The organism is Pseudomonas moorei (assembly GCF_008801475.1).
GTDB lineage: Bacteria > Pseudomonadota > Gammaproteobacteria > Pseudomonadales > Pseudomonadaceae > Aquipseudomonas > Aquipseudomonas moorei.
The window spans coordinates 115,343-230,110 of the sequence record NZ_VZPP01000003.1; the positions used below are offsets into that span (position 1 = coordinate 115,343).

Consider the following 114,768-nt stretch of genomic DNA (forward strand, 5'->3'; position numbering starts at 1 on the left):
CCTGCCCGCCAGCACTTGTGGGGCGAGTTCAACGGCGTCGAGTTGTCCGACCAGTACCGGTTCGCGCAAGTCGTCGAGCAACTGTCGCAGGCTGGCGAGCAAGGCATCGCGCCCATAACGTTCGGCCAAAGGCTGACACGCCGGGTCGCGCAGCAAGCTGTCGATGGAGGGCAGGCGCAAGGCTGGGCTGGCGGATCGGGCAGACATCAGGCGCTCCGGCAAAGATGGACCGCCTGAGTGTAGACGTTCGCGTCAGTCGCCTCCGGGGGCCAGCAGCAGATTGGGCGCCGGACGCTGAAAGCCTTCCTGCTCCAGGCGCATGTCGAGCATCAGGCTGCTCAGGTCGGCGGACAGCGCTTCGCCTTCGGCGTCGCACTCCAGGTAGATCTGCTTGAGGTAGCTCTGGCAGCCGGGACAGGTTTCGGCGCGCAACGGGGCTTTGTCGGCAGCGTGGCGGTCGCTGTCGAAGCTGACGTATTGCAGGCCCTTGCTTTGCTCGCAATACACGCACTTGACCCGCACCACATGCCATTCGCAGGCGCACAGCGAGCACACCAGATAGCGCAGACCGTTGTATTTGCCGCGATGGCGAATCACCCCGGCCATGGCCGGTGAACCACAGGCCGGGCATTGGTTGAGGCTGGAGCCGGGTTTCAAGGCGAGGTCTGGCGTCGTCAGCAACCAATGACTCCACGCGACCTGCAATGCCGCGCCGAGAAACGGCACCAGGGCCGCCGGCAACAAGCTGAACTGGCCGCTGACCAAGGCCAGCGCCCAGGTCTTGAGCTGCCCGGCGCTGGCGTTGCGCAACGTCGCCACAGCCTGTTCCACCGCCGGTTGCGCGGCGGGTTGATAGCGCTTCAACAAACCGTGCAGGAACGGCAACCAGGCGTCTTCGCGCACCAGGCCGTCGGCGGCGAACGGCGGTAGACCGTGCTCCAGGCAGCGCCGGATACGTTGCGGATCCGGCACGGCCGCGTCGGGCGGATCATCCATCAGACGCTGCTGCTCGTGACATAACCCGGCAATCAGGCGCAGGTACTCGGCCAAGGGATGCCCTTCGGCCAGACGCTCCAGGCGCAGCGCGCGCAAGGTGAACAGGTTGGGTGGTGGCAGGTGCAGAAACGGCGGTGCCGTGGCCGCCGCTTCGATCTCTCCAGGCTCCAGAATGGTGGCCAAATCGTTATCCTTTTTTGCTCAAGGGCGGGTCGGGACGCTCGTCACGCGTCACCTCGCGATACCACAGTTCGTGGTGTTTCTTCGCCCAGGCGCGGCTGACCCAGCCATGCAGCATGGCGCTGACCGAGCCCTTGATCCAGATCCCGGCGTAGATGTGCACGATGATGCTCAGGATCAGCACGAAACCGGCCAAGGCATGCAGCAACATCGCCCAACGGATCATGGTGATGCCGAAGTAGTCGCTGAAATACGCGCGCCAGATCACCAGACCGGTGAACAGCAGCCCGAACATGCACAGCAGTAAAGTCCAGAACAGCAGCTTCTGCCCGGGGTTGTACTTGCCGATGGGGGGCACGCCCTCCTCTTCGTTTTTCATCACCCGGTCAATACGCTTGAGCCACAAGCGGTCATTGGCAATGAAGTAATTGGCGCGCCAGAAGCGCACCACCAGCCCGAGGAACAACAGAAACATCAACACGCCCATGAACGGGTGCAGGATGCGTGTCCAGGGACCGCCGCCAAACAGGTTGCTCAGCCAGAACAGCGCCGGGTGGAACAACGCCAGCCCGGACAGCCCGGCCATGAAAAACAGGATCGCCACCAGCCAGTGGTTGGTGCGCTGGTTGGCGGTATAGCGAAGGATCTCTTTGCGGATCATGACCTGTTCTCCCGCTTCGGATCATAGGTGTGCACCGACGGATCGACCTCGTGCACCGCCGGGTCATTGCCTGGCGGCAGTTCGTCCTCTTCGACGATCTGCGGGCCAACGCGCACGTAATGGAAGAACCCGGCCAGCACCGCCGCGCCCATCGCCAGCAGCGCCAGGGGTTTGCTCACGCCTTTCCACAGGCCCACCAACGGACTGATCGCCGGGTCGGCGGGCAAGCCAGCGTAGAGCTTGGGCGTGTCGGCATGGTGCAGCACGTACATCACATGGGTGCCGCCGACGCCGGCGGGGTCGTACAGACCGGCCTGGTCAAAACCGCGACTCTTGAGGTCGACGATGCGCTCGGCAGCGTGCTCCTTCATGTCTTCCTTGGAGCCGAAGACGATGGCCCCGGTCGGACAGGTTTTCACGCAGGCCGGCTCCAGCCCTACGGCCACCCGGTCCGAACACAGGGTGCATTTGTAGGCCTTGTGATCCTTTTGCGAGATGCGCGGAATGTTGAACGGGCAACCCGTGATGCAGTAGCCGCAACCGATGCAGTGGTCCTGGTTGAAATCGACGATGCCGTTGGCGTGCTTGATGATCGCACCGGGGCTGGGGCATGCCGCCAGGCAACCGGGCTCGGCGCAGTGCATGCAGCCGTCCTTGCGAATCAACCATTCCAGGTTGCCGGCATCGTTTTCGTGCTCGGTGAAGCGCATCAGGGTCCAGGTTTCGGCGCTGAGGTCCTGCGGGTTGTCATAGGTGCCGTGGTTGTGGCCGACCTCGTCGCGCAGTTCGTTCCATTCCGAGCAGGCGACCTGGCAGGCCTTGCAGCCAATGCACTTGGTGGTGTCGATGAGCTTGGCGACTTCCTCCTGATTGCGCACCGAGGACGGTACGGTGGTGGTGGCCGAGCGGGCAATGATGTCTTGGCTGGCCATTTAGATTTTCTCCACGTTGACCAGGAATGACTTGGATTCCGGGGTCTGGGTGTTGCCATCGCCGAGGAACGGCACCAGGGTGTTGGTCAGGTAACCGTGGCGCGTCAGGCCGGTGAAACCCCAGTGCAGCGGGATACCGATCTGGTGCACCACTTGATTGTTGACCTGCAACGGCCGAATCCGCTTGGTCACCACCGCCACTGCTTCAATATGCCCGCGCTTGCAGCTGACGCGCACACGGTCGCCGGCGACGATGCCTTTCTCCTTGGCCAGCACTTCGCCGATCTCGACGAACTGCTCGGGCTGGGCAATCGCGTTGAGCTTGCAGTGCTTGCTCCAGAAGTGGAAATGCTCGGTCAGGCGGTAACTGGTGGCGGCGTACGGGTAATCCTTGGCCACGCCGAGGGAGTCCCACACCGAGTCGAAGATCCGCGCCGCCGGGTTGCTGGTGGCTTTCTTGTTGTCCGGGTGCATCGGGTTGATGCCGATGGGCGTTTCGAACGGCTCATAGTGCTCGGGGAACGGCCCTTCGTTCATCTTGTCGACGGCAAAGAACCGCGCCACGCCTTCGGGGTTCATGATGAACGGGTTCATCCCGGCTTCCGGCGGCACATCGGCCTTGTAGTCAGGCACGTCGGTGCCGCCCCAGGCTTTGCCGTTCCACCACACCAGGCGTTTTTTCGGATCCCAGGGTTTGCCTTGCACGTCAGCGGAGGCACGGTTGTAGAGAATCCGCCGGTTGGCCGGCCAGGCCCAGGCCCAGCCCTGATGTTGATGCATGCCGTATGGGTCGCTGTTATCGCGCCGGGCCATCTGGTTGCCCGCCTCGGTCCAGCTGCCGCAGAAAATCCAGCAGCCGGACGCCGTGCTGCCATCGTCCTTGAGCTGAGCGAAGCCGGCGAGTTGGGTATTGGCCTTGATAGCCGCGCCAGTGGCGTCGGTGAAGTCGGCGGTGGCGGAACCGTTGATTTCCTTCGCCAGTTCCTCCGGCGAAGGTTCGTCGGCGATCTTGTAGGGCCAGGACAGTTTGAGGATCGGGTCGGGGTATTTCCCGCCTTCGCTCTGATAGCGTTGGCGCAAGCGCAGGAACAGCTCGCTCATGATGCGAATGTCGGTTTGCGCTTCACCAGGGCCATCGGCGCCTTTCCAGTGCCATTGCAACCAGCGGCTGCTGTTGACCAGCGAACCGTCTTCTTCGGCGAAGCAGGTGGTGGGCAGGCGAATCACTTCGGTCTGGATGTCGGCGCTCTTCACATCGTTGAACGGCCCGACGTTGCGCCAGAACTCCGAGGTCTCGGTGGCCAGCGGGTCCATCACCACCAGCCATTTGAGTCTGGCCAGCGCCGCCATCACCCGGTTCTTGTCGGGCAACGCGGCGATCGGATTGAAGCCCTGGCACATGTAGCCGTTGACCTTGCCCTGGCCCATCAGGTCGAACACCTTGAGGATGTCGTAGTTGGGAATGTCCAGCTTCGGCAGGTACTCGTAGCACCAGTTGTTCTCAGCCGTGGCGTTGGCGCCGTACCAGGCTTTCATCAGGCTGACGTGGAACTTGCCGTAGTTCTGCCAATAGGACAACTGCCCCGGCCGCAGCGGTTTTTGCGTGCGTTTGACGATGTAGGCGTTGTAATCCTGCTCGGCGTCACCCGGCAGCGTCAGGTAACCGGGCAACGAGTTGGACAAAAGACCGAGGTCGGTCAGCCCCTGGATGTTGGAGTGCCCGCGCAAGGCATTCACGCCCCCGCCCGGCATGCCGACGTTGCCCAGCAGCAATTGCACCATGGCGGCGCTGCGGATGATCTGCGAACCGATGGAGTGCTGGGTCCAGCCCAGGGCGTAGAGAATCGTCATGGTCTTGCCCGGTTGCGAGCAGGTGGCGATTTCTTCCCAGATCTTTTTCATGGCATCGACCGGCATGCCGCAAATCTGACTCGCCAGGTCGATGTTGTAGCGGCTGTAGTGCTGCTTCATCAGTTGATAGACGCAACGCGGGTCTTGCAGCGTCGGGTCGACCTTGGCAAAACCGTCCTCACCGAGCTCGTAACCCCAGCCGGACTTGTCGGTGTAGGCGCGTTTGGCGACGTCGTAGCCGCTGAAAATCCCGTCTTCGAAGCCATAGCCGGCTTTGACGATGAACGACACGTCGGTGTAATTGCGCACGTATTCGTGCTGGATCTTGTTCTCGGTCAGCAGGTAGTTGATCAACCCGCCCATGAAGGCGATGTCGGTGCCGGTGCGGATCGGCGCGTAATAGTCGGCCACCGAGGCCGTGCGGGTGAATCGCGGGTCGACCACGATCAGCCGCGCCTTGTTGTGCGCCTTGGCTTCGGTCACCCATTTGAAACCGCAAGGGTGCGCTTCTGCTGAGTTGCCGCCCATCACCAGAACCAGGTTCGCGTTGGCGATATCGGTCCAGGTATTGGTCATGGCGCCACGGCCATACGTCGGGGCAAGACTTGCCACCGTCGGGCCGTGTCAGACACGCGCCTGGTTATCAAACCCCAGCATGCCGAGACTGCGAATGACCTTGTGGGTGATGTAGCCCGCTTCATTGGACGCTGCCGAGGCCGCGAGGAAGCCGGTGGTCAGCCAGCGGTTCACCGTTTGCCCCTGGGCGTTTTTCTCGATGAAGTTGGCGTCGCGGTCGGCCTTCATCAGGTCGGCAATGCGATTGAGCGCGTCATCCCAGGACACCCGCGTCCATTCGCTGCTGCCGGGCTTGCGTACCTGCGGGTATTGCAGGCGACCGGGGCTGTGAATGAAGTCCAGCAGGCCTGCGCCTTTGGGGCACAGGGTGCCGCGGTTGACCGGGTGGTCGGCGTCACCTTCGATGTGGATGATGCTTTGCGCGACATTCTTCGCCGCATCGCCCTGGCTGTACATGATCACCCCACAGCCGACCGAGCAATACGGGCAGGTGTTGCGGGTTTCATGGGTGTGGGCGAGCTTGAAGTGGCGCACCTGTTCGGCAAAGGCTGGCGTCGGGGCCATGCCCAACGCACCCAGGCTAGAGCCTGCAAGGCCGATACCGGCGACCTTGAAGAACTGACGACGGCTGAGGTCCATCGTGCACTCCTGATCAGTTGGAAATCCGGTACTTTTCCCGGATTTTTCACAACAAACATGGTTGCGGCAGACGGGCTGCCGACACTGAAACTCTAGTCAAGGCTGTCGAAATCGCGATGAAACCCGACCGTCGGGCATTCTCGGGGGCGACGCGGTCACCTGTATGAGCGAGCCTGCTCGCGATGGTGAGTCAGTCAAGCGAGTGTCGACTGACACTCCATCGCGAGCAGGCTCGCTCCTACAGGGGCTTGGCGCTTATCATGGCGCCATATCCAACCCAGCCTTGACGAGACTGCGCATGACTTTCGATTTTGATCAGGTCTTCGACCGCCACAACACCGGCAGCACCAAATGGAGCCGCTACCCGGCCGACGTGCTGCCAATGTGGGTCGCCGACATGGATTTCGCCGCACCGCCGGTGATCATCCAGGCCCTGCAAAAACGCCTGGAACACCCGATGGTCGGCTATAGCGTGGCCCCGGACGACTTGCGCGAGGCCATCGTGGCCGACCTGTGGAACAAATACGCCTGGCGCGTGGAGCCCCAGGAACTGATCTTCCTGCCGGGCGTCGAGTCGGGCTTCAACATGGCGCTCAAGGCCCTGGTGCAACCGCAACAGAATGTCGTGGTGCAGGTGCCGAATTACCCGCCGCTGCGTCATGCCCCGGGCCATTGGGGATTGAACAAGGTCGAGCTGGGCTTCGAGGCGCAGCCTGATGGTACCTACGCAACGCCGCTGACGACCTTGAGCCAGTCGCTGCAAGGTGGCGGCGCGCTGCTGTTGAGCAACCCGCACAACCCGCTGGGCAAAGCATTCCCGCGCGCCGAGTTGCAGGCCATTGCCGATATCTGCCTGGAGCACGACGCCTGGATCATCTCCGACGAAATTCACGCCGAGCTGTGTTACGACGGTCGCCAGCACATTCCGATGGCGACGCTGAGCCCGCAAATCGCCCAGCGCACCATCACCCTGATGTCGGCCAGCAAGGCCTACAACATCGCCGGGCTGAAAACCTCGTTCATGATCATTCAGGACCGCCACCTGCGTGAGCGCGTCAACCAGGCCCGTTGCGGCATGGTCGACAGCGTCAACCCCCTGGGCCTGGAAGCCACCCGCGTCGCCTACAGCGAAGCCGCGCCCTGGCTGAACGAACTCAAGGCCTACCTGCAAGGCAACCGCGATTACCTGGTCGAAGCCGTGCGCAGCCGCCTGCCGGGTATCAGCATGAACGTGCCGCAAAGCACCTACCTGGCCTGGCTCGATTGCTCGGCGCTGGGGCTGGACAACCCGCAGCAGTTTTTTCTCGAACAGGCCAAAGTCGGTTTGAGCGCCGGCCTGGACTTCGGCGATGACTGCCAACAGTTCGTGCGCCTGAACTTCGGCTGCCCGCGCTCATTGCTGGAAGAAGGCATCGCGCGGATGGAGCGCAGCTTGCGCAACCTCCGCGCCTGACACCGGCCCAGGAATTGCGTACCCGTGCACGGCCCATTGCAGGAGCTAGCTTGCTCGCGATGGACGTCAACGATAACGCGTGTAACCAGACTGAACGCGGCGCGCGTGAGCTTTATTGCCTGGATCGCCGCACCGGGGTGCCGTGCTGCGGGCATTGGCACTCGCCTCGTGCTACCTGCGCGGGATGCCGGTGGCATCGGGTGGCTGACCCTGTCACCCGTTTGCTTACTTCATCGCCGAAGCAATCACTTCCACCAGGCTGAGTTGAGTAAAGGGTTTCGACAGCCTGGGCAGTTTGGTGGCGAATCCTTCCAGTCGCTCGGCATAACCGGTGGCCAGGATAATCGGTACGTTGGGGTCCAGTGTGCGGATCGCATCCGCCAGTTGCGCACCACTCATCTGCGGCATGGCCATGTCGGTGATCACCAGGTCAATGCTCTGTTGCCCCGTAAACAATTCGAGTGCCTGGACACCGGAGGTGGCGCTGATGACCCGATGCCCGAGGTCTTCGAGCAACAGGCAGGTGCTGGTCAGCACCAGGCTGTCGTCATCCACCACCAGGACGCACAGGCGTGGCACATCCGGCGCCACGGGTTTATCGGCAACCAGGTTGGCCGCCACGCTCTCGGTAGCGACGGGCAACCACAGTTCCGCCGTGGTGCCCTGATCTTTCTGGCTCTTGAGCACCAACCGTCCGCCCAATTGCGCGATACAGCCGTGGACCATCGACAACCCCAGCCCGGTGCCCTTGCCCAGTCCTTTGGTGGTGAAGAACGGGTCCATCGCTGACGCCAGCGTCGCCTCATCCATGCCTTCCCCGGTATCGGTGACACTCAGGCACACATAACGGCCGGCAGCCAGTGCCGGGCGGCTGCCCTTGTGGATCTCTTCGGTTCGCGTGCTGATGACGATCTTGCCACCATGGGGCATGGCATCACGGGCGTTGGTGGCCAGATTCAACACGGCCAGTTCAAGTTGGTTGACGTCGGCCATCACTGGCTCGACATCCGGAAGGAAACGCGTTTCCAATTCCACTGACGGCCCCAACGAACTGCGCAGCAGACCGGAGATTCCCTGCACCAGGGCCGGTATCTCGACAGGTTCCGACTTCAGTTCCTGACGCCGTGCAAAAGCCAGCATGCGCTGGGTCAGGGAAACACCGCGCAAGGCACCCTGGGTCGCGTTGTCCAGCAATCGCACGACTTTCGGGTCATCCGCCAGACGCTTGCGCACGATTTCCAGATTGCCAAGGATGACGGTCAACAAATTGTTGAAGTCGTGGGCGATGCCGCCGCTGAGTTGGCCGATGGCCTGCATTTTCTGCGCCTGGAACAGCGCTTCGCGGGTTTGCTCCAGCGTCTGCTGGGCGAGTGTCGATTCGGTGATGTCACGGGTGATCTTGGCGAAACCGAGCAAGGTACCGGTCTCGCCCCGGATCGGATCGACCACGACATGCGCCAGAAACCGTGTGCCGTCCTTGCGTACACGCCAGCCCTTGCTTTCGAATCGCCCTTCACGGGTCGCGGTGTCCAGGGTTCGCTGCGGCTCACCCGCCTCGCGGTCTTGCGGGGTATAGAACATCGAGAAATGCTCGCCGATCACTTCGCGGGGCAAATAGCCCTTGATGCGCTGCGCACCGAGATTCCAGTTGGTCACGCGTCCATCCGGGGCGAGCATGTAAATGGCATAGTCCGTGACGCTTTGCACCAGCAAGCGGAACTGCTGCTCGCTCTGCTTGAGGACTTCTTCAGCCATTTTGCGGTCGGTCAAATCACGGGTGATCTTGGCAAATCCCAGCAATTTTCCCGAAGGATCGACAATCGGATCGATCACCACGTGGGACCAGAAGTGCGTGCCGTCCTTGCGTACGCGCCAGCCTTCGCCTTCGAATCGCCCTTCGTGAATCGCCGTGTCCAGCGCCCGTTGGGGCAAACCGGCACGGCGGTCCTCTTCGGTATAGAAGCGCGAAAAATGCTGGCCGAGGATTTCCGCCTCCTCGTACCCTTTGAAACGCTTGGCGCCGGCGTTCCAGCTGGTGATGATGCCGTCGGGGTCAATCATGTAGATCGCGTAGTCAATCACCGCATCGATCAACAGGCGGAAACGCTTGTCCTCGAAGGCGTCGGCTTTGCTTTGATCCTTGCTCATTGGGCCCTCGGCACTGGTGTTTAACGGGAGTATGCGGCAAACCGGGCGTTTGGTGAGGCGAAAAAAGAGCAGGACCGTCAGAGCGCGGGGGCAATCGACCACCAACGCGGCAGCAGTTGCCTGACCTTGCTCTCGGCAAACCGGTCATCGATCAACATCACCACACCCTGGTCCTGTTGGGTGCGAATCACCCGTCCGGCGGCCTGTACCACTTTCTGCACGCCGGGAAACAGGTAGGTGTAGTCGTAGCCGGCACCGAAAATCGCCGCCATGCGCCGCTTCAACTGTTCGTTGACCGGGTTGAGCTGGGCCAGGCCCAGGGTGGCGATGAACGCGCCGATCAGCCGTGCACCGGGCAAGTCGATGCCTTCGCCGAACGCTCCGCCCAGCACCGCAAAACCAATGCCCGCGCCGCCTTCGGTGAACTGATCGAGAAACTGCTGACGCTGTTCTTCCGCCATCCCGCGAGACTGCGCCCACAGGGTGATCTGCGGGTGCCGCTCGGCCAGCAACTGCGCCACTTGCTGCAGATAATCGAAACTGCTGAAAAATGCCAGGTAGTTGCCGGGACGCTGGATGAACTGGTTGGCGATCAGCTCGACGATCGGCGCCAGCGAGGCTTCCCGATGGACGAACCGCGTGGAGATCCGGTCGACGATGTGCACTTGCAACTGGTCGGCATGAAACGGCGATTCGACGTCGATGCACACCGTGTCGAGCGGTGTGCCCAGCAGATCGGCGTAATAGTGGCGAGGGCTGAGGGTCGCGGAAAACAGCACGGTGCTGCGTGAGGCGGTCAGGCGTGGCCCGATGAAACCGGCAGGCACCACGTTGCGCAGGCACAGTTGCGAAAGGCATCGTTTGCGGTCGAGGTCGCGCTTGCTGATGTCGAACAGGAACTGCCCATCGAAGAGCTCGGCTACACGACAGAACTGCAGCATCTCGAAGTAGAAACTTTGTAGTGCGCTGTCCAGCCCTTGCGGGTGATCGTTCAGATAGTCGCCGATGCTGGCACTGCACGATGTCAATGCCTGGAGCAGTTTTTCCGGGGCTTTGTCATAGGCCTGGTAGGCGCCCGATTGGAGGTTGTGCAGGGCATTCCATTCGCGGTTGACCCGTTGCAGGGGCTTTTTCAGTGCTTCGGGAGCGGTTTTTCGTACGCCGTTGAGGGTCGCCTGATCAAGGCTGGCGCTGTACATCTGACGGCCACGCTCCACCAGATTGTGCGCCTCGTCCACCAGCACCGCGACAGTCCAGTTGTTGGCTTGGGCCAGGCCGAACAGCAAGGCGCTGAAATCGAAGTAATAGTTGTAGTCGGCAACCACCACGTCCGCCCAGCGGGCCATTTCCTGACTCAGGTAATACGGACAGACCGCGTGGTCCAGCGCGACCTGGCGCAAGGCGCCCTGATTCAATAGCTTGAGCTCACTGGCGGCCTGGCGCGCGGCTGGCAAGCGGTCATAGAAGCCCTGGGCCAACGGGCAGGACTCACCGTGGCAGGCCTTGTCCGGGTGTTCGCAGGCCTTGTCCCGGGCGATCATTTCCAGGACCCGCAAAGGCGGCGCATCGGCGCTTTCAATAATCACCTGGGCAGCGTCCAGTGCCAGCTTGCGCCCCGGGGTCTTCGCCGTCAGGAAGAACACCTTGTCCAGTTGCCGGGGCGCCATGGCCTTGAGCATCGGAAACAGCGTGCCGACGGTCTTGCCAATCCCCGTCGGTGCCTGGGCCATCAGGCAGCGGCCCGTGCTGACGGCCTTGAACACCGACTCGGCCAGATGCCGCTGGCCCGGTCGGAAACCGGCATGGGGAAACGCGAGCAGTTGCGCCGCCCGATTGCGTGCCTCGCGATGGGCCAATTCCTGCTCGGCCCAGTGCAGGAACCGTGCGCAATGCTCCTCGAAGAATGACTTCAACTCGGCCGCGCTGAACGTTTCGAGCAGACAGGTTTCCCTTTCGCTGACGATGTCGAAGTACACCAGCGCCAGGTTGATCCGTTCCAGGTCGAGCTTGCGGCACATCAACCAGCCGTAGACTTTCGCCTGGGCCCAGTGCAATTGGCGGTGGTTGGCGGGTTGCTTGCTCAAGTCGCCACGGTAGGTCTTGACTTCTTCGAGGCAGTTTTGCGCTGGATCGTAGCCATCCGCCCTGCCCTTGACGGTCAGGGTCCGATATTGGCCTTCGAGGGCGACTTCACTCTGGTAGCCCTCGCTGCGCCGGGACGCCACGGTGCGATGGCCGACGATGCCTTCCAGCGCGGTCGGCGACGGTGTGAAGCGCAAGTCGAGGTCACCGACCTTGGCGGTGAACTCACACAGCGCCCGCACCGCGATGCTATAGCTCAAACGTCTTGCTCCGCCCATTGCACGTAGCACACGGCAATCGGCATCTGATGCTCATGGCAAAACTCCAGCCAGCGCAGCTGGTTATCCTGCAGACGATCGCCGGGGCCTTTGACTTCGATCATGCGGTAGGTCTTTTGCTGCGGCCAGAACTGGATCAGGTCCGGCATGCCGGCGCGATTGGCCTTGATGTCCAGCAGCAGGCGGTTGAACCAGTGCTTGAGGTGCTCGGCCGGCAAGCAGTCGAGGGCCTGCTCCAGCAGCTCCTCGCTGAGCACGCCCCAGAACACGAACGGCGACTGCACGCCCCACTTTTGCGCGTAGCGTTCACGAATGGTCTGCCGGTAACAACCGTCATCGAGCTCGGCCAGGCAAGCCTGGAACAGATCGGCACGTCGACTGTGGAAATCCTCACTCAGCAGGTCCACCGGACCGCGCTGGAACGGGTGGAAAAACGCCCCTGGCAACGGCGCGAAGATCGCCGGCCAGCACAACAGGCCGAACAGCGAGTTGATCAGACTGTTTTCAACGTAATGGACCGGCGCAGTCTCTTCGGACAAGTGCGCCTGGACGTGGTACTCCACCGACAAGGCCGGATCGACCCTGGGCAATTGCAGGTCCAGACGCAACATTTCCCGAGGCGACGCCCGCTTCATTGCCGGCCCGCCGAGTTTGCGCCGCAGCCTGGGCAGCAGACGAAGCAATTGTTGCTGTTCGGCGGCGCTTTGCGGCGATTGCCCGGCCTGGGTCGCCAGGTCCAGGGCCAGTTCATACTCCTCGCAGCGCTCCAGTACCCGAATCAGCCGCAGGCGCGCGCCGGGATAGGCGCACTGACGGTACAGGCCCAGCGCGGTAGAGAAATCGGCGATGCGTTCACAGTGCTGGCCGATCTGGAACAGCAGCTTGTCTCGACGTCTTTGCAGCCAGGGATTGCTCAGCGTCAGGCCGTTGATCCGCTCGACAACTTCTGCCAGTGCTTCGCCGGCCTCGAACTGCTGCTGTTGCTCGTGCAGGAACAGGCAGGCGTCCACGTCCTCGCGGCTGCGCAAGCCACGGGAATCGGCGCAGAACTCGACTTTTTCGTAGGTGAAGATGCCAAGGTCGGCCAGGACGAATTCCGACCAGTCCTGGTAAAGATTGCCGAAAAACATCAGGCGCAGGCGATCGCACAGGCCCATGATGGTCAGGCTGAAGAGGCGATCGTCCAGTGTCGGGCACCAGTCGCGGAAGCATTGGGGTTGTGCGAATTGCTCGCTCAGCACCGGCAGCCAGTCGGCTTTTTTGCCCTTGGGTTGATCGATGGCACTGCCCAGGCATTGCAGGATTTCGGCCTTGAGCAGGACCTCGAACAGCGCTTCGAGGGTCAACGGTGCCTGCTCATCAACCCAGCCCAGCGCCAGTAACGGTTCGACGGCGCTGGCGATGTCGCCGATCTCGGGGTAATGCAGCTTGCCGGCCCTGAAGTGAATGCCCTTGCGCATGACCATTCTGACCAGCAGCCCCCGGGATTCACGCGTAAGGCCATTGAACTCGCGAATGAAGCGCTGCTCCTCGACGCTCAGTACATCGGCATAGCGATGTTCAAGCCAATCAAGCACCTGCATGAAGTTGTTGAGGTAATAGAACGGATCGTCGAGAGGGTTTGCAGTCACGGGAAAAAGGGCCATGGCGAGCGAATACTGGTTATGCGTACAGATACCAGTTACGCCCTGTCCGATGCAAACGAAAAGGGATAGAAGGCGACGCAGCCAGGTAATTTTCAACGGGCGTCGAACTTTCTGCCGTTCCATGGCACCAACCGCCTAAGAAGCGCAGTCGTTCGCGACAGTCGCACTGTTTCATTTGAAGTATGAGAGGTGGTTATGAACATCAAGACGCTGGGCTTGCCCCTGGCAATCGCGGCCTTTCTGGCCCTGGCCGGTTGCTCGACACCCACGGTAGTGACGCTGCAGAACGGCACTCAGTACCTGACCAAGGACATGCCGAAAACCAAGACCAAGGACGGCTTCTTCGAATTCGAGGATATTTCCGGAGCCAAAGTCAGAGTCAACGCCAATGACGTGTCCACGATCCGCCGGGAAGACTGAGTAGCGCGTTATAGTTGATCACGTCCCCTGCTTATCCCCATTGGTGTGGCAGGTTTCCATACCTGCCTTACACTGCGATACACCCCGTGCGAGCGATTGTTTGCGCAGGCATCACGTCATGATCCAGGTGAAGCCGAAATGAAAATGCTCACGCCCCTTTTGGCCGCTCTCCTCGCCGCCAGCGCGTGCGCGGCAACCAGCCTGTGCGCAAGTGCTGCCACTTCTTCGCGGGTATTCAAGACCAGTTTCGATTGCGCCACGTCCAGGGCATCCATCGAAAAACTCATCTGTCGCGACCCGCAACTGGCGCAAATGGACATCGAACTGCAGCGCCTGTATCTGTTGGTGCTGACAGACGACCACGCGGTACCGCCACGAAACAAGGTCGAAATCGATCAGCAGTTCTGGCTCGACGCCCGTAATCAGTGCGCCTCTGATCGCGAGCCCAAGGCGTGCACGATCCGCAGTTATGCCGAGCGCGCCTTTCAACTGCGCCAGGGCTCAGCCATTGCCAGGACCAAGGATCCCAGCCGCCTGACTGAAGGCCCCGTGGCCTTTCGTTGCGCGGGATTGAACGCGTTGGTCGCGGCCACCTTCTTTACGGTCGAGCCGGGTGTCGTGTACCTGAAGTGGGCGAACACCTCCGTCACCTTGAACCAGCAGCCGAGCACTATCGGCTCCCGATACAGCGGCAAGGATTTCAGAGGGAGCTACAGCTTCTGGTACGAGGGCGATGACGCCTTGTTGCTGATGCCGGGCTCGGCGGAGATGAGTTGCAAGGCCGAGCCGGTTGGCTGATTGCACACCGGGACCTCCTGTCCCGATGGCCTGAACCCCTTAGCTACCGGTGCGAATCTTGTTCCATACACGGGTGCGAACCCGGTCGATGTTCAGCGGCATGGCTTCGAGGGCGAACAATTTGCCCATCATGTCCGGGCTCGGATAGACCTTCGTGTCGTTCTTGATCGCCGGTTCGATCAGGCTGTCGGCCTGTTCATTGCCATTGGCGTAGTGCACGTAGTTACTGATATCGGCCATGACGTCCGGGCGCAGCAAGTAGTTCATGAAGGCGTACCCGGCCTTTTCATCCGGGGCATCGACGGGCATGGCCACCATGTCAAACCAGATCGCCGCGCCTTCCTTGGGAATCGAATAACCGATGTCGATACCGTTCTTGGCTTCCCTGGCGCGGTTTTCCGCTTGCAGGATGTCGCCGGAGAAGCCGACGGCCACGCAGATGTCGCCGTTGGCCAGATCACTGGTGTATTTGGACGAGTGGAAATAGCTGACATACGGCCGTACTTTCAACAGCAGCGCTTCAGCCTTCTTGTAGTCTTCCGGGTTTTTACTGTGATGCGGCAGGCCCAGGTAGTTCAGGGCGGCGGGCAGCAGTTCCGGGCCGTTGTCGAGAATGGCCACGCCACACTTCTGCAGTTTTTCCATGTTCTCGGGCTTGAAGATCAGGTCCCAGGAATCCACCGGGGCGTTGTCGCCCAGTACTGCTTTGACTTTGGCAATGTTGTAGCCGATCCCGGTACTGCCCCACAGATACGGAAAACCATGCTCGTTACCCGGATCGTTGGTCTGCAAGGCCTTGAGCAACACCGGATTGAGGTTTTTCCAGTTCGGCAACTGGCTCTTGTCGAGCTTCTTCAGCGCCTTGCCTTCAATTTGCCGCGCCATGAAGTGATTGGACGGAAACACCACGTCATAACCGGATTTGCCGGTCATCAACTTGCCATCGAGGGTTTCATTGCTGTCATAGACGTCGTAGGTGAAGGCGATACCAGTGTCTTTCTGGAAATTTTTCGTGGTGTCCGGTGCGATGTAGTCCGACCAGTTGTAGATCTTGACGGTGTCAGCGGCCTGACTGATTGAAGCGGCGAGCATCAGCGGCGCCAGGGTCAGTGTCTTTCGGATCATGAGTCGATTCCTGTAGAGGTTGTTTTTGTTTGGCAGGCAATCAAGGGATCAGCTTTCAATTTTCTATTTTCAAAAAATCAACACGTAGGTCTTGCGCACGGTTTCCTGGATGTCCCAGATGCCGAGGGTGTTGGCTGGCAACATCAGTGCATCGCCGGCTTCTATGTGCAGGGTGTCGCCGCCGTCATCCGGGGTGAAGGTGCAGCGGCCCTGGATGAAGTGACAGAACTCCTGGGCGACGATCTGCCGCCGCCAGCGACCGGGCGTGCATTCCCAAACCCCGGTTTCGACGCCGTCGTCGCGTTCGACGCTGGTGGTCGATGCGACGGCCACGGGCAAGCCCAGCGGCACGGCGACCGGGCTGGACGCTTGCAGAGTGAGGGTTGCGGTGTTTTTGAATTGCGTGATGCTCATGGGAGTACCTTTCGATGAAGCCTGTAGATGAAGATCGCGTCGGTCAGTGCATGAAACCTTCCATGAACCCCGCGACCCCGCTGGCAAGCTTGCGCCGCCAGGGCGCGGTGGCCGGATTGGCCAGGGTCTGGTCTTCATGGACGAAGCTGCGGATGATCGCGTTGTAGCCCAGCCAGCGGCAGGGTTCGGGCTCCCAGGCCCTGAGCGCATCGAGCCCGCGCCGGGGGATGACCCACGGCTGGTGAACCAGCTCGGTGTCGCGCTGCAGAATCAGGTCGGCAAGGGTTCGCCCACCCAGGTTGCTGGCGCCCACGCCCTCCCCGCCATAGCCGCCGGACAAGGCGATGCCACTGGCCTGGTCGCAGAGCATGTGTGGCTTGAAGCGCCGCGACATGCCCAGGTTGCCGCCCCAGCCATGGGTGATCTGCACGTTCTTGAGCTGCGGGAACAGCTCACTGAACAGGTAACGACGCAGCTCGATTTCGCTACTGGTCAGGTTGAAGTCATGGCGCAACTTGCCAGCAAACTGGTAGCCGCCGCGCGCGCCGAAGATCAAACGGTTGTCAGCCGTGCGCTGGCCGTAGGTGACCTGACGGCTGCTTTCACTGAACGCCTGGCCGTTGCTCAGGCCAATTTCATCCCAGGTGGCCGCAGATAAAGGCTCGGTGGCGACGATCAGGCTTTGTACCGGCAATTGGTAACGCCCGAGCGGCGGCAGCGTGACCGAATAGCCTTCCACCGCCGGCACCACCCAACGGCTGCGAACCGAGGCTTGCACGGTGCGCAGGCTACCCGCCTGCCAGTGGGTGACCGGGCTGTTTTCGTAAATCCTGACGCCCATGCGCTCGACGGTGCGCGCCAGGCCGCGTACCAGTTTGGCCGGGTGCAGGGTGGCGACGTGCGGTGCGTAGATTCCGCCATAGGGCTTGGCGATGCGGATTTGCTGCGCCAACTGTTGGGCACTGAGCCAGCGATAATCGTTTTCATTGAGGCCCTGGCGGTGGAGCGAGTCCAGATACTGGCGCAGGCTCGACTCTTGCTCCGGGTAGCGGGCGGCACAGTAAAGCACCCCGCCCTTGCGGTAATCGCATTCGATACCTTCACGTTCGAGGACGATCTGCACTTCGTCAGGAATGCGGTGCAGCAGGTCATAGGACGCCCTGCGCTGTTGCGGTGACAAAGGGGCCAGCAACCGGTCTTCGCCCAGCAGATTGCCCATCAGCCAGCCGCCATTGCGCCCCGAGGCGCCAAAACCGGCGGTCTGCGCCTCGATGATGGCAATGTTCAGCTCCGGTGCCTGGCGCTTGAGGTAGTACGCGGTCCACAGGCCGGTGTATCCGGCGCCGATGATCGCTACGTCGAGATCCAGATCCTGATCCAGTGCCGGACGAGCGAGTAACGGCTCGTCGAGTTGGTCCATCCACAAACTGATAGTGCGCCACGCCGGCATGCAAGACTCCGCCACTCAAACTTCGATGGCGGTGATCCTAGTGCGTGGGCTCAGAGGCTGTCTTGCGCGCGTGCACGCAAAGAAATTTGTTTGACGTAGGCTTTGGGCGACTGGCCGGTGTGCTGGCGGAAACAGCTGTAGAACGCCGACAGCGAATTGAACCCGGCGGCAAAGGCCAGTTCGTCGATGCGCACCGGCGGCGTGGCGCTGTCCAGGGCCGCGAGCAGGTGTTGCAGGCGTGCCTGGTTGACGTAGCGATAGAAGCTCTGGCCCAGCACCTGATTGAGCAGATAGGAGATTTGATTACGGCTGTAGCCGCACTCCTTCGCCACCCGCTGCAAGTCGAGTTCAGGGTCGAGATAGGGTTGCTGGTGCTGGAAGTACTGCTGCAAGTCGTCCGCCATGAAACTCAGCTGACGCGGCGACAGGCCGAGTCGACTGACCGCGGGCCGTTGTGGCCCGGTGGTTTTACTGGCGGGCTGCTCGTGCACCAGGGAGGCGTATTCGTTGACCCGCCAGATCAGTCCGTCGCGCACGGTGATCGCTTCACTGGCGCGGAACGACACCAGGCCTTCACCGCCGCGCAGGGTGATGCGGTACTGGATGAACGCGGTGTTGCCGTCCAGGCGAATGCGATCGGAGTGTTCCAGCGCCTCATCCGGGTCCCTTGGCATGCTGTTGCGTACGTATTCGCGCAGTTCGTCCAGGCCCATGACCCGGTTCTGGAAAAAGTCGCTGTATTGAACATCGGGGTGGTACAGCGCCATGACGCCATCCAGGTCCCGGTGTTTCCAGCGCAGGTGATAACGCATGACCGTTTCGCCCGTGGCCTGGGTTTGCTGCGGGCCATCATCCTCGGCGTGCATAGGCATCTCGACGAAAAGCAACGAGCTTGCCGAACTTCTGCCGCCGCTTCAATGAGCAACGGCAGGCACCCCATCATCGAAGATCAGCCAGGACGTGCTCTGGACCAAGAAAACAACCGGCAATCGCCAAACGGACTGAAAAAAACACATGATTTTCACATCCGGGTGCTACTTTTAAAGTCTGTCACCGGTTGAACCAACGAAGGTTCTTCCCACCTACCATGAGCTAATGGAAGCGCTCGATGAAGAAGGCGGGCAACATATGAATAAAGGCTTCAGTAAGGTCACCTTTCCAAACGCCTGCCAGCTGATGCGCTGGCATTTTCATCCCATGGGTTTCGAGGCGAGCATGGATGCCCCGGGCAGCATGATTGCCCGCCTGTTCGATCGAGCCACTGGCGAGACCATGATCGCCATTGCCGGTATACCTTGTGCAACCGTCATGAATGCAGCCGATGTAGAGCGAATAATCGAAGCCGTCGAGGATGAGCTGGAAGCGTTCGTTCCCCCGGTGGCCCTAAGGAGCTATGCCTGAAGGCCGAACCTCACGAAAAAGCCCACATTTTGTGGGCTTTTTGTTGGCCGGGATATAAAGCCTCAGGCTGAGCTCTTGCAGTCCCGGTGATCGACAAAAAACGCCTTGCCCTTGCCGATGCGGTCTGAAGCCTTGGGCATATTCACCGCCTGGGTATCCTGGGCATCGACGTACCAGTAGCAATGGCTGACGGCCCGGGTAATGCCGACGTAAGCCAGCCGCAGGATCTCGTCCTTCTGCGCGGTGTCATACGGCTCGCTGTCGCCGGCCTTGCCCAGGCCCGCCATGCGGTAGACCTGGTTCTTGTACGGTGAACTGGTCAAGTGCTGGCAGTCGCCGAGCAGGAACACGGCATCGGCCTGCAAGCCCTTGGCGCTGTGATAGGTCAGTTGTTTCAGGCGCCGGGCTTCGTACGGCAAGCTAGAATCTACATTAACTACAGGCTGAATATGCTGCTCTATCAATAACTTATCGCTGCTTTTTCGATATAACATCAAGATTGAATCGCCCTTGCGGTAATGCTCCATCAAGCGCTTGGCCATGCCCTGATCGTCACGATCCAGCACGTTGACCGGCCACAACTCCTTGGGCGCGCCGCTGGCCCTGGCCTTCTTGCCGGGGATCGCTGGCGCGGCGCGGACGATGTGTTCGGCGGCGTCGATGATGTGTTGGTGGCTGCGATAGTTGTCGCTGAGCATGACCCGGGTGGTGCTCGGCGACGAAAACTCCTTGTTGAACTCCATGAAATAACTCGGCGAACTGCCGCGCCAACCGTAGATCGACTGCCAGTCGTCCCCCACGCAGAGCAAAGACGAGCGCTGCGCACCACGCCCGACGTGCATGGCCGGGCCACGACTGCGGATTTCGGCCAGGCTGGCGCGAATCCACGAGACGATCTGCGGCGAGACGTCCTGAAACTCGTCGATCATCAGGTGCGAAAGCGGCCGCAACAGCTCGTCGCTGAGGAGCTTGAGGTTTTCCGGGGAATGTTCGCTGAACAAGGCGAACATCCGGTTGTAGGTCATGATTGGCGGTTTCTGCTCGAGCAGATGATCTTCCAGCGCTCGCCAGAACAGACTCAATGCCTCGAAGAAAAACCGGTCCGGATCGTCCTTGGCAAAACTCATCTGGCTGACGGCGTTCGGTACATCCAGGCCAAGGTTCTCGATAAACCCGGCGGCCGCGACGAAACAATCGAGCAGTGGCGCGGACGCGAGCTCGCCCTTGACCTTGTAATCAAAGCCTGGCCCGGCACTGGCATCGCCGGCCAACGAGGCCAGTACACGCTTTGATGACTCGTAACTATCCAGCCAAATCAATGGCTTACGACAGAAAGCTTGAAACAGTGTGCGCTTTACAGCCCACTCTGCACGGACCGTCAGCTTGGCGTTGGGACGGCTGACCTGCGGGTTTTCCCGAGGATCGAAACCCAGCACGACCCAGGCGTCCAGGGACGGAATGTAGCCGTGGCAATGAAAGGTCGAGCCGTTGATATCGAAGGTCTGGCGATTGGGCTCGATACCTTTGATCGGCCAGGCGCCCGCGCGAAACCACAAATCCTCGACGAAGTCGCACAGTTCCTCATCACGTTTGGCGGCCAGTTCGGTCACGGCCATGCGTTTTTGCACATCCGGATGATCGCGCTCCAGCTCCCTGAGCTGCAAGGCGTGGCGTGACAAGGGTTTGATCAGTTCACGGAAACGCTCATCGCCGGTGTGCAAGGCGTGATAACAGGCGTTCAGTTGCTGGCGTTGGGCATCATTGATGCGCAGGTCGAATGGATTGCTATCGACGTCCTCCTCGCCGTTTTGCCCACGGAAACTGAGGTTTTCAAAGGCCTGCAAGCGTTCGAAGCCGGGCAAGCTGCGGACCATCGGCAGAATCCGCGAGTGGAAAGTGCGCACCAGGTCGCGAGCGTCCTTGAGGTTGAGCGTATGCCCCCAGAGCGCGAACAGTTCGATCAACTTGTTGATGAAGTCCTTGCGTGATTCCCGGGTGAAGGTCACCACCGTCATCGAGCTCAGCTCAAAGCCCAGATAATGCGCCAGCAGCACGATCCGCAGCACCAGGGTCGTCGACTTGCCGGCACCGGCCCCCGCGATCACTGAAGTCGAAGGCGTGTCACTGAAGATCATCTTCCACTGGGCGGCGCTGGGCTGGGCGTGTGCCGGGAGCAAACGCGCGACGTCGGCCTTCATGCGTTTCTTCAATTCCGCGTTCAATGGCAGGCGCCAGTCGTCGAACAGGTGTTCGTCGATGCCGGGCGGACGATGCTCGGTGGAACGCGAGTCGCGAATCAGCAGGACCTGCCGGCCTTCTTCCAACCCTTCGAGCTTGCCCTCTTTATAGCCGTATTCCACCCCCGCCATATGGCCGCTGCGAAAGCCGTCGGCCTGGCCATGCAACCAGGACGCGCGGTGCTGGGCGCGCAGGCGCGTCAGGCCATGGCCGAAGAACCGGGCGGCCAGGCGCTTGAGCAGCGGCATCTCGGCCAGAGGACGAAGTTCAGGCGGAAGATCGGGGGTGTGTTGCGGCACGCGGACGGACTCCAGGGTCTGAGGCTGTTGAGGGCTATGGTGTCTTCATTTGCCGTTGAGTTCTAGTGAAATGCTTATGACTCATTGGCTTATGCGAAGAACTGAAAGCAGGATGATAATGTTTCGAGGCGATTTTCTATCAAGTAAATCGATTGTTATGCAGCACTTTTTACGCTTTTTTTCGATCCTTGCCTGCTGGATGATGCCTGTCATCAACCACCGGTCTCGCTTCATGGCCCCGGCCTGCCGCCCCATGACGAACCTTTCAGGAGACGATCATGCTTGAACTCAGACCTTTCAACTCGCTCGGTGGCGCTCACCATGGCTGGTTGGATGCGCATCACCACTTTTCGTTCGCCGAGTACCATGACCCCAAACGCATGAACTGGGGCAACCTGCGGGTCTGGAACGACGACGTGATCGCCCCTGGCACCGGCTTCCCGCAACACCCGCATCGCGACATGGAAATCATCACCTATGTCCGTGAAGGGGCCATTACCCACCAGGACAACCTTGGCAACAAGGGCCGTACCGAAGCCGGTGACGTACAGGTCATGAGCGCGGGTACCGGGATTGCCCACAGTGAGTACAACCTGGAAGCGACGCCGACCAAGATCTTCCAGATCTGGATCATTCCCAACGAATCCGGCCTGGCGCCGTCCTGGGGCGCCAAGCCGTTCCCCAAAGGCCAGCGTGAAGGTTTCGTGACCCTGGCCAGCGGCAAGGCGGGCGACGATCAGAGCCTGCGCATCCGTGCCGATGCCCGGCTGGTGGCGGCGAACCTCAAGGCCGGCGAAACCGCCGAGTATCATCTGGACAACGGTCGCCGTGCCTACCTGGTGCCGGCAACGGGGGTCATTGAGGTCAATGGCTTGCGTGCACAAGCTCGAGACGGTGTCGCGGTGGCGCAAGAATCCCTATTGCGCGTGACGGCCATCGAGGACAGTGAAATCGTGTTGGTGGACCTGGCCTGATCCAGTAAACGCCAGACAAAAAAGGGGCAACCGTGATGGTTGCCCCTTTTTTTATCCGTCTCGGTGTAGCGAGGAGGCTTGCCTCCTCACCACAGGTCCCTCAGTCACTTGGCGGAGATGGCGCCATCCACGAGGGTTTGAGCTTCGGCCACCAGTTGCTTGAGGTGCTCATCGCCGATGAAGCTTTCCGCGTAGATCTTGTAGATGTCTTCGGTGCCCGACGGACGCGCCGCGAACCAGCCGTTCTCGGTCATGACTTTCAGGCCGCCGATGGCCTGGTCATTACCCGGGGCGTGGCTGAGGATGCTCTGGATCGGCTCGCCCGCCAGTTCGGTCGAGGTGACTTGCGCCGGCGACAGCTTGCTCAGCAGGGCTTTTTGCTCCGGGTTGGCCTTGGCATCGACCCGCACCGAGAACGGCTCGCCCAGCTCATCGGTCAAGGCACGGTAGGCCTGGCTTGGATCGCGACCGGTGCGAGCGGTCATTTCTGCCGCCAGCAGGGCCGGGATCAGGCCGTCCTTGTCGGTGCACCAGACGCTACCGTCCTTGCGCAGGAACGAGGCACCGGCGCTTTCTTCGCCACCAAAGCCCAGGGACCCGTCGAACAGGCCATCGGCAAACCATTTGAAGCCGACTGGCACTTCGTACAGGCGGCGGCCCAGGCGCTTGGCCACGCGATCGATCAAGCCACTGCTGACCACGGTTTTGCCCACGGCCGCATCCGCACGCCAGTGCGGGCGGTTCTGGAACAGATAATCGATCGATACCGCGAGGTAGTTGTTCGGCGCCAACAGGCCGCCGGACGGCGTGACGATGCCATGGCGGTCGTGGTCCGGATCGCAGGCGAATGCCACGTCGAAACGTTCTTTCAGGCCGATCAGGCCCTGCATCGCGTAGCTGGACGATGGGTCCATGCGAATCTGGCCATCCCAGTCGACGGTCATGAAACGGAAGGTCGAATCCACCTGTTTGTTCACCACCTCCAGGTCCAGGCGGTAGTGCTCGGCAATCGCCGACCAGTAGCGCACCCCTGCTCCACCCAGCGGATCGACACCCAGGCGCAGCTTGGCGTCGCGGATGGCATCGAAGTCGATCACGTTGATCAGATCGGCAACATAGGTATTTAGGTAGTCATGACGATGGGTGGTGCTGGCCTTCAGGGCCTGTTCGTAGCTGATGCGCTTGACGCCGGCCAGCTTGTTGGCCAGCAGCTCGTTGGCCTTGGCTTCGATCCACTTGGTGATGTGGGTATCGGCCGGGCCGCCATTGGTCGGGTTGTATTTGTAGCCACCGCTTTGCGGCGGGTTGTGGGACGGCGTGATCACAATTCCGTCGGCCAGCCCCGAAGTACGGCCACGGTTGTAGCAGAGAATCGCATGGGAAACCGCCGGGGTCGGGGTGTATTCATCGCCTGCGGCGATCATCACCGTCACACCGTTGGCGGCGAGCACTTCAAGGGCACTGGCGCCGGCCGGGGTGGAGAGCGCGTGGGTGTCGATGCCGACAAAGAGCGGGCCGTCGATGCCCTGGGCTTCGCGGTACAGGCAGATCGCCTGGCTGATCGCCAGGACGTGCCATTCATTGAAACTCAGGTCGAACGAGCTGCCCCGGTGCCCGGACGTGCCAAAGGCGACGCGCTGGGTGGAGATCGAAGCATCAGGCTGGCCCGTGTAATAAGCCGTTACCAGTCGCGGGATGTCGACCAACAGTTCTGCCGGTGCCGGTTTACCCGCAAAAGGACTGAGTGTCATGCAAAACCTCTGGAATAGAGTGGTTCAGGGATAGGAGCGCAGTTTACTGGCAGTTTGACCATAGTGCGATGGGATCGATCCATGAGTGTGGCCGATGTTTTTCAACCGTGCTCAGTCAATGGCTTCCAGACGCAGGGCATCCCCCAGCAGGCCCAGTGCTCCGGCGAGGTCATGCTCGCTGGCAAAGGTATGACTCAGCCGCAGATGTTGAGCATGCAATCCCTGGAGGCTGAACAGCTCGCCTGGCGCGATCACCACCTGATGTTTGAGCAGGCGCTGAAACACCCGACGCACATCGACGCGGCGCAGCGAACTCACCCAGATGGTCGAGCCGCCCTGAGGCTCGACGAAGTGCAGTGCATCACCCAGTCGCTCTTGCAGCAACTGGGTCATCAGCGCCTTGCTGTCCTTGAGCCGGCGCCGCAGCACCTGCAAGTGATGGTCGATACGACCGTTGCTGTACAGGCGCGCAATGGCTTTCTGGCGAATCGGTGATAGGCGGAAGGCGCGCAACAGAAAGTGCCGTTGTAATTCGGCTCCCAGGTGACGCGAGAGCAGATAACCGAAGGGCGCCTCCGGGCCGATGATTTTTTCGAAGGAGGAAAACACGATCAGTCGTTCGGCCGGCAGCAGATCGCGAAAATGCAGACCTTCAGGCTCGAACCCCAGCTCGCCGTAACAATCGTTTTCCAGCACCTGGCAGTCATGGCGCGCCAACAACTGCGCAACGGCCTGGCGATTATGGTCGGGCGCCCGGCTGCCCCGGGGCATGTTCACCCCGGAGGACACCATGACCAGTCTTACCTGCTCGGTTTCAAGCAGCGCTTCGAGGTGTTCGAGATTCAGCGCTCCGTTGGCCAGCAGCGGCCATTCGATGACTCGCACGTCGGCATCCTGCAACAGGCGCAGCAATGCGCAGTCACACGGCGACTCGACCACCACCGTGGCGCCCCTGAGCGACAACACGGTGATCAGTATTTCCAATACACCACGCAGATCGGCACCAATGTAGACCTCATCGGCATGCCAGCAGCGCACCGGCGAAGAGGTATAACGCGCAGCCAGTGCGGTACGCAGTTCCAGTTCGCCGCACGGTTGTGAAGACGCTTGCGGCTGGCGCGGATACTGCCGCAGCAACTCCCTTTCCAGTAGCAACAGTGGGCTGTCGAGTGGCTGCAGCAAAGCGGGCTCATCGGCGCTCAGGTTCAGCGTGCCGGGGCGCCGCGCGTGGCTGTAGACCATTTCCAGCAGGTCGCTGCCACTGTAGAGGGTACTGATGGAAGGCACCGGCGTAGCGTAATAGCCTGACTTGGCCAATGAATAGACGCGCCCTTCCTTCTCCAGCAGCGAGTAAGCGTATTGAATGGTCGAGATCGATACGTTCAGACGCTGCGCCAATTGGCGCAACGATGGCAGGCGCACGCGTGCATCAGTGGCATGCTCGCTGATCAGGCTGGTCAGATAGCGGTACACCGCCTGATATGCAAAGTCGGTTTCGCGCGGACCTTTCATGGGCAAAAGCCTGTTTCAAAGCGTTTGAAGCTCACCTTCAGCGACCTGCCGACCATTCACCCGAGAGTGGGGCGTCGTCAGGTCCTTCAATGGCCTGCGCATCGGTGCCCGCCCACGCTGCTGCCCCGCCCCCTTGACTGGACACCGGCGCCATGCGGTAAAGCTGTCCGATCAGGCTGACAGGCAAGCCGCTGACGTCGATCATCCATTGCATGATCTGCTCGGCGACCGGCTGGCCCTGCATGGCCCGGTGCAGGTCAGGCAAGGCCACGAGCATGCCTGGATGGCACTTGCGCAGGAAGTGCTCAAGCCTGGCGCCATTCTTGGTGAAAGGCGCAAACAACAGGCACACCAGTTGCGCCTCGCTCAAACCAAGACTGAGTTGAGCCTCGGCCGCCGCTTGCGCGCGTAATTCGTCCAGCGCCGCCGGGTTGCCGAACGCCTCCACAGCCTGCTCGCACAGGCGTTCCGGCAGTTGTCGGCGATGCATCATCACCAAGGTGCGTTGCAGGTATCGGGCGACGCCTGCCTCGTAGGTCTGACCCTGCACGAAGCAGGCTTGCAAGCCTTCAATATGCGCGGCAATGCCCGGGCTGGCGTACTCGTAGTCGTTGAGTTGCCTCGTCAACGTGTCCGCCTTGAAACCAAGAAACTCCGACAACAACGGCCAACGTTCTTCCAGATTACCGACCAATATGTCGTGAATACTGATGAACGTGCTGCGCCGGCAAGCTTCAAACTGCTCGGCCGGACGCCAGGGCACCTGGCCGTGTTCGCCATAAAACGCCTGGTAGCAGTCACTTCCCAGCTCGTCGAGTCGCGCGAACAGGCAGCCGAACTCGGAATCGGGGTGGCTCGTCAATCCGATGCCGGCCTTGGTCGCCGCGCGGTTCAATCCCTCGATGAACTGCTTCTGCTGGCGTGGCGAGTCACCGCTGATCAAGGCGTCGACACCGTGGTTCCAGCGGGCGATTTGTCCATAGAACTCGCCTGTGGCCAGATAACCGTCATCCCAGAGTTCGAGCGGCTCGTCCGAGGTGCGGCGATGGCCGATCATCAACAGGTTCATCCGGTTGGACTCGCGACCGGCCTTCGATATGGGCGCGGCAGGGTCGAAGGGCAGGACTTCGCGGTTCTCGACCATCAACAGTTCAACCCTCGGGTCGTCATGGACGAACAACGCGCTGTAAGTGCGGTCGATGTTATCCAGGGCCGCTGAACTGGTGCTGTTCAAGCGCAACGTCGCCACCCGCAACTGGAATGTCGCAGGCGCCCGCGTGGCAATGGTCAGCTGTGCCGCACGCAGTAACGCCAGGGTGTAGCAACAGTCGCGGGAACCGGACTGGATAGCCAGTACCTTGTAGCTGCCCATTTGCTCCATGCCTCCGGCAGCCACCGCCAGGCGCTGGATCAATAACTGCAATGCGGTGCGTTCGGCACGGGAAAAGAAACTCAGTAAGCGTTGCAATACTTGTTGATAGACATTGTTCATGGCTTGTTCATGGATGTTGGTCATCTTTATTTACCTGATGCTTATAAGTCCGAAGCCGCGCAAATAACTGCGCGCACAGCGCAAGGGGTTGCCTGGAGATGAGTGAATTATCGGGAATGATAGCCAAATGCTAACACTTAAGTTTTCAAGCCAATATGCAGAAGGTTGGGTCGTTGCCAACGCGGCGAACGCCCTCTGCATTGACGAAAAGCCCTGCTGGCAAGGCTTCATCCGTTGGCGCTCGACATCCTAGGAAATGTCCGACAGCGTCCCACAGACGTTTATTACAAGAAATAAAGAAAGAAGTTGCCCCCGAATGTTCGGCAACCCTGTAACCGTGCAGTGTTTTTTGAATTAGTGGCAATGCTGTGCATCGAAAAGTATCGATCGGATACTTGGCCATGACTCATTCCTTGAGATGAAAGTAATCATTCAATTATCAAGGCTTAGATGCTGATTAGAAGCTACAGATAGTCAGCAAAAACCAGTTCAGTTGCTGAACCGGCCCATTGGCAGGCCAATGGGGTGTGTCATGTCGGAAAGTGCTGAAGGCAAAAAGTCCGTGAAGGCACGGACTTTTGCGGGAGCGTCAGGCCGGTTCGACCTGCAGGGCGACTCGTTCGCGGCATGGGCATTCGTCCATGTAGCGATGTGCCTCGACCACCTCGGTAAACGGGAAGACCCGAGTCTTGAGTGGCAGCAGAACGCGGTCCGCGGTCAATTGGTTGATGTCGCGCAAGGCACGTTGCAGTGCGACCTGGTCCTGGATGATGCCCAGTTCCGGCTTGCCGGTGAAGTTGCCGATGCAGTGTACAAAGAACTGAATGTTTTTCTGAAACGCCGCGCAAGCCGGGAACGGTGTCTGGTTGCCACCTTGCAGACCGTACAGCACCAGGCTGCCCCGAGGCGCCAGGACATCGCCAAGCAGCGACATCTGCGGACCACCGAGACCATCGAACACGACATCGACACCACGATTGTCAGTGATCTTGTTGACCCGAATCAGCAGGTCTTCTTCTTCGGTGACGATGACTTTCTCGGCACCCAGCGACAGCAGGTTTTCACGTTCTTCTGCGCTCTTGGTGGCAGCGATCACTCGCACGCCCAAGGCTTTGCCCAACTGAACAAAAGAAGGGCCTGCGCAGTGACTGGCATCGGTCACCAGGGCAAATTGCCCGGGTTTGACCCGTGCCAGATCGACGTAAGCGAAATAGGCGATCAGCAGCGGCGTGTAATGCACGCTGGCTTCAATCGGGCTGAGCACGTCGGGATAGCGGGTCAGCGATGTGCGCGGCAGCACAATCAAATCACCGTAGACCGGATAGTCGTTCGGGCTCTGGGCGGGGAAGCTGGCGACCTTGTCACCCACGGCCAGGTCATCGACACCTTCGCCGACGGCGGTCACGATACCGGCCATTTCCTGGCCAATACCGGAAGGCAGGCGAGCGTGGGACGAGGCCAGGTTCTGACGCCACAGCGTGTCATACCAGCTGATGCCAATGGCTTCGACGCGCACCTGCACTTCGCCCGGTGCAGGCAGAGCCGTCGCATGCTCTTCGCATTTGAGCACCTCGGCTGGACCAAACTTGTGAAAACGGATCGTGCGGGACATCGCAAACCTCGCCAAATAAACCTCTAATGCCTTGAACTCTAGCTGGGCTTTTAACCCAAGACTATCAGTGGCTATTAATAGTCGACATGCCTGTCATTGATTCCGCAGCAGCGGCAACATTGTCAAATGTCGTGAGAAACCGAAGCCGCATTTGTAGGAAAACTGAATTACTCGGTGCAGAGTACCAGCCTTTCCCCGTAATATTCTCGCTGGCCATTGTTCTCATATGGCCGCTCACGTCAAGTTTGCTGACTCTGCCAGGACTCCAGATGAATCGTAATGACCTGCGTCGTGTCGACCTGAACCTGTTAATCGTATTCGAAACATTGATGCACGAGCGCAGTGTGACTCGCGCTGCGGAGAAGCTGTTCCTTGGCCAGCCGGCCATCAGCGCCGCGCTCTCGCGTCTTCGCGGGCTGTTTGATGATCCGTTGTTTGTGCGCACCGGCCGCAGCATGGAGCCCTCCGCCCGGGCCGTGGAAATCTTCGCCCTGCTCTCGCCGGCGCTGGATTCAATTTCCACAGCGGTCAGCCGCGCGGCCGATTTCGATCCGGCCACCAGCACCGCAGTGTTTCGCATCGGACTGTCGGACGATGTCGAGTTCGCCCTGCTGCCGATGCTGCTCAAACGCCTGCGTGCCGAATCGCCGGGGATCGTACTGGTGGTGCGCCGGGTCAACTACATCCTGATGCCGGGGTTGCTGGCATCCGGCGAAATTTCCATCGGTGTCAGCTACACCACCGACCTGCCCGCGAACGCCAAGCGCAAAGTGTTGCGCCGCAGTCAGCCCAAACTGCTGCGTGCCGACACCGTGCCGGGGCCGCTGAGCCTGGATGATTATTGTGCGCGTCCCCATGCGCTGGTCTCGTTCGCCGGCGACCTCAGCGGTTTTATCGATGAGGAGCTGGAAAAGCTCGGGCGCAAACGACACGTGGTGCTCGCCGTCCCGCAATTCAACGGCTTGAGCACCCTCCTCGCCGGCACCGATATTGTCGCCACCGTGCCGGACTATACGGCCGACGCACTGACCGCTGCCGGCGGCGTGCGGGCGGAAGACCCGCCACTGCCGGTGCGCAGCTTCGAGTTGCACATGGCCTGGCGCGGGTCGCAGGACAATGATCCGGGTGAGCGCTGGTTGCGCTCGCGGATTCAGATGTTCTTTGGCGACCCGGATAGTCTGTAACGGAAGTCCACCCGGCTCAAAAAAACTGCTTAATGACAGAAGGTTAACGGCATATACCGGACCTCAAGAAGGCCTATGACGAACCGATGGTCGCCGGCGTTCAGCCAGAAGACAAAAACGCAAAGCCATTGGCACGCGCGAACCCGCAATCACCCTCCGGGGCACGTGCCATCTGGCTGCCCAAGCGCTTCGGGCACTTCTCTATCGAGATCCTGGTAGACAAGGTGTCTGGAGGCATTTGTCGAGACTGCATTTGCCTGGGAGATGCTGCGGTGAACGTCTGATTTCGGACAATCCGGTGCGCCCGGATCGACCTCGGTAGCTACCGCCACATCACCCACAGCTGTCGATCATGTGTTGGACGGTGATTGTGGAGTATCGGGATTGAGTTGCTGGCGTCTGAATTGTCCAGGTGGCTGACCATGTATCTGGCGAAAGCGTCGGGAGAAATAAGCCTCGTCAGCGAAGCCGCACAACCTCGCCACCTCCCCCACCGGTCGTGTTCCATTGAGCAGATAATTGCGCGCCGCGTGCATCCTGCGCTCGAGCACCAGCTCAGTGAAGGTCTTTCCGATTTCCTTGCGCAACCAGTGCGTCAGATAGGTCGGAGACAGGTAAGTCGCAGCAGCCACCTTGATCAGGTTGAGATCGGGGTCGGCGATGTTCTTGCGCAAGTATTCCGACATCCTGCTCAGCGCATTGCGTCGGCTGACTTCGGCGGCATTCTCTTCGGCCAACCGTTTGAGCGGCTCGGCATACAAGGCACAAACACTCCCCACCAGTTGCAGCAACAACCCCTTGAGCATCTCACGAGTGCCAAACTGACGGTTCTCATCCAGAACTCGCATCTGTTCGATCAGGGCACAGACTTTGTTGAAGTCCTCATCGGCCAGAATGAAATCCAGATGTTCCTGGAAACGGAACGGTGACAACTCCGGGGCCAGCAGAATCGAGACTTCCTCCAGATCCATCGGGTCGCACTGCAAATGCGGCAGCAGGAAGGTCTGGGAAAAATTGATCACCATGAAATTGCTGTCGGCCGGATGCGGAATCACGTGCACGCGATGGGGCAGGATGAAGGCCAGTGTATTGCGTGGAAACGGACGTTCGACGTTGCCGATGTGCTGCACGGTATCTCCACCGAGGTTGACCTGGATCTGGAAGTACTCGTGACGATGCGGACTGGTTTCGGCTCGCCGTCCCTTTTTGTCGCGGATGTAGAAATCCGTCAATTCGCTGCGTTGCTGCATGACGTAGGTGGGTACTCGACTCGGTGACGACATTTCCTGAGGATCCTCGACAGGTAAGTGGACAGGTTGTCGTCGCGTCGCGATGCAGGCGGCGACCGCAGTGATTGTGAAGGCAGACACCGCTGGCTTCAACACGTCATAGGATGACAACAGAATACAGGGAATTAATTGTATCTGTGAGTGATGTGTCGTCCGTCCAAAAAGCCATGAGCACACACAAAATATTATTTATTTAAAAAACAATACCTTATGAAGAATATGAGGCAGAACTGTGGAAATGAGCTGATTTGATTTTTCTTGGACACCTGCATTAATCGATGTTTTCAGGAGAAAAAACGATCTAACGCCTCCATTGATTTAGAGATGTTGTACGACCACTGTGACAGGCAATGCAGCCCGACCCTTCCAAAAACAATCAAAAGGTGCGCACGTGATGAGCCTGTTTTTTTCCCTCGCCAACCCTCCCCCGACCGAGTCTGTCCGAAGGCGTATCTGAGCGCCTGACAGCAGCTGTCCGCGCCTCTCATTCAAGTAGCGATTGCTCTGCCCCGACACTGGAGGCACCGGCTTCGGCTGCGCGCGAACATCTCGATTCTTCTAACAATAAAAAGGTCTACTCATGTCGAACTCGCAAACATCCCCGTCCACCGCGCCGTCGGTGAGCGCTGGCGCCCGTGACGCCCTGTTGCCTCAGCGACTGCCAACGCGTCGGCGCTGGTTCATGCTGTCATTGCTGCTGATTGCGACCATCATCAACTACATCGACCGCGTAAACATCTCGATTGCCGCGCCGTTCATGGCCAAGGACCTGGGCCTGGACAAGATCGAAATGGGCCTGATCTTTTCCGCGTTTGCCTGGACCTACGCACTCGCCCTGGTGCCTGCCGGGTTCATTGCCGATCGCTTCGGTTCCCGATTCACTTACGGGGTGTCGCTGATCAGTTGGTCGACGGTCACCGTGTGCCAAGGCTTTGCCACAGGATTCGCTTCGCTGTTCGGGCTGCGCCTGGCCGTCGGTGCCATGGAAGCTCCAGCGTTTCCGGCCAACAGCCGTGCGGTGACGGTATGGTTCCCGGCCCGCGAACGGGGCCTGGCCAGCAGCATTTACGTGTGCGGCCAATATCTGGGCACGGCTCTGTTTACCGGCGCACTGTTATGGCTGGCCACGACCTATGACTGGCGCCATGTGTTCTACAGCACCGGGATACTCGGCATTGTGTTCGGCGTGATCTGGCTCTACGTGTACCGCGATCCGCTGAGCTGCAAGAACGTCAGCCAGGAAGAACTGAAGTACATCGAAGCCGGGGGTGGACTGGTCAAGAGCAGTCAGGAGCGCACCCGGTTCAACTGGAGGCAGATCGCCGAGCTGTTCAGCTATCGGCAAATCTGGGCGATTTGCATCGGCAAGTTCGCCAGCACCTCAGCGTTGTACTTCTTCCTGACCTGGTTCCCGACGTACCTGATCGAAGAACGCAAGCTGACCATAATCAAGGCCGGGATCTTCGCGGTGCTGCCGTTCGTGGGTGCAACGGTCGGCATTCTGCTGGCCGGCATCGTCTCCGACTTGCTGATACGCCGTGGTTACTCAATGTCCTTCGCTCGCAAGTTGCCATTGGTGGTCGGATCGATGCTGGGTATGTCGATTGTGCTGGTGAATTTCACCGACTCGAACGTGATCTGCATTGCCGTGCTGACCATAGCCTTCTTCGCTCAGGGAATCGCTTCGTCGTCGTGGGCGGCCGTATCGGAAGTTGCGCCCAAGGAACTGATCGGCCTGACCGGCGGGGTCACCAGCCTGGCCGCCAATATCGGCGGGATCGTCACCCCGATCGTGATTGGCGGCATCGTCCACGCGACAGGTTCGTTTGCCTACGCCTTCTGGTTCATTGGTGGCGTGGCGTTGATGGGCACCTTGTCTTATTCATTGCTGCTCGGTCGCCTGTATCGCATCGAACTCAAGGCGCGCTGAGCCAGGAAACCGTTTTTCTCCAACACGAGGCGGCTTTCGTCCAACTTTGCAAAAGATTGCCGCCGTACGCTGACGCTTCAAACAGGACGACTACAAAAATGATGATGACCGAGTATGTGTTTACCCCGGATCTGCCCGTGACCTTGCCGGTTGCCGGCAGCCAGCAGCGCTTTCCCATTGGCCGGGTATTTTGCGTCGGCCGCAACTACCCTTGGCCAGACACCCAGGGCCAGTCCCGCCAGCCGCCAGTGTTCTTCATGAAACCGGCGAGCAACGTGGTGGATGCGGCGGGTGAAGTGACTTTCCCGCCATTGACCGAAGAGTTCGTCCACGAAATCGAATTGGTCGTGGCCATCGGTGAAGGCGGCGCCAATATCCCGGAGAGTCAGGCGTTGGCCTATGTCTGGGGCTATGCCGTCGGTCTTGATCTGACCCGTCGTGACGTCCAGCGCGCGGCCAAAAGCAATGGTTTGCCGTGGGAGGGTGCCAAGGTGTTCGACGGCGCCGCGCCGATGACCGCCATCGTGCCAGTGACTCGCGCCGGACACCCGGACGGCGATTTGTGGCTGAACGTCAACGGCCAAGAGCGCCAGCGCGACAGCCTCGACAGCCAGATCTGGTCGGTCAGTGAAATCATCAGCCGCATCTCGCAATCGGTAGCGCTCCGGGCCGGTGACTTGATCATGACCGGCAGCCCGGCAGGCGTCGATGTGCTGCAACCAGGCGACGTCATCAATGCCGGGATCGACGGCATCGGCCAACTTGAAATGCATGTCGGTCAGCGACCTTGAACCCGGCACACGCCCTCGCGAATCGAGAATGGAGATAACAACATGAACAGTCCTTTGAAAGTGGCTCTGGTCACCGGCGCCGGTAGCGGAATCGGCCGCGCCGTGGCCCTGGCGCTGATGGCAGACGGATTCACCCTGGTATTGGCCGGACGCCGGCCAGAGCCATTGCAGGCATTGGTCGAACGGGCACAGAGCGAGGGACACGACGCGTTGGCGGTGCCCACTGACGTGCGCGACCCGGCCAGTGTCGATGCACTGTTTGCCACCATCACCGAGGTATACGGACACCTCGATGTGGTGTTCAACAACGCCGGGGTCAACGCTCCTGCGGTGCCGTTGGATGAGCTGACGTTCGAACAGTGGCGGAACGTGATCGACACCAACCTCAATGGCGTATTCCTCTGCGCCCGCGGTGCCTTCGGGCTGATGCGCCGGCAACAGCCACAGGGCGGACGCATCATCAATAACGGCTCGATCTCGGCACATACCCCACGCCCCTTCAGCAGCGCCTACACCGCCAGCAAACACGCGGTGCTGGGGCTGACCAAATCCCTGGCCCTGGACGGCCGGGAATTCAACATCGCCTGCAGCCAGATCGACATCGGCAACGCCCTGACCGACATGTCGGTGCGCATGACCAAAGGCGTGCGCCAGGCCAACGGCACCATCGCCGTGGAGCCGATGGTGGACGTCAAGCATGTGGCCGATGCCGTGCGCTACATCGCCGGTCTGCCGCTGGAGGCGAACGTCCTGAACATGACCGTCATGGCCAGCGCCATGCCGTTTGCCGGTCGTGGTTAAACCGGCCTTTTTATTCCGCTACGCGAGGTTTACATGAAGCCAGAAGTCTTGCAGCTCAGCCCGATCCTGATCCCTGAAATCAACGCGCGGCTCGATGAGCTGTTTACCGTCAGACGCTACTTCCAACAGACCGACAAGCAGGCTTACTTGCAGGAACACGGGGCGAACATTCGCGGCGTGATCACCGGCGGCCATACTGGCATCAGCCAGGCACTGATGGCGCAGTTACCCAAACTGGAAGTGGTGGCGGTCAATGGCGTCGGCACCGATGCGGTAGACCTGGCTTACGCCAGGGATCGCGGGATCCGCGTAACCGCGACCATTGGCGCGCTGACCGAAGACGTCGCCGACCTGGCCATCGGATTGTTGATTGCCGTATGCCGGGGTCTGTGCACCAGTGATCGTTATGTGCGTTCGGGGCAATGGCCCCATAGCCCGACACCGTTGGCCCCGTTGCCGTTGGCGCGTCAAGTGTCGGGCATGCGCATAGGGATCGTCGGCATGGGCCGGGTCGGCCGTGCAGTGGCGACCCGGGCCGCGGCGTTCGGCTGCCCGATCAGTTACACCGATCTGCAGCCGATGAACGATGTGAACCACACTTTCATTGCCGATCTGAAGCAACTGGCCAGCAACAGTGATGCGCTGATTCTCGCGGCCGCTGCCGACAAGGCTGAAGCCATCATCAATGCCGAGGTGTTGCAGGCGATGGGCAAGGACGGGTATCTGATCAACGTGGCGCGCGGCAAGCTGGTCAACGAGGTCGATCTGGTGGCGGCGCTGGCCGCTGGTGAGATCGCCGGTGCGGCGCTGGATGTGTTTGTCGATGAACCGAACGTCCCCGAGACATTGTTCGGCAACGAGAAAGTGGTACTGCAGCCCCATCGCGCGAGTGCGACGCTGCAGACCCGCACGCGAATGGGAGAGATGGTGGTGGCGAGCCTGGTGGACAGTTTCGCCGGGAGAATACCGCAGGGTTCCGTGACTGACTGAAGCCTGGCCACCGAGGGGACGTTGCGCTCCCTCGGTGGCTCGGTGTCAGATAAACAGATCGACGCCCGACTGCTGCCGATTCAGGTTGGGCGGCACACTGAAAACCATCCGCAACCCTCTTGGTCTCTGTCAGAAATCGCCATTCGCAATCGCTCGCACAGGCGGGGCATGCGGCGGCATCGACAGATTTTTCCGACCTCAAAACACCGTCCTGGAGCCCTGTCAAAACGTTCTTTGGCGATCCGGATAGTCTGGCTTGAATGCTTTGTGAAGGCATCTGACGCCTTCGCCGACAAGCCAGTTCCTACGTTAACCCTGCCGATAAAAAATCATGTGAACGACGCCAATTCTGCAGGCGCTGGCTTGCCAGCGATCGGCGCGACCCGGTCCCAGGCCAGACTGTTGCGTTTGTGGCAACACAGAATTGCCATCAACCGAATTGATCGGTACCTGACTTGAGGCGCAGGCTAGAGAGCTGACTGAAGCTCTCCTATCATTCCGAATGATAGTTATCTTCGCCCCGTTCGATTCGTCCGCTCCAGGCCTGCCGCGCATCATTCGCCAATCTCAATACATTGGCGGATGCATCCATGGAACAGTCACTCAAACATTTGCGCTTCCCATTGGCCCTGTTGGCCGTCGTGGTGATGAGCGCCTGCGGCAAGGCTCCGCAAACTGCCGCCGCCCCGCCCGCTGCCAAGGTCAGCGTGGCCAAGGTGCTGGAGCAACCGGTCAACGAGTGGGACGAATTCACCGGTCGCCTGGAAGCGCCGGAAACCGTCGAGATTCGTCCACGGGTTTCCGGTCAGATCGATGAAGTGGCCTTTACCGAAGGCGCTCTGGTGAAGAAAGGCGACCTGCTGTTCCAGATCGACCCTCGTCCATTCCAAGCAGAGGTCCGCCGCCTCGAAGCGCTGGTCGCCCAGGCCCGCGCCAATGCCACCCGCAGCGAAAACGAAGCCCAGCGCGGTGAACGCCTGCGCACCAGCAACGCGATTTCCGCCGAGCTGGCCGATTCGCGCACCAGCGCCGCTCAAGAAGCCCGCGCCGCCGTCGGTGCGCTTCAAGCGCAACTGGACCTGGCCAAACTGAACCTGAGTTTCACCCGCGTCACCGCGCCCATCAGCGGTCGTGTCAGCCGTGCGGAAATCACCGCCGGCAACCTGGTGACCGCCGATACCACGCCACTGACCAGCGTCGTTTCCACCGACAAGGTCTACGCCTACTTCGACGCTGACGAGCGCGTGTTCCTCAAGTACACCCAGCTCGCCCGCCAGGGCAAACGCGGTGCCACCACTCCGGTCTACATGGGCCTGTCAAACGAAGACGGTAACCCGCACCTGGGCCAGATGAACTTCGTCGACAACCAGGTCAATCCGAAAACCGGCACCATCCGTGGTCGCGCCGTCTTCGACAACAGCGACGGCAGCTACACCCCGGGTCTCTATGCGCGCCTGAAACTGGTTGGCAGCGGCACCTACAACGCCATGCTGATCAACGATGAAGCGGTCGGCACCGACCTGGGCAAGAAGTTCGTGCTGGTGATGGACGCCGACAACAAAACGGCCTACCGCGCAGTCGAGCTGGGTCCGAAGATCGAAGGCTTGCGCATCGTGCGCAACGGCCTGAACAAGGACGACACCATCATCGTCAAGGGCCTGCAGCGGGTACGACCTGGTTCGCCTGTCACCCCTGAAGTGATCCCGATGGCCAGCGAGCAAACCCTCGCGGCCCTGGCACAACAACGTCAAGCGCTGGAAGCCAGCAACCTGCCTCAAGTCGCGCCTGCCAAGGTCGCGCCGGGTACGGCTGTGAAGCTGGCTGCTGCGACTCCACGCGGTTAAGGGATAACGACTCCGATGAATTTTTCCCAATTCTTCATTTCACGGCCGATCTTCGCCGCAGTGCTGTCGCTGCTGATCCTGATCGCCGGTGCCATCTCGCTGTTCCAGTTGCCGATCAGCGAATACCCGGAAGTGGTGCCGCCGACCGTTGTGGTCCGCGCCAACTTCCCCGGTGCCAACCCCAAGGTCATTGGTGAAACCGTGGCCGCTCCGCTGGAGCAAGCGATCACCGGCGTCGAGAACATGTTGTACATGTCCTCGCAGTCGACCGCCGACGGCAAGATCACCCTGACCATCACCTTCGCCCTGGGTACCGACCTGGACAATGCGCAGGTGCAGGTGCAGAACCGCGTGACCCGGACCGAACCGAAACTGCCCGAAGAAGTGACGCGCATCGGTATCACCGTGGACAAGGCATCGCCCGACCTGACCATGGTCGTGCACTTGACCTCGCCGGACAAACGCTACGACATGCTTTACCTGTCCAACTACGCCTTGCTCAACATCAAGGATGAGCTGGCGCGCCTGGGCGGTGTCGGTGATGTGCAATTGTTCGGCATGGGCGACTACTCGCTGCGGGTGTGGCTCGATCCGAACAAGACCGCTTCGCGCAACCTGACCGCTACCGATGTGGTTACCGCGATCCGCGAACAGAACCGCCAGGTCGCCGCCGGTGCACTGGGTGCGCCGCCTGCACCGAACGCCACCGCGTTCCAGCTGTCGGTCAACACCCAGGGTCGCCTGGTGTCCGAAGAAGAGTTCGAGAACATCATCATTCGCTCCGGCGAAAACGGTGAAATCACGCGCCTGAAAGACATTGCGCGCGTCGAGCTGGGCTCCAGCCAGTACGCCTTGCGTTCGCAACTCAACAATCAGCCGGCGGTGGCGATCCCGATCTTCCAGCGTCCGGGCTCCAACGCCATCGAGATCTCCAACGAAGTGCGCGACAAGATGGCGGAGCTGAAGAAAAGCTTCCCGGAAGGCATGGACTTCAGCATCGTCTATGACCCGACGATCTTCGTGCGCGGTTCCATCGAAGCGGTGGTTCACACTCTGTTCGAAGCGCTGATCCTCGTGGTGCTGGTGGTGATCCTGTTCCTGCAAACCTGGCGCGCCTCGATCATTCCTCTGGTGGCGGTGCCGGTGTCGCTGATCGGTACGTTTGCCGTGATGCACCTGTTCGGCTTCTCGTTGAACGCCTTGTCGCTGTTCGGCCTGGTACTGGCGATCGGTATCGTGGTGGACGACGCGATCGTGGTGGTGGAGAACGTCGAACGGAACATCGAACTGGGCCTAAACCCGGTCGAAGCGACCAAGCGCGCCATGCGTGAAGTGACCGGGCCGATCATCGCCACGGCGCTGGTACTGTGTGCGGTGTTTATCCCGGCGGCCTTCATCTCCGGGTTGACCGGCCAGTTCTACAAGCAGTTCGCCCTGACCATTGCGATTTCCACGGTGATCTCGGCCTTCAACTCGCTGACCCTGTCGCCGGCATTGGCCGCCGTATTGCTCAAAGGTCACGATGCGCCGAAAGACCGCTTCTCCAGACTCCTGGACAAGGTGTTCGGTGGCTGGCTGTTCCGCCCCTTCAACCGCTTCTTTGAAAAGGCCAGCCATGGCTATGTCGGCACCGTTGGCCGCGTGATCCGCAGCAGCGGCATCGCCCTGCTGCTGTACGCCGGCCTGATGGTCCTGACGTTCTTCGGTTTCTCCAGCACCCCGACCGGTTTCGTCCCGGCGCAGGACAAGCAATACCTGGTGGCGTTTGCCCAGTTGCCGGACGCCGCCAGCCTGGATCGCACCGATGCAGTGATCCAGCAGATGTCCGAGATTGCCCTCAAGCAACCCGGCGTCGCCAACTCGGTGGCCTTCCCCGGCCTGTCGATCAACGGTTTCACCAACAGCCCCAACGCCGGCATCGTGTTCACCCCGCTCAAGCCGTTTGACGAGCGCAAGGACCCAAGCGAATCGGCCGGTGCCATTGCGGCCGCGCTGAACGCCAAGTTCGCCGACATCCAGGGTGCCTACATTGCGATCTTCCCGCCGCCGCCGGTACAGGGCCTGGGCACGATCGGTGGTTTCCGCCTGCAAATCGAAGACCGGGGCAACCTGGGCTACGACGAGCTGTACAAGCAAACCATGAACATCATTGCCAAGAGCCACAGCGTTCCGGAACTGGCCAACCTGTTCACCAGCTACACCGTGAACGTGCCGCAGGTCGACGCTGCCATCGACCGGGAAAAAGCCAAGACCCACGGCGTGGCCGTCAGCGACATCTTCGACACCCTGCAGATCTACCTGGGTTCGCTGTATGCCAACGACTTCAACCGCTTTGGTCGCACCTATCAGGTCAACGTTCAGGCTGAACAGCAGTTCCGTCTTGAACCGGATCAGATCGGCCAGCTGAAAGTACGCAACAACAAGGGCGAAATGATCCCGCTGGCGACCTTCATCAAGGTCAGCGACACCTCGGGCCCGGACCGCGTGATGCACTACAACGGCTTCATCACCGCTGAAATCAACGGTGCGGCAGCCCCCGGCTACAGCTCTGGCCAGGCCCAGAAAGCCATCGAGAAACTGCTCAAGGATGAACTTCCAAACGGCATGACCTACGAATGGACCGACCTGACCTACCAGCAGATTCTGTCCGGCAACACCGCGCTGTTCGTGTTCCCGCTCTGCGTACTGCTGGCGTTCCTGGTGCTCGCGGCGCAATACGAAAGCTGGAGCCTGCCACTGGCGGTGATCCTGATCGTACCGATGACCCTGCTGTCGGCCATCACCGGGGTGATTGTGTCCGGTGGCGACAACAACATCTTTACCCAGATCGGCTTGATCGTACTGGTGGGCCTGGCGTGCAAGAACGCGATTCTGATCGTCGAGTTTGCCAAGGATAAACAGCTGGAAGGTCTCAACCCACTGGCCGCGGTACTGGAAGCCTGCCGCCTGCGTCTGCGGCCGATCCTGATGACCTCCTTCGCGTTCATCATGGGTGTGGTGCCACTGGTGTTCTCCAGCGGTGCCGGTGCCGAAATGCGTCATGCCATGGGTGTGGCGGTGTTCTCCGGGATGCTCGGGGTGACCTTCTTCGGTCTGTTGCTGACACCGGTGTTCTACGTATTGATTCGCAACTTTGTCGAGCGCGGTGAAGCGCGCAAAGCGGCCAAGGCCCTCAAACTTGAGTCGCAACTGGAGTCGCATTAATGAGCCTGAAAGCCTTCCTGCCGAGTCTCCTGGTACTGGCGCTGAGCGCCTGTGCCGTGGGCCCGGACTACAAGACCCCGGCCACCGAGGCGGCCCATATCACCACCGCCACCGATGGCGCGGCCGGTCAGAAGAACTTCGACCGTTCCCGTTTCGAAGGCATCTGGTGGCAGCAGTTCGAGGACCCGACCCTCAACCAGTTGGTGACCGAGTCCCTGAAAGGCAACCGCGACTTGCGCGTCGCCTTCGCCCGCTGGAAAGCGGCGCGGGCGATACGCGACGACGTCAGCAATGACGCCATGCCGACCATCACCAGCCGGGTCAGCAGTGACCTGGCCAAGGGGCAGATTCCCGGCCAGACCACCGATCGGGTCAACAGCGAACGCTACGACCTGGGCCTGGACATGGCGTGGGAGATCGACCTGTTTGGCCGCATCCAGCGCAACCTGGAATCGGCCAACGCCGAGCAACAAGCGGTCGAGGCCGATCTGTATCAACTGCAAGTCACCATGATTGCCGAACTGGTGGATTCTTACGGCCAGCTGCGCGGTGCGCAGCTGCGGGAAAAAATCGCCCTGGCCAACCTGGAGAACCAGCAGGAGTCGCGCAAGATCACCATCAGCCTGCGTGATGCCGGCGTGGGTGATCAGCTCGACGTGGAACGCGCCGACGCACGGCTGGCGTCGGTCGAAGCCAGCGTGCCGCAATTGCAGGCCGAACAGGTTCGGCAGAAAAACCGCATCGCCACCCTGCTGGGTCAACGCCCGGACAAGTTGAGCGTCGACCTGAGCCCCAAGGAATTGCCGGCCATTGCCAAGGCATTGCCCATTGGTGATCCGGGCGAACTGCTGCAACGTCGCCCGGACATTCGCAGCGCCGAACGCAAACTGGCTTCGGCCACGGCGCGCATCGGCGTGGCCAAGGCTGATCTGTTCCCGCGGGTCAGCCTCAGCGGCTTCCTTGGTTTCACCGCCGGGCGTGGTTCGCAGATCGGTTCCTCGGCGGCCAACGCCTGGGCGCTTGGCCCGAGCATCACCTGGGCGGCGTTCGATCTGGGCAGCGTCAAGGCCCGCTTGCGCGGTGCCGACGCCGACGCCGAAGGCGCCCTGGCGAGCTACGAGCAACAAGTCTTGCTGGCCCTGGAAGAATCGGAGAACGCCTTCAGCGATTACGGCAAACGCCAACAACGGTTGATTTCGCTGATTCGCCAGAGCGAATCGAGCCGTTCCGCTGCCGACCTCGCCGAGATCCGCTACCGCGAAGGCACCGCCGATTTCCTTGTGTTGCTCGATGCCCAGCGTGAGCGTCTGGCGGCCGAAGACACCCAGGCCCAGGCCGAAGTCGACCTGTACCGCGGCATCGTCGCGATCTACAAGGCACTCGGCGGTGGCTGGCAGCCGGAAACGGTCGCCAGCAAGTAACCTTTTTCAAGCGCTCCTTTGGTTGGCCGCAACCAACCAATTCCTTTGCCCTGCGCCTCATTCGGTCGCGGGGCTTTTTTTTGGTTCTTCAGGTAATCCCAGGGAACTCGGATGGAAGAATCCCGGTAAACGCCTGGCGTTTATTACCTGCTGCGGAACCCTTGTGGGTACGGACTTGTCGGGTCGCCGCATCGCAGCGATGCCGTCAGCAAATCCAGCATCAAGGGTGACTGACTGATTGCTATCGCGAGCAGGCTCGCTCCCACCGGGTCCGAATGTGTCCGCGAAGTTAGCGATCCTATTGAGACTTGTGGTTGTCCTCGACGGTAACGGTGGCCGTGGTCCCGGCGCGCAGCTTGTCTTTGCCGGCGTAGCCCTCATCGATCCTGATCCGCACGGGTACCCTTTGCGCCAGCTTGACCCAGGTGTAGCTGGGGTTGATGTTGGCCAGTAGCCGCCCACCGGGCAGGTTTTCCCGGTCGGCGATCGCGAAGGCAATGCTCTGCACAGTGCCGCCGAACTTTTCACCGCTCATCAATTCAATGTCGACCCGGTCGCCCTCGGCGATGCGCGGCAACTTGGTTTCCTCGAAGTAGCCGCTGACATAGAAGCTGTCGCTGTCCACCAGTGCCAACAACGGACCGCCCACCGCTGCATAGTCACCCTCGCGGGTCAGCAGGTTGGTGACGTAGCCACTGACTGGCGATTCGACCCGCGTGCGCTTCAAGTCCAGTTCGGCCTGGGTCAATGCCGCAATCGCCAGTTGCACGTTGGCCTGCGCCAGCCCCAGGTTGGCCTGGTTACGCAGCAAGTCAGCCTGCGCCACCGAGACTTCGGTGTTGGACTTCTCCCACTCCTCACCGGAAATCGCCGAGCGCTCCTTGAGGGTTCGCCGCCGCCGCTCTTCGCTCTGGCGCTGGTGTAGCAACGCCTCGCTGGAGACGATGGTCGCTTCAGACTGCCCGAGCGACGCTTTCGCCACCTCCACCGAGCGTCTGGCGTGTTCAACCGCCAGGGAATAGCGCGCCGGATCGATTTCCAGCAACAACTGGCCCTTGTCCACATGCTGGTTGTCCTGCACGCCGAGACTGACGATGCGCCCCGAGACATCGGCGGACAGGGTCACCACGTCGGCACGCACCCTGGCATCCCGGGTCCAGGGGGCGCGGGTGTAATGCTCCCAGGCAAACCAGCCGAGAACGAACGCCAACACGACCACGGCCAAGGTCGTCAAGTGTGAAAGGATCTTCTTCAAGGCGTCAGGCTCCCATCAGCAAAATCAGCGTCGCACACACGCAGGCGTACAACGCACCCTCGAACAACGCTTCATGCCAGACGAAGCGCAGCACCCCCAGACGCCGCAGCACCCAGTCCAGCGCGAGGAAAATCGGCAGGCCCAGCAGCAGCGCCTGGGCGATGGGCGGCAGGTAGACACCGCCTATTTCCAGATCAATGGGCAAGTGCAGGTACTCCTTGTGGGGTGACCGGTTCAAAGTGACGGCGATGGCGCTCCAGGAATGACACCACGATCAGCAACGCCACGCGCATGCGAAACACCGACCACAGGTGTTCATGGACGCTGGAGTGCAGGGTGTCGAGTTCATCGCCCAGGGTGTGCAGGCTGGCGATCACGCGATCCGCTCGAATGCCGGGGCGGCCGGCGACCAGCCTCCCGGTTTCACGCACCGTGGCGAACAGCTGGCTTTGCAGCGCCGGCGTCAGCAACGCGTTACCCTGCCCCTGTTGGCGCAGCTGGTTCAAGGCGATACCCAAAGCCATGCAACCGAGGCTGACCTCAAACAGGTCCCGCGATGCCTGGTCGTCGGCCGCCGGCAGCAATCCCAGCATCATGGTCAGGCGATCCACCATGCGACTCTCGAAGGCAAACTGGTTTTCATCGGTGGCCGGGACTTTCAGCAAGGCGTACACCTGCTCGCAGTTCTCCTTGAACAACCGGCGCATCCGCAATACCGGCCTGAACGGAAAGATCAGCGCGTAGACACTCAATCCCAGTACCGTTGCGCAGGTATAGGCACCGGCGAACTCGAACCACTGGATGGCCGTATTTTGTCCAAGCCCCACATTCAACGGGCCCAGCAGCAGAAATGTCGTCAGCCCCAAACCGATACCGGTGCCGGTGGTTGGCGGACTGGACAGCCCCACGGCGACCGCGTAAAGCAAGGGTGTCAGCAGCAACGCGAGCATCTCGAAGTTACTGATCATCGGCACGAACAGGAACTGCAGCAGCGCCGACGCCAGCAACGCGAGGCCAAACCCTCGGGCATAGCTTTGAACGACCAGCAGCGGCCGTGGAAACGTCGACATCAGCGAACAGAGAATACCCAGCAGCACCATGCCCGCCCGCGCCCCGTCCCAGCCGGTTTCGATCCAGATCAGGCCAGCCACCAATAGCGCGGTGAATGCGCGGATGGCATTCATGGTCGCCAGGGTAAAGTCCAGATGCAGTGGATTCTCCTGCCCGCGAAAGACGCTGCTGGCGGGCCGCCCGCTCTGGATGGCATCGCTGAGCTCCAGTATCTGTTCCAGTTGCTGCAGCATCCGCGCCTGTTCCCAGCGCAGCGACCAGGCCAGCGAGCGCAAGGTGGCCGGCATGCTCTCGGTCATTTGTTCGGCCCGGTAGGCCAGTTCGTCGAAGCGTTGGCGCAACGTAGTGAAAGGGTGGCGTTTTTCGCTGGACAGCGAGCGTCCCTGTTGAGCCAATTCATCGAGAAAGGCCAGTTCTTCCTCGCGTAGCCGCTGGATTTCCTCGGGTAACTCCCCTTCCCAACGTTCTGTCAGCAATTGCCGCTGGTGACGCAAGGCGGTCAGCCGCGCGGTCAGCAACAACAACTGATTGCCCAGCAATTGCACCAGCCCGTTGGCGCTGCGCAGGCGAGGCGCGTCGAAGTACAGGTGCCGGCGCACCCCCTCCAGGGCGCTGATCTGACCCAGCAGTTGCATTTGCCGGCGTTGAAAGTCCGCCTCGCTTTCCTCGGTGCGGATGATCGCACTGGCATGGGTTGCCAGCAGTTTGGTGATTTGGTCGATTTTGGCGAAGTAATCCCGGGCCACGGCTTCAGGGCGCGCGGTGAGCAGGCTGACCACGCACACACAGGCAACAGCCAACAAGGTTTCGGTGACTCGGGTGACCGCCAGCAGAAACGTGCCGTCCTGATCCGGTATCGCCAGCAGCGCAATGACCACGGCGGTGTAGCCACTGAGGACGAACGCCTGGGAGCTGGTGTAGCGCAACAAAGTGCCGCCGGCGGTACAGAACGCGAGCCACAAGGCCAGGGTGGCAATGAAAGGCAGGGGCGCCTGGGGAAAGATCGCCATGGTGGCCACCGCCACCACCGCGCCCATGGTCGTACCAATGACCTGGCCAAAACTGCGGGCCAGCACCATACCGCCCAATGGCTGGCTGATGATGACCACGGCCATGACCGACCACTTGGGCTGATCAAGGTCGAACAGAAAGGCCAGGTACAGCGTCAGCAGCCCCGCGGCGATGGTTCTCAAGGCAAACAGGAGCACCCCGGGACCGGGGTTGAGTATCGCCTTGAAGTATTGGAGAAGCGCTTGCATTGCCACGCCCGCTGACCGTTGTCCAGCAAGCTTAGTCACAGCTGCGCGGGCTCGACAGCTTTGCGAACCAACGTGATCTGCCGTTTTCCAGGTCAGTCAGGGTTTGACTCGGAGCCTCGCCTGACCGAAGCTGCTGACTTTGCAAAAGCTTGCCAGCTCCCGGATTCTGCATGCCCCACTCCCGCCGTTATCTGCTTATCAGTCTCTGCGCCTTGTTTGTCGTCGGCCTCGCATGGCTGTACCAGCGCAGCACGACCCCTGTGGTGCCTGAAGCGATCAAGCGCGGTTACAGCGAAGCGCTGACCCAGGCCCGTGCCGGCCAGCCCGGCGCCGCTCGCGTGCTGTACCAACAATTGGGCCGCCCCGATTTATCGCCCAAACGGCGCATCTGGTTGCATGCCGAACTGCCCAACTATCCGAGTTCGGTGGCCCTGAAACTCGCGGACGCCGACTTGAAACATGAGTCGCCCGATGTGCGCATCGCGGCGATCAAGAGCATCAGCGGACTGGTGCCCAACGGCCAGCGCAGTTTGTTGCTCGGGCCGTTGCTGGAGGACAGCGACCAGAATGTGCGGTTTGCCGTCGTCAACGCCTTGCTGGGCTTGTCACCGGATGACCTCGGCTTGTATTTCGGGCCGCTGGAACAAGCCATCGATGCCTGGGAGCAGGTACTCAAAAACGCGCCGGAAAGCGCCGAGAATGACTACCAACTGGCTCGCCTGCATTTGCACAATGCCGAATTCAAGGAAGCCCAGCAGGCGCTTGATAACACCCTGCGCCTGGCCCCCGACAACCTGCCGGCGCTGGTCATGCAGATTGACGTGCTCGATAAACTGGGACAAAGCGATGCCGCCCGGCAGTTGCTGGCCAAGCAATTGAAGGCGCAGCCCGATTCGGCCTATTTGCAGCATGCACTGGGGCTTTGGCTGCTCAATCATGGCCAGAGTGAATTCGCCCTGCTGGGGCTGTCCAAAGCCGTGGAGCTTGAGCCGGGCAACAAGGACTATCGCTATGACCTGGCCACCACCCTACATGGTCAACAGGAGTTGGAGGCGGCGCAGAAGCAGTTGCAGGAGATCGTCCAGCGCCACCCGAACGATCGCAGGGCGCGGGTGCTGCTGATCAACTACTGGAAGGAAAGCGGACAACTGCAGAACGTGCAGATCCTGCTGGCACAACTCGAACAAATGAATCCGGACGATCCGGCCCTGCAGCAGGGTCTCTGATATCCCGCCGTAAATTTTGTTGAACGCTCGTCTCGACCAAAGGTCAAGTGAATAGGCAGACCATAGTGGCACTCAGCGCCCACTGCCTCGTTCCCCTAGTCAAGAGAGGGCATTTTTTGTCTATATCCCACGAGTTGATCAGTGTAAAAGCCGCCACCGGTATCGAAGGGCTGGATGACATCCTCGATGGCGGACTCTCTCGCGGCCACGTGTTTTTACTGGAGGGTGAACCGGGCACCGGCAAAACCACCGTTGCCCTGCACTTTCTGTTGGCCGGCGCCCAGGCCGGCGAACGCTCGTTGTACATCACCCTGTCCGAAACCGAACGCGAACTGCGCCAGGGCGCCCGCTCCCACGGTTGGGAACTGGGTGAAAACGTGCATATTTTCGAACTGACGCCGCCGGAAAGCCTGCTTAATGCCCAGCACCAGCAGTCGCTGCTGTACTCCTCTGACCTGGAGTTGGGCGAAGCCACCAAGCAGATCTTCGAAGTGGTCGAACGCTTCAAGCCAACCCGCGTGGTGCTCGACAGCCTGTCCGAAATCCGCCTGCTGGCGCAAAGCTCATTGCGCTACCGCCGGCAGATCCTCGCGATCAAGCACTACTTCGTGCGCTACGACGCCACCGTGTTGCTGCTCGACGACCTGACCACCGAGTCCCTCGACAAAACCGTGCACAGCGTGGCCCACGGCGTGATTCGCCTGGAGGAACTGACCCCCAACTACGGCGCCGAACGGCGACGTATCCGGGTGGTGAAGTACCGAGGCCAGAAATACCGTGGCGGCTTTCATGACTTCACCATCATGGGTGATGGCGTGCATGTGTTTCCGCGCCTGGTGGCCGCCGAACACCGCGGGCGCTACCTGCGCCAGCAATTGACCAGCGGCATCGCGGAAATGGACGCCCTGCTCGGCGGCGGTATCGAAACCGGCTCCAGCACGTTGATTCTCGGTCCGGCCGGTACCGGCAAGTCCCTCATCTCCATGATCTTCGCGGCCGCTGCCGTGGCCCGGGGTGAAAAAGCCGCCCTGTTCATTTTCGACGAGGAACTGGGTCTGCTGTTCGAACGCATGAAAAACATCGGTATCGATTTGCAGGGGCTGCAACGCAGCGGCAACTTGCTGATCGAACAAGTCGATGCCGCTGAACTGTCCCCCGGCGAGTTCTCCCACCGGGTTCGCCGCTGTGTCGACGAGCGCAACATCAAGACCGTGGTCATCGACAGCATCAACGGTTACCAGGCGGCCATGCCCGAAGAGAACGCCCTGGTCCTGCACATGCACGAGCTGCTGCTGTACCTCAATCGTCAGGGCGCCGCGACGTTCATGACCGTCGCCCAGCACGGACTGGTAGGCGATATGCAGGCCCCGGTGGACATCACCTATCTGGCGGACACCGTGATTCTGCTGCGTTACTTCGAAGCCGTGGGCAAGGTGCGTCGGGCGATTTCGGTGATCAAGAAACGCACCGGCAGCCATGAATCGACCATCCGTGAATACCGCATCAGCAGCCACGGCATGACCATCGGCGAGCCGCTGGAATCATTCCAGGGCGTTTTGCGCGGCGTTCCCACTTATATGGGCGCCAGCAACCCGCTGCTCGGGGAAGAAAGCCCATGACGGCGGTCGAAGCCACTTCCGAGCGCGCGATCATCCTCGCGCCGCTGGGACGTGACGGCCAGATCGCCTTGATGCTGCTCCGTGAAGCGGGTTTCGACGGCGTTATCAGTGCGGGTCTGGTCGAGCTATGCCGCGAACTGGAACAGGGTGCGGGGTTGCTGCTGATTTCCGCCGAGGCCTTGCTGGGCATCGATCTGGAACCCTTGCTGGGCCTGATCGAGCAGCAGCCAGCCTGGTCGGACCTGCCAATCGTATTGTTGACCCATCACGGTGGCCCGGAACAAAACCCTGCCTCACGTTTTGGCCCGCAATTGGGCAACGTCACCTTCCTCGAGCGCCCCTTTCATCCGGAGACATTGATCAGCCTGGTGACCACGGCCCTGCGCGGACGTCGACGACAATATGAAGCCAGGGACCGGCTGGTCGACTTGAGCCAGAGCGAGCTGCGCCTGCAGAACACCCTCGAAACCCTTGAGCAGCAAGTCGAAGAGCGCACCGCGCAGTTGCGTCACAATGAAGAAGTGTTGCGCCAATCGCAGAAAATGGAGGCGGTCGGCCAACTCACGGGCGGTATTGCCCATGACTTCAACAACATGCTGACCGGCATCATCGGCAGCCTGGAGTTGCTGCGCCGGCGCCTGGCCCGTGGCCGCACCGAGGATCTGGACAGCCTGATCGACCTTGGCGTGACGTCAGCCAATCGCGCGGCGGGCCTGACTCATCGTCTGTTGGCGTTCTCCCGCCGCCAGTCGCTGGACTCCAAGCCGGTGGAGATGAACAACCTGGTGATCTCCATGGGCGAATTGCTGCAACGCAGCATCAACGAAAGCATTCGCCTGGACATGCAGCTGAGCGAGCGTCTATGGGTGGCCGAGGCCGACCCCAATCAACTGGAGAGCGCCCTGCTCAACCTGGTCATCAATGCCCGCGATGCCATGCCCGATGGCGGCAAACTGGTGGTGCGGACTGCGAACCAGCAGCTGGATGCCGGCTTCACCGAAGCCCACAGCAACCTCAAGCCGGGTGACTACGTGATGCTCAGTGTCACGGACAATGGTTGTGGCATGCCGCAAAGCACCATCAGCCGTGCCTTCGATCCATTTTTCACCACCAAGCCCATCGGCCAGGGCACCGGCCTGGGCTTGTCGATGATCTACGGCTTCAGCAAACAATCCCGGGGCCACGTCGCCATTCAAAGCGAAGTAGGCGAAGGCACCACGGTGAGCCTGTTCCTGCCACGCTTCGGGGGCGACCTGCCACAGGTCAGTCCGGTCGATCGCCAGCATCCGCTTTTCGCGCAGAATGGCGAAACCGTGCTGATCGTCGAAGATGACCCGGCAGTTCGCGTGTTGGTGAGTACCGTGTTGAGTGAGCTGGGCTATGCCTTCGTCGAGGCCGGCGATGCGGACAGCGCGTTGCCGATTCTTGACTCGCCGCAGCGTATCGACCTGATGATCAGTGATGTCGGCTTGCCCGGCATGAACGGTCGACAATTGGCGGAGATCGGCCGACAGCACCGGCCCGGGCTCAAGGTCCTGTTCATCACCGGCTATGCCGAGCACGCGGCGGTGCGCGGCGGTTTTCTTGACCCCGGTATGCAGATGATCACCAAACCGTTCACTTTCGACCTGTTGACGGCGAAGGTGCGGGAGATGATCAGCGTCTGAAGAGCTCACCTGGCAGGCGTTGCCAAAGGGCAGCGCCTGCCGCCATCAGGACAGCATGTCCTGCATCATTTCCTGCAGCACATCCAGATCGAACGGCTTGGCGAGAATAGGCGCGGTGCGCGTGATCGGGCTGTCGGTTTCACGGATTTCCTGCGGGTAGCCACTGATGAATATCACCTTGAGTTCCGGTCGCAGCTTGACCGCGGGCTCGGCGATCTGCACGCCGGAGATTCCGCCCGGCAGACGGAAGTCGGTGATCATCATGTCCAGGTGTGGCTTGCTGGCGAGGATCTCGAAGGCCTGCTCGCCGTTTTCGGCCTGCAGTACCCGGTAGCCCTCCCCCGACAGGTAGGCGGTGAGTATCATCAGAATCGAGGGGTCATCTTCGACGATCAATACGACGTCTTGTGCATCTTCACTCATGGGAAGCCTTTGTTCGGTCAATAGCTGCTGATACGACCGTGAGGTCGATCAGAGGTTGCGTTTATCGCGCCGTTTTCCTACAGCGGCAGACAAACGCGAAACAGGGCGCCTTCGCCAATCCGGCTTTCGACGGTAATGCTACCGCCATGGGCGGTGACAATCTGTTCGGAAATAAACAATCCCAGCCCGAGCCCGGCGACGGCGTGTTTGGCCGTGACGCGCTCGAACTGCTGGAAAATCCTGTGCTGGTTCTCTTCACTGATGCCGATCCCGAAATCACGCACTTCTACCCGTGCTTCACCGTTCTCACTGTACACCTTCACGGTGATCGGGCTCTTGGCCCCGTAACGCAAGGCGTTGGTCAGCAGGTTGGAAATGACCTGCTCGATACGAAACTCATCCCAGTTGCCGATCACCGGTTGCTCGGCCACCAGGGTCACCGAGGACTCGGCGGCCTCGATCTGCGCGGCGAAGTTCTGCAATACATGGCGAACCCGTTCCGACAGATCGAAGCGTGTCGGTCGGATCGACAGTTTGCCGGTGCGAATGCGCGACACATCAAGCATGTCTTCGATCAGGCGGATCAGGCTTTTGATTTGCCGTTCGTCGCGGTCGACCATCGCGTGCATCTTGTCGAGGGTAAAAGCGGCCGCGTTATCCCGGGCCAGATGCATCTTGCGCAACTGGGTTTCGAGGATCAGGCCATTGAGCGGCGTGCGCACTTCGTGGGCAACGATGGACATGAAGTCATCGCGCATCCTCACGGCCTGCTCCAATTCCAGTTGGGTACTCTGCAATCGGTTGAGCAATGCCTCCTGCTCGCGCCGGCTCTGCTCCAGCTGCTCGACCTGCTGTTTCATCGCCTTGCTCTGACGAAACAGCTCGACGAACACATTGACCTTGCTCTTGACCGCATGAATGTCCAGCGGTTTGTGCAGGAAGTCCACGGCACCGCTTTCATAGCCCTTGAACGCGTAGTTCAGCTCGCGACCGGCGGCACTGACGAACACGATCGGAATGTTCTTGGTCTTTTCCGTGCCACGCATCAACTCGGCCAGTTCGAACCCGTTCATGCCAGGCATCTGCACGTCGAGAATGGCCATGGCAAATTCGTGCTGCAACAACAGCGACAAGGCTTCGTCGGCGGAAAGCGCCTTATAGACGATGCGGTCTTCACGCTTGATCAGCGCTTCAAGTGCCAACAGATTTTCCGGCAAATCGTCGACGATCAGCAGTTTGGCCTGAATATTACTTAGCATGCGATGTGTTCCAGCTCGACAAGCAGACGGCCGATGCCGTGAATAGTGAGAATGTGGTCAGGCTGGTGAATGTCCAGCGCCGCCAGGGGCATGGTCGCGACCTGCGCCTCGTCCGGGTCTTGCACGACCGTCAGCCCGCCACGTCGCTTGACCTGTGCAAGACCGTGGGCCCCGTCGCGATTGGCGCCGGTCAACAACACGGCGAGCAGTTTCGGCCCATAGGCATCGGCGGCCGATTCGAACAGGTAGTCGATGGCGGGCCGCGAATAATGTACGCGCTCTTCAAGACTCAAGGAAAAGCTGCGGTCCTGCTCCACTGACAAGTGATAACCGGGCGCGGCGAAATACAGGGTTCCGGCTTCGACCTGGGTTTTGTCGCCGGCCTCCAGCACCGGCAAGGCTACCCGTCGGGCAAAGACTTCCGCCAACTGGCTGCGACGATCATCCGGCAAGTGCAGCACCACAATGATCGGCAACCCAAAGCCTTTACGCAGCGGGGTGAGGATATTGAGCAACGCTTCTACCCCGCCTGCCGAGGCGCCGATCACGATTGCTTCTATGGAAGGCAAGCCCATGGCGTTGTTCATGATTTACGGTAGATCCGTTCCAGTTTGACCAAGGGCTCGAATTGATTGCCATAGGCCGAAAAATCCGGGGTTTCCTTGCTCCCCAGCACCAGAAATCCACGGTGGCACAGTGACTCGTGAAACAAACCGAATGCGCGATCCTGAAGTTTTTTATTGAAATAAATCAATACGTTACGACACGAAATTAATTGTGTTTCTGAAAACACACTGTCGGTCGCCAGGCTGTGATCGGCGAACGTCACGTTCTCGCACAGCGACTTGTCGAATATCGCGTAGCCATAGGCTGCCGTGTAGTAATCGGCGAAGGAGCGTTGACCACCTGCGTGCTGATAGTTGGAAGTGTAGGCCCGGACATTCTCCATCGAGAAAATGCCTTGCTTGGCTTTTTCCAGCGAACGCGGATTGATGTCGGTGGCATAGATGATGGTGCGGTCCAGCAGGCCTTCTTCGCGCAGCAAAATCGCCATCGAATAGACCTCCTCGCCCGTGCTGCAACCGGCGATCCAGACCTTGATCGATGGGTAAGTCCTGAGCAGCGGCACCACTTCCTTGCGTATGGCCAGAAAGTGCGAGGGATCACGGAACATTTCACTGACCGGAATCGTCAGCAGCTGCAGCAACTGCATGAACGCCTTCGGATCGTGCAAGACCTTTTCCTGCAGGGCCGAAATGGTATTGCACTCGAACTGGCTCAGCGCATGAGTGACCCGGCGCTTGATCGAAGCGCCGGAATAATCGCGAAAATCATAGCTGTACTTCAGGTAGATCGCCTCGATCAACAAGCGCAATTCGATTTCGCTGTTTCGCTCCCCTGGATAATGGCGCTCCACTAGATACGTTCCATTTTCGGTAACCACACACGGATCAGCGAAAACAGACGATCCAGGTCAATGGGCTTGGCCAGGTAATCGTTGGCGCCTGCCTGCAGGCAGCGCTCCTGATCGTCCTTCATGGCCTTGGCCGTCACCGCAATGATCGGCAGCTTGCGCCAGCGCGGGTCCTTGCGGATCTCGATGGTGGCTTCGAAGCCATCCATCTCCGGCATCATTACGTCCATCAACACCAGATCGATGTCCTCGAATTCATTCAATCGATCAATCGCCTCAAGGCCGTTCCGGCCGATGATCACGACTGCACCCTTTTGCTCCAGTGCGCTGGTGAGGGCGAAGATGTTGCGTACGTCGTCGTCCACAAGCAGCACTTTGCGCCCCTCGAACACCTTGTCGCGGCTGCGGGCGGTCTTGAGCATTGTCTGTCGTTCATGGGACAGCCGGGATTCGACTTTGTGCAGAAAAAGTGTGACCTCATCCAGCAAGCGCTCTGGCGAACGCGCGCCCTTGATAATGATCGAGCGCGAATACTTGCGCAGCTCGGTTTCTTCGTCCCGGGTCAAGTTGCGCCCGGTATAGACGATCACTGGCGGAAACGAGCAGATGTCTTCGGTGGACATGCGTTTGAGCAGGTCATTGCCGAGCATGTCCGGCAGTTTGAGGTCGATGATCATGCAATCGAAGATCGTGGTGCGCAGCAGATCCAGTGCGTCCTGAGCCAGGCCGACGGCGGTGATTTCGATGTCATCGTCGCCGATCAGGCGGGAAATGCTATCGCGCTGCAGATCATCGTCCTCCACCAGCAGCACGCGTTTGACTTTCTGGGTCAGCTTGGCTTCCAGGCGCGCAAAGACGTCCTTGAGTTCTTCGCGCGTGGTCGGCTTGAGCGCATAACCGATGGCGCCCATGTGCATCGCCGCCTCGACCCGGTCTTCGACGGAAATCACGTGCACCGGGATATGCCGGGTTTGCGCGTGCTCCTTGAGGCGTTGCAGGACGGTCAAGCCGGAATGATCGGGCAGGCGCATGTCCAGCAGGATCGCGTCGGGAGTGAACTCGCGGGCCAGGTCGTAGCCTTCATCGGCAGCATGGGCCACCAGGCACTGATAACCCAGCTCATGGGCAAGATCGTAGAGAATTTGCGCAAAGTTCGGTTCGTCCTCGACCACCAGAATGCAGCGGGTAGCGAACGGTGCCCTGTTGCGGTCATCGTCGAAGCGCGGGATGTCTTCGATTACCCGCGGCGCCAATGCGGCCGGCGCCACAGGCGGGGCTGGCGCTAGCGCTACCGAGCGCATCGGTTCGACGGGGTCCTCACCCGGTTCGACGTATTGTTGCGGCAAGACCAGGGTGAATACACTGCCCTGCCCCGGTATGCTGCTGACGCTGATGGAGCCGCCCAGCAAGGCGGCCAGGTCGCGGGAAATCGACAGGCCGAGCCCGGTGCCACCGTAACGGCGGTTGGTGGTGCCATCGGCCTGGCGAAAGGCTTCGAAAATGCTTTCCTGCTGATCATCGGCAATGCCGATCCCGGTGTCGCGGACACTAAAGGCAATGCCGTGGTTGGGCGCCGAGGCAACGCTGAGACTGACACTGCCCTTTTCGGTGAACTTCACCGCGTTGGACAGCAGGTTCTTGATCACCTGCTCCAGGCGCTGGCGGTCGGTGAAGATCAACGCCGGAGCGCTGTCTTCCAGCGTGACGTGAAACTCCAGCTGCTTGTCCGTGGCCAATGCCTGGAACATCCCGCGCAAGCCGTCCACCAGACGTGCGACGCTGGTGCTTTCCGGGCGGATCTCCAGTTTGCCGGCCTCGACCTTGGAAATATCGAGTATGTCGTTGATCAGGTTGAGCAAGTCATTACCGGCGCTATAGATCGATTCGGCAAACTTGACCTGTTCGGCGCTGAGGTTTTCCTGGGGGTTTTCCGCCAGCAATTTGGCCAGGATCAACGAACTGTTGAGCGGCGTGCGCAGTTCGTGGGACATGTTGGCGAGAAATTCCGACTTGTACTTGCTGGAGCGCTGCAGCTCTTCAGCGCGCTCTTCAAGTTGATGCTGGGCCTGATTGAGCTCGGTGTTCTTCAGGTCCATGGCGTCGCGTTGCTCGGCCAGAATCGTTGCCTGTTCGGCGAGTTGCTCGTTGGTCTGCTCCAGCTCCACCTGCTGGGTTTCCAGGTGCGCCTGGGATTCCTTGAGGATCCGCGACTGTTCTTCGAGTTCTTCGTTGGCGGTCTTGAGTTCTTCTTGCTGCACCTGCAACTCTTCGTTGAGTTGCTGGGTTTCGGCCAGCACTTCCTGCAGGCGCTGGCGATAACGCGCGGCCTCAATGGAGGTGCCGATGTTGGCCGCTATCAACTCAAGCAATTCGATGTCGCGGTCGTTCAGTGGACGCAGGAAACCCAGTTCGATGACGCCATTGACCCGGTCGTCGTCGCTGGTCGGCACCACCAGCACGCTGCGTGGCAAGCCCTGGCCGAGTCCGGAAGTGACCTTGAAGTAGTCGCTCGGCACGTTGTCGAGGCGGATCAGGCGCGCCTGTTGTGCCACCTGGCCGACGATGCCTTCGTCACTGTAGATCTGCTGATCGATGGCTTCCTGCTCACGCGAAAAACCGTAGGACGCCACGCGCCTGAGGCCGCCGTGTTCTTCACGGACATACAGCGCCGCCACCGCACTGCCCAGGTACTGCGCGCAGAACTGCAGGATGTTGCGCCCGAGCAAATTCAGGCTCAGTTGCCCCAGTACCTGCTCAGCGAGCTCGGTCTGGCCATTGCGCAGCCAGGCCTGCTGTTCCAGGCGACGGGCGCTGGCCTGCTGCGCGGCAAGGTTGGCGCTGTAACTGGTGGACAGATTGAGCAGGTCACGTCGGCCGATATACGCCAGCAAGCCACTGATGGCGGCGATGAACAACAGGTAAAGTCCGATGCTCCAGACCGTCGTGCGCCTCACCTCATCGTTGCGGGTGGTGCGCAGTTGCTGCTCCATGTCGATCACGTCTTCGAATTGCTTGCGGATCTCATCGGTCAAGCGCTTGCCTTTTCCAGCCCGAACCGCGCCGCGGTAATCGCCGCTGGATCGCTGTAAATCGATCATGCTTTGCGCATAGTTGGCCCATTCCTGTTGCAAGGCCTGCAGCCGGTGCAGACGGTCGGTCTGGGCCGGGTTGTCGCCCGTCAAATCGAGCAAGGTCGTGAGTACCACCTCGATTCTCGGTTTTGCCGTTTCATAGGGTTCGAGAAATTTTTCGTCACCGCTGAGCAGGAAACCGCGCATGCCGGTTTCCAGGTCGACCGTCAGCTTGAGCGCTTCATTGGCGTTATTGATCACCCGGTCCGTGTGCTCGACCCACTGGATCGTCGACAGCAGGTACATGATCAACGAAACGAAGAACACAGCACTGATAACACCAACACCCAGCGGCAGGCTGATGTTGCGGCTCAGGAGTTTGCGGAACCGTTGCTCATCAACTGAAGACTCAGAGGTCATAGTCAAGCCTTGTCCAACTGGTGAAAACCAAGGAGTTTGCCCCATAACCGGCGCATTGATCCAATTTTCTGATGCGTTTTCGCGCAATTTCCTACATCTCAGCTGCTTTGACGCCATGGGAGCGGTTATCCTTCCAGCTACTGTGTCACTACTCTTTTTATAGCCTGTCGGGAACTTGTCGGCAGTCGCCATTTACTCATGCAAGAGGCCGGCGATTTCGATCGACTGGCCACCCTCCCCACTTCTCGAGATATCCGCCATGTCCGCCAACTCCTCCATCATCCTGGTTGTCGAAGACGACGCCATCGTGCGCATGCTGATTGTCGATGTGCTGGAGGAGCTGGAGTTCAAAGTTCTTGAAGCCGATGGCTGTGAGCAGGCGCTGGATTTTCTCAATGACGAGGACCAGCACATCGACTTGATGATGACCGATGTCGGCCTGCCAGTGATGGATGGCCGAGAACTGGCCGCTCAGGCGCGCATGCTGCGCCACGATCTACCGGTCTTGTTTGCCAGCGGTTATGCCGAAAGCATCGAAGTGCCCGAAGGGATGCATGTGATTGGCAAACCCTTCTCCATTGATCAGTTGCGGGACAAGGTCAAGAGCATTCTCGAGTGAACCTGCTACCGGCCATGGTCTAATACCGCCCCCTCGTAAATTTGTCTGCCCCCTGCACGCTCCAAGGAAACCCCGTACATGAGTGAACCTCGCGCAACCAGAGTCCTGGTCATTGGTTACGTCTGGCCCGAGCCCCGCTCCTCCGCAGCCGGCGGCCACATGATGCAGATCCTTGAGACATTCCTGCAGCAGGGTTGGGACATCACCTTCAGCAGCCCGGCCGGCAGCGGCGAACACCGGGCTGACCTGACGGCGCTGGGTATTCGTGAGGTGCCGATCGAGTTGAATAACAGCAGCTTCGACACGTTCGTCCGCGAACTGGCCCCGGATGTGGTGCTGTTCGATCGCTTCATGATGGAAGAGCAGTTTGGCTGGCGCGTTGAGAAACATTGTCCCCAGGCACTGCGCGTGCTTGAAACGTCCGACCTGCAAAGTCTGCGCGATGCCCGGCATCAAAGACTCAAGGCACGATTGAAGGCCAGTGATGACGCCAATGACTTCACGGACTTGTTTGCGCCGGCGTTGCGCGAAGAGTTCGAGTTCATGGCCGATACCAATCTGGCCAAACGGGAGATCGCCGCGATTTATCGTTGTGACTTGAACCTGATGATCTCCGAGGTGGAAATCGAGTTGCTGGTCGAGCAGTTCAACCTTCCGCGAAGCCTGCTGCATTGGTGCCCGCTGATGGTTGATCTGCCGAACCAGCTGCCGGTACCGTTCGAAGACCGCGCGCACTTCCTGCACATTGGCAACTTTCGGCATGCACCCAACTGGGACGCGGTGCTTTGGTTGAAAACCGTCATCTGGCCAATGATCCGCGAGCATTTGCCTGGCGCGCAGTTGCACATCTATGGCGCTTACACGCCGCCCAAGGCAACCGCGCTGCACAATGCCGGCCAGGGCTTTCACGTGATGAACTGGGCGGAAGATGCGTTGCAGGTCATGTCGGCGGCTCGGGTGAGCCTGGCGCCACTGCGTTTTGGCGCGGGAATCAAAGGCAAAATCGTTGATGCAATGCTCTGCGGTACGCCGACTGTCACCACGCCAACAGGCGCCGAAGCCATGCACGGCTCGCAAGCCTGGCCCGGAGCCGTGTGCCGAACCGCCCGCGAGTTCGCCGATAACGCGGTGCGCTTGCACACCGACAAGTCTGATTGGCAGCAAGCCCAGCGCCAGGCCCAGGCACTGCTCGCCAGCCGCTACCAGCAGTCCACCCATGGCCCGGCCCTGATTGAAAAACTGCTGTATTGCCAACGGCATCTGGCGCAGATCCGCCGGGATAACTTTACCGGCAGCATGTTGCGCCACCATCAACACAAGAGCACTCAGTACATGGCGCAATGGATTGAGGCAAAGAATCGCGTTCCAGAAAAAGTTATATGACCTACGGCGCTCCAACATAGACAGGACGTAATAACGCTGGCAGATGCCCCCTACGATGGTTTTTATCTACGACTGGTTCAGCACCACACGAAGCCGGGGCACGCGCTGCTGCATCATCAGCACCGATTTTTTCGAAGAATCCGACATCGTCCGCTATTGCTGGAGCCCCAGCAGCATGAAAGCCGTTTACGGCCACGCGTTCCATGAGTGCACAAGGTCTCGCTAGACGTCATATTGCGGCAAACTGGCATTTGCCACTGCGCAAAGGGCATGATCACGGTGCGTTAACAAGAAAAGCGTGCCGACATGACTCGTAATGCCAGAGTAACCGACCCTTCCTATGAGCTGATGGATGACCACAACGGGTTGTCCATCATCTACCGCCAGCACGGGTTTCCCTGCCCGTTGGTACGCTGGCATTTCCACAAGGAATACGAGTTGCACCTGATTGTCGCCAGCTCCGGCAAGGTGTTCATCGGCGACTACATCGGCAACTTCTACCCCGAAAGCCTGTTCCTGACCGGCCCGAATCTGCCGCACAACTGGATCAGCCAGGTGGCCGAAGACGAAGTGGTGCCCAAGCGCGACATGCTGGTGAACTTCACCGATGAGTTGTTCGACAGCGGCTATCAGGTGTTCGCCGAACTCAAGACCCTCGCCCCGCTGCTGGAGCGGGCGCAGTACGGCATCGAATTTCGTTGCAAGCACACCATCCGCCAGGCGATGGACCTGATGCAACGCATCGCCGATACGCAGGGCGTGACGCGGCTGGGGCACTTTTTCATTCTGCTGGGATTGCTCGCAGCCACTGACGACTATCAGTTGTTGTCCGGCGCCACGACGCCGCAACTGGCTGACGAGCACAACATCGACCGCACCAACCGCGCGGTGGATTACATCTTTGCCCACTACGCGCGGGAGTTGCCGCTAGAAGAAGTCGCCGAGCACCTGGGCATGAAACCGACCTATTTCAGCCGGGTGTTCAAACAGGCCACCGGGCGCAATTTCATCGAGTTCGTCAATCGCCTGCGCATCAGTAAGTCCTGCGAGTTGCTGGCCGACGGCGACAAACCGGTGACCGACGTCTGTTTCGAATCGGGCTTCAACAATATTTCCAACTTCAACCGGCGTTTTCAACAGCTCAAGGGCATGACGCCGTCCCATTACCGGCGGTTGGTGGTACAGCGTCTGACCGAGCAAAACCACGGCTGACATCACCCGTCCCTGTGGGAGCTGGCTTGCCAGCGATGAGGCCTGCGCAACCAACATCTCTATCGACTGATCCACCGCCATCGCTGGCAAGCCAGCTCCCACAGGTTTTGACCTGCCTGGTGTCGAAAACCTGTACGGATTCGATATCACTTCACCGCTGAAAAGCCCTTCCCTGCGTCTACCGCTCTAAACCCCAGTGCAAAAAAGTATCGATTCAAGTGCGACGGATGATTTGTTTCGCCGTGAATTGAAGGCTGTAATCAGCGCAGATTCTTCCTACAAGCGGAAGACACAAAAACAATAACCGTCCTTCTGTCCCCCCACGGGAGCAGAAAAGGAGTGCACGATGCAACCTTCTGTAAAAGCTCTGCTTGCCCTCACCTGCATGACCCTCAGCAGCGTCAGCCTCGGCGCCCAGACCCTGACCATCGCCACCGTCAACAACAGCGACATGATCCGCATGCAAAAGCTCTCGAAAACCTTCGAGGCCGAGCATCCCGAGATCAAGCTCAATTGGGTGGTGCTTGAAGAAAACGTCCTGCGTCAGCGCCTGACCACCGACATCGCCACCCAGGGCGGGCAGTTCGACGTATTGACCATCGGCATGTACGAAGCGGCACTGTGGGGCGCCAAGGGTTGGCTGGAACCGATGAAGGACCTGCCGGCGAGCTATGCCCTCGACGATGTGTTCCCCTCGGTGCGTGAAGGTTTGTCGGTAAAGGGCTCGTTGTACGCACTGCCGTTCTACGCCGAAAGCTCCATCACCTACTATCGCACCGACCTGTTCAAGAACGCCGGGCTGACCATGCCCGAGCGCCCGACCTGGGAACAGATCGGCGAGTTCGCCGGCAAACTCACCAACAAGGATAAAGAGCAGTACGGCATCTGCCTGCGCGGCAAGGCCGGTTGGGGCGAGAACATGGCGTTGATCACCACCCTCGCCAACGCCTATGGCGCGCGCTGGTTCGATGAGCAATGGCAGCCGGAATTCACCGGCGCCGAGTGGAAAAACGCGCTGAACTTCTACGTCGACACCATGAAGAAATCCGGCCCGCCGGGCGCATCGAGCAACGGTTTCAACGAAAACCTGGCGCTGTTCAACAGCGGCAAATGCGCGATCTGGGTCGATGCCAGCGTCGCCGGCTCGTTCGTCACCGACAAGACCCAAAGCAAAGTGGCCGATCACGTCGGCTTCACCTACGCCCCGCATCAGGTCACCGACAAAGGCTCGGCATGGCTGTACTCCTGGGCACTGGCGATCCCGACCAGTTCCAAGGCCAAGGATGCGGCGAAAACCTTCAGCGCCTGGGCGACCTCCAGGGAATACAGTGCGCTGGTTGCAGAAAAAGACGGCATCGCCAACGTGCCGCCAGGCACCCGGGCCTCGACCTACAGCGAGGCGTACATGAGTGCCGCGCCGTTTGCCAAGGTGACGCTGGAGTCACTGAAAGCCGCAGACCCGAGCAAGCCGACGCTGAAACCGGTGCCCTACATCGGCATTCAGTTGGTGACCATTCCCGAGTTTCAGGGCATTGGCACCCAGGTCGGCAAGTCGTTTTCCGCGGCGCTGATCGGTCAGATGACGGTCGACCAGGCCCTGACGGCGGCGCAGCAAACCACAGAGCGAGAGATGAAGCGCGCCGGTTATCCCAAGTAACCGCCACTTAACCTGTGGGAACTGGCTTGCCAGCGATGAGGCCGGCACATTCAACATTGATGTCGACGGCTCAATCGCCATCGCGGGCAAGCCCGCTCCCACAGGGTTCGCGTCTATGTCAGGAATGTTGTTCTTTCCTGAACATGTATCTGCACCCAAACGGTCGTGATCACCATGAATACCTCAACTGCCAAAGCTCACATGGAAATCCCTCAACCGCTGCGTAAAAGCCGGTTGAGCAACCCAGGCTGGTTTCTGGTCAGCCCTTCGGTGGCGTTGCTGCTGCTGTGGATGATCGTGCCGTTGGGCATGACGCTGTACTTCTCGATGATTCGCTACAACCTGCTCAATCCGGGTGAAAACGAATTCGTCGGGCTGGAGAACTTCACCTACTTCCTGACGGACTCGGGGTTCCTGCCCGGGGCCACCAACACCCTGTTGCTGGTGGGCAGCGTGCTGCTGATCAGCGTGGTGTTCGGCGTGTTGATCAGTGCCTTGCTGGAGGCCAGTGAATTTCTCGGCCGAGGCATCGTGCGGGTGATGTTGATCTCGCCGTTCTTCATCATGCCCACGGTCGGAGCGCTGATCTGGAAAAACCTGATCTTCCATCCGGTGTCGGGCATGCTCGCCTACGTCTGGAAACTGTTCGGCGCGCAACCGGTGGACTGGCTGGCGCATTACCCGCTGCTGTCGATCATCATCATTGTCTCGTGGCAATGGCTGCCCTTCGCGATCCTGATCCTGATGACTGCCATGCAGTCCCTCGATCAGGAACAGAAGGAAGCCGCGCGCCTGGACGGTGCCGGGCCCGTTGCGATTTTCTGGCACCTGACGTTGCCGCACCTGGCCCGGCCCATTGCCGTGGTGGTGATGATCGAAACCATCTTCCTGCTCTCGGTGTTCGCCGAAATCTTCACCACCACCAACGGCGGCCCCGGCTACGCCTCGACCAACCTCGCCTACCTGATCTACAACCAGGCGCTGGTGCAGTTCGACGTCGGCATGGCCTCCGCCGGCGGCTTGATTGCGGTGGTGATCGCCAATATCGCGGCCATCGTGCTGGTGCGAATGATCGGCAAAAACCTGACAGATAAAGCCTGAGGCCCGCGCCATGACCCTTCAACAATCCCGTCGCCTGCAAAGCCTGCTGCTCGGCACCCTGGCCTGGGCCATCGCGATCCTGATCTTTTTCCCGATCTTCTGGATGGTGCTGACCAGTTTCAAGACCGAAATTGACGCGTTCGCCACGCCGCCGCAGTTCATCTTCACCCCGACCCTGGAGAACTACCTGCACATCAACGAGCGCAGTGATTACTTCAGTTTCGCCTGGAACTCGGTGGTGATCTCGTTCAGCGCCACCGCGCTGTGCCTGCTGATTGCGGTGCCGGCGGCCTACTCGATGGCGTTCTATGAAACCCAACGCACCAAAGGCACGCTGCTGTGGATGCTCTCGACCAAGATGCTGCCACCGGTGGGCGTCTTGATGCCGATCTACCTGCTGGCCAAGAGCTTCGGTCTGCTGGATACGCGCATCGCGCTGATCGTGATCTACACCCTGATCAACCTGCCGATCGTGGTCTGGATGATTTACACCTACTTCAAGGACATCCCGAAAGACATCCTCGAAGCCGCTCGGCTGGATGGCGCGACCCTGTGGCAGGAAATGGTCCGCGTGTTGCTGCCGATCGCCAAGGGCGGGCTGGCCTCTACCGTCCTGCTGTCGCTGATCCTGTGCTGGAACGAAGCGTTCTGGTCGCTGAACCTCACTTCATCGAAAGCCGCGCCACTGACCGCATTGATCGCCTCGTACTCCAGCCCCGAAGGATTGTTCTGGGCCAAGTTGTCGGCGGTGTCGACCCTGGCCTGCGCACCAATCCTGATCTTCGGCTGGATCAGCCAGAAACAACTGGTGCGCGGCCTGTCGTTCGGCGCCGTGAAATGAATACCCATTGTGGGAACGGGCTTACCCGCGATGGACGTAAACGATAACGCGGGCTGCCTCAACAAACGTGTCGCCTGTGAGTTCATCGCGAGCAAGCTCGCTCCTACAGGTTCAACCAAATAACCAACAGTGGAGGCCCACCACCATGGCCAACCTGAAAATCAAGAATCTGCAGAAAGGCTTCGAAGGCTTTTCCATCATCAAAGGCATCGACCTGGAAGTGTACGACAAGGAATTCGTGGTATTCGTCGGCCCGTCGGGCTGCGGCAAATCCACCCTGTTGCGCCTGATCGCCGGCCTGGAAGAAGTCAGCGGCGGCACCATCGAACTCGATGGCCGCGACATCACTGAGGTCAGCCCGGCCAAGCGCGATCTGGCGATGGTGTTCCAGACGTATGCCCTGTATCCGCACATGAGCGTGCGCAAGAACATGTCGTTCGCCCTCGATCTGGCGGGCGTGCCCAAGGCTGAAGTGGAGAAGAAAGTCAGCGAAGCCGCGCGCATTCTCGAGCTGGGGCCGATGCTGGAGCGCAAACCGAAGCAATTGTCCGGTGGTCAGCGTCAGCGCGTAGCGATCGGCCGGGCCATCGTGCGCAACCCGAAGATTTTCCTGTTCGACGAACCACTGTCGAACCTCGACGCGGCACTGCGGGTACAGATGCGTCTGGAACTGTTGCGCCTGCACAAAGACCTGCAAGCGACGATGATCTACGTGACCCATGACCAGGTCGAAGCCATGACCATGGCCGACAAGGTGGTGGTGCTCAACGGCGGCAAGATCGAGCAAGTCGGCTCGCCCCTGGACCTCTATCACCAACCGGCCAACCTGTTTGTCGCCGGTTTTCTCGGCACGCCGAAGATGGGTTTTCTCAAGGGCAACGTCAGCCGTGTCGACAGCCAGGGTTGCGAAGTGCAACTGGACGCCGGCACCCGCATCACTTTGCCGCTCAGCGCTGCCAACCTGACCGTGGGTGGCGCGGTGACCCTGGGCATTCGTCCGGAACACCTGGAGCTGGCCAAGCCCGGCGACTGCACACTGCAAGTCACTGCCGACGTCAGCGAACGCCTGGGCAGCGACACCTTCTGTCACGTCGTGACCGCTTCCGGCGAGGCCTTGACCATGCGTGTGCGCGGTGATCTGGCCAGCCGCTACGGTGAGTCCTTGAGCCTGCATCTGGACGCCGGGCACTGCCATTTATTCGATGCCAACGGCGTGGCGCTGACCCGCCCACTGCCCGTTGCCGCCTGATTTCAGAGAACCTGTGATGAAACTCAATAGACAGAACCTCAACCGCCTCGCCCCCGAGGTGGCCCTGCCCGCCTACGCCCTGAGTGACAGTCGCCAAGGCATCGCCCACATTGGCGTCGGCGGCTTTCACCGCGCCCATCAGGCGTATTACACCGACGCCCTGATGAATACCGGCGAAGGCCTGGAATGGGCGATCTGCGGTGTCGGCCTGCGCGCCGAAGACCGCCGTGCCCGGGACGATCTGAAAGAACAGGACTACCTGTTCACCCTGTTCGAACTGGGCGATAGCGACGACACCGAAGTGCGGGTCATCGGGGCCATTCGCGACATGCTGCTGGCCGAAGACGGTGCCCAGGCGCTGATCGAAAAACTGGCCAGCCCCGAGATCCGCATCGTCTCGCTCACCATCACCGAAGGCGGCTACTGCATCGATGACAGCAATGGCGAGTTCATGGCCGGGCTGCCGCAGATCCAGCATGACCTGGCGAACCCTGACGCACCGAAAACCGTGTTCGGCTTCCTCTGTGCCGCACTGGCCAAACGCCGGGCGACTGGCACACCGGCGTTCACCTTGATGTCCTGCGATAACCTGCCGCACAACGGGGCCGTCACCCGCAAGGCGTTGCTGGCCTTCGCGGCATTGCGCGACGCCGGTCTGCGCGACTGGATCGAGCGCAACGTGAGTTTCCCCAATGCCATGGTCGATCGCATCACGCCCATGACCAGTACCGAACATCGCCTGCAACTGGCCGACAAGCATGGGCTGGACGACGCTTGGCCAGTGGTCTGCGAACCCTTTGTGCAGTGGGTGCTGGAAGACAAATTCGTCAATGGTCGTCCGGCCTGGGAAAAGGTCGGCGTGCAGTTCACCGACGACGTCACGCCCTATGAAGAAATGAAGATCAAACTGCTCAATGGCAGTCACCTGGCCCTGACTTATCTGGGTTTTCTGAAGGGTTACCGCTTCGTGCACGAAACCATGAACGACCCGCTGTTCGTGCGCTACATGCGCGCCTACATGGACCTGGACGTGACCCCGCAGTTGTCAGCGGTGCCGGGAATTGACCTGACCGAGTACAAAAACACGCTGGTGGCACGTTTTTCCAACCAGGCGATTGCCGACCAACTGGAGCGGGTTTGCTCGGACGGTTCGTCGAAGTTTCCGAAATTCACCGTACCGACCATCAACCGCCTGATCGCCGACGGTCAGGACACCAAACGGGCGGCGCTGGTCGTGGCCGCCTGGGCCTTGTACTTGAAAGGAGTGGACGAGAACGGTGACACCTACGCCATCCCGGACCCAAGGGCGGCGTTCTGCCAGGCGCTGGTGGCCGATGATGCGTTGATCACCCAGCGGATGCTGGGGGTCGAGGAGATCTTTGGCACGGCGATACCGCGCTCGGCGGAGTTTGTCGCGGCATTTGAGTGGTGCTGCAACAGCTTGCGCGATGTCGGGGTGACGCGGACGCTGGAGAGGGTTCTGGCATAAGTCCTGCGTTGAAGCTGCTGCCGTCGCGGGCTTGCCCGCGATGACGACCTGACAGACAACGCAGATGCTCAATGGTCACCAAGATCGACCTGACACACAGGACCTGCCATGACAAACCAACAACTCTTCCTCGGCATCGACTGCGGCACCCAGGGCACCAAAGCCATTATCCTGGACGCCGTCAGTGGTCGAGTGCTGGGCCAGGGCGCTGCTGCGCACAAGCTGATCAGTGGCGCCAATGGCCGCCGTGAACAGGACCCGGCGCAGTGGCTGGACGCGTTGACCCTCGCCACCCGGCGCGCCTTGCTAGCCGCCAATGTCGACGGCCAGGCCATTCTCGGCATCGGCGTATCCGGCCAACAACACGGCCTGGTGCTGCTCGACCATCAAGGCAAGGTGCTGCGCCCGGCCAAGCTCTGGTGCGACACCGAAACCGTCGAAGAAAACGATCGACTGCTCAAGCATCTGGGCGGCGAAAAAGGCTCGCTGGAACGTCTGGGTGTGGTCATCGCCCCAGGCTATACCGTGTCCAAACTGTTATGGACCCAGGAACAGCATCCCGAGATTTTCTCCCACATCGCTCACGTGCTGCTGCCCCACGATTACCTCAACTACTGGCTCACCGGGCGCAGCTGCAGCGAGTACGGCGACGCCTCCGGCACCGGCTACTTCAATGTGCGCACCCGCCAATGGGATTTGCAGTTGCTGCGTGACATCGACCCCAGCGGCCGCTTGCAAGCGGCGTTGCCGGAACTGATCGATGCTCACGCCCCCGTCGGCACCGTGCTGCCGAACATCGCCGGGCACTTGGGCATCAACCCGCGCGCGCGGGTCTCCAGCGGCGGCGGTGACAACATGATGGGCGCGATCGGCACGGGCAACATCAAACCGGGCGCGATCACCATGAGCCTCGGTTCGTCCGGGACGATCTACGCCTATGTCGATCAGCCGAAGGTCAGTCCGGACGCTGCGGTGGCGACCTTTTGCTCCTCCAGCGGCGGCTGGCTGCCGTTGATCTGCACCATGAACCTGACCAACGTCACCGGGGTGATCCGCGAGTTGTTCGATCTGGATATCGAGTGTTTCAACGCGCTCGTCACCCAGGCCCCCATCGGCGCCGAAGGCGTGTGTATGCTGCCGTTCCTCAACGGCGAACGCGTGCCCGCCCTGCCCCATGCCACCGGCAGCGTCCTGGGTCTGAACATGACCAACCTGACCCAAGCCAATCTGTGCCGTGCCGTGGTCGAAGGCACTACCTTCGGTTTGCGATATGGACTGGACCTGCTGCGCGACAATGGCTTACAAAGCCGCAGCATCTGCCTGATCGGCGGCGGTTCGAAAAGTCAGGTGTGGCGGCAAATAGTCGCCGACACCATGAACACGCCAGTGATCTGCACCGAACAAAGCGAAGCCGCCGCCCTGGGCGCGGCGATTCAGGCGGCGTGGAGTACATCCTGGGCCAACGGCCACGAAGACAGCCTCTCGGACCTGTGCGAGCGTTGCGTGAAACTCGACCTGGCCAGTGAAACCTTGCCGATTGCAGAAAACGTGATGGCCTCCCAACAGGCCTACGAACGCTATCGACAGCATGTCGCAACCCTTTAAAGAGCGAACAACTATGTATCTGGTGTGTGGCGAAGCGCTGTTCGATTTCTTCAGTGAAAACGACGCCAGCGAATTGGCTTCAAAAGTGAATTTCAAGGCGATTGCCGGCGGCTCGCCGTTCAACGTCGCGGTGGGTTTGTGCCGCCTGGGCGTCGACGCAGCGCTGTTTGCCGGATTGTCGACCGATTACCTCGGTCGGCGCTTGTTGCAAGTGTTGCAGGACGAAGGCGTAGGCACTGACTACCTGGTGGATTTCCCAGCGCCCACCACCCTGGCCATGGTCGCGGTCGGGGCCAATGGCTCGCCACACTACAGCTTCCGTGGCGAGGGCTGCGCGGACCGGCAACTGAAACCGGAACATCTGCCGGAACTGGGGCCGCAAGTGCGCGGGTTGCACATCGGTTCATATTCGCTGGTCGTGCAACCCGTGGCCGACACGCTGCTGGAGTTGGTGCGTCGCGAAAGTGGCCGGCGCCTGATCAGCCTCGACCCCAACGTGCGGCTTAACCCTGAACCCAACATCGAGCTGTGGCGCTCACGGATTGCCACGTTGGTCGAACATGCCGACCTGATCAAGGTCAGCGATGAAGACTTGAACCTGCTGTATCCCGGGCAAGACCCGGCACGGGTGATTGATGGCTGGTTGCAGCACCGTTGTCAGTTGGCGTTTTTGACCCGAGGTGGCGAAGGCGCCACCGTATTCAGTCGCGCCCACGGTTCGTGGTCGATTCCCGCCTGTGCGGTGAAAATCGCCGACACTGTCGGTGCCGGCGATACCTTTCAAGCGGCTTTGATTACCTGGTTGACCGAGCAGCAGCTGGATTCGGCTGAAGGCGTGGGCCAATTGAGTCGTGAACAGATCGACGCGATGGTCAGGTTTGCGGTTCAGGCTGCGGCGCTGACGTGCAGCAAGACCGGACCGGACTTGCCGTATCGGCATCAATTGGGTCGTCGTTGAATTCGAAGGCCCTGTCGCAGGAACGCGGCCCGGAGCAAGCCCGTTCCTACAATTCCCGGTCATTCACAACGGGCGCCGTGGGAGATTCGACGACCTTAGCCGGAACGTTGCCGCCAAACGGTAGTGGCCAGGCGACAGGCGGCGTACAGGTGACTTAACCAATGCTTAATCGCGCAGTCCAACACTCTACTGGACCGCACTCCCGCAGAGCCCTCTGACGCCCAGTGCGGCAGGTTCGACAACACGTCGAGCTGACTTACGCCTGCACTGGAGATCGTCTCATGAACTCGCGCACCCTGCTCGTTTCCGCCGCCCTGGTCTGTGTCTCATTGACAGGGGTTGCACAGGCCAACGACACCACTACCACCACTCAATCCGTACCTTCCTATCACTACGGCATGTCGCTGCACGTGGGTAAAGTCATCGCGCTGACCGAACCGGACACCCTGGATTGCAAGGTTGTCACGGCGCAAATGAAGTACATCGATGACCAGTCAGGCAAGCCTGCGGAAATCGCCTACCGGAAACTGTCTGACGCCTGCAGTTATCAGAACTGACTGAAAAGTCTGAAATAACACCTTGCGGTATTCGTGAGCGGGTTCTGGCGCTATGCTCTAGCGCCTTCCCCCACTGCCGCAAGGATTCGCCATGCAGTTATCGTTTCGTACGCTGTCGACATTCACTGCCACATTGTGTCTGCTACTGGCGCTGGTCTGGGGGTTGACGCCCCAGTGGTTACTGGCGACCTGGGATATCGAATATTCGCTGGCGGCTGGACTGATGGCACGACGGATCGCCGTATTGTTTGCGGCGTTGTGCGTGATTTTTTATCGGATTCGCAATGAAGCACCGTCGCCCATCCGTCAAGCATTGAGCTATGGCTTCACGGTTGGATGCTGGGGACTGGCGGCGCTGGGTTTCGGCGAATGGCTCAATGGCCATGTGGGTCCGGGCATATTGCTTGCGGTCGGATTCGAACTGGCGCTGGGCCTGGCGTTTTTCCAGACCCGACGCGTATCGGCGGAGCTCGAGACAGTGGGCTAACCGGCCTTGCCCACCACGTGGCGGTGAACGCTTTCCGTATGGTGAAGTTCAAGGTCTGAACGCAGTTCGGCGATCAAATCATTGATTTCCCGGCAGCCATTGAGTTGTTGAGCGTTTATGCCCGTTTTCAATAGATCCAGCTGATCGGTCTCACCGTCCGAATACACTTTTACCGTCATCGACAACTCCGGCGTCAGCGTGCATTGGCAGCGCTTCGGTAGAAAACTGCTTTCAATGATGTTGCGTAGTTCCAAGGCAGATAAAAACATGGCGACCCTCTCCTTTGTGAGACTGCCAATCAACTGTCGGTGCTGACTCATGTGAAATCCCGGCCAGCTTGAGAACTACTCCAGCATAAAACATGCCTTGAATTTCGCTGTGCAGTTCATCGGTAAATCAAGAAGTTATTCCGGCGTTCTCAAATATTGACCGTGCAATTTGCAAAAAACACATTCAGAGGCCCTGCAATTTGCACACTCCGATGTCCGGTTTGCATTAGCCGCCGATGCCGTCAAGAATAGAAACACGCTGATCCAGTATCCGCTGACCCCACACATACGCAAGGAGGCAACATGGGTTGTTGGACCGCTAACACCACCGTTGGGCTGATAGTTGCCGTACTGTCGAGCGCTGCGCACGCAGCGAAACTTGAAGAGGTCGCCCCCTTTCCGAAACCTGAAAGTGGCTTTACCCGCCAGGTTATCCACCTCACCCCGCAAGCCCGTGAAGACGACTACCAGGTCGAGATCCTCGCCGGCAAAACCTTGAACGTCGACTGCAATCGCCAGGCCTGGGCGGCATTCTCGAAGAGAAAAACCTTGAGGGTTGGGGCTATCCGTTCTACCGCCTGGAAAAAGTCATCGGCCCGATGAGCACCCTCATGGCATGCCCGAATGGCAAGAGTCACCAGGACTTCGTGCCGGTGGTCGGTGACGGGTTCATGCTGCGCTACAACAGCAAACTGCCCATCGTGCTCTACGTGCCCAAGGACGTCGAGGTTCGCTACCGGATCTGGTCAGCCTCCGGCAAAGTCGATAACGCAATCGCTGAGTAACCGTGAAACGCACCGTTTGGCGTCCGCTTGCCGGCTGACTTGATTCACGCCGGGGCGTCGCATAACGCGGCGCGCTCGGCCACATGCCGCAAACTGTCGAAATTGATATTGGCCCCCGAATCGATGGCCACGAAGGTCTGGCCACGGGCTGCGCTTCTGGCGACGTACTTCTTGATGCCAGCCACCGCCAATGCACCGGAAGGTTCGGTGATCGAGCGGGTATCGTCATAGATATTCTTGATCGCGGCGCAGAGTTCGTCGTTGCTGACGGTCAGCAATTCGTCGACGCAAAACCGGCACACTTCAAAGCCATGGGCGCCGATCTGTGCGACGGCCACGCCATCGGCGAAGGTGCCGACGCTTGGCAGGACGACGCGCTGATCTGCCTGCAATGCTGCCTGCAAGCAAGCGGAGTGCTCCGATTCGACACCGATGATGCGTACTTCAGGCCGAAGGTATTTGACGTACGCCGCAATGCCGGCGATCAAGCCACCACCGCCCACCGGTACGAAAATAGCGTCCAGCGGCCCCTGGTGCTGACGCAGGATCTCCATGGCCACGGTGCCCTGCCCCGCGATCACATCCGGGTCATCGAAGGGCGAAACGAAAGTCTTCCCGGTCGTTTGCGCCAGTTCCAGGGCAAAGGCCAGGGCAAACGGAAAGCTCTCGCCATGCAACAAAGCATCCGCGCCACGGCTGCGCACCCCGAGCACCTTCAGTTCCGGTGTGGTGGCGGGCATCACGATTGTGGCGTCGATCCCCAGCTCACGTGCAGCCAACGCCACGCCCTGGGCGTGATTTCCCGCCGACGCCGTCACCACGCCCCGCGCCTTTTGCTCAGGGCTCAGTTGGACCAGTTTGTTGTAGGCGCCACGGATCTTGAAGGAGAAGGTGGGTTGCAAGTCTTCGCGTTTGAGCAGGATTTGATTACCCAATGCCGCAGACAGCGCTGGCGCCGGTTGCAACGGCGTGCGCACCGCCAGCTCGTAGACCGGCGCCGCTAGGATCTTTTTGACGTAATGCTCAAGCAGGGATTGTTGGGTGTGCACGCGGGTCATGATCGTCTCCTGACGTTGATCAGAGCCCCGAGACAGAAAATGAAAACCCGCCTCTAGGGCGGGTTGGGTGCTGCAGTCGTGAGCTAGCCCGCCAAATGAGGAATGGCGGTAATAATGCTTGGCTGGCAGCGCAATACGGTGGAAGTCATGACCGGAAATTAGCCGGGTGCTGATGGCAAGTCAATGGCCAATTTTCTTTGGCTTGTTGATCCTTAATCTGTAGCGTCGTCGAGATTGCTTTCCCGGGCAAGCCCGTTCCCACAGGGTTTAGTGAGCACTTCAATTACTGTGAAGGTGGCCTCCATTCACTTCGCCAATCGCTTCAGCCACAGCAACATCCCCCCTGCCCCGAACATCATTGCCAGCAAAAACAATGGATGAGAAACCCACCACGGGGTCCCCGCCGTCATCATGCTGAACTCGGACATGCCGCCGATGCTCGCGATCAGGTTCAGCGGCAAAAACACCACGTTGATCAATGTCAGTTTGCGCAGCAGGTTGTTCATGCTGTTGTTCATCAGGTTGCCCCGGGCGTCGATGAGCCCGGAGAACACCGTCGAGTAGATTTCCGCCTGCTTGTAACACTGGTTGTTTTCGATGATCAGGTCGTCGATCAGGCCAATGGCATGGGCGCCGAAGTGCTCCTTTTCCGCATGATTGCGCAACCGGGTCAGTACCGCGCCGTTACTGTGAATGGCGTTGATGTAATAGATCAGGCTTTCGCTGAGATTGAACATCTGGATCAAGTGCTGGTTCTGCATCGACGCATTGAATTTCTGCTGCAACTCCCGGGCAACCATCTTGATCACTTTGAGGTGCCCCAAATAGTGATGGATATTGTTGAACAGCAATTCGAGCAGCACATCCAGTGGCGTGTTCAGCGGCTGGCGCTTGCCGAGTCCGCCAAGGGGCGCATCGTCAGTGGTGATCACCAGCAAGCGGCCCGGGCAAAACAACAGGCCGCAGGACGACACTTGGAAAGCCAGGTTGTCGGCGCCGGAGTAATTGTCCGGTCGCTTCCAGATCAGGAACAGGTTGTCGGGGTGAAATTCGATGCGCGACACCTCGTCAGGGTCGAGCGCCGAGGCCAGGGCGTGATCATCCAGTTTGAATTGACTGTGCAGCAGGTCCCGTTCGGCGGTGTCGGGATTGCTGAACAACATCACCTCGGCATCCAGTCTTTCAACGGCGTGCAGCGTACCGTGGCTCAACTGATAACTTTTGATCATGGGCCGCTCACCAGGCCTGGCCGCGGCGTTTGAGTTCAAGGCGGCGGACGAATTCCTCCAGGACCAGTGAATACAGATCGTCCTGCAAATAAGCGTCTTCGATGCCGGCGTCCATGTTCGGGTTGTCGTTGACTTCGATCACCACCACTTTGTCACCGGACTGCTTGAGGTCTACGCCGTACAAGCCATCGCCGATCAGGTTGGCGGTCCTCACAGCCAGCTCCACCACCGCGCGGGGCGCTTCGTGAACGGCCAGGGTCCGGCATTCGCCGTTGATGTCCTGGCCCTTGGCCTTGTGGTTGTAAATCTGCCAGTGCCCCTTGGACATGAAGTATTGGCAGGCAAAGATCGGTTTGCGGTTAAGTATGCCGATGCGCCAGTCGTACTCGGTGTAGAAGAATTCCTGGGCCAGCAACAGCACGGAATGCTCGAACAGCTCGGCCGTGGCTTCGAGCAATGCCTGCTGGCTTTCAACCTTGATCACGCCTCGGGAAAAACAGCCGTCGGGAATTTTCAACACCAACGGAAAACCGAGGCGCTCGCCGACCCGTTCGAAATCTTCCGGTCGCTCCTTGTAGAGGATTTCGGTGGCAGGCATGCCCAGTTGGTGGCTTTTGAGCAGATCTGTCAGGTACACCTTGTTGGTGCAGCGCAGGATGGACGTTGGATCGTCCATCACCACCAGCCCTTCGCTCTCGGCTTTCTTGGCGAAACGATAGGTGTGGTTGTCGACGCTGGTGGTCTCGCGGATCAACAGCGCGTCGTACTCGGCAATTCGTGCGTAATCCTTGCGCTCAATCAAGTCGACGTCGATACCCAGGGTCTTGCCGACCCTGACAAAGTTGTCCAGCGCCTTGGCGTTGGACGGCGGCAAGGCTTCCTGGGGATCGTGCAATATCGCCAGGTCATAACGAGCCAGACGCCTTGATCGCGGCATTCGCCAGATCTTGCGACTGAAACTATCCAGCGAGTTCGCAAACTGATCTTCCTGATCTTCACGCAACTTGTGCAGCGCACCATACTTGATGCCCTCGATGTGCCAACCGTTAGTTCGGCGAAACTCAACTAACAGAATCGGACAGGCAAACACTTCAAATAGTTGGCGCGCCAGATCCTGTAAAGGCTCGATGTTGGTTTTGCCAAAATACAAGGTCAGGGTAAAACCTTCGGTGTCACTGTAGAGATGATGGCTGAGGGCTTTCTCAAGGGTTTTGTCCAGATCATCCAGCGCCAGACCATATAGGGATTTACGCGTCAGCTCACTGATGGTCCGCACCGACGGGATGACCTTGTGGCCGCGCGCTTCGGCCAGTAGGGAGCAATAGTAGCCATGCCCGAGGTACTTGTAACTGCGGCACAGGTTGATCACCTGAACGCGTTTGCCCTGGTCATTGTCGCGGGTTTGCTCGAGATACTCCTGGGCCGTAACGATGTCTTCACTGGGGAAGTAAGAGGCCCAATCTTCCTTGCGCTCGACGATGATAATCAATTGGCTGGAAGTTCTATTCGCATCATTTAAATAAGTTGCGGAAGTGATTGCTGCCGGCAAAGTTTGCTCGGATACTGCGCGCCAATGACCTTGTACCGCTGACATAGTGATTGATCCGTTGGAGAACAAGACCTTTCCTATTAAGCACGAACTTTTTCGAAAGTCCCGTTTCATTACGCAACTTTTACGGTGGTCATATGAGTCTGGTATTTCGGTTGGCGGTCACTGAGGATCTACCTGCACTACTGCAACTTGAAGAACAGTGTTTCACCACGGATCGGCTCAACAGTCGCAGCTTCCAATGGATGATCACTCGGGCACACGGACAACTGCTGGTGGCCCAGCGTGGCGAGGACCTGGTGGGATATGCCGTTGTGCTGTTCCATCGCGGTACGTCGCTGGCACGCCTGTATTCGATTGCAATCGCGGTCCAGGCGCGGGGCAGCGGTTTGGGCAAACAATTGCTCGAGCGCATCGAGGCCTGTGCACTGGCGCACGATTGCGCCTATTTGCGGCTGGAGGTGCGCATCGATAACCCGGCAGCGATTGCCCTGTATGAGCGCAATGGCTATCGGCGTTTCGCGTTGATTCACGACTACTACCAGGACCACGCCGACGCGTTGCGCCTGGAAAAGCGCATCCTTCAGCACCGCGACTCTCGAAACATCCAGGTGCCCTATTACCCACAAACCACCGATTTCACCTGTGGTCCGGCCTGTCTGCTGATGGCTATGGGCGCGTTGCAACAGGGCCGAGCGCTGGAGCGCCGCGAAGAACTGCAGATCTGGCGCGAGGCGACTACCGTGTTCATGACTTCCGGTCACGGAGGTTGCAGTCCACAGGGCTTGGCATTGGCGGCATGGCGGTGGGGTTTTCGGGTGAATCTGCAATTGAGCATGGCCGGCCCCTTATTCCTCGACGGTGTGCGCGACGAGCATAAAAAAGACGTCATGCGCCTGGTGCACGATGAGTTCACGACGCAGTTGCAAGCCACTGATGTCGAGTGTGCGATGGGCGGGGCGCTGAACCTGCCGCGCTTGCTGGAACAGGGTGGACAGCCGTTGGTGCTGATCAGCAGCTATCGATTGACCCGTTCGAAATCGCCGCATTGGGTGATCGTCACCGATTGCGACGACGAATTCGTCTATCTGCATGATCCCGACGTGGACCATAGCCAGCATCGCCAACCCATGGACTGCCAGCATCTGCCGGTCAGCCACGGGGAATTCGAAAAAATGTGCCGATTCGGCCGGGACAAGCTGCGGGCGGCGGTGATCTTGTATCGTCGCGAGTGAACGCTCCGATTGCTATGGCAAGGGGGCTTGCCCCTCTCCACGGGGCTGCGCGTTATTTCAGTCCCAGCTTGTACAGTCCACCGTTCGCTTCATCGGTCAGCACGTACAAATAGCCATCCGGTCCCTGCCGCACATCGCGAATGCGTTGATTGAGCTCACCCAACAAGCGCTCTTCGTGGACCACCCGATCACCGTCGAACTGCAAGCGGATAAGCTCCTGAGTCACCAAAGCACCGATAAACGCATTGTGCTGCCAGGCCTTGAATCGGTCGCCGTCGTAGAACGCCAGCCCACTGAGGCCGGGGGATTTCTCCCAGACATGGTGCGGTGCGACGGTGCCTTCGGCGGTGGTGCCTTTGGCTTCGGGGATCGGCTGGCCGGAATAGTCGATGCCATGGGTGGCCAGCGGCCAGCCGTAATTCTTGCCGCGTTCGATGATATTGACCTCGTCACCGCCCTGGGGACCGTGCTCGTTCTCCCAGAGGATGCCGGTCCAGGGGTTGAGCGCCGCGCCTTGGGGATTGCGATGACCGTACGACCAGATTTCCGGGCGCACGCCGGCCTGACCGACAAATGGGTTGTCGTCCGGCACCTTGCCGTCGGGGTAAATCCGCACCACCTTGCCTTGCAACTTGTCGAGGTCCTGGGCGGTCGGGCGGTCGTTGTTTTCTCCCAGCGTAATGAACAGATAGCCCTCCCGATCGAACACCAGCCGCGAGCCGAAGTGGTTGCCGACCGACAGCTTCGGTTCCTGACGGAAAATCACCTGAAAATCCTTGAGTGAGGTCAGATCTTCGGACAAGCGCCCACGGCCGACGGCAGTCCCGGCCTTGTCCCCCTGACCTCCACCTTCGGCATAGGACAGGTAGACCGTGCGGTCTTGCTTGAAGTCGGGTGACAGCGCCACATCCAGCAAGCCACCCTGCCCCTTGGCCCAGACCTCTGGCACGCCACTGATCGGTGCTGAGAGTTTGCCGTCAACCGTCACCCGCCTCAGGTTGCCGGGCCGTTCGGTCACGAGCATGCCCTGGCGGTCAGGCAGAAACGCCAGGGCCCAGGGATGTTCCAGCCCCGTGACGATCGGTGTGACTTCAAGCGTGCCCTGCTCGCTCGGCATCTCCTGAGCAGCCGCCGCCATGGCGGACAACGTGGTAGTCATCAAGGCGCTGGCGCAGACAATGGCCAGAAGGGTTTTACGCAACATGCACGATTCCTTTTGTCATGAGAAATGACCGACAGCCTGGCTGCCCGGCCATCACGGGTTGCGGGCGTCCGGGTCTCGCTGAGGCGGGTTGGAGATGAACTTGGGGGGGGGGGGGGGTGCCGGCCGATCCTGGGGATAGCGATTGCCGACGCCACCATTATCGAGGGTCGGTGGCCGCGGAACCGGCACGGTGTTCGGCCCACGGACGGCAGGTGCGCTCGGCTGTGTACCCTGCATGCTGTTTGGATTGGCGCGGCGAATCGGACTGTTGTAGGGATTGTTATTGCTGCCCGGCAAGTTCTGGGCGATCTGCATCGGCGCACCTGACCCTGCCACATGAGCCTGAACCGCCGGGATGATGAAACCGCTGAGGGCCAGCGTGATGAGGCCAAGCATGCATCGGTTCATGGGGAGTCTCTCGACGTGAGCCAGAATAGAGTCTTCGATAGCACGCTACGCTCGGGGTTCGTATTTGTTAACAAAAACCTCCGAGAAGATGTAACACGAGGTTGGCGCCCATCCCGGCGGGGCTGAAGGTCGCTGAAACTTTTTCCAGACGCCACGTGTCAGCTGATCATCACTCACGAGTAGACGACCATGGCGCGGGCAATCTGGAAGGGCGCAATCAGTTTCGGCCTGGTGCACATCCCCGTCGCCCTGGTCTCGGCGACGTCTTCCCATGGGGTGGATTTCGACTGGCTCGACAGCCGCAGCATGGACCCGGTTGGCTACAAGCGCGTCAACAAGATCACCGGCAAGGAAGTCACCAAGGAACACATCGTCAAGGGTGTCCAGTACGAAAAGGGTCGATACGTGGTGCTCAGCGAAGAGGAAATTCGCTCGGCGCATCCCCTGTCGACCCAGACCATCGACATTTTTGCCTTTGTCGACAGCGAACAGATCCCGTTGCAGAACATCGACACACCCTATTACCTGGCACCGGATAAACGCGGGGGCAAGGTGTATGCGCTGTTGCGCGAAACGCTTACCCGAACCAAAAAAGTCGCCCTGGCACGCGTAGTGCTGCACACCCGCCAGTATCTGGCGGCGCTGATGCCACTGGAATCGGCCATGGTGCTGGTGAAACTGCGCTGGCCGGCGGAAGTGCGCAGCCTGGAGGAGTTGGCGCTAGGCCCTGACGTCACCAAGGCCGAGCTGGCCAAGGGCGAACTGGACATGGCCAAGCGACTGGTGGAGGACATGAGCGCCGAGTGGTCGCCGGATGACTACCGGGACGAGTTTGAGGACAAGATCATGGCCCTGGTGGACAAGAAAGCCCACGAAGGCAAGATTGAGGATGTGGAAACGGCCACCGGCGAAGAGGAGCGCAAGACAGCGGATGTCATTGACCTGACTGAGTTGCTCAAACGCAGTCTGGGTGGCAAGGCGCCAGGCAAGGCGACCGCAAAACCCAAACCGGCTGCCAAACCGGCGGCAAGGAAAAAAGTCAGCAAGTAAGGCGCGCGGCCGGCCTGGCTCACCGAAGGCAAGCCCGCGATGCCCTCGGTCGACCCGGCGAATGAATCAGACCAGGATGAAAATCGCCAGCAACCCGCCGAAGATCGCCCACTTTTCCAGGTAATAGCGCTTGCGGTTGCGCTTTTTCAGTTCTTTGCCGCGCAGACGAATCTTGTAGATCCTGCCGAACAGTCGATTGATGGCGCCGATCCGGTCACCCTCCTCGTTCGGCGCTCCAGCCGCCGACATCACATTGCGACTGAACCAGGCGTTGAACGCGGCCGCCCAGCGATACTTCATCGGCCGTTCAACGTCGCAAAACAGAATGATCCGGTTCTGCTCGGTGGCGTTTTCGGCGTAATGAATGTACGTCTCGTCAAACATCACCGCTTCACCATCGCGCCAATGGTAGTTCTCGCCATCGACGTTGATGTAGCAACCGCTGTCGTTGGGCGTCGCCAGGCCCAGGTGATATCGGTATGAGCCGGCGTACGGGTCGCGGTGACGCACCAGTTTCGAACCCGGTGGCAATTCCGCGAACATCGCTGCCTTGATCGAACCGATGCTCTGCACCAGTTCGGTGGTGCGCGGGCAGAGCTTCATCGCCGACGGATGGCTGTCGCCGTACCACTTGAGATAGAAGCGTTTCCAGCCGGATTTGAAGAACGAGTTGAAACCCACATCGTCATACTGGCTGGAGCGCTTGATCTCCCCGGCCTGCAAGAGGTTCTGGCCTTCGGCGCGGATTTCTTCCCAGTGGGCCTGCAACGGGCTCAGGTCGGGAAAGTCGGCCGGATTGAGATACGGCTTGCTGGGAAGCTTCGAGAACAGATAAAGGAAGCAGTTGATCGGCGCCAGAAACGTCGAGTGGTCGCTCAATTGGCGGCCCAGTTTATGGCGCACCCGCCCACGCAGATGGACATACGCGATGGAGACAACGTAGATAGCGGCAATGATGAGTTTCACGGAATTCGTCACACGTCATGGGTGAACAAACTGCGCGCCCTGCCAGTCTCTGGCCTGCGGGGCTTTTGCAGCGTCTGAATATGATTAGCAGCCCTATGGCACGCCGTTGAGCCGGTGCTGAATATCGGCAACTAATGATAGGTGGCATTTTAGCCACACTTTGTAACCAATAGTTAACCTGAAATGTTGAAAATCTGTCCACTGATGCCAGCAAAGCGTCTGAGGGGCCGGATTGCCCTATCGTTTAAAGAGCCAGACCAGTACAATCGCCGCCAAACTTTATGCGCCCCCCCTTGGTTGATGACGGGAATGATCCCGGCCTCAGCGCAGGTACTGATTCGGTACTGCCGCCACCCGCTACTCTGAATGCTTCGCAGGAAAAACCTTTGATCTCTACAGCTAACATCACCATGCGATCTTCCAGGTATCGTGATGTAGCCTCAAGCGCAGAAAAATCAAGGGCTTAAGCCGCATCGGATCGCATCAAAACACCTGAAATAACGCCGTTTGGTATCAAAATTGGTATCAGGATCCCCCCTAACCTCCAATACGGCGACCCTCTACGATGAGGTTCGATGATGGATTGGATGTAGCAATCCACTGCAGCCCCGGCACGCCTAGCCCATCGCGTTTTATTACTTCTTCTTGTAGCAATTTTTAAGCAGGGTGTAAGACAGGCCTGTCACGGGCACTACCAGTTCTTGGTTTGTCGGCTTGGGGTAAGCCGACCCTTGCTTAGGGAAGGGGGGCAGCAAGTCACCCTCCCAACATTCGACTGCTACGCTGAATTCTTCACGGAGGATTCACGATGCCAAACTCTGACCTGCTCCCTTCCCTGCTGTTCAAAATCAACGAAAACCAACTCGCCCTGGAGGCTGCCATCATGGAGCTTACGCTTTGGGTCGAGCAACGCGGAGCAACCGAGGTCGGTGGAAATGTGCGTGGCGCCTTGGAAACGATCGACAAGAATGAAGAGTTCATCAAGATGACGCTCGCGGTACTGATGACACCAGAGTGATCGTTCACAGGCAGAAATCGGCCAGGACCTGCCATCTGGATTGATCACACCAGTCCATTTTTCAGCTGGCCTGCAATTATCTCGAGGAGGTCGTTCCACGGGTAATGAATCTTCCCGAGTCGAGGGCAGTATATTGCGTGCCTAAATGGGCGGAAGCGGAACTCGATGGGCTGGATCGCCGCGCGCTGCGGACAGACCACTTGCTCCTCGATGATGGTCCAGGTCTTTTTCCAGACGTCGAGATTGTGGTCCTTGGATACCAGTTTCAGCTGAGGACGTTCGGTTGTCATGGCCGCGTCCATTGGGTGGGATTTCTGAAGATTGTAGCGCGGGAAAAAAATCCGGCCAGGGAGGTGGGTAATTGCACTGATTTGCCCACCTGTTCGCATTCGACCTGACCAGCCATTTGCATTGGACTTGACCAGCACGTTAAGGGAGAGGCGCCTTCACTTCCAAGTCTGACATATGAATCCTGGAAGGGGGCGCATCCCATGAGAGGCATTAGGAAAGTACCCAGTTACCATAGGGGGGCCCGGGATTGGATGGGGAAAATCAACTGTTGGTCGTCAACGAAGGGTTGATGAGGCTATGCAGTTCGACTGATGATTTCGGCACGGTCGATATCTCTACTTTTCTCAATCCCTGCATCGATATTTGGGCACTTCGAGATTCTATCGATACCTGCATCGACTTCATCCTGTTGCTTCTGTCTTGCGGCAGCATCCCTCTCTTCCTGCTCTTTAATAAAGTTCTCAATGAGAGTGCTTAAGTCTGCGAATATGTCCGTGCAAGAAGTGACGAAAGCACCAAGAATTCCTAACACGCCACTTCTTGAGGCTTTGCTCATTGCTGAGGCGCACTTATATATGTCAATAGTAACTTTTCCAGTCCCAGCAACGGCTTTTATAGTATCTAGAATTGATTGCGTTGCTTTATCTGGGTCTTGTCCTTCATTAATGCATTTCTGGGCTGCCACCGAGGCCTGAGAGAAGGCGGTTTTACTTGGCTCTATTTGATCCTGGGGTATTGGAAAGGTATACGTTAAAGTTCCCCAATTTATATTTAGGCTAAAGTTTGGGACAGAACCAGTAACGAATAGTCTGATTTCGCTTTTGGCGTTTTCCTCAAAGGTAGTAAGTATCTGGTGTAGAAGACCTCTGGGGATGGTTTTTGGCTTTGTCTCAAGCTCCATGAATTGATAGGGTGCAAGCTCCCCAATCGCGTTTCGATACGAGCCGATTCGCCTGAGTTCGTCCTCCCAGAGAAGAGTTTCCTCAGGCGTTAGCTTGTCGCCAGTGACGCCATCAGAAAATTGAGCAACCGTCTTCTGCAGCTCTGTAAAACGATCAGCATTGAGGATTACCTCATATTCGACCTGAAATTTCACTATGAGTAGTGGGGCCCCACCAGAGTCGTCCCTGGTGATTATTTTGTAGGTTGCATCGCTCATGACAGCTCTCCTCTGTTTTGATATTGGATATTAGATGTGAAAAGCTGCACTTCAAGGTGCGATGGTACCGCCCATCTAATAACCAAGCGTAATATAAAGTTTTTTGATATTGCTTTTGTGGTCTGATTTTTTATCAGTGATTATAGATGGGCTATTTTATAAATTTACCGGCTCGACTTATTTTAATGTTTTCCAAGCATGCATATTACTCGGAGCATTGCGCATCGACGAAATTGATCCATGTTGAGTGGTTCGCCTTTAGTCTTCGAAACCCTTAGCGGGTACCCTGACTGGAGGGGCGTCTGAAGTGAAGGTCATTCGAAGCCTCGGCCGACTGTTTCTGACTAAGCCACAGGCTTGACTGGCCCTTCAGGTGTTTTGCCTTTAAAAAGCTTTAGCCTTTCCTCATTGCTTGACAGTCCAGGCAAAACCTTACTTGCCGTGAGCCATGAAATGCCAAAGGCTATCAAGCCAGCACGTTCACCTTGGAAGGTGAAACGTGGAATACCGAACTTAGTATGTAATAAAGAGCCTGTAGCCATAAATGCAATAGATGCAATCATTACAGCCCCGCAAGTCGCGTAGATACGCATCCGAAGTATCGCTTCTTTATGTTTTTTGTCTTTAGCACGCTTATAAAAAATCCGGCAAAAAATAGTCAGTACTATAAAAAGCGTGGCAGCTGCGACGTAGTGCACAGGAGACGCTCTGCCCATGGCATCTAACTGCCCGCATGTGAGGCCGGATAGTTTCGCTCCTTCTTCTACAATGCCATTAACGCAATCACATGGAAATAATGCGACACCCATTGCAGCCATTGCAGCTATTTTGCTTATGTATTTTTCTAGTGTCGATACACCATTATAGGCTACCAAGAACGCAGATATTGCGAATAGGGAACCCACAAAAAAATCGCGCGCCCACCCCCCCTCTACGTATGAAGCGCTGATTGAATCTATTGCAGAGACTGCAAAAAAACTGCAAACGTTCGCCAAAAAGATAGCTATCAACCCTACCAATAATTTTAGAGTGCGCTGATCTATTTGCTGTGGTTTTTTTGACGCTGCGCTAGCCACGGTGCTAACCGGGCAATTTCGCGCCAGCTCTGTCGATTGTCTTCTTATGGTCATGCAAGGGTTCTCAGAGGTTATGGACAGTGTCCTAATTGATGAAAGAGCCACGCCCGCGCACTACAAACATAGCCATCACAATCGCTTCGCATAATCAGGATGTACTGGCTAACTCCCTCTATGCCCATCAGCGGCCAGCCTTACGGACACATTAGGGTGTAGCACACGGAATCTACATAGTGACCAAGTAGCGCATATTGGAGACCAACGGTATTTTCAGACGCTAACCTAGGGTATGAATCGCCCCTAGATTTGTAGACGCCGTGAAGGGCCGTAATGGGTCGGTTTCCGTCCTTCGCGACAGGCAAAAAACGGCCAGCAACGGACGGTCGAAGGTTCTGTTAAATTGATAGAAATTCAGTGCTAGAGAACTACTGTCGATGAGAATTATTCGAAGCAAAGATTTCACCGCCACTCGCGCTTGGGGTGCTGACGACATCGCTAACATGGGCGGAACCACGGTCCGTCTCCACTGGACCGACCAGCCATACAGGTGGCATGTAAACGATGGTGAAGAGGTATTTGCACTCCTCGATGGCACGGTCGATATGCATTATCGCGAGTCGGGCATCGAGCGAATCGTGACACTGGTGGTTGGCGACGTGTTTTTTGCGGAAGTGGGATGTGAACATGTTGCGCATCCTCGTGGGGAAGCACGGATTCTGGTTATCGAACGTGAGGGCAGCGTTTGAGTTCGCGAGGCTGCCGCTCATGATTACCTACTCGTGGTAATGGTATTGTCTTTCGTAGATCGACTTGGTTCATTCATTAAAAATATTCGACGAGTTACACGACCGACCGCATCACGCCCTGAGGAAGTCAGTCAACCTAAATCGAGGTTCTTCAGGAGCGGTGAACCGCGCTTCCTCAAGCCATACGACATATCTGGTTCAGATATCAAATATCAAGGCCCTCAGCCTTGCACTGTTCCACAAAATGTAACCGATTTAAGAACTCAGTGTAGGTGTCACGACTTCCTGTAGTCATTGAGACGAGGCTAGCCATGTGCTTAAAAAAACCTCCAGGAGTGTCTGAGTTTTCCAGCACCATAATTATCTGCGGAATACTCATAAATAGAGAACTGTAAAATGGAATCCTGCCCTTAACTCCAATCTCCCCATTCTCGCCTGCAAGCCGCTGCAGTTCGGTCGAGTGTTTCCTCCATTTCTTTAGATTTTCATCTATTTTTTTGTCAGGATGTCTTACTTCGCTGAATACAGCAATGGTGAGGATGCGCTGCAAAACGGTTTTATCTTGCAATGCTCCGAAATCATGAAGGCTTACCGAAACTCTAGTCACAGCGCGCCCATTTAAATAGACAGTTTTCTCATTTCCGTCGTTGGCCAAGGTGATTGATCCATTATTTTTGAGCACATTCTCTATGCGCATTGCTTGTACATGAGTCGCTAGCACGCTATCTGCGAGATCAGAAAGTATTTTCGGCTCATCTCCCGACAACGCTTGACGAGTCAGTCCTTTCTTTTTCATTTCAAATATATAGATTTTATCGTTTGTTTCGCATATCAGATCTGATTCAAGTTCCAGTTCGCCACCAATCCGATTCCCGTGGAAAATGCTTATGCCTTTGCGTATTAATTTATCTCTTAGAAAATCTTCAATTGCGTAGCCTAAAGCACTATCCTTCGGATTTGACCATTCGTCGTCAGGTCTTGATATGCAATTGCAAACTGCGTTTAGTGCCCCTAATGAAGCTATACTTTTTGGAAGAATTCTATATTGATTTCCGACCTTGATGATTGGTTTGAAGTAGTGGTCTATCGCGAGACTTGAGGGAGGGAACACCAGTTCTGAGTTGGCCGAGCCTGACGCGGCACTCAGCACCCGCTCCACTGCTTCCTGGACTTTAAACTCTGCAATTCCAGTTTTTGATGCAATTTCCTTGGCGGTCACTGTGGTAAACCGCCTGGTGTCAGACAACGAAATCAGCGCTAGGGCGACCCTAGTCACATCTTTGATCTTTACATTATGTGAATAGTAGTTGGCCTCGGAAAATTTTGTATGCACAAGCTTTATCAAGTCGAAAGCGCAATTTGCTTTGATCTGAGGAAGTCCCACTAAACTGTCATAAAGCATATTTTTTTTAATAAAATCCAGCATGACTTCTTCGCCGAGATGCATAGCCTCGAACTGAGAATAAGGTTGGATCTCAAAAACAACTATTAGATCAGATATAAAAATCAGCAAATGATCAAAGTGCGACGAATTTCTAAAGCCTTTTGACCCTGCATGCTTGACTCCCAGCGCGAAGAGGTACCCGAACGGCAAAGCTGCCTGCACCGATGTTGTACCCATTGAGACACGGCGGTATTCCATGAATCGCCCAGTTGTGCTGTTAAATGTTTTGCCTAGTCGTTGGGTTAGAGCGACTAGCATGTTATCGCCGCCATAGGCTGCGCACAGACGCTCAATCTCGGACTGTATTAGTCTGTTGCTTTGCTCAGATATGTAAAACTGATAGTCCCTCTCTACAATCTCAACGCCAATACTAGTCAGCCTTTGGTAAGAGGAAGCGAATGTGTCCAGTTTTTCGTCCAGAGGTGACGATGCAGGACCATCAAAAAAACAAAGTTCTTTTCGATTTTCAATTACTATCTTGAGCAGCTCACTCCAATCTGTTTCTGGTGGCACCAGTATTCCCTGTGCGGGAGCTTGTCTTGCTGCGTCTCGAATCGCATCTAGAACTGGGAAATATTTTTCATGGTTGAGTTTTTGCTGATGACGCATAATTACCATCTTCTGTCGAAGATAAGTACATGCTCGAAGAACCGTTTTCGGGTCACCGATATTATGCCGTGCTAGTGAGTATATTTTTTCATACCCCTTAGGGGTGCGATACCCAGCTGCTTCATACTCTGCAAAGTATTCATCGCATTTAGAGATAAATTTTGAGACTTCCAAACTTTGCCCTCGCGAGATGCAGTAAGATTTTGTCGTTAGTCTAGCATTTTGATTTCAGTCTCACTATGAAGGCTCCGCACTGTTTACGGAAACACGAGTCTCCGCACTTTCGAGGACTCGTAGCCGGCGGCTTCTGTTGGACGCGGTCGTCGGTGACCAACTGGTTGTTCTTGCCCGTCTACTGATGGGCACAAGGGGCTGCAATGGGTTCAGGCTGTGTGAAAACACGCTGGATTCATTGAAAACCGGGATTTGCTTGGATTGCCTGCGAAACCAGCAGACGGAAGCGCGAATTGCCCCAGTAAGCTACATAGGTGTTCGTAATGCTGTTTGGGCCGCGCCAGCGGCCCAAACAGCCGCTCACGGACGATCAAACGGCGGGATTCACGCCCTGATCGCCTCAAGCAGTCCTGCGATGCCGAAGATGCTCATCATTCGTTTGAGGTTGTAGGCCAGCACATGAAGGCTCATCTCAGTGCTTACCCGCGGAAGGGTTTTGGTCAGGAAGTGGGTACTTCCCATCCAGTATTTGAGCGTTCCAAAAGGATGTTCAACGGTCTGTCGGCGACGCCTCATCATCGTTGGATCATTTTCCAGCCGTACCTGCATCGCATCGACTACGGCTTCATGTTCCCAGCGCTTTATCCGGCGCTCCTTACCCGTCGTACACTGCTTCTGCATTGCGCAGGACTGGCAACCCGAGAACCAATAACAGTGCAGTAGCATGCCGTCTTCCATCGAAGAATGCCGCCGGGTCAGTAACTGTCCCGCGGGGCATCGATACTCGTCCGATGCAGTAACGTAGATGAAGTCCTGCTTACCAAATCGGCCTTCGGCTTTGCTGCCGGAAGTCAGGGGTTTCGGTACGAAGGTGGTGATGCCCGCCTGCTCGCAGGCAAGGATTTCCAAGCCTTTGTAATAGCCTCGGTCGGCCACCACCGTCAGCGACTCAGCGCCGATCTCTTCACGCGCTTGGTTCGCCATATTGTTGAGTTGCGCCCGGTCATTACCAACGTTGGTCACCTCATGGGCGATGATCAGATGGTGTTTGTCGTCGACAGCTGTTTGTACGTTGTAGCCAACCGTTCCGGTGCCTCGGCCGCTTGTGGCCATTGAGCGTGCATCTGGGTCTGTGAGGGAGATCTGCTGGTCTGGACTTTCGTGGAGCTGCAACTCGATGTCCTTGAGTTTCTGCATCTGCTTTTTCAGTGTTTCTATCTTTTCTTTAAGCCGCTCGGTTTTGGCCTCGGCCACTTCGGGCATTGCCCGATCCGCCGAATCCATCGCCGCCAGATATCGATCAATGCTCTGCTCGATCTGCTGCATGCGTGCCTTCACTTTGCCCTGGGTGAAGTTACGGTCGCGGTTGTTCACGGCTTTGAATTTGCTGCCGTCGATGGCGATGATCGATTGGGAGAAGAGATTGAGATTGCGGCAAAGCACTACGAATTGTCGGCAGACGCTGCGAATGGCTTTGCCGTTGTCTTTGCGAAAGTCGGCAATGGTTTTGAAGTCCGGAGCCAAACGCCCCGTCAGCCACATCAACTCGACGTTGCGCTCGGCCTCACGCTCCAGCCGGCGGCTGGACTGAATCCGATTGAGATAGCCGTAGATATAGATCTTCAACAAGATCGCTGGATGATAGGCCGGACGACCCGTTGCAGCAGGATCGACGCCCTCAAACCCAAGTGCGCCCAGATCGAGTTCATCGACGAAAACGTCGACCACACGGACTGGATTTTCTTGGGTTACGTAATCGTCCAGGCACTCCGGCAGCAGCGTCACTTGCGTCCGGGCCTCGCCTTCAATGAATCGCTTCATGATCGTCCCCGCTACGATCTCGACGATCAGAAGATTAGACAATTGCAGGTGTTTTCACACAGCCTGGGTTGGATGCGGTCGCTGCATTTCTGGTAAAGGGCATAGATAGGGATTCGAACCCGAGCGACTAGCTCCGCATACCGCTGTAGGCCGCATTAACCGGGAGAATCCGCGTCGCATATACGCCTTGCGCGGCCTATAGCGGTCTCCAATTTGCCCTAATTTTGCCCTAACCTTGAGTGATCACTGCGGCTGCTGAATGGTACCCAAGATGGCAATCGCTGCCGAAAAGTTTTGAGTCTGACTTTCCACAGAATGCCATTGTTAAATGAAACGCTCCACTCGAGCAGCTCGCTGATGTCCTTTTCGAAAGGAACGCGGACGAGAAACACATGATTAGATCCTGGCGGAATTTCCGTAGGTGCTTCTTCACCGATACGAACCAGAATATTGCTCCACGTTGAAATTTTATAGGCCCAATAAACAGAACCATCAGAGTCAGTCAACCATACATTCTCAACAAAGGCAGGTAGTGTGCCAATATTCCGGACTTTGACCTCGAGACATTCGATTAGCAGATTCCCCATATAGCCGCCCCGGGAAACGCGGCGAGCATCTTCTTGACGGTTCTGAAAGTCAGGTAGCAGCATTCCTTCAGCCTTCACCCGGCCTTTCCCTTTTCGGTGGTCCATGATGGCTTTTATTATGGTCGAGATCGGCTTCAACGCTGCGACGACGTAGCCAATGACACCAGCAACGACCATTGCCTCCCAAGCCTGTTTCGCATAATCAAATACAGACTGCCACCACATGCGCTCGGCCTCCAAGCCAGAAAAACGGAAGCTTACCCTATATCCCTCACACGCCGATTGTGTTTGAGTACCTAAGAAAAAAGCCCTACGGCGCCGTAAATAAAAGGGCTTCAAGGCTTTTTGAACATATCCAGATGCTTTAGTGGCGGCACTTTACTATCATGCTTGGTTTGGGCCTCACCCAAAATCCAACTGAATGTTCCAATCATGAGAATGAGCAACCACATGGGAGCTCTATGATTACTAAGGATAGGCAATGTTGCCAATGAGAAGAGTCTCCGCCATTAGTCTATGGCTTTTTACGTTGCTCCCCCTTGCCTCCAACGCTGGACAGGTCGCTTCTGAGGAGAACTATGGCAGCTTCGGTGCACAAGTGAGCGACGGCAGCGAACTCAAACACTACAACGCTTTGTTCGACCAGTTAGGTCATCTTGTAAACTTCCAGAAACTCGGCTCTGTCCAACCGGGCTCGCCAGTTGATAATTATGCAGCGTTGTCAAAACTCAGCGACATTTATGTTCAAATCGTAAAAGAGAATGGCAATCCATATATCCCAGACTATAAATCAAACACCCTAGCACTGAAAAATATTCAGAACTTTCGAACTTACGCAAATGAAAGCATGCTAGAGTCCGCATTTAAACCGAACAATGAAACCTGCGGCGCAGCTATAGTCTTCCTGTATCCGACGCTGGTTGCCTCGACACTACAAGATATAAAGCCAGAATATATCGAGCCGCAATCAACTCCTACTCGCATTACGGCCTTGCGACAGGCAGCACAACAGGACTTGAGAAATGACCGGAACGTGCTGGAAGGGATGTGCAACACTAACCAGTTGCAACCTGCCCTCGAAGGCATTGACAATTTCCTGAGCATGTTGCGTTCCGACAGCAGCAGTTTTTTGATGACCATTGCTGCAGATAAAACAAGCTCGAAACGTCAGCCCACCTCAATCCCCATCCCGAAAGAACCATATCCCGAGCACATGCCCGTAGCGCCGCACCGACCTTACGTCGCGGACAAGGCTGAAAAATATGCGAACTGCTCGGCGCTCATCAGTGCGTTTCAGCAATTCTTAAAAGACAATGGATTACCTTCTAATGAAGAACAAAATCACGACATGATGCGTGATTACGCCTTGGCGTCCATTGTTTACTCAGATGCCGACAAATATTATCAGCGGTATCAGCCAATGTTAAACAATTTAAATACTCAAATGCGAAGCCACCCTGACCAGGTTAAATATTGGGCAAATTCAACCAATAATACTTGTGTGGTGGCCTATAATAGCGACCTCAGCGCTATGCAGCCTTATATGCAGGATGCGCGGAACGAGTATGCAGATTTGATGAAGGCATTGCTCCAGTCGATGCTGAATAATCCTCGCTGAAAAAGCGCGATCTGTCGATCCAATTGGCGCGGGATGGTTGCAGCCGATGGGCGGGTGTGATGCCGTGAGCGCGCTAAACGTGAGCGAGAACGCCAAGACGCCTACAGCGGGCCGCAACCGGTACCGGATAAAATTTGCATCCAATCGAAATAATTTTTCCGCCTGAAAGGAACCCCGCCTAAAGGGTCAATTCTGGCGGGGGCCATAACACCAATACAAGGACGCCAGCAATGAGCGAGCAATACGACCCAAAAGCCTGCTACGACTTACTTGATCCCGAAAGGATCAAGGTAGGCGAGCTGCGCCAAGGCCGATATTTCGAGGGGGCTTGGGAGGTGGGAACGCTCGAAGGCGACGTGTTTCATTACAACGGTGAGCCGGCCGGAAAGCTGGAAGGCCTGACCCTGACCCGTAACGGTCCTCCGGGCGAGCTGACCCAGTGCCAATTGGTGCGCCAGAGGTAGGTCCGCCGCGTTACCTATAACGGGATTTATGTTCAATTCCGGGTTCTTGGGCCCGGACAAGCACCAGCGCAGCCCGCAATCACTCCGGCGCCATCCGCGCCTATCGATTAAGCTCGGCGCTTTTTGAAGTCAGAGTGAGCAGGGACGTGAACCAGTCAACCGCAGTACCCCCTTACAAGCGCTATGCGCGCTCGTTCTTCCTGGCATTGTGCTTGTTACAGTCAGCCAGCTATGCCTGTGCTTCGCAGGATCTGACAGAGATTCGGAGAATGGCTGAACAGGGTGATGTCGAAGCCCAACTCAACCTCGCGGATAGCTACTCCAAGGGCGAGAGCGTTACGATGGACGCTCAGCAAGCGGCTGTCTGGTACCGCAAGGCCGCCGAACAGGGCAATGCAAAGGGCCAGTCAAAACTTGGGGCTTGCTACGCCTACGGTGCAGGTTTACCAAAGGATGCGAAACAGGCGGTGGTCTGGTTCCGCAAGGCCGCCGAACAGGGCTATGCCAAGGCGCAGGTAAATCTTGGAATGCAATACTTTACGGGTGGGGGCGTAGCAAAGGACTGGAAACAGGCGGTGGTCTGGTTCCGCAAAGCCGCCGAACAGGGCGACGCTTCTGCTCAGTCCCTCCTCGGGGGGCTCTACGGCTTGGGTGAAGGTGGTATTGCAAAGGATGCGAAACAGGCAGGTTTCTGGTACCGCAAGGCCGCCGAACAGGGCGACGCTTCTGCTCAGTCCAGCCTTGGGAATATCTATGCTGAAGGTGAAGGCGTTCCGCAGGATTATAAACAGGCGGTTTTCTGGTACCGCAAGGCCGCTGAGCAGGGCACAGTCGATGCCCAGTCCTTTCTCGGGTTTAGCTACGCCAACGGTAAAGGCGTTCCGCAGGATTATAAACAGGCGTATGTCTGGTTCTCTGTCGCTGCTGCCAATGGGGACTTTAGTGTCAGTGAGTTTCGAGATCGTGCAGCTAAACAGCTATCCAAAACACAGCTAGCGGACGCGCAAGAACTAGCAGGAAATTATTTTAAACAATACCAGCCCCAAAACGGATTTCGGTAAGTGTTGGTCACATCGTGTCTATCCTTTTTTCGGGCGCTCTGGCCGCACCGAGCGTTAATCCCTATCGACAGCTGGTTCGAGTGGGTAGACGAAGGCGGGCCAAAAAAACAGCCCTATCTGATTCGCCATCGTGATCAGACCCCGATTTTTTGCGGCGCGATTGGCCAATATCCCAACCCCGAGCAAGCCCCCGGTGGACACAATGGTTTTGTGATCATCACCGCCGAAAGCGCCGACGGCATGGTCGATATTCATGATCGGCGGCCGGTGGCGTTGTCACCAGAGTTGGCCCGCGAATGGCTGGACCCGGCAACGCCCGAGGAGCGCGCCGAGCAGGTGATGCTGCAGTGCGAGCCCGCTGAGCAGTTCGAATGGTTCAAGATCGACCCGGCCCTGGACAATGTTCGCAATCAGGGACGCGGATTGATTGAACCTAAGAGGGAAATTCAAGGCGGCGATTACAAAGGAAATGGGTGATCGCGAAGTTTTACCTTCACGTCGTCATCCGCGCCCATCACTTAAAGCTCGGCGGAAACCCAAGGCGACTGTCATCAAAATGATTGCCGCCCATTTAAGTTGTCTCTACGCAGCGTTCAGGTAACGGATGAAAACAATGGACCCTTTGTTACCCCAAAAGGTCCAAACGCCCGGTTCTCAGTTCTTAAAAGAGTCCTCCCAACGCCGCCGGCTCCCAATTCATTATTACTAGCTCGCCGCTCACCTCGGCGCGCGCCTCGCGCTGATTCATGTTGCTGTAGCGAATATCCAGCGTCTCGAAATGAAAGCCTTCGAACACGCGACGGATGTCTGGGTGGTCATTAATACTGACCATCACCTTGCCTTTACAACGCCGCATGAAGTCGGCCATCCGCTCATAATTTTCGAACGGAAAATCCACCCCGTACCCGGCAGTCTGCCAATACGGCGGGTCCATATAATGGAAGGTGTGGGCACGGTCGTAGCGTTCCGCGCAGTCAAGCCAAGGGAGGTTTTCGACGTAAGTCCCGGACAGGCGCTGCCAGGCGGTCGAGAGATTTTCCTCGATCCGCAGCAGGTTGATGGCCGGGCCGGTGGTCGCGGTGCCAAACGTCTGCCCGGTGACTTTGCCGGCGAAGGCATGGTGCTGCAGGTAGAAGAAACGTGCAGCGCGCTGAATGTCGGTAAGGGTTTCGGGGCGCGTCATCTTCTGCCACTCGAACACTTGGCGTGAGCTGAGCGCCCATTTGAACTGGCGCACGAACTCTTCGAGGTGGTTCTGCACGACGCGGTACAGCGTGACAAGATCGCCGTTGATGTCGTTGAGGACTTCAACGGGCGCGGCCTGGGGTCGCAAGAAATACAGCGCGGCACCGCCGGCAAAGACTTCGACGTAGCATTCGTGCGGCGGAAAAAGCGGGATAAGACGGTCGGCCAGGCGGCGTTTACCGCCCATCCAAGGGATGATGGGTGTGGACATAGAGAGCAAGACCTTTACTGTATATATAAACAGGTGCTAGGCTCGCCGCGCTTCGTGCACGGAGTAAGAGCCTTGGCTGGACTTGCAGGGACGTTCTGCAGGGACGGCGGTTGGGCTGGATGTTGACGCATCCACCCCGGCCGCTCTTTTTCACTTCGGTGTTGAGACTTCTTTGGCGTAGGCCTGGCAGGCCGCCAAGGCGATCAGTCCTTGGTCGCCGGCATCGGTGATGCCGATAATTCGTTGAGCATGCGCCGGGTCAAGTTGGGCTCTTGTGGGACCATGAACCACGCTGCCGGCGGAGGGGGTGGCTGACATTGCGCAGCCGCTGGCTGAATCGGTGGCGTCGAGTAGGACTGACAGGCGCACATCAGCAGTGGCAAGGCGGTCGCGCAGGCGACCTTGATCACGTTGGGCATCGCTCAGGGCTCGGTAATGGGTTTGTTCGCTGGCTGACAAGCGCTGCTCCAGGGCAAAACGTTTGCCTTGTTCCGCGCGCTGTTGCGCGGCCGAAGCCAAGGCCAATTGATTAAGGGTGTCGGTGTGCAGGCGAGCCTGTTCAGCGATCTGTTGTCCGTATCGCCAGTCCTGGACCTGCCAAGCCAACGCGGCAGAACCACCTGCGAAGGCGACCAACAACCCACCGGCAGCGATCATTCGATACGACGCCGGCATCAGGTCGACGAGACGCATAACACTGCCCTCGCCCGCTCCCACAACTGCAGCCGATCCGCGAGACCATTCAGCCCGCCATTGATCTTGCGGGTGATTGCCTCGAACTCGTCTCGATCCGCTAACGCGCTCAGCTCGCGTACCCACCAGAACCATGCCGCCGACTCGGCCGCCCATTGCGGCTGCTCGAGCAGTTCCGGCGTGCGCAACAAACGCTCGTCATTGAACAGCGCCAAGCTGCAGCGCAGGTAGTTGCTGTGTCCGGTGATCTGGATCAAGCCGCGACCGCGATAGCGCTGGCCATCACCATCCGCTTCTGGAGTGTTCCCCAATTTCACCGCCAGATTGCCGGTGTCGTATTTTCTCAGGTACTGGTCGCCGCCCAGTTCTCGAACGTACTGCAGTTGGCCGGATTCGTGACCGACCTGGGCGAGAAACGCCGCCTGGCGTTTTGGCGTGTTGATTTGCCGGTTGGTCATGGCTGCGTTTAAGGCGGAAACAAAAACGCCCGCTTGGCGGCGGGCGTTCGGCATGATGCGTTGTAGCTGTTGTTCAGTTAATGGCATTCGCATAACTCCTGTTTTGTCTGACAGCGACACTGTCGGCGGGCGCGGCTTATTGATTCAGCTGAACCACCTTCAGGTCCTTCGGTTGTTTTTTCTTCTTGCCCTTGGCCTTCGCTTTGCCCTGCTTGCCGCCGTTGCACTCGACGGTGGTCGACCAGCCAGACTGGGTGTAAACCTGTTCGACCGAATCGGTCAGGTACTCACCATCGAGCCCATCCTTGAAGCCTTGGGCATTGATCGAGCGCTCGGCAAAGATGTCGGTGCGCCCGGGCATTTCCAGGCGCACCCCGGCACCGGAGCGATTGAACGCGGCCAAGCGGGCCTTGGCCGCTGCCTCGGCGGCAGTTTTATTGGGATAGATATGGCGGTCGGTGTGCACCGCCGGCAGGCCATCGGGCACGTCGTCGTTGTCCAGGGAGACCACGACCAGCTTCCCGTTCTTTTTGTCCTGATGTTTGGTCGCCACGGCCTTGTGCGCACTGCGATCCCCCAAACGAAACTGCCAACGACTGACGTCGCGGCGCGTCAGGGTGATTGCGCCGAAGGCCTTGCCGCTTGCGCTCTGCCCGCCTTGGCGTGGCATCACCAACAGCTTGCCGTCGGCCACCTTGGCCGTGCAGTCGTACTGCTTAGCCAGGCGAGTGAGGAAGTTAAAATCGGACTCGCTGAGCTGGTCGGCCCGGACCACCTTGGTGTCCACCGGGCACATCGGTTGCCAGCTGTTGCGTGCCGCGATGTTGGTCACGATGGTCGACAGCGGCACGTTCTCCCAACTGCCGCTGCGGATGGTCTTGCCGGTGCCGCGCATGTCACTGGCCTTGCCCTTGATCACCAGCGTATCTGGTGGTCCGGAGACTTCGATCTCGTCCACCATGTAGCGCCCCATGCGGGCCAACGATGTTTCGGCGTAACCGAGATAGACCTCGATGGCACTGCCGCGCGACGGCAGGGTTACCTGACCATCGCGGTCATCGATCCGCAATTCGAACTCGTCGGATTCCATTCCGGGCTTGTCCAGGGTGCGCAGCTGAATCAGCCGATCATTGATCAACGCCGTGATATCGGCGCCATTGGCAACGATGCGAAAAATAGGCGTCATGGATTTTGCTCAAAAAAAAACCCGCACAAGGCGGGTAAGAAAGTAAGGAGCTTGAGTAATCAAGCGGCTCGAGTGTAGACCATTAATCCCACAGCGTGACCTGTTCCTGTGCGGGCGTCGCCAGATCGGGTAGCGCGATCACCACACCCGCCCGATAGGGCTGCTCCTCATCGGCCAACCCTTGATTGGCGTTCAGCACCGCCTCAACGGTGCCGCTCAAGTGGCCATAGTAGTTATGGCAGATGGTGTCCAGCAGATCCCCGTCAGACGTTCTGCATGTCGTCGCCATAGCGCACAAACTCCAGAGTGAACCCTTGTTTACGCGGAATCCCGCCGTGCATCAGCGCGCCCTGCTCTTCCGTGATGGTCTTCAGGCACCAGGTGCCCATGACATCGCCATAGCCCGTGGTCAGGGTTAACGGCTTCAGTTGCGCGCCCATGCTGCGCAAGGCGTCGAGCTGCTTGAGTCCGCCCTTGAAGCCGGGATAGATCGTGCCTTTCAGGCTTATTTTTTCTTCGCCGATGCCGACCGCTTGCTGCGCCGGCCGACGCGACAGGCGTTCTTGCGAGGCCCAGCGAAACTCGGTCGAGCGCGTGAGCTCGTCGAAGGCCGCCGTGTCCAGGTTGAAGTAGTACGGTTGGGCCTTCGGATCCTGCGGCTGCAGGATCAGCAGGTGCGGGAACGGCTTCACGGCCTCCGGTGCCGGAGTGCCATCGATGGCAAACGCGCTGGTCGGCACGATGTTGGCCAGGGACGGACTGACCTTGCCGGCGATCGAATTGATCGCCGTCGATGCCTTGCCCGCCTGTTCCTTTAGCGTCCCCATGCGTTCCTGCACCTCGGCGGCGGCACGGGTGGCCCGGCCGTAGATAGCCACCACCTGGCCGACCTTGGCCTGTGCCGCATCGATACCACGCATCACCCGCTGCAGCTTGGCACCCATCGCTGGCCCCACGAACGGGATGTTTTCCAGCTCGGACGCCGCGCCGGTGATTTCGCGGATCGCCCCGTTGACCGGGCCGAGCATGCCATCCGCACTGCGACGCCCAGTCTCCCCCGCTTCAACCAGGTACTTCAGGCCGGCCTGTAGCTGTTCCATGTAGGCCATGGGTGCTCCTTACAAGTGGGGTTCATCGAACAGTTGGTTGGACGCACTCTGTTTCGCGGCATCGGCCATCATCCGCTGCATGTGCGGCATCAAGTCCTGCGCCAGTCGTTGCGGATCTTTGACATCGCCTTGCACGGTGACCGGCATGTTCAAGGAGTACTTAAACTGCTGATCCACCTTGGTCGGTGCTGGTTTCCCAGGCTCTTTCGGCTGAATGACCACCGGCGCGGGCTTGGTCGGAGTCGGCGCCGCCAACGCGCGCGCGACATCACCCAAGGCTGGGCTGGGTGGTGCGGTGGGACCTGCCATCAGTAATGCACCAGGTGCGTTCGCCCCGCTGAAGGAACGTCCCATACTGGCCAGACTTGGCACCACCGGCCCCGGCCGAGGCGCCATCAGCAAAGGCGTTACCGCAGTTGCTGGCTTTTGCTCTGCGCTGCCGAACCATGACTTGCCCGCGACACCGCCCAAGGCAGTGCCGCCCAGGCTGCCCAGATACGCGCCAACCATTCCGCCAATGGCGGTACCGATGATAGGGACCACCGAACCGATGGCCGCCCCGGCGGCGGCACCGGCCATGGTGCCCGCCAGCGAACCCGCCGCCTCGCCGTAACCTTCGGCCTTTTCATCCTGGGTCTTGGCGTTCTGGTAGGTTTCGAAGACCATGCCGCCGGCGTCTATGAGCGCGCCGCCCGGGATGACTTTGCCCAGCTTGCCGACCTTCCCCACCGTTTCCGCCACCACCCCCAGCTTGGCCAACACGCCGCCGGTTGCAGATACGGATGCGGCTGGACGCGGCGCTGGAACAGCCGGCCTTGGCGCGGGAACCGGCGGACGTGACGGGTCTCCCGGGCGTGGCGGCACGGCAGAACGACGCCGCCGAGAGGAATTACGGGCGGTCCCACGACCACGGCGCCGACGCTCGACAGGTCCACCTCCGCCGCCCATGGCGGCAGCGTTGACCACAAACACCTTCCTGACGACTCCGTCTTCTAGACCGGCTTGAACATCGCCATCACCAGCGGCTTCTTTGGCCAGCGACACCACCTTGAGACCGGTCGACACCAAGTCAAAACCACCGGCTTTCTTGCCCTCCTGCCCGTCAGCCGCCTCGCCTCCTTCAGACGCGCCCTTGACCGCTGCCAACGCCTTCAGCCCAGTCTCGACCAAAGATAAGGCCTTACCCGCCTTGCCCTTGAGCTCTGCCCCCGGAACGACACGATCACCTCCCAAAGAATTGGTGATGAAGACTTTCTGCACCTCGTCGGACTTGCCGTTGCCCAGTGTCCCGCGCGCCAGGTTGAACAACCCCTTGCCGATCTTGTACGAACTGAACAGTGTCTTCAGTGCCAGGAAGCCACCGCCGACCGCCGCGATGCCGGTGACGACTCCGGGCGAGCTGTCCGACAGCGCGGTGATGCCTTTGGTGACTTTGGTCAACCCCTCGGCCACGGTATCGGTCACCGGCCGAAGGGCATCGCCGACACTGCGCAGGGCGTCATCCATCGACTGCGCCATCTCCGCCCACTTCTGTGAGGAGGCTTCACGCCGCTCGGCGAGGTTTTTATCGAGGATGCCCGACGCTTCGCGCGAATCGTTTTTCAGTTGGCTGTACAACGCCTTGTTCTGCAGGTACGCCGAGAGCGCCGCCTTGACCTGCATGTCGGCGAACAGGTCGCCGGTACGCAGGGCCTCTTCGAGCGACGCCATCATCGCCTTAGCCTTTTCTGGATCCGCCTCCTGGCTGATCTTCGCCGTGGCTTCGGCCATCTGCGCAGCGCGTTTCGGGTCGGTGGCCTGGATGTATTTCTGCGCCAAGGCCATGCTCGATTCCAGGGTCGATAGTCCGTTCTGCAAACCGGTCTGCATCGAGCCTTTGTAATCGATACCGGCCTTCTTGTAGGCCTCCACCGTGTCGGTTGAGCCGATCTTGCCCATCCAGTTTTTCAGGTTGTTCGCCGCCTCATCGGCGCCGCCGGCCGTCTTCATCTGCACCTGGAGCATGGCGCCCAGCTGCGTCACCGCGTCCATGCCGGTGATGTTCAAATTGCCCATGTTCGACAGCAGCTCGGGGAACCAACGCGCCATGTCGACCGCTTCAAAACTGCCGGCCTGGCCCTGAAAGGCGATGGCCTCCAGCGCCTGCTGCATCTGTTTGGCGTCGGTAATCATGGCGTTCTGCCCGAGGGCATTGATCATCTTCGCCGTGTCGGCACCACTCGAACCCTGGCCCACGGCAAACTTGGCCGCGACCGGCGCATACTCCAGCGCCTTAGCCAGGTCCATGCCGGCACCCACCAACTGGTTGACCACGTCAGCAACGTCATTGCGCGCCATGCCGGTGTCACGCGACGTCTCGATGATCGTCTGCGCCATCTGTTTTTCTTTCGGATCATTGGCAATGCCGGCCTTGATCGCAATGTCGCGGACGATGGCCCCGAAGTCGGCACTGACCTTGGTCGCAATACCCACCGTCGCCACACCAGCCACGGCCTGACCGACCGTGCTCTTCATCCCTGCCTTGCCGGCATCAATCTGCTGGTAACCCTTGGCCTTGAACTCGGCCTTGTTCGCAGCCTGGCCGAGGGATCGGTACGCCTTGTCCAGCCGACCGACTTCGACGCCCTGTTTTTTCAGGCTGTCGAGGTTGGAGTTCAAGCGACCCAGCAACTTCGACGCGCCAGCGGCGCCGCTGTCGTGGGCCTTTTTCCATTCATCGCGCAGGCGAATGGTGTCGCCAATCGTGCGCTGCAGCACGCGCGCCTTGTTACCTTCCGCTTCCAGGCGCTTGATGCGCCCTGTCACCTCATTGAACGCGGCGCCGACCGTTGGACTGACGGCACCACCGATCACCAAACCGAGGGAGAGTTTGTTCGCCATGTCATGGCTCCCCTGTGCAGAGCATTACCGGAAGTAGCTCAATCCGTGAGCCACCACACCATCTCGGAAAACGGCATCGATTGAATCTCTGCAGCGGAAAACCCGGTGTCCGCCGCGAGACGTTTCGCCACCATCTTCATTACCCCCGGATCAAACCCCGTCGTCTTGCTCCAGGCGAAAATAGCCGGCCTGCAAGCGGTTGTAGTCCACCACCTTCAGGCCCTCCAGATCGGCGATGGCGGCGCCGGCCAGGTCCGCGAACAACACCAGTTCGCGCTGCTCGTCGTCGCCACTCGCTGCACGATCCGCGGCCCGTACTTCGCGCACTGTCGGCGAGCGCAGGGTCAGTTTGTCGACCTGCACGCCGTTGATTTCGCTGGGACGCGAGAGACTGACCAGCGCATTTTCAGCAGTGATCGACAACCACGCCGGGAGTGATTTCGAATAATCCGTGTGCGGCACCAGGTGCGAATAGGCTGTCTGCAGACGGCGGTAGTCCACCACCTTCAGGCCTTCCAGATCCTTGATGCCCGCCTCGGCCAGGCTGGCGAACAGCAACAGTTCGCGCTGCTCGTCATCGTCACCCGCCGCCCGATCTGCGGCGCGGACCTCACGCACCAGCGGCGCTCGCAGCACCAAGGAATCCACCTTCACGCCGTTGACCTCACTCGGACGCGACAGGGTCACGACGGCGCTGTCGGTGTTGATCGACAGCCAGTCCGGCAGTTTTTTCACAGTTTGCATGGTCATGCGGATCTAATCCCCTAGAGGCCAAGCGCGGAGCGCACTTCGGCGAGCTGGTCTTTGCCATCGATCACCTGGACCCCGGCGATCATGTCGATTTCGTACATCACCCGACCGTCGATTTCGAGTTTGTAGTAGACCGGCGCGATGGCGTGTTTGATTTCCGCTGGATCACCGGCTTTCCAGTCGCCCAAATCGACTTCTTTGAGCAGACCGCGCAAGGTCGCCACCACAGCCGTGACGGTGCCCTTGTGCCCGCGAAAGGCGCCACGGAACGACGCGTTGAACGCCGATCCATCTGCCAGCCCGAAGTGCTTGAGCGATTCGCGACGCACGCCCTTGGTGACAAAGGACGCCTCCATTTTTTCCAGGCCCTGGTCCATCTCGATGGCACCGGCCATGCCACCTCCCCGGTACTCGTCGGTTTTGATCGTGAGCTTGGGCAGGGTCAGGCTCGGTACGTCGCCGGCAAAGTTGACCCCGTCGACGAACAGGTTGGTGTTGTACAAAGTTTGAGGAATCATCTGGCGTGCTCCTTAAGCGTCGAGGACTTCGGTCAGCCACTGGTTGGTGACTTCGATCAGGAAGTTCGGGTTTTCTGCCGGCGGCACGTCAGTGAAGCGAATGCGCCAATACACCTTGCCCTGCTCAATCTGGCTGGCAGTGTTGAGTTCGGTGTCCGGAAACACTTCAAAATTAATGATCGCCCCGGCGTTCTTCTGATCGCGCATGAACGCATCCAGGCCTTCGGTCACTTCTTTGACGTAGGTCTTGGTGATCGAGCGGTCGACCGCCCACTTGTGCCCTGCCTGGATCGCATCCATGAGAATGTCGCAGGTGCGCACGCGGGTAACGAACGCCCATTTCGCATCGCTGGAGCAGGTGCGGTTGCCCCACAGGCGATACCCGCCATCACGGATAATCGTGGCGATGTTCGCGCCGTTGAGCAGGTTGGCCCGGCAGGTCTCATCGCCGTCCAGGTACTCGATCGGGCGCGTGGTGCCGGTGATGCCGACAAACTCCTTGTTCGACGGCGAGGCCCAGTAACCGTAGTTCGCATCGGTCCAGGCAAAGAGTCCCGCGACCCAAGCCGAGCCCGGCGCATCGACCGTGGCACTGAGCACCGTGTCCCAGTACTGGACACCCGGATCGACCAGGTACACCCGCTTGCTGCCGAAGTTTTCGGCGTAAGCCATGACCGCCTCGTCGGTGGTGTTCGGACCGTCGACGATGGCCATGGCGCGTAGCTTGCCGGCCAGTGCATCCATGGCCGTGGCCACCGCTTGCGTCGCCGAATGTTTAGGGGCGATCAAGAGTTTGGGTTGAGCGTTGTGCTTACTCTTGCCGTCGAGCAAGGCCTGCAGGCCGGTGCGCTGACCCGAGGCCAAGACACCGCCAATGATGGCCGAGGTTTGCAGCGCTGCATCTTCGAGTTTGGGCACGCCGACCGCGACGATCACCGCCTTGGCGCGGACATAGATCGCTTGGGCCGCCCGGGTAATGGCCGAGTCAGCACCGAACGCGGCAATGGCTTCGCGCTCGGAGGTGAGCAATACCAGGTCACCCGCTTTGGCAGTGCCGCCGCCGAGGATTCCCGGGGTAAAGGTATCGCACAGACCAATGATCGACGACGACGGCAAGGCAATGGTCCGCGCACCGGTGTCGACCAACGTCGTCGTAACGCCGTGAAAAAATCCACTCATGAAGCATTCTCCAGAAAGCAAAAGACCGCGCCCGGCGCGGTCATTTGCACAAACAAAAACGCCCCGACAGTCGGGGCGCTCAAGGCGTTTGAATCAGGGTTTAGCCAGCGTTGCCAACCCCGGCAATGCTGTCGCGAATGGCAGCGATTGCGGTGTCAGCCAGCGCCTCGGCGGCGTCGTGACTGGTGGCCTTGAGCGCCCGTTGTTTGCCCTTCAGGCGAGCCGCACGGATCGCATACAGCGCCGTTTTCCAGGCATCGGCCTCGGCAATGATGCTGTCAGTGGCCGCCTTCGGCTCGAGCTCGGCCGCATCGGCCCAGGCCTGCACCGAGGGCGGCATGTCTCCGGTGTATCCCGCCGCAGCGAAAGCCTCGGCCTCCTGAGCGGTCAACTGATACTCAACCGCTCGCAGCGAGTCACCCAGGACTACGCGGCGCGCCAGATCAGCCGCGACGTCGATCTGCTGAGCCGCTGCCAGAAGCGCGGCCCCCAAAGGCAGGTCGACGAAGTTCCAACCAACAAAAGCCTTGTCGCCATAAGTTACGGAAAGATTGGTGGTTTGCATGTTGGCCTCACAGGGTCGACAGGTTGGTCAAAAGGTTGGATAGCGTTGCCGAGCTAGTTCCCGCCGCAACGTTGGTGATATACCGGCCGCCAAACCCAGCCGGGAACTGCACGTTAAGCACTTCAAAGGCAATTGCGCAGTTGGGAGAGCCCACGATAAAGCCGAGATAATCCGCCGGGGCGATAACCTCGCAACCGGTCATCTTGACCGCACACATAACCGTGCCCGCGCTGGAGTTTGTTTTGAACAACGCGTTAACAAAGCCGCTCGGAACCGGGTTTAATCCGGCCGGCGAAGGCAAAACAAACGTCAGGTCGCTGACCATAATTTGCGCGCCGTTGTACTGGACAAAGCCCGCCAGATAAGTCGCGCTACCGTCGGAGGTCGCATAGTAGTTGTGGGTGATTTTTCGCTTCACGCCCGACACGTCGGAACGGATGTGAAGGAACCGGCCGTCGACGTTCAGACTGTTATTCATCACATAATCAGTTTGCAGGTAGGCCACGCAAACACCACCTACAGGCGTAGTGCTCAGCGCTTTATCAAGCGTTTTTAACGGCGCCGCAGCACTGCCTACCGCCGTATCATCACCCGTCAACGGGTTGATGTAGTAGTTTTTCAGACCGACCGGAATCGCAGCAATCGCCGCCGCGACAGCGGCATCAATGCTGGTTTTTTTGGTGTTGAAGGTGGTGATCAAGGTATTGGTGGCCGACACCAAGTCGGCAATCTGCGATTCGAGACTCATACGGCTCAAACTCCAAGGGTGGTTTTAGAGAAAAGGTTTTGCAGCGTGATTAACCCAGTGGCGTTGGCCGCGATGGCAGTCAACAGGCCGTCGTGATCCAAATCTTGACGTTGCTCGACAGTCCGCATGCGATCCATCAGGTTGAGGATTTGCTGGCCTTGTTGCTGGTTAAGCTTGTCCTGACTGTCGAACGCGTCCTGCTGCTTCACCCCGCGCAGCATTTCGGCGATGCTCGCCGACGCCAGCGCGGCCAGCTCGGCCGAAAGCGTCAAGTTCAACCCCGCACCGGTTGAAGTGATGGTCACGCTATTGGCCGGCAACGCGGTCAGCGACAGGTCATAAGCCAGCAGCAACTCGGCCGTAGCCGACTTGTAAGTCAGGGCCTCGGTGGGGTGTGACCAGACCGCTAGCAAGGTGCCGTCGGACAGCAGAAAGCCGACCTCACGCACCCAATAGGCTTTACCGTCGTCGGCCACCGCCGTGACGTGCAGCAGGGTTTCGCTCAGTTGCTGGCCATCAGAAATGGCGTATTTCGCTACCTGAGTGCGCAGGGCGGTTTGTGTGTTGGTCGGGGTATAGCCACTAGTGCCCACCACAATGTGAGTGATTTCGGCCGCCAGGCCGGTCTTGTCCGCGCGCCAGATGGCGGCCAGCCCGACCTTGGTGATCAGGGGTTGTAACGGGGTACTCATATGAGAACGGCCTCCATAGTGGCGCGAACGACAACACGGGCGCGGGCCGCATTAGCGACCGCAAAGCCCTGCTCTACTTGAACGGGAACGCCCATCAGATCGGCGCTTTGATGAAGGACACAGCGAACGCTGGCCGCGTTGGTCAGCCCCAGGGCTTGCTCGGCGGTGTCCATCGGCACGCCTTGCGCGTCCAGCGTGCGGCGCTCCAATTGCCGCGTTTGGCTGGCATTGCCCAGGCGAAAGCCACCGTCAAACCGCGCGCCGACCTTGAGCGCGTAGTGACTGCGCTCGTTCTTCGTCGCGTCGACCAGGGCGCGCAGACGCTGGAACAGTTGCGGGGACAGAATCGACCCCTCACCGCCCCGGTTGTCGTTGGCCCAGGCAATCAACTCAAAGGTGTACGGCACCGCCCCGGGGATTTGCGTCCACTCCTTGAACTCGGCACGCACCCCGACCGCCTTCAGCACCCGGCGCACCGCACCGACGGTGCCTTTGCGCTTGTGAACCGGGATCGACTCGCGAATAAGCGCGCGTTGCTGTTCTTCGGTGTCGGCGGCCTCCCAGCCTTCGACCGACATGGCCCAGGCCAACCAGGGCAAGAAGTCCACCGGACAGCGGGCAGAGTCGGCCACGCCCCGGATGATTTCCGGGTCAATGCCCAGGTCACAGGCCGTGGCCAGCGCACACTCCAGGGGCGTGCTGTTCAGCGGTAATAACCGGCTCATTGAACGACCGTCCCTGTGACCTTGATCGAGGTGCAGCTGGGGTAATGCCGCTTGTCACAGATCACGTCGGCCGTGGGCTGTTTCAGCACCACCCGGCGCACGCCGGAGACGTGCAAAGCGGCATAGATCGCCGACAGCGACATTTCCCCCTCTAACTGCCGGGCCGCCTTGATCGCTGCCACCAGCGCCGTATTGGCCGCCGCCAGAACGACCTCCTTCGACGGGCCGTCTAGAACCTCCAAATTGGCATCGACGCTAAAATTGCTCGGCTGGCCGAGCTGACTGCGCGGCCGATCGGTGATCGGGCGCACGTCCTCGGCCGATAGCGCCGCTTGCACGGTGGCCACCAGGGCGACCGGCTCCACCGTGCTATCGGGCGCCGGCAGCACGGCCAGCGACACGTCGCCCGGCAGCGGATTGACTAGGCCGGCCGAATAGTCACAGACCACCACGATGGCCCCGGCCGGCAACTGATCGCGCACAGCCTGGCTAATTTCCGCCGCCTTGAAGGTCGGCGAGTCGACCGACACGCTCGCGACGTTGGCCGAGGCGATCAGCGCGTGAAACTCATACGCGCCACGACTGCCGGCCACCGACAGGCCCTCAAGGGATAGCTGAGTGCGGTAACGCAGCGCGTCGTCTTTTTCCATTACCGCCGCGATGGGCGGCACCGCATCAGGGTCGGCCTCGGTGATCGTCAGCCGCTCGACCCCATAATCAGCTGCGCGATTGTCCAGATCCGTGCCGCGTGCATAGGCCAACAGACTGGCCTTTGCCGCGTCATTGATCCGCGCCCGGCTCATCAGCTTCTGATAGGCCGCAACCTCCAGCAGCTTGACGACCGGGTCAGACTCCAGCACCGCCGTCCAGTTATCGCCCATCTGCAAACGAAAGTCGGCCAGGACCTCCTGATAGAGGTCTTCAAAATCCAGCGACTCCAGCACGTCCGGCGCCGGCAATGCCGACAGGTTGACGACACTCATGCACTCACCTCCAGCAACACACCTTCACCGAGGTATTCACCGCTCACCTGAATGTTGATGGCCCCATTCAGCACGGACAGCACCCGCACACGCTCCAAGCGCAAACGCGGCTCCCAGCGTCCCAATGCTCGGGCGACCTCGGCTTGCACCGCGCTCTTCCAGCCTTCGTTCACCGGCAGATCGACAAAGCGCCGGAGCGTGCTGCCGTACTCAGGCCGATAGCGGCGACTGCCCAGCGGCGTGGCCAGAATGTCCGCAATGGACTGGCGCAGGTGTTCGACGCCGGAAATGGGTTGGCCGGTGTGGCGGTCCATTCCGATCATCGACATCACTCCTTGAGCGACTGTAGGTCCGGGTGGGATTTCAGAAAGGTAATGGCTTCGACATCAGCGGTTTTTACCTGCACCTGCCCTTGGGCCACGGTCAACGTACGGCCGGTTTCGGGAACGATCAGGACACGCGAGGTGTAAACCGTGTCACGGAAGGTCGAGAACTCCGGCGTCGGTTCGATGACCGTGTGTTCATCAGTGGCAGGCGTCTCAGTGGGCTTGGCCATGTGTTTTCTCCAGGCATGAAAAAGCCCGCACTGGGCGGGCTTTCAACGGTTGAAATTAATGCGTGTGGTGGTTGCTGTTACCACCGACGTCGAGGATTGCCCCGTCACTGGTGATGTTCTGCGTGACGTGCAGCGGACCGTCGATGGCAACGACACCTTTCAGGTTGATATTCTCGGAGGTCACATTGACCGCGCTGTCGGTGACCACGGCTTCGGTACCGCCGACTTTAACGTTCACAGTTCCGGTGGGCAGCGTGATGCTGTAGCTCTTGGCTTCCCAGTCGTACACCAGCGAACCACCATCCTCGAAACGCCAGACTTCAACATGATCGCGGTTATCCGGTTGCGCGCCAGCATCGCCATACAGCCCAGGGATAAAGGTGCCCATGCCGGCCTGGCCACTGGGGTTGAACAACACCCCCTGCTCGTTCAGGCTCGGCGCCCGCCAGTGCCGGGCCTTGCCCGCCGCCAGACTGTGCCAACGCACCCAGGCGCTGACCCAGTCACCCGACTGCACCCGAACGGCGGCCGCTGCCAAATCCACGCCGACCACGACACACGGCATCAACATGGCGGCAATCATGCGGTCATGCTCGGCCAGGGCGTAACTCATGGCACGTCATCCGCAGGAAAGAACTGCTCTTTGGTGTCGTTGTTGAAACCGAGCCACAGTGAGCCAGGCGGCTCATCGGGCCACGGCCACTGCTGCGGGCCGAGGTAGATCTGCTGACTCCATTCCACCAGCCAGACGGTGTAGCCATCCAGTTCCGGCCGAGTCCAGTCCTGTCCGGCTTGAATGAACACTGCCGGCTCGACTTCCAGCCCCCAGGTTTGCGCCCGAAGGATCAACGCTAATTGAGTAGCCAGTTGCACGGCTTGCTGATGGTGATGTCGCTGGATCGGGTCGACGACGATGCGCGCTTCGAACTTGCACACCAGCGTAGTTTCTCCCGTGCCGATGTCGGTACCGGGTTCGAACTCGGCCATCTCCAGAAACACCGCCGGCAGCGCCACGCGATCTTCGATTTTCGGCCAGGCAGTTACTGCTCGAACACCCGGCAATTCCGTAACTAGGTGCTGCTCGATAGCCCGGTAGAGTTGATCCAAACCAAATGGCTCTTCCGACACGTCATTTCCCCTTCAGGTACTTTTGCAGTTCAAAGTTGAGCTCCTGCTGCAAGATCTCCAACAAGCGCTCATCGGCCTTGCGCACCCAGCTGTCGAAGTGCGGTCGCGCCTGCTCCAGGGAGACCTTGGCCTTGGCCAGCGGAAAGCGACTGTCGTTCTCCGCAATCCAGCCCGAACTGGCGCCGCCCCGCGCCCTGACGGTGCTGTCGGGGTAGTCGTCCGAACTGAAGTGTTTGCTCGCCGTGCGAATCCAAATGTCGGGCTTGTTGCCGTAGACCTGCTTGAGGAACGCGCCCTGGTAACGGCGTCCGGCCACTGATACACCGCTGCCAGTCTGGCGCGCTCGGCCGATCCGGCTGGACTCGATGGCGTTCAAACCAAACCACAGCTTGCCGCTCATGGCCCCACCGGTGACCGGATAGCTGCGTAATCGCTGACGCACCGCCGCGACGGCGATGCGTTCTTGTCGACTGACCGCCCGGGCAATGTGCGTGCGCAACCAACCCAACGTCTTGTTGATCGCTCGACAGTGCGCGGCGGCCGCCGCTTTGGGCACCACCTTGGCCAGCTCCTGGAACGCTTGCAGATCCGACGACGAAGACTGAATCGAGATCATCCCGCCGCCAGCCGAGGCCTTGAAGTGACTACCGACACTCATGCGCGCATCCTCAAGATCAAGGCGACCAGACCGTCGCCGCTCGGCTCCAGCTGCAGCAGGTCGTAGTCGCCGCCACCGTCCAGCGCGGGCAAGTCGATACTGACCAACATGCCCTGTTGCAGGCCCGCTGAGTCGCTGACACGGATCTCGAATCGCGGTTCACGCAGGCCCGTGTTGAGCTTGCCGAACTTCGGCTGTAGCCAGGGCGCGGCGAACATACCGAGCACCGGTTCGTCACGGCCTTCGATCCGCGCGCTGTCGCCCAGGGTTTCGAACACCACGGCATCGACATCGGCAATCAGATCACGAAAGCTCATGGTCAGAGTTCCAGCAGGATCTGCGCGAGCGGTCGAGTGCACAGGTGCAGCGGGTTCGACTGCGCTTCACCGGCCATGCCCTTGTTGAACGGCATCGGCTCGATTTTGCTGTAGTACGGCACACCTTCGGTGTTGACCGTTTCCATGTAGTCGGCCGGCGCGAACACCGAGATGTACAAGTCCGGCACGCCTTCGGGAATCAGCAGCGCCTTGTCGTCGTGGATGAAGGTCACGCCAGCGATCTTGCCGCGATAGCGCTCCCAGACGATGCCGCCGAATTCGAAACTTTCGCGGGCATCGCCGCGCAATGCCGCCGCCTGCTGACTGTTGAGGTAGGTTTCTTTAACCGACTTGTGGACCAGCAGCTTGTTCCAGAAATTCTTACCGCACAGTGCCCGCGAGCCGGTGCTGGTGATACTGCCCAGGGCCTCCTCCTGCAGGTCCAGCGCATCACCACACTTGACGCGAAGTTCGGTGTCCGGACTGTTCAGCCCCATGGACATTTTCTTGCGGGTCACGCCAAAGGTTTTGTAGATGTCGAGCAAGACGGTGGTGCCGTCCGCATCAAGGATCTGGCCATTGAGCGCGCCCATGCGCTGAAATTCGTGCGTGGCATCCAGCTGCCGGCGCGCTTTGGCCAGGCGCTTGTTGACCACGTCCTGCACGGCCTGCAATTCAGAACGGGTGCCGAAGGCACGAATGCCCTGGATCTCGTCGGCCTTGATGGCGAAGCGTTGCGGCAGGTGCACGGTGTTGAACGGGATCAGATTGCGCTTTGTGCCGCTGACCACCAGGCCGGATGTGCCACGCTCACCCGCTGGTACCAGGGCCAGGGTGTCGCCGTCTTTTTCGATCTGCACGGTCAGGGTGTTGATGCCCTCTTCCTGGAACAGGCCGAGGCTGCTGATGCGGCCCGGGAGGTATTCCTGTTCGTTGATGGCGGCGGTCAGCGAAGAGACCGAAAACGCGTCATCGTTAAAGATTTCAATGTCAGCCATGTAGCTTTCTCCAGAAAACAAAAAACCCGCACTGGGCGGGCTGGGGAATCAGGGTGGTCGTCTTAGCGAACGATCAGCGAATGAGTAGCCAGTGCTTTTTCAGCCGCAGGATCGAGGCCGGTGAGGTGGGCTTCACTGACTTCCGCCAGACGCACCACGGCGCGACCGCGACGGACAACATCCGACTCGCCCAAGGGACCGAAGAGAATGGCGATGGCGTTTTCGGTGCCGTCTTCGGCGGTCGGGTCGTAAGGGGCAAACTCAGCGGTTGCGGTAACCAATCCCAGGATCTGCCCCGGCTCCAGTGCTGGGCCGGCGGCAACGTTGATGGCTTCGCGGGAAATGGTGCCCGCCCCTTCAGACAGGAGAAATTCGCCTGCATGCATGGGTTCGCGTTGAATGGTCATCGTCTTGCTCCTGTCGCAGATCGGGATTTACCGGCCTGCGCGGCTTGGCGGGCAGACCAGATGGATGGTTGATCGATTTGTTTGGCCTGCACCTTTGGCGCAGGGTCATCGTCCAGCGGCAAGCTGTTGTCGATTTCGAAGCCCTTGCCGCTGGTGACGATCTTGTCGAACAGGCGCGCTCGAACAGCTGCGACGTCCAGCCCTGCCGCAACAAACTCGGCGCTGAACTCCGGCAAGCGTGCAGCCACACACAAGTCATTCACGGCCGTGGCACGGGCCAGCTCGGCTTGAACGACCTCTTCGTTTTCGAGCTTGGTGGAGCTGAGTAGCGAATCGACAAGGTTGCTGATCCCCGCCTCAGCGCAGCGCTGGGTAATCATCAGGGCTAGCTTTGCCGAGTCGACTACGGTCGGTGTCAGCGGCGGATCGTCAGGCTCCAAATCCGACTCTGTCTCCGCTGGTTCATCAAGCTGCGCGAGCAATTCCGCCGGTACATGCTGGTACCGCTGCAACACGGCCCCTTGGCCGAGACAGGCCTTGACCTTGACGCCGTCGCCGACTTCATCAGCTAGCCCCAAGGCCACCGCTTCACTGGCGGTCAACCATGTTTCGTTCGCGACCAAGCGTCGCAACTCGACCTCATCGATGTCAGGTGCCTTGGCCTTGTAGGCCGCTATGATGGCTTCCATCGTCTGATCGAGAACGTCGGCCACTTTGCGGAAGTCTTCAGCATCCCCGGCCGCGTAAGTCCAGGGGTTGTGAATCATCAACATGGCGTTCGAGGCGATCACCACTCGGTGCGCACCACACACGGCCACGCTGGCTGCACTGGCCGCCAGCGCATCGATCCGACCGGTACAACGCTCTCCCAAACGCGACAACGCATTGTGCATGGCCAGTCCGTCGAACAAATCACCACCGATGCTATTGAAGGCCGCGATCACCGGCGAGGCGCCATCGTCCATGGCGCGCAGGTCCTGCACAAACTGATTGGCGGTAATGCCCCAGCCGCCGATCTCGCCATAGACGAACACTTCGATCACTCGCTCGGCGGCGTCGCCGCTGGCCTGAAGGGCATACCAGGTCTTGTCTTGCACCGGCACACGCTGGCCCGCCCGGTTGTAAATGCGCGGTCGCGCTTTTTTGCTCATGGTTGCTCCTTGTCGTCGAGCGGCTCGACGGCTTCAAGGGTGTTGTAATTGAGACCAAGATTTGTGGCCCTGGCCAGGTCGGCCGCGTTTTCGGCGTCGACCGTTTCGGCGTCGTAACCGGTACGCAGGACCATCTCGCTACGCGAGGCGAAGCCGGCCTGCACTTCCATGCGCCGCGCCTGCACGTCTTGCACCGGCTGGATGTAAGCCCAGCCTTGCGGCACCCAGCGGGTACGCAGGTATTCGCGGCGACGCTGGGCGTAGTCCTCCAGCACCAGGGCACCCGACAGAACGGCCATGTCCATCCAGGCTGCCCGAACGGGGCGGCAAAGTTGATGCACATACACGCTGAATTGCAGTTGCTCCAACCGGCGCCGGAACTCGTTGAGCACTACCCGCAACGCCCGGTCGTTGACCTCACGCATATCGCCGGTGAGGATTTCGTAGGGCGTTCCGGTACCGGCGGCAGCGGCCATTAGTTGCTGCCGCATGAAGTCCGGATAGTTGTTGCCGGCGTCCGGTGGTTTGGAAAACTCAACCTCTTCACCCGGTCCCAACTCCTGCATGGTGCCGGGCTCCAAGGCGACCATCGGCGTGAAGCCATCGCCATCCAGGCTCAGCGGCTGACCGGTAACCGGGTCTCTCGGCACGGGGCCGGAGTCCGGGGCTGGCCGGCTGATAAACCCGGCAAATAGGTTGGCCACTTCCTGGCGGAACAGCACCGCGTCGTCGTAGTTGTCGAGACTGCGCAGGCGTTTCAACACCGGCGACAAACGCGGTACGCCGCGCAGCTGGCCCGGTTCGACCGGCTCAAAGATGTGCAGCACCTGCGACGCAGGCACCCGCACCAGTTGGTTGTAACCGGCGTTCAGCGACGAGGCATCACGCGGGTGCGACAGGTACATCCAGTACGCCACGCGCTTGCCGCCCGGCGTGAACTCGATTCCTGCGCGGATGATGTTGCCGGCTTTGGTCGTCTCGAATTTGTCGTGCGGTACGAACTCCGGTGCCAGCGCCTGAATCTGCAATGGCACCGCTAAACCTTCATCCAGGCTGCGCGGCCGCAAGCGGACAAAGCATTCACCCGAGGTTTCGACCGTACGAGCGATCAGTGCCTGCTGGCCGTTGAAGTCGGTACGTTCATCCGCATCCGATTCATCGACCCAGTCATCCCACAGTTCCTGCAGCAATTTGCGCAGGGTCTCGTCATCGGTTTTCGGTCGAGGTGTGATCCCTGTTCCGATCAGGTTACTGACACGCTTGTCGATCACGTTGTAGGCATACGGGTCATTGCGAACCGCAGCCCGTGAGCGCGAGCGCAGGTTGCGCAGCGCTGGGGTGTTTATGCTGTTGATACCGTTGTCGGGCGCATCCCAGCCAGCGGATCGGCGGCCCTCACCGGCGCCTTCGTAACTGGCTTTGATGTTCGACGGCAACACGAATCCGTTACGGGTCAGCGTCGGATAGCGAGCCATTAGAGTCCTTTGCCTCCGTGGCAAAGCCGAACGACGCGGGAGCGCGGTCCGGCTGAGTTCACCAGCGAGGTGCGGATCTCGTCACGAGCTTTCAGCAGCTCATCGACCGAACGGTACTCCACGGTACGGTCGGTGTAGCGCACGGTTTTCTCACCGCGAGCGATGGCCGCCTCAACTGCGTCGAGGTGCTTCTGGGTAAATGACATATCAGCGTCTCTTCAGGTAACCGCTACTGGAGCTGCGGCGTTGAGGTGGTGCTACGGGTCGCGATTGCACGACAGGACCAAGTGGCTGCGGAGCTGGTTGCGGTACAACAGCGGGTGCGTTTTGCTCGGCATTACTGACGCGCTCGCCTTGCACTGGCTTGATGCCTTCGTCGAACAGACCTGACTGCGCCAGCGACTGGCGCACCCGCTCCCAGTCGTGCTCCTTGTAGCGATTAAGACCCAGGTAATGGGCCATGGCCAGGCAGTACACCATCAGGTCGAGCGCTTCGTTGCGTTCGGCCTTGCCCTTGACCCATTCGATACGCTTGTGACCACGGATGTAGCGCGCGACCTTACGCTCGGCGACACACTGATCGAAAAAATCATCGGGCAGGTCATTGGCAAAGTGCAGCGCGCCCGGGCCGGCTTCGAACGGATAACGGTTGTAAATCCAGTCCTTCGCGGTGTCGGTACCGACGAACCACAGCTCGGCGCCGTTACGCTCGGTCTGGCCTTTCCAGGTGACATCGACCATGGATGGGCGCTGGGCGATGACCGGCTTGCCGGGCTTGCTCGCGCCCTTGATGGCGAACACGTTACGCCAACGGCGGACGCGGCAGAACTGGTAAACCTCGTCGGTGTGGTGGCCACCGGAGTCAACCGCCACCGCAAGAATGCCGAGGCCAACACCGCACGGATGGCGATACTTGGCTTTGAGCAATTCGTCCAGCGCGGCCCAGGTGCGTTCATCGGCGGGGTCGCCTGAAACGATCTGGTAGTCGATGACCCAGCGCTCCATGCCGACGCCCCAGCCCATGGCCATGAATTCCAGGCGATTGGCCTGAACGTCGACGGCACCGGTGATCATCAACACAGCCGCCGGCATCGACCCCAGTCCGAATAGTTCCAAGCGCGCCCGGGCTCGCAGCACATTGGCCTTGGTCTGCTCTTGAGCCGCGTCCCAAACCTTCGCCAAGCGGGTGTTGTAAAACACTTGCATGGGTTCAAGATCGCCTTTGGCTTGGGCCTTTTTCGCTTTCTCGAACTGCTTGGCCAGCGACCTCCAGTCCATCCAGCCGAGAGGTGAATACAGTGCGTTGAGGTGAAAGCCCACCGTCTCGCCGTCACCCTCGGCATGGGCGCGCCACTCGCCTTTGGCGAGCATTTCACCCTTGTGGTATTCATCGATCAGCACGTCACAGTCCATCCCGGACGCCGCGCACTTGTAATGCACTACGCTGAAGTCGGCCGAGTAGAGGAGGTTTTCCCACTCAAGCGTCTGCATGTGACCACAATACGGGCACGGCACGTAGTAGTGACGCTGATCGCTGCCCTCGAACAAATCGGAGATTCGCGAAGCGCCCTTGATCGTCGGCGAGCTGGAGAAGTAGAACTTCGCGTTTCGGCCGAAGGTACTGCCCCTCGTTTCCGCCAGCTCAATGGGGTCGCCCTCCTCGCCGATATCCACCTCCCAGCGGTCGATCTCGTCGCCGTAGATGTAGCGCGCAGACAGCTCCGACAAGTTGGCCGCTGAGCCGGCGGTGGTGACATACAGGGTGCCGCCCTCGAACTCCTTGGTGTCCATGGTGTTGCGCGAATCCCGCGAGCGGCTGGCCGCGACACGCTCACGCAACACCGGCGTCGCCTTGATGGTTTTGCCGATCCGCGACGACACCCGTTTGGCCAGGCCCAAACTGGGCAAGAGCGCCAGGATGTTCGACGGCGCCATGTGCATCAGGCCACCGATCCAGTTGAGACCAATCTGGGTTTTCATTAGCTGCGACGCGACCATGGTGATCACTCGCTTGCAGGGGTGAGCCGGCGACAGGCAGCGCATGGGCTCGCGGGCGTACGGTGTACGTGAAGTGCGGTACTGGCCGGGCTC

101 protein-coding genes and 5 pseudogenes (2 of these 106 only partly in view) are annotated in these 114,768 nt (G+C 59.2%); 39 read left to right on the forward strand and 67 right to left on the reverse strand.

The genetic code is table 11. The features are described from left to right. The 5 genes in view from selA to fdnG are tightly spaced (at most 45 nt apart) and all read right to left on the reverse strand, a layout consistent with a single transcriptional unit that may run on beyond the window. Positions 1–207, reverse strand: the 5' portion of a protein-coding gene (gene selA, locus F7R06_RS05910; RefSeq protein ID WP_090321550.1) for an L-seryl-tRNA(Sec) selenium transferase. It extends 1,224 nt beyond the left edge of the window; the window shows 207 of its 1,431 coding nt (coding positions 1–207); the start codon lies at positions 205–207; its stop codon lies off the left edge, out of view. Between the two features lie 45 nt (positions 208–252). Next, positions 253–1,179 (reverse strand): formate dehydrogenase accessory protein FdhE, encoded by a 927-nt coding sequence (fdhE, locus tag F7R06_RS05915; RefSeq protein WP_090321547.1) that lies wholly within the window; start codon positions 1,177–1,179, stop codon positions 253–255. A 4-nt stretch (positions 1,180–1,183) separates the two neighbouring features. Further along, positions 1,184–1,837 carry a formate dehydrogenase subunit gamma gene (locus F7R06_RS05920; RefSeq protein ID WP_090321544.1) on the reverse strand — a complete coding sequence of 218 codons (654 nt, stop codon included), beginning with the start codon at positions 1,835–1,837 and terminating at the stop codon, positions 1,184–1,186. Then, positions 1,834–2,769 (reverse strand): formate dehydrogenase subunit beta, encoded by a 936-nt coding sequence (gene fdxH / locus F7R06_RS05925; protein ID WP_090321541.1) that lies wholly within the window; start codon positions 2,767–2,769, stop codon positions 1,834–1,836. Before fdxH ends, F7R06_RS05920 begins: the two co-directional genes overlap by 4 nt. Next, entirely contained in the window at positions 2,770–5,835 is a 3,066-nt protein-coding gene (gene fdnG / locus F7R06_RS05930; protein ID WP_139204781.1) for a formate dehydrogenase-N subunit alpha, read from the reverse strand. Positions 5,836–6,133: 298 nt separating this feature from the next. Between fdnG and F7R06_RS05935 the strand changes: the two genes are divergently transcribed. Further along, positions 6,134–7,288 carry a MalY/PatB family protein gene (locus F7R06_RS05935; RefSeq protein WP_090321532.1) on the forward strand — a complete coding sequence of 385 codons (1,155 nt, stop codon included), beginning with the start codon at positions 6,134–6,136 and terminating at the stop codon, positions 7,286–7,288. Between the two features lie 225 nt (positions 7,289–7,513). Here F7R06_RS05935 and F7R06_RS05940 read toward each other — a convergent pair whose 3' ends face one another. The 3 genes from F7R06_RS05940 to F7R06_RS05950 all read right to left on the reverse strand — a co-directional run bounded on the left by F7R06_RS05940 (position 7,514) and on the right by F7R06_RS05950 (position 13,442). Next, positions 7,514–9,436 carry a hybrid sensor histidine kinase/response regulator gene (locus tag F7R06_RS05940; protein WP_090321529.1) on the reverse strand — a complete coding sequence of 641 codons (1,923 nt, stop codon included), beginning with the start codon at positions 9,434–9,436 and terminating at the stop codon, positions 7,514–7,516. A gap of 77 nt (positions 9,437–9,513) precedes the next feature. Then, a complete protein-coding gene (locus F7R06_RS05945; RefSeq protein WP_090321527.1) occupies positions 9,514–11,778 on the reverse strand; it encodes an ATP-dependent DNA helicase in 2,265 nt (754 codons plus the stop codon). Further along, on the reverse strand, positions 11,775–13,442 hold the full coding sequence (locus tag F7R06_RS05950; RefSeq protein WP_090321524.1) for a VRR-NUC domain-containing protein: 1,668 nt from the start codon (positions 13,440–13,442) through the stop codon (positions 11,775–11,777). The genes F7R06_RS05945 and F7R06_RS05950 overlap by 4 nt, the downstream gene beginning before the upstream one ends. 195 nt (positions 13,443–13,637) lie before the next feature. Between F7R06_RS05950 and F7R06_RS05955 the strand changes: the two genes are divergently transcribed. Next, the gene (locus tag F7R06_RS05955; protein WP_090321521.1) at positions 13,638–13,862 is read left to right on the forward strand and encodes a YgdI/YgdR family lipoprotein; all 225 of its coding nucleotides are present in this window, start codon (positions 13,638–13,640) and stop codon (positions 13,860–13,862) included. Positions 13,863–14,000: 138 nt separating this feature from the next. Continuing rightward, positions 14,001–14,660 carry an MliC family protein gene (locus F7R06_RS05960; protein ID WP_090321517.1) on the forward strand — a complete coding sequence of 220 codons (660 nt, stop codon included), beginning with the start codon at positions 14,001–14,003 and terminating at the stop codon, positions 14,658–14,660. A gap of 39 nt (positions 14,661–14,699) precedes the next feature. Here F7R06_RS05960 and F7R06_RS05965 read toward each other — a convergent pair whose 3' ends face one another. The 4 genes from F7R06_RS05965 to F7R06_RS05980 form a co-directional block, all read right to left on the reverse strand. Beyond that, positions 14,700–15,785 (reverse strand): polyamine ABC transporter substrate-binding protein, encoded by a 1,086-nt coding sequence (locus F7R06_RS05965; RefSeq protein WP_090321514.1) that lies wholly within the window; start codon positions 15,783–15,785, stop codon positions 14,700–14,702. A gap of 69 nt (positions 15,786–15,854) precedes the next feature. Continuing rightward, positions 15,855–16,199 (reverse strand): cupin domain-containing protein, encoded by a 345-nt coding sequence (locus F7R06_RS05970; protein WP_090321510.1) that lies wholly within the window; start codon positions 16,197–16,199, stop codon positions 15,855–15,857. Positions 16,200–16,242: 43 nt separating this feature from the next. Continuing rightward, the gene (locus F7R06_RS05975) at positions 16,243–17,649 is read right to left on the reverse strand and encodes an NAD(P)/FAD-dependent oxidoreductase (RefSeq protein WP_090321506.1); all 1,407 of its coding nucleotides are present in this window, start codon (positions 17,647–17,649) and stop codon (positions 16,243–16,245) included. Between the two features lie 50 nt (positions 17,650–17,699). Beyond that, positions 17,700–18,515 (reverse strand): helix-turn-helix transcriptional regulator, encoded by an 816-nt coding sequence (locus F7R06_RS05980; protein ID WP_090321503.1) that lies wholly within the window; start codon positions 18,513–18,515, stop codon positions 17,700–17,702. A 262-nt stretch (positions 18,516–18,777) separates the two neighbouring features. Between F7R06_RS05980 and F7R06_RS05985 the strand changes: the two genes are divergently transcribed. Beyond that, complete coding sequence (locus tag F7R06_RS05985) at positions 18,778–19,050, forward strand: DUF1652 domain-containing protein (RefSeq protein WP_090327297.1); 273 nt, start codon at positions 18,778–18,780, stop codon at positions 19,048–19,050. A 62-nt stretch (positions 19,051–19,112) separates the two neighbouring features. Here F7R06_RS05985 and F7R06_RS05990 read toward each other — a convergent pair whose 3' ends face one another. Continuing rightward, positions 19,113–21,587 (reverse strand): UvrD-helicase domain-containing protein, encoded by a 2,475-nt coding sequence (locus F7R06_RS05990; RefSeq protein ID WP_090321500.1) that lies wholly within the window; start codon positions 21,585–21,587, stop codon positions 19,113–19,115. 278 nt (positions 21,588–21,865) lie between these two features. Here F7R06_RS05990 and F7R06_RS05995 point away from each other — a divergent pair, with 278 nt between their 5' ends. Then, positions 21,866–22,561: a pirin family protein gene (locus tag F7R06_RS05995; RefSeq protein ID WP_090321497.1), complete on the forward strand. Its 696-nt coding sequence runs from the start codon at positions 21,866–21,868 to the stop codon at positions 22,559–22,561. A 104-nt stretch (positions 22,562–22,665) separates the two neighbouring features. On the opposite strand, the gene pgm is transcribed toward F7R06_RS05995, so the two are convergent. The 5 genes from pgm to F7R06_RS06020 form a co-directional block, all read right to left on the reverse strand. Further along, positions 22,666–24,312, reverse strand: coding sequence for a phosphoglucomutase (alpha-D-glucose-1,6-bisphosphate-dependent) (pgm, locus tag F7R06_RS06000; protein WP_090321494.1), 1,647 nt, complete (start codon positions 24,310–24,312; stop codon positions 22,666–22,668). Between the two features lie 111 nt (positions 24,313–24,423). Further along, on the reverse strand, positions 24,424–25,824 hold the full coding sequence (locus F7R06_RS06005) for an aminotransferase-like domain-containing protein (RefSeq protein ID WP_090321491.1): 1,401 nt from the start codon (positions 25,822–25,824) through the stop codon (positions 24,424–24,426). 37 nt (positions 25,825–25,861) lie between these two features. Then, positions 25,862–27,340, reverse strand: a complete 1,479-nt coding sequence (locus F7R06_RS06010) for a hypothetical protein (protein WP_090321488.1) — start codon at positions 27,338–27,340, stop codon at positions 25,862–25,864. Positions 27,341–27,461: 121 nt separating this feature from the next. Beyond that, positions 27,462–27,719 (reverse strand): hypothetical protein, encoded by a 258-nt coding sequence (locus F7R06_RS06015; RefSeq protein WP_139204780.1) that lies wholly within the window; start codon positions 27,717–27,719, stop codon positions 27,462–27,464. Between the two features lie 186 nt (positions 27,720–27,905). Continuing rightward, complete coding sequence (locus F7R06_RS06020) at positions 27,906–28,928, reverse strand: zinc-dependent alcohol dehydrogenase family protein (protein ID WP_090321486.1); 1,023 nt, start codon at positions 28,926–28,928, stop codon at positions 27,906–27,908. A gap of 269 nt (positions 28,929–29,197) precedes the next feature. On the opposite strand from F7R06_RS06020, the gene F7R06_RS06025 reads away from it, so the two are divergent. Then, on the forward strand, positions 29,198–30,112 hold the full coding sequence (locus F7R06_RS06025; RefSeq protein WP_090321484.1) for a LysR family transcriptional regulator: 915 nt from the start codon (positions 29,198–29,200) through the stop codon (positions 30,110–30,112). 56 nt (positions 30,113–30,168) lie between these two features. After that, positions 30,169–30,388 (forward strand): annotated as a pseudogene (locus F7R06_RS31020) (VOC family protein); the annotation flags it as partial. Positions 30,389–30,462: 74 nt separating this feature from the next. Here the strand turns inward: F7R06_RS31020 and F7R06_RS06035 are convergent. Beyond that, entirely contained in the window at positions 30,463–31,395 is a 933-nt protein-coding gene (locus F7R06_RS06035; protein ID WP_090321482.1) for a helix-turn-helix transcriptional regulator, read from the reverse strand. 586 nt (positions 31,396–31,981) lie between these two features. Here F7R06_RS06035 and F7R06_RS06040 point away from each other — a divergent pair. The 7 genes from F7R06_RS06040 (at position 31,982) to F7R06_RS06070 (ending at position 42,382) form a co-directional block, all read left to right on the forward strand. Beyond that, complete coding sequence (locus F7R06_RS06040; RefSeq protein WP_090321479.1) at positions 31,982–33,331, forward strand: MFS transporter; 1,350 nt, start codon at positions 31,982–31,984, stop codon at positions 33,329–33,331. 98 nt (positions 33,332–33,429) lie between these two features. Then, positions 33,430–34,122, forward strand: a complete 693-nt coding sequence (locus tag F7R06_RS06045) for a fumarylacetoacetate hydrolase family protein (RefSeq protein ID WP_090321477.1) — start codon at positions 33,430–33,432, stop codon at positions 34,120–34,122. 42 nt (positions 34,123–34,164) lie between these two features. After that, on the forward strand, positions 34,165–34,923 hold the full coding sequence (locus tag F7R06_RS06050; RefSeq protein ID WP_090321474.1) for an SDR family oxidoreductase: 759 nt from the start codon (positions 34,165–34,167) through the stop codon (positions 34,921–34,923). A 33-nt stretch (positions 34,924–34,956) separates the two neighbouring features. Further along, positions 34,957–35,913 carry a 2-hydroxyacid dehydrogenase gene (locus tag F7R06_RS06055; RefSeq protein ID WP_090321470.1) on the forward strand — a complete coding sequence of 319 codons (957 nt, stop codon included), beginning with the start codon at positions 34,957–34,959 and terminating at the stop codon, positions 35,911–35,913. A gap of 590 nt (positions 35,914–36,503) precedes the next feature. Then, positions 36,504–37,757: a multidrug efflux RND transporter periplasmic adaptor subunit MexE gene (gene mexE / locus F7R06_RS06060; RefSeq protein ID WP_090321468.1), complete on the forward strand. Its 1,254-nt coding sequence runs from the start codon at positions 36,504–36,506 to the stop codon at positions 37,755–37,757. A 15-nt stretch (positions 37,758–37,772) separates the two neighbouring features. Further along, the gene (locus F7R06_RS06065) at positions 37,773–40,961 is read left to right on the forward strand and encodes an efflux RND transporter permease subunit (RefSeq protein WP_090321465.1); all 3,189 of its coding nucleotides are present in this window, start codon (positions 37,773–37,775) and stop codon (positions 40,959–40,961) included. After that, the gene (locus tag F7R06_RS06070) at positions 40,961–42,382 is read left to right on the forward strand and encodes an efflux transporter outer membrane subunit (protein WP_090321462.1); all 1,422 of its coding nucleotides are present in this window, start codon (positions 40,961–40,963) and stop codon (positions 42,380–42,382) included. The genes F7R06_RS06065 and F7R06_RS06070 overlap by 1 nt, the downstream gene beginning before the upstream one ends. A gap of 298 nt (positions 42,383–42,680) precedes the next feature. Here F7R06_RS06070 and F7R06_RS06075 read toward each other — a convergent pair whose 3' ends face one another. From F7R06_RS06075 to F7R06_RS06085, 3 genes are read right to left on the reverse strand one after another with little or no spacing between them, the layout of a single operon-like run. Continuing rightward, positions 42,681–43,637, reverse strand: coding sequence for an HlyD family secretion protein (locus F7R06_RS06075; RefSeq protein WP_090321459.1), 957 nt, complete (start codon positions 43,635–43,637; stop codon positions 42,681–42,683). A 4-nt stretch (positions 43,638–43,641) separates the two neighbouring features. Then, on the reverse strand, positions 43,642–43,842 hold the full coding sequence (locus F7R06_RS06080) for a DUF1656 domain-containing protein (protein ID WP_047528674.1): 201 nt from the start codon (positions 43,840–43,842) through the stop codon (positions 43,642–43,644). Further along, positions 43,832–45,967, reverse strand: a complete 2,136-nt coding sequence (locus F7R06_RS06085; protein WP_090321456.1) for an FUSC family protein — start codon at positions 45,965–45,967, stop codon at positions 43,832–43,834. The genes F7R06_RS06080 and F7R06_RS06085 overlap by 11 nt, the downstream gene beginning before the upstream one ends. A 170-nt stretch (positions 45,968–46,137) precedes the next feature. On the opposite strand from F7R06_RS06085, the gene F7R06_RS06090 reads away from it, so the two are divergent. The 3 genes from F7R06_RS06090 (at position 46,138) to F7R06_RS06100 (ending at position 50,479) form a co-directional block, all read left to right on the forward strand. Next, a complete protein-coding gene (locus F7R06_RS06090) occupies positions 46,138–47,193 on the forward strand; it encodes a tetratricopeptide repeat protein (protein ID WP_090321453.1) in 1,056 nt (351 codons plus the stop codon). A 116-nt stretch (positions 47,194–47,309) separates the two neighbouring features. After that, complete coding sequence (locus F7R06_RS06095) at positions 47,310–48,812, forward strand: ATPase domain-containing protein (RefSeq protein ID WP_090321451.1); 1,503 nt, start codon at positions 47,310–47,312, stop codon at positions 48,810–48,812. After that, positions 48,809–50,479, forward strand: coding sequence for a response regulator (locus F7R06_RS06100; RefSeq protein WP_090321447.1), 1,671 nt, complete (start codon positions 48,809–48,811; stop codon positions 50,477–50,479). Before F7R06_RS06095 ends, F7R06_RS06100 begins: the two co-directional genes overlap by 4 nt. A gap of 45 nt (positions 50,480–50,524) precedes the next feature. On the opposite strand, the gene F7R06_RS06105 is transcribed toward F7R06_RS06100, so the two are convergent. The 5 genes from F7R06_RS06105 to F7R06_RS06125 form a co-directional block, all read right to left on the reverse strand. Next, positions 50,525–50,902, reverse strand: a complete 378-nt coding sequence (locus tag F7R06_RS06105; protein WP_090321444.1) for a response regulator — start codon at positions 50,900–50,902, stop codon at positions 50,525–50,527. A 77-nt stretch (positions 50,903–50,979) separates the two neighbouring features. Further along, on the reverse strand, positions 50,980–52,161 hold the full coding sequence (locus tag F7R06_RS06110; RefSeq protein WP_090321440.1) for a hybrid sensor histidine kinase/response regulator: 1,182 nt from the start codon (positions 52,159–52,161) through the stop codon (positions 50,980–50,982). Further along, positions 52,155–52,748 (reverse strand): chemotaxis protein CheB, encoded by a 594-nt coding sequence (locus tag F7R06_RS06115; RefSeq protein WP_090321437.1) that lies wholly within the window; start codon positions 52,746–52,748, stop codon positions 52,155–52,157. Before F7R06_RS06115 ends, F7R06_RS06110 begins: the two co-directional genes overlap by 7 nt. After that, complete coding sequence (locus tag F7R06_RS06120; RefSeq protein ID WP_090321434.1) at positions 52,745–53,578, reverse strand: CheR family methyltransferase; 834 nt, start codon at positions 53,576–53,578, stop codon at positions 52,745–52,747. Before F7R06_RS06120 ends, F7R06_RS06115 begins: the two co-directional genes overlap by 4 nt. Further along, on the reverse strand, positions 53,578–57,066 hold the full coding sequence (locus F7R06_RS06125) for a response regulator (protein ID WP_090321431.1): 3,489 nt from the start codon (positions 57,064–57,066) through the stop codon (positions 53,578–53,580). The genes F7R06_RS06120 and F7R06_RS06125 overlap by 1 nt, the downstream gene beginning before the upstream one ends. A 259-nt stretch (positions 57,067–57,325) precedes the next feature. On the opposite strand from F7R06_RS06125, the gene F7R06_RS06130 reads away from it, so the two are divergent. The 13 genes and pseudogenes from F7R06_RS06130 to F7R06_RS06190 all read left to right on the forward strand — a co-directional run bounded on the left by F7R06_RS06130 (position 57,326) and on the right by F7R06_RS06190 (position 70,224). Beyond that, positions 57,326–57,685 carry a response regulator gene (locus tag F7R06_RS06130; RefSeq protein WP_090321428.1) on the forward strand — a complete coding sequence of 120 codons (360 nt, stop codon included), beginning with the start codon at positions 57,326–57,328 and terminating at the stop codon, positions 57,683–57,685. A 78-nt stretch (positions 57,686–57,763) separates the two neighbouring features. Next, on the forward strand, positions 57,764–59,068 hold the full coding sequence (locus F7R06_RS06135; RefSeq protein ID WP_090321425.1) for a glycosyltransferase: 1,305 nt from the start codon (positions 57,764–57,766) through the stop codon (positions 59,066–59,068). A 64-nt stretch (positions 59,069–59,132) separates the two neighbouring features. Continuing rightward, positions 59,133–59,294, forward strand: a pseudogene (locus tag F7R06_RS31025) (PI-PLC domain-containing protein); the annotation flags it as partial. Between the two features lie 80 nt (positions 59,295–59,374). After that, a complete protein-coding gene (locus F7R06_RS06145) occupies positions 59,375–60,280 on the forward strand; it encodes an AraC family transcriptional regulator (protein ID WP_090321422.1) in 906 nt (301 codons plus the stop codon). A gap of 346 nt (positions 60,281–60,626) precedes the next feature. Next, a complete protein-coding gene (locus F7R06_RS06150) occupies positions 60,627–61,937 on the forward strand; it encodes an ABC transporter substrate-binding protein (RefSeq protein ID WP_090321419.1) in 1,311 nt (436 codons plus the stop codon). 201 nt (positions 61,938–62,138) lie between these two features. Further along, positions 62,139–63,038, forward strand: coding sequence for a carbohydrate ABC transporter permease (locus F7R06_RS06155; RefSeq protein ID WP_236693137.1), 900 nt, complete (start codon positions 62,139–62,141; stop codon positions 63,036–63,038). Between the two features lie 10 nt (positions 63,039–63,048). Beyond that, on the forward strand, positions 63,049–63,879 hold the full coding sequence (locus F7R06_RS06160; RefSeq protein WP_007936731.1) for a carbohydrate ABC transporter permease: 831 nt from the start codon (positions 63,049–63,051) through the stop codon (positions 63,877–63,879). A gap of 145 nt (positions 63,880–64,024) precedes the next feature. Next, positions 64,025–65,128: an ABC transporter ATP-binding protein gene (locus tag F7R06_RS06165; protein WP_090321416.1), complete on the forward strand. Its 1,104-nt coding sequence runs from the start codon at positions 64,025–64,027 to the stop codon at positions 65,126–65,128. Between the two features lie 16 nt (positions 65,129–65,144). After that, the gene (locus F7R06_RS06170; protein WP_090321414.1) at positions 65,145–66,617 is read left to right on the forward strand and encodes a mannitol dehydrogenase family protein; all 1,473 of its coding nucleotides are present in this window, start codon (positions 65,145–65,147) and stop codon (positions 66,615–66,617) included. A 108-nt stretch (positions 66,618–66,725) separates the two neighbouring features. Further along, positions 66,726–68,222 (forward strand): xylulokinase, encoded by a 1,497-nt coding sequence (gene xylB / locus F7R06_RS06175; RefSeq protein ID WP_090321411.1) that lies wholly within the window; start codon positions 66,726–66,728, stop codon positions 68,220–68,222. Between the two features lie 13 nt (positions 68,223–68,235). Continuing rightward, a complete protein-coding gene (locus F7R06_RS06180; RefSeq protein WP_090321408.1) occupies positions 68,236–69,180 on the forward strand; it encodes a carbohydrate kinase family protein in 945 nt (314 codons plus the stop codon). A 281-nt stretch (positions 69,181–69,461) separates the two neighbouring features. Continuing rightward, the gene (locus F7R06_RS06185; RefSeq protein WP_090321406.1) at positions 69,462–69,737 is read left to right on the forward strand and encodes a DUF2790 domain-containing protein; all 276 of its coding nucleotides are present in this window, start codon (positions 69,462–69,464) and stop codon (positions 69,735–69,737) included. A gap of 91 nt (positions 69,738–69,828) precedes the next feature. Continuing rightward, complete coding sequence (locus F7R06_RS06190) at positions 69,829–70,224, forward strand: hypothetical protein (RefSeq protein ID WP_090321404.1); 396 nt, start codon at positions 69,829–69,831, stop codon at positions 70,222–70,224. Here F7R06_RS06190 and F7R06_RS06195 read toward each other — a convergent pair. Further along, positions 70,221–70,493, reverse strand: a complete 273-nt coding sequence (locus F7R06_RS06195; RefSeq protein WP_090321402.1) for a DUF1652 domain-containing protein — start codon at positions 70,491–70,493, stop codon at positions 70,221–70,223. The genes F7R06_RS06190 and F7R06_RS06195 overlap by 4 nt on opposite strands. 303 nt (positions 70,494–70,796) lie before the next feature. Between F7R06_RS06195 and eco the strand changes: the two are divergent. Then, positions 70,797–71,278 (forward strand): annotated as a pseudogene (eco, locus tag F7R06_RS06200) (serine protease inhibitor ecotin). A 62-nt stretch (positions 71,279–71,340) separates the two neighbouring features. Here eco and ilvA read toward each other — a convergent pair. The 3 genes and pseudogenes from ilvA to F7R06_RS06215 all read right to left on the reverse strand — a co-directional run. After that, a pseudogene (ilvA, locus tag F7R06_RS06205) lies at positions 71,341–72,336 on the reverse strand (threonine ammonia-lyase, biosynthetic); the annotation flags it as partial. 305 nt (positions 72,337–72,641) lie between these two features. Then, positions 72,642–73,565, reverse strand: a complete 924-nt coding sequence (locus F7R06_RS06210) for a magnesium transporter CorA family protein (RefSeq protein WP_090321398.1) — start codon at positions 73,563–73,565, stop codon at positions 72,642–72,644. A gap of 7 nt (positions 73,566–73,572) precedes the next feature. Then, positions 73,573–75,159, reverse strand: a complete 1,587-nt coding sequence (locus F7R06_RS06215) for a RimK family protein (RefSeq protein ID WP_090321394.1) — start codon at positions 75,157–75,159, stop codon at positions 73,573–73,575. A 92-nt stretch (positions 75,160–75,251) separates the two neighbouring features. On the opposite strand from F7R06_RS06215, the gene F7R06_RS06220 reads away from it, so the two are divergent. Then, positions 75,252–76,349, forward strand: coding sequence for a GNAT family N-acetyltransferase/peptidase C39 family protein (locus F7R06_RS06220; protein WP_090321391.1), 1,098 nt, complete (start codon positions 75,252–75,254; stop codon positions 76,347–76,349). A gap of 52 nt (positions 76,350–76,401) precedes the next feature. Here the strand turns inward: F7R06_RS06220 and F7R06_RS06225 are convergent, their stop codons facing one another. After that, the gene (locus F7R06_RS06225; protein ID WP_090321388.1) at positions 76,402–77,553 is read right to left on the reverse strand and encodes a PQQ-dependent sugar dehydrogenase; all 1,152 of its coding nucleotides are present in this window, start codon (positions 77,551–77,553) and stop codon (positions 76,402–76,404) included. 51 nt (positions 77,554–77,604) lie between these two features. Next, positions 77,605–77,961: a hypothetical protein gene (locus F7R06_RS06230; protein WP_151149653.1), complete on the reverse strand. Its 357-nt coding sequence runs from the start codon at positions 77,959–77,961 to the stop codon at positions 77,605–77,607. 189 nt (positions 77,962–78,150) lie between these two features. Between F7R06_RS06230 and ku the strand changes: the two genes are divergently transcribed. Continuing rightward, positions 78,151–79,011 carry a non-homologous end joining protein Ku gene (ku, locus tag F7R06_RS06235; protein ID WP_090321383.1) on the forward strand — a complete coding sequence of 287 codons (861 nt, stop codon included), beginning with the start codon at positions 78,151–78,153 and terminating at the stop codon, positions 79,009–79,011. Positions 79,012–79,077: 66 nt separating this feature from the next. Here ku and lpxO read toward each other — a convergent pair whose 3' ends face one another. Then, a complete protein-coding gene (gene lpxO / locus F7R06_RS06240) occupies positions 79,078–79,977 on the reverse strand; it encodes a lipid A hydroxylase LpxO (RefSeq protein WP_090321381.1) in 900 nt (299 codons plus the stop codon). 808 nt (positions 79,978–80,785) lie between these two features. Between lpxO and F7R06_RS06245 the strand changes: the two genes are divergently transcribed. Continuing rightward, a complete protein-coding gene (locus F7R06_RS06245) occupies positions 80,786–80,995 on the forward strand; it encodes a hypothetical protein (RefSeq protein WP_090321379.1) in 210 nt (69 codons plus the stop codon). 44 nt (positions 80,996–81,039) lie between these two features. Here the strand turns inward: F7R06_RS06245 and F7R06_RS06250 are convergent, their stop codons facing one another. The 3 genes from F7R06_RS06250 to F7R06_RS06260 form a co-directional block, all read right to left on the reverse strand. Then, positions 81,040–81,285, reverse strand: coding sequence for a hypothetical protein (locus F7R06_RS06250; protein WP_139204779.1), 246 nt, complete (start codon positions 81,283–81,285; stop codon positions 81,040–81,042). A 296-nt stretch (positions 81,286–81,581) separates the two neighbouring features. Then, positions 81,582–82,445 carry a hypothetical protein gene (locus tag F7R06_RS06255; RefSeq protein ID WP_090321373.1) on the reverse strand — a complete coding sequence of 288 codons (864 nt, stop codon included), beginning with the start codon at positions 82,443–82,445 and terminating at the stop codon, positions 81,582–81,584. A gap of 344 nt (positions 82,446–82,789) precedes the next feature. Next, on the reverse strand, positions 82,790–83,575 hold the full coding sequence (locus F7R06_RS06260; protein ID WP_139204778.1) for a hypothetical protein: 786 nt from the start codon (positions 83,573–83,575) through the stop codon (positions 82,790–82,792). A 380-nt stretch (positions 83,576–83,955) separates the two neighbouring features. On the opposite strand from F7R06_RS06260, the gene F7R06_RS06265 reads away from it, so the two are divergent. Beyond that, positions 83,956–84,267 (forward strand): cupin domain-containing protein, encoded by a 312-nt coding sequence (locus tag F7R06_RS06265; protein ID WP_090321370.1) that lies wholly within the window; start codon positions 83,956–83,958, stop codon positions 84,265–84,267. A 205-nt stretch (positions 84,268–84,472) separates the two neighbouring features. Here the strand turns inward: F7R06_RS06265 and F7R06_RS06270 are convergent, their stop codons facing one another. The 3 genes from F7R06_RS06270 to F7R06_RS06280 form a co-directional block, all read right to left on the reverse strand. After that, positions 84,473–86,494, reverse strand: a complete 2,022-nt coding sequence (locus tag F7R06_RS06270; protein WP_139204777.1) for a hypothetical protein — start codon at positions 86,492–86,494, stop codon at positions 84,473–84,475. Positions 86,495–86,878: 384 nt separating this feature from the next. Next, complete coding sequence (locus F7R06_RS06275) at positions 86,879–88,315, reverse strand: IS1182 family transposase (protein ID WP_090321361.1); 1,437 nt, start codon at positions 88,313–88,315, stop codon at positions 86,879–86,881. 218 nt (positions 88,316–88,533) lie between these two features. Further along, positions 88,534–89,127 carry a hypothetical protein gene (locus tag F7R06_RS06280; RefSeq protein WP_090321358.1) on the reverse strand — a complete coding sequence of 198 codons (594 nt, stop codon included), beginning with the start codon at positions 89,125–89,127 and terminating at the stop codon, positions 88,534–88,536. 256 nt (positions 89,128–89,383) lie between these two features. Here F7R06_RS06280 and F7R06_RS06285 point away from each other — a divergent pair, with 256 nt between their 5' ends. The 4 genes and pseudogenes from F7R06_RS06285 to F7R06_RS06300 form a co-directional block, all read left to right on the forward strand. Next, positions 89,384–90,520: a hypothetical protein gene (locus F7R06_RS06285; protein WP_090321355.1), complete on the forward strand. Its 1,137-nt coding sequence runs from the start codon at positions 89,384–89,386 to the stop codon at positions 90,518–90,520. A 230-nt stretch (positions 90,521–90,750) separates the two neighbouring features. Then, on the forward strand, positions 90,751–90,984 hold the full coding sequence (locus F7R06_RS06290) for a hypothetical protein (protein ID WP_090321353.1): 234 nt from the start codon (positions 90,751–90,753) through the stop codon (positions 90,982–90,984). A gap of 146 nt (positions 90,985–91,130) precedes the next feature. Continuing rightward, a complete protein-coding gene (locus F7R06_RS06295) occupies positions 91,131–92,045 on the forward strand; it encodes a tetratricopeptide repeat protein (protein WP_139204776.1) in 915 nt (304 codons plus the stop codon). Positions 92,046–92,069: 24 nt separating this feature from the next. Then, positions 92,070–92,522, forward strand: a pseudogene (locus F7R06_RS06300) (SOS response-associated peptidase family protein); the annotation flags it as partial. A 184-nt stretch (positions 92,523–92,706) separates the two neighbouring features. On the opposite strand, the gene F7R06_RS06305 reads toward F7R06_RS06300, so the two are convergent. The 27 genes from F7R06_RS06305 to F7R06_RS06435 form a co-directional block, all read right to left on the reverse strand. Next, a complete protein-coding gene (locus tag F7R06_RS06305) occupies positions 92,707–93,501 on the reverse strand; it encodes a DNA adenine methylase (protein ID WP_090321344.1) in 795 nt (264 codons plus the stop codon). Between the two features lie 150 nt (positions 93,502–93,651). After that, on the reverse strand, positions 93,652–94,194 hold the full coding sequence (locus tag F7R06_RS06310) for a lysis system i-spanin subunit Rz (RefSeq protein ID WP_090321341.1): 543 nt from the start codon (positions 94,192–94,194) through the stop codon (positions 93,652–93,654). Beyond that, positions 94,176–94,739: a glycoside hydrolase family 19 protein gene (locus tag F7R06_RS06315; RefSeq protein WP_090321339.1), complete on the reverse strand. Its 564-nt coding sequence runs from the start codon at positions 94,737–94,739 to the stop codon at positions 94,176–94,178. Before F7R06_RS06315 ends, F7R06_RS06310 begins: the two co-directional genes overlap by 19 nt. Positions 94,740–94,788: 49 nt before the next feature. After that, positions 94,789–95,838 carry a phage late control D family protein gene (locus tag F7R06_RS06320; protein WP_090321336.1) on the reverse strand — a complete coding sequence of 350 codons (1,050 nt, stop codon included), beginning with the start codon at positions 95,836–95,838 and terminating at the stop codon, positions 94,789–94,791. An 82-nt stretch (positions 95,839–95,920) separates the two neighbouring features. After that, positions 95,921–96,127, reverse strand: coding sequence for a tail protein X (locus tag F7R06_RS06325; protein WP_090321333.1), 207 nt, complete (start codon positions 96,125–96,127; stop codon positions 95,921–95,923). Beyond that, positions 96,102–96,947, reverse strand: coding sequence for a phage tail protein (locus F7R06_RS06330; protein ID WP_090321330.1), 846 nt, complete (start codon positions 96,945–96,947; stop codon positions 96,102–96,104). The genes F7R06_RS06325 and F7R06_RS06330 overlap by 26 nt, the downstream gene beginning before the upstream one ends. 9 nt (positions 96,948–96,956) lie before the next feature. Continuing rightward, positions 96,957–99,827 carry a phage tail tape measure protein gene (locus F7R06_RS06335; RefSeq protein WP_090321327.1) on the reverse strand — a complete coding sequence of 957 codons (2,871 nt, stop codon included), beginning with the start codon at positions 99,825–99,827 and terminating at the stop codon, positions 96,957–96,959. A gap of 150 nt (positions 99,828–99,977) precedes the next feature. Further along, positions 99,978–100,577 (reverse strand): phage tail assembly protein, encoded by a 600-nt coding sequence (locus F7R06_RS31365; protein WP_090321324.1) that lies wholly within the window; start codon positions 100,575–100,577, stop codon positions 99,978–99,980. 14 nt (positions 100,578–100,591) lie between these two features. Continuing rightward, on the reverse strand, positions 100,592–101,095 hold the full coding sequence (locus tag F7R06_RS06345; protein ID WP_090321321.1) for a phage major tail tube protein: 504 nt from the start codon (positions 101,093–101,095) through the stop codon (positions 100,592–100,594). 12 nt (positions 101,096–101,107) lie between these two features. Continuing rightward, a complete protein-coding gene (locus tag F7R06_RS06350; protein ID WP_090321318.1) occupies positions 101,108–102,274 on the reverse strand; it encodes a phage tail sheath subtilisin-like domain-containing protein in 1,167 nt (388 codons plus the stop codon). Between the two features lie 100 nt (positions 102,275–102,374). After that, entirely contained in the window at positions 102,375–102,839 is a 465-nt protein-coding gene (locus F7R06_RS06355) for a hypothetical protein (RefSeq protein WP_090321315.1), read from the reverse strand. A 7-nt stretch (positions 102,840–102,846) separates the two neighbouring features. After that, entirely contained in the window at positions 102,847–103,587 is a 741-nt protein-coding gene (locus F7R06_RS06360) for a hypothetical protein (RefSeq protein WP_090321312.1), read from the reverse strand. A 5-nt stretch (positions 103,588–103,592) separates the two neighbouring features. After that, positions 103,593–104,279, reverse strand: a complete 687-nt coding sequence (locus F7R06_RS06365) for a phage tail-collar fiber domain-containing protein (protein ID WP_090321309.1) — start codon at positions 104,277–104,279, stop codon at positions 103,593–103,595. Beyond that, positions 104,276–105,004 (reverse strand): phage tail protein I, encoded by a 729-nt coding sequence (locus F7R06_RS06370; protein ID WP_090321306.1) that lies wholly within the window; start codon positions 105,002–105,004, stop codon positions 104,276–104,278. The genes F7R06_RS06365 and F7R06_RS06370 overlap by 4 nt, the downstream gene beginning before the upstream one ends. Continuing rightward, positions 105,001–105,987 carry a baseplate assembly protein gene (locus F7R06_RS06375; RefSeq protein WP_090321303.1) on the reverse strand — a complete coding sequence of 329 codons (987 nt, stop codon included), beginning with the start codon at positions 105,985–105,987 and terminating at the stop codon, positions 105,001–105,003. Before F7R06_RS06375 ends, F7R06_RS06370 begins: the two co-directional genes overlap by 4 nt. Continuing rightward, positions 105,984–106,310, reverse strand: coding sequence for a GPW/gp25 family protein (locus F7R06_RS06380; RefSeq protein WP_090321300.1), 327 nt, complete (start codon positions 106,308–106,310; stop codon positions 105,984–105,986). The genes F7R06_RS06375 and F7R06_RS06380 overlap by 4 nt, the downstream gene beginning before the upstream one ends. Before the next feature lie 5 nt (positions 106,311–106,315). Further along, on the reverse strand, positions 106,316–106,543 hold the full coding sequence (locus tag F7R06_RS06385; RefSeq protein ID WP_174552475.1) for a hypothetical protein: 228 nt from the start codon (positions 106,541–106,543) through the stop codon (positions 106,316–106,318). A 55-nt stretch (positions 106,544–106,598) separates the two neighbouring features. Next, positions 106,599–107,156 (reverse strand): phage baseplate assembly protein V, encoded by a 558-nt coding sequence (locus tag F7R06_RS06390; RefSeq protein WP_090321296.1) that lies wholly within the window; start codon positions 107,154–107,156, stop codon positions 106,599–106,601. After that, complete coding sequence (locus F7R06_RS06395; RefSeq protein ID WP_090321293.1) at positions 107,153–107,671, reverse strand: hypothetical protein; 519 nt, start codon at positions 107,669–107,671, stop codon at positions 107,153–107,155. Before F7R06_RS06395 ends, F7R06_RS06390 begins: the two co-directional genes overlap by 4 nt. 1 nt (position 107,672) lies before the next feature. Further along, entirely contained in the window at positions 107,673–108,329 is a 657-nt protein-coding gene (locus F7R06_RS06400) for a hypothetical protein (RefSeq protein WP_090321290.1), read from the reverse strand. Then, a complete protein-coding gene (locus tag F7R06_RS06405; protein ID WP_090321286.1) occupies positions 108,326–108,646 on the reverse strand; it encodes a head-tail joining protein in 321 nt (106 codons plus the stop codon). Before F7R06_RS06405 ends, F7R06_RS06400 begins: the two co-directional genes overlap by 4 nt. A gap of 2 nt (positions 108,647–108,648) precedes the next feature. After that, entirely contained in the window at positions 108,649–109,644 is a 996-nt protein-coding gene (locus tag F7R06_RS06410; protein WP_090321283.1) for a major capsid protein, read from the reverse strand. Between the two features lie 62 nt (positions 109,645–109,706). Then, entirely contained in the window at positions 109,707–110,051 is a 345-nt protein-coding gene (locus tag F7R06_RS06415; protein WP_090321279.1) for a head decoration protein, read from the reverse strand. Beyond that, complete coding sequence (locus F7R06_RS06420; protein WP_090321276.1) at positions 110,048–111,202, reverse strand: head maturation protease, ClpP-related; 1,155 nt, start codon at positions 111,200–111,202, stop codon at positions 110,048–110,050. The genes F7R06_RS06415 and F7R06_RS06420 overlap by 4 nt, the downstream gene beginning before the upstream one ends. Then, positions 111,199–112,677, reverse strand: a complete 1,479-nt coding sequence (locus tag F7R06_RS06425) for a phage portal protein (protein ID WP_090321272.1) — start codon at positions 112,675–112,677, stop codon at positions 111,199–111,201. The genes F7R06_RS06420 and F7R06_RS06425 overlap by 4 nt, the downstream gene beginning before the upstream one ends. After that, a complete protein-coding gene (locus F7R06_RS06430; protein WP_008048905.1) occupies positions 112,677–112,883 on the reverse strand; it encodes a phage head-tail joining protein in 207 nt (68 codons plus the stop codon). The genes F7R06_RS06425 and F7R06_RS06430 overlap by 1 nt, the downstream gene beginning before the upstream one ends. 1 nt (position 112,884) lies before the next feature. Further along, positions 112,885–114,768, reverse strand: the 3' portion of a protein-coding gene (locus F7R06_RS06435) for a phage terminase large subunit family protein (protein WP_090321269.1). The gene runs 135 nt beyond the window's last position; the window shows 1,884 of its 2,019 coding nt (coding positions 136–2,019); the start codon falls outside the window, past its right edge; the stop codon is at positions 112,885–112,887.

Excerpts from the sequence above, each read along its gene's own strand:
- F7R06_RS05935 (WP_090321532.1), top strand. The coding sequence starts at position 6,134 with ATGACTTTCGATTTTGATCAGGTCTTCGACCGCCACAACACCGGCAGC.
- F7R06_RS06125 (WP_090321431.1), bottom strand. The coding sequence starts at position 57,066 with ATGACCTCTGAGTCTTCAGTTGATGAGCAACGGTTCCGCAAACTCCTG.
- F7R06_RS06160 (WP_007936731.1), top strand. The coding sequence starts at position 63,049 with ATGACCCTTCAACAATCCCGTCGCCTGCAAAGCCTGCTGCTCGGCACC.
- F7R06_RS06170 (WP_090321414.1), top strand. The coding sequence starts at position 65,145 with ATGAAACTCAATAGACAGAACCTCAACCGCCTCGCCCCCGAGGTGGCC.
- F7R06_RS06105 (WP_090321444.1), bottom strand. The coding sequence starts at position 50,902 with ATGAGTGAAGATGCACAAGACGTCGTATTGATCGTCGAAGATGACCCC.
- F7R06_RS06255 (WP_090321373.1), bottom strand. The coding sequence starts at position 82,445 with ATGAGCGATGCAACCTACAAAATAATCACCAGGGACGACTCTGGTGGG.
- F7R06_RS05995 (WP_090321497.1), top strand. The coding sequence starts at position 21,866 with ATGCTTGAACTCAGACCTTTCAACTCGCTCGGTGGCGCTCACCATGGC.
- F7R06_RS05920 (WP_090321544.1), bottom strand. The coding sequence starts at position 1,837 with ATGATCCGCAAAGAGATCCTTCGCTATACCGCCAACCAGCGCACCAAC.
- F7R06_RS06150 (WP_090321419.1), top strand. The coding sequence starts at position 60,627 with ATGCAACCTTCTGTAAAAGCTCTGCTTGCCCTCACCTGCATGACCCTC.
- F7R06_RS06375 (WP_090321303.1), bottom strand. The coding sequence starts at position 105,987 with ATGAGTGTCGTCAACCTGTCGGCATTGCCGGCGCCGGACGTGCTGGAG.
- F7R06_RS06410 (WP_090321283.1), bottom strand. The coding sequence starts at position 109,644 with ATGGCTGACATTGAAATCTTTAACGATGACGCGTTTTCGGTCTCTTCG.
- F7R06_RS06130 (WP_090321428.1), top strand. The coding sequence starts at position 57,326 with ATGTCCGCCAACTCCTCCATCATCCTGGTTGTCGAAGACGACGCCATC.
- F7R06_RS06035 (WP_090321482.1), bottom strand. The coding sequence starts at position 31,395 with ATGTCGTCACCGAGTCGAGTACCCACCTACGTCATGCAGCAACGCAGC.
- F7R06_RS06145 (WP_090321422.1), top strand. The coding sequence starts at position 59,375 with ATGACTCGTAATGCCAGAGTAACCGACCCTTCCTATGAGCTGATGGAT.
- F7R06_RS06245 (WP_090321379.1), top strand. The coding sequence starts at position 80,786 with ATGCCAAACTCTGACCTGCTCCCTTCCCTGCTGTTCAAAATCAACGAA.
- pgm (WP_090321494.1), bottom strand. The coding sequence starts at position 24,312 with ATGACACTCAGTCCTTTTGCGGGTAAACCGGCACCGGCAGAACTGTTG.
- F7R06_RS06420 (WP_090321276.1), bottom strand. The coding sequence starts at position 111,202 with ATGAGCAAAAAAGCGCGACCGCGCATTTACAACCGGGCGGGCCAGCGT.
- F7R06_RS06005 (WP_090321491.1), bottom strand. The coding sequence starts at position 25,824 with ATGAAAGGTCCGCGCGAAACCGACTTTGCATATCAGGCGGTGTACCGC.
- F7R06_RS06305 (WP_090321344.1), bottom strand. The coding sequence starts at position 93,501 with ATGTCCACACCCATCATCCCTTGGATGGGCGGTAAACGCCGCCTGGCC.
- F7R06_RS06065 (WP_090321465.1), top strand. The coding sequence starts at position 37,773 with ATGAATTTTTCCCAATTCTTCATTTCACGGCCGATCTTCGCCGCAGTG.
- F7R06_RS06115 (WP_090321437.1), bottom strand. The coding sequence starts at position 52,748 with ATGAACAACGCCATGGGCTTGCCTTCCATAGAAGCAATCGTGATCGGC.
- F7R06_RS06400 (WP_090321290.1), bottom strand. The coding sequence starts at position 108,329 with ATGAGTGTCGGTAGTCACTTCAAGGCCTCGGCTGGCGGCGGGATGATC.
- F7R06_RS06290 (WP_090321353.1), top strand. The coding sequence starts at position 90,751 with ATGAGCGAGCAATACGACCCAAAAGCCTGCTACGACTTACTTGATCCC.
- F7R06_RS05975 (WP_090321506.1), bottom strand. The coding sequence starts at position 17,649 with ATGCCGGCGTGGCGCACTATCAGTTTGTGGATGGACCAACTCGACGAG.
- F7R06_RS06310 (WP_090321341.1), bottom strand. The coding sequence starts at position 94,194 with ATGCGTCTCGTCGACCTGATGCCGGCGTCGTATCGAATGATCGCTGCC.
- F7R06_RS06390 (WP_090321296.1), bottom strand. The coding sequence starts at position 107,156 with ATGAGTTACGCCCTGGCCGAGCATGACCGCATGATTGCCGCCATGTTG.
- mexE (WP_090321468.1), top strand. The coding sequence starts at position 36,504 with ATGGAACAGTCACTCAAACATTTGCGCTTCCCATTGGCCCTGTTGGCC.
- F7R06_RS06260 (WP_139204778.1), bottom strand. The coding sequence starts at position 83,575 with ATGACCATAAGAAGACAATCGACAGAGCTGGCGCGAAATTGCCCGGTT.
- F7R06_RS06185 (WP_090321406.1), top strand. The coding sequence starts at position 69,462 with ATGAACTCGCGCACCCTGCTCGTTTCCGCCGCCCTGGTCTGTGTCTCA.
- F7R06_RS06230 (WP_151149653.1), bottom strand. The coding sequence starts at position 77,961 with ATGAACCGATGCATGCTTGGCCTCATCACGCTGGCCCTCAGCGGTTTC.
- F7R06_RS06345 (WP_090321321.1), bottom strand. The coding sequence starts at position 101,095 with ATGATTCCTCAAACTTTGTACAACACCAACCTGTTCGTCGACGGGGTC.
- F7R06_RS06350 (WP_090321318.1), bottom strand. The coding sequence starts at position 102,274 with ATGAGTGGATTTTTTCACGGCGTTACGACGACGTTGGTCGACACCGGT.
- F7R06_RS06380 (WP_090321300.1), bottom strand. The coding sequence starts at position 106,310 with ATGATCGGAATGGACCGCCACACCGGCCAACCCATTTCCGGCGTCGAA.
- F7R06_RS05965 (WP_090321514.1), bottom strand. The coding sequence starts at position 15,785 with ATGATCCGAAAGACACTGACCCTGGCGCCGCTGATGCTCGCCGCTTCA.
- F7R06_RS06190 (WP_090321404.1), top strand. The coding sequence starts at position 69,829 with ATGCAGTTATCGTTTCGTACGCTGTCGACATTCACTGCCACATTGTGT.
- F7R06_RS06370 (WP_090321306.1), bottom strand. The coding sequence starts at position 105,004 with ATGAGCCGGTTATTACCGCTGAACAGCACGCCCCTGGAGTGTGCGCTG.
- F7R06_RS06280 (WP_090321358.1), bottom strand. The coding sequence starts at position 89,127 with ATGTGGTGGCAGTCTGTATTTGATTATGCGAAACAGGCTTGGGAGGCA.
- F7R06_RS06330 (WP_090321330.1), bottom strand. The coding sequence starts at position 96,947 with ATGGCCTACATGGAACAGCTACAGGCCGGCCTGAAGTACCTGGTTGAA.
- F7R06_RS06275 (WP_090321361.1), bottom strand. The coding sequence starts at position 88,315 with ATGAAGCGATTCATTGAAGGCGAGGCCCGGACGCAAGTGACGCTGCTG.
- F7R06_RS06085 (WP_090321456.1), bottom strand. The coding sequence starts at position 45,967 with ATGCAAGCGCTTCTCCAATACTTCAAGGCGATACTCAACCCCGGTCCC.
- F7R06_RS06385 (WP_174552475.1), bottom strand. The coding sequence starts at position 106,543 with ATGGCCAAGCCCACTGAGACGCCTGCCACTGATGAACACACGGTCATC.
- F7R06_RS06090 (WP_090321453.1), top strand. The coding sequence starts at position 46,138 with ATGCCCCACTCCCGCCGTTATCTGCTTATCAGTCTCTGCGCCTTGTTT.
- F7R06_RS05970 (WP_090321510.1), bottom strand. The coding sequence starts at position 16,199 with ATGAGCATCACGCAATTCAAAAACACCGCAACCCTCACTCTGCAAGCG.
- F7R06_RS06020 (WP_090321486.1), bottom strand. The coding sequence starts at position 28,928 with ATGTCCCGCACGATCCGTTTTCACAAGTTTGGTCCAGCCGAGGTGCTC.
- F7R06_RS06360 (WP_090321312.1), bottom strand. The coding sequence starts at position 103,587 with ATGAGTCTCGAATCGCAGATTGCCGACTTGGTGTCGGCCACCAATACC.
- F7R06_RS06195 (WP_090321402.1), bottom strand. The coding sequence starts at position 70,493 with ATGTTTTTATCTGCCTTGGAACTACGCAACATCATTGAAAGCAGTTTT.
- F7R06_RS06010 (WP_090321488.1), bottom strand. The coding sequence starts at position 27,340 with ATGACCAACATCCATGAACAAGCCATGAACAATGTCTATCAACAAGTA.
- F7R06_RS05980 (WP_090321503.1), bottom strand. The coding sequence starts at position 18,515 with ATGCACGCCGAGGATGATGGCCCGCAGCAAACCCAGGCCACGGGCGAA.
- F7R06_RS06215 (WP_090321394.1), bottom strand. The coding sequence starts at position 75,159 with ATGTCAGCGGTACAAGGTCATTGGCGCGCAGTATCCGAGCAAACTTTG.
- F7R06_RS06210 (WP_090321398.1), bottom strand. The coding sequence starts at position 73,565 with ATGATCAAAAGTTATCAGTTGAGCCACGGTACGCTGCACGCCGTTGAA.
- F7R06_RS05960 (WP_090321517.1), top strand. The coding sequence starts at position 14,001 with ATGAAAATGCTCACGCCCCTTTTGGCCGCTCTCCTCGCCGCCAGCGCG.
- F7R06_RS06285 (WP_090321355.1), top strand. The coding sequence starts at position 89,384 with ATGTTGCCAATGAGAAGAGTCTCCGCCATTAGTCTATGGCTTTTTACG.
- F7R06_RS06315 (WP_090321339.1), bottom strand. The coding sequence starts at position 94,739 with ATGCCATTAACTGAACAACAGCTACAACGCATCATGCCGAACGCCCGC.
- F7R06_RS06405 (WP_090321286.1), bottom strand. The coding sequence starts at position 108,646 with ATGAGCTTTCGTGATCTGATTGCCGATGTCGATGCCGTGGTGTTCGAA.
- F7R06_RS06335 (WP_090321327.1), bottom strand. The coding sequence starts at position 99,827 with ATGGCGAACAAACTCTCCCTCGGTTTGGTGATCGGTGGTGCCGTCAGT.
- F7R06_RS06040 (WP_090321479.1), top strand. The coding sequence starts at position 31,982 with ATGTCGAACTCGCAAACATCCCCGTCCACCGCGCCGTCGGTGAGCGCT.
- F7R06_RS06265 (WP_090321370.1), top strand. The coding sequence starts at position 83,956 with ATGAGAATTATTCGAAGCAAAGATTTCACCGCCACTCGCGCTTGGGGT.
- F7R06_RS06220 (WP_090321391.1), top strand. The coding sequence starts at position 75,252 with ATGAGTCTGGTATTTCGGTTGGCGGTCACTGAGGATCTACCTGCACTA.
- F7R06_RS06355 (WP_090321315.1), bottom strand. The coding sequence starts at position 102,839 with ATGCAAACCACCAATCTTTCCGTAACTTATGGCGACAAGGCTTTTGTT.
- F7R06_RS06155 (WP_236693137.1), top strand. The coding sequence starts at position 62,139 with ATGGAAATCCCTCAACCGCTGCGTAAAAGCCGGTTGAGCAACCCAGGC.
- ku (WP_090321383.1), top strand. The coding sequence starts at position 78,151 with ATGGCGCGGGCAATCTGGAAGGGCGCAATCAGTTTCGGCCTGGTGCAC.
- F7R06_RS05955 (WP_090321521.1), top strand. The coding sequence starts at position 13,638 with ATGAACATCAAGACGCTGGGCTTGCCCCTGGCAATCGCGGCCTTTCTG.
- F7R06_RS06425 (WP_090321272.1), bottom strand. The coding sequence starts at position 112,677 with ATGGCTCGCTATCCGACGCTGACCCGTAACGGATTCGTGTTGCCGTCG.
- F7R06_RS06365 (WP_090321309.1), bottom strand. The coding sequence starts at position 104,279 with ATGAGTACCCCGTTACAACCCCTGATCACCAAGGTCGGGCTGGCCGCC.
- F7R06_RS06135 (WP_090321425.1), top strand. The coding sequence starts at position 57,764 with ATGAGTGAACCTCGCGCAACCAGAGTCCTGGTCATTGGTTACGTCTGG.
- F7R06_RS06110 (WP_090321440.1), bottom strand. The coding sequence starts at position 52,161 with ATGCTAAGTAATATTCAGGCCAAACTGCTGATCGTCGACGATTTGCCG.
- F7R06_RS06180 (WP_090321408.1), top strand. The coding sequence starts at position 68,236 with ATGTATCTGGTGTGTGGCGAAGCGCTGTTCGATTTCTTCAGTGAAAAC.
- F7R06_RS06015 (WP_139204780.1), bottom strand. The coding sequence starts at position 27,719 with ATGGCCAAGTATCCGATCGATACTTTTCGATGCACAGCATTGCCACTA.
- F7R06_RS06415 (WP_090321279.1), bottom strand. The coding sequence starts at position 110,051 with ATGACCATTCAACGCGAACCCATGCATGCAGGCGAATTTCTCCTGTCT.
- fdxH (WP_090321541.1), bottom strand. The coding sequence starts at position 2,769 with ATGGCCAGCCAAGACATCATTGCCCGCTCGGCCACCACCACCGTACCG.
- F7R06_RS06430 (WP_008048905.1), bottom strand. The coding sequence starts at position 112,883 with ATGTCATTTACCCAGAAGCACCTCGACGCAGTTGAGGCGGCCATCGCT.
- F7R06_RS06045 (WP_090321477.1), top strand. The coding sequence starts at position 33,430 with ATGATGATGACCGAGTATGTGTTTACCCCGGATCTGCCCGTGACCTTG.
- F7R06_RS06100 (WP_090321447.1), top strand. The coding sequence starts at position 48,809 with ATGACGGCGGTCGAAGCCACTTCCGAGCGCGCGATCATCCTCGCGCCG.
- F7R06_RS06250 (WP_139204779.1), bottom strand. The coding sequence starts at position 81,285 with ATGACAACCGAACGTCCTCAGCTGAAACTGGTATCCAAGGACCACAAT.
- F7R06_RS06165 (WP_090321416.1), top strand. The coding sequence starts at position 64,025 with ATGGCCAACCTGAAAATCAAGAATCTGCAGAAAGGCTTCGAAGGCTTT.
- F7R06_RS06050 (WP_090321474.1), top strand. The coding sequence starts at position 34,165 with ATGAACAGTCCTTTGAAAGTGGCTCTGGTCACCGGCGCCGGTAGCGGA.
- F7R06_RS05950 (WP_090321524.1), bottom strand. The coding sequence starts at position 13,442 with ATGGCCCTTTTTCCCGTGACTGCAAACCCTCTCGACGATCCGTTCTAT.
- F7R06_RS05985 (WP_090327297.1), top strand. The coding sequence starts at position 18,778 with ATGAATAAAGGCTTCAGTAAGGTCACCTTTCCAAACGCCTGCCAGCTG.
- xylB (WP_090321411.1), top strand. The coding sequence starts at position 66,726 with ATGACAAACCAACAACTCTTCCTCGGCATCGACTGCGGCACCCAGGGC.
- F7R06_RS06055 (WP_090321470.1), top strand. The coding sequence starts at position 34,957 with ATGAAGCCAGAAGTCTTGCAGCTCAGCCCGATCCTGATCCCTGAAATC.
- F7R06_RS31365 (WP_090321324.1), bottom strand. The coding sequence starts at position 100,577 with ATGACCATGCAAACTGTGAAAAAACTGCCGGACTGGCTGTCGATCAAC.
- F7R06_RS06225 (WP_090321388.1), bottom strand. The coding sequence starts at position 77,553 with ATGTTGCGTAAAACCCTTCTGGCCATTGTCTGCGCCAGCGCCTTGATG.
- F7R06_RS06070 (WP_090321462.1), top strand. The coding sequence starts at position 40,961 with ATGAGCCTGAAAGCCTTCCTGCCGAGTCTCCTGGTACTGGCGCTGAGC.
- F7R06_RS06320 (WP_090321336.1), bottom strand. The coding sequence starts at position 95,838 with ATGACGCCTATTTTTCGCATCGTTGCCAATGGCGCCGATATCACGGCG.
- F7R06_RS06325 (WP_090321333.1), bottom strand. The coding sequence starts at position 96,127 with ATGGCGACGACATGCAGAACGTCTGACGGGGATCTGCTGGACACCATC.
- F7R06_RS06025 (WP_090321484.1), top strand. The coding sequence starts at position 29,198 with ATGAATCGTAATGACCTGCGTCGTGTCGACCTGAACCTGTTAATCGTA.
- F7R06_RS05940 (WP_090321529.1), bottom strand. The coding sequence starts at position 9,436 with ATGAGCAAGGATCAAAGCAAAGCCGACGCCTTCGAGGACAAGCGTTTC.